Source organism: Pseudomonas putida (assembly GCA_029953615.1).
GTDB lineage: Bacteria > Pseudomonadota > Gammaproteobacteria > Pseudomonadales > Pseudomonadaceae > Aquipseudomonas.
Genome location: CP124529.1, coordinates 2,965,473 through 3,080,815, shown reverse-complemented (window position 1 = coordinate 3,080,815; position 115,343 = coordinate 2,965,473). Strand labels below are relative to the sequence as shown.

The window sequence follows — 115,343 nt, the reverse complement described above, 5'->3', positions numbered from 1 at the left end:
GGCAGATCACCCGCTAACAAAAAGGCGCGGGTTTCCTGTCCCGTATCTCGCCTAATCTCTCAGGGTCCCCGGCGGCTGCCAGCATCGGAAAGACAGTGCATGCTCTGCCGCTGAAGGCACAGTCGAACAGGGGGCATGGGGATAACTACAAATCTAAAGCTGTGTAACGGATGTAAGAAGTGTAACAAAATCTCGCAACCACTTGATTTTCAAGGAGAAGAATCGAGTTACACGCTGATATAGACACTTGCTCGAGCAGTGTAACAACGGAAACGGTGTAACCACGACGGCCCGCTATCGACCCATAGCTTTCCTTCATATAGAGCCGTTTGAGTGCATGTGCGAAATTGCACTCGATCTGAGCACCCGTTTGGATAGCTGCGGATCAGGCACTTGCATTCGACGCAGTGATACGAAGGGCTGCGATCAGTGCAGCCAGCCCTCTGTTGCATGTATGTTGTAGGTAAGGTAGTCGGCACTTCGGCGTGGAAGTGCTGATTGGAGGTTTAGCGTGGTGAGTCAGAATGGCGTGCGCTATATAAGTCTCATTTCGGCATCGACACATGGATGCTGTTAGATTCAGAAAGTGGGAAAAAGCGCGAGCGCTCAAAGGAAAGCAGCCGGCCTGCGTGCTTAGCACCAAGTTGTCCCGGCAACACTTAGGAAGAGGTGATCATGAAGCTACAGGCATATCGGCTGCAGAACTATCGCCGACTGCGAGATGTCGTCATTGAGCTTGACGACGAGATTTCCATCTTCGTTGGCGCCAACAACAGCGGCAAGACGTCTGCCGTACAAGGCCTGTACTCGATGCTACGTGGCGAAGCGAAGAAGTTCGAACTCTTCGACTTCAGCGCAGCGCTGTGGGCCGAGATCGACGCCATAGGCAGGACGCCTCCAGGCGATGAGGACGCGCCCAAGCAGTTGCCGTCCATTCTTTTGGATCTCTGGTTCCGCGTCGGAGAAGACGATCTCGCCACTGCAATGTCGCTTCTTCCGAGCACGGAGTGGGACGGCAAGTGCGTCGGGATTCGGGTGGCGTTCGAGCCTCGGGACGCCCATGCGCTCGTTCGGAAATTCCATGAACTGCATGAAAAGGCCAACAACGCTGCAACCGCACTGGTAACCAGGCGCAATGAAGTTGCGGAAAATGGGGCTGCGGTGGTGGCGGATCCCGGCGAGTACAAGCCCTGGCCGGAAAGTCTGACGAAGTACCTCACCAAGGAGCTGACCAAGGAATATACGTTCCGCTACTATGTACTCGATGAGCGCGAATTTGTCGGCTATCAGCCTAAGGAGGCCGATTATGAGCCGCTGCCCCTAGGTAACGAGCCGGGTGGCGCGGCCATTCTGAAGTCTCTGGTGAGGGTGGACTTCCTGCGTGCGCAGCGGCACCTTGATGACCCGGATGCTGGCAGCTCCGACCGCGCTGAGAGCTTGTCGCGTCGTCTGAGCCGTTTCTATCACCGTAATCTGGAGAAGCGTGGTGACGACCATGTAGTGCTCAAAGCGCTCGATACCTCGGAGAAAGAACTGAACTTCCACCTGGAGGAAGTCTTCAGCGACACCCTCAAGCGCCTCGCCAAACTCGGTTATCCAGGCGTCAACAACCCCGAGATCGTGATTCGGGCGGCCTTGGATCCGACCACCGTCTTGGGGCAAGATGCCAAGGTTCACTACGTGGTTCCTGGTGCGGTCACCGCGCAACTGCCCGACAGCTACAACGGTCTGGGGTTCAAGAACCTAGTCTATATGGTGGTTGAACTCCTCGACCTGCACGAGCAGTGGAAAGCCGAGGAAGACAAACGGGCGCCACTGCATCTGGTCTTTATTGAAGAGCCTGAGGCGCATCTGCACGCGCAGATCCAGCAGGTCTTCATCAGGAACGTTTTGCGCCTTCTTGAGGATGCCAACGATCACGCAACGTTTTTCCACACGCAGCTCGTTGTCACCACGCATTCCCCACACATCCTATATGAGCGCGGGTTCTCTCCCATCAGGTACTTCCGCCGTGTTAGCGACCAGCTGGCCCATAACACCGAGGTAAGGAATCTTTCGCTCTTCAAAACGGGCGCGGCCGACGCTCCAGCGCGCGAATTCTTGCAGCGGTATCTGAAACTCACACACTGCGATCTCTTCTTTTCCGATGCGGTCATCTTGGTGGAGGGCAATGTCGAGCGCCTGCTCCTGCCAGCCATGATCGAGTCGGCCGCCAAACGCCTGCGCTCCTCCGCCCTGACCATCCTTGAAGTCGGTGGCGCGTTCGCGCATCGGTTTCAAGAATTGATCGCCTTCGTTGGACTAACTACGCTGGTCATCACAGATCTGGACAGCGTAACGGTCAAGCCGGATGCTGAGGATGCCGCCGAGCAAGACGCAGGAGCTGACGGCACCGTCGACGGAGATAACGAGGACGACGATCTGAAGCCCTTCGAAACCGAAGACGACGACGAGGCAGCACCGGGCGGCAAAAAGAAATCCAAGAAGCGTGGGAGCACCTGCCATGCACACGTGGAGGGTGCCGTCACGTCCAACCAAACCCTTATCAGCTGGATCCCTAAGAAGCGGTCGGTCGCCGAACTATGGGAAGTCTCGGCGGAGCAAAAGACGCTATCGCTTGCCGAGGGCTCCAGCGCTGAGGTTCGGGTGGCCTATCAAACCAAGGTTTTGGTTACGGTGGGTGCTACGACCTCGCAGCTTTGCGGCCGCACGCTTGAGGAGGCCTTCGGTCTTGAGAACTCCGAGTGGTGTCAGGCTGAGGCTAACCGGGCGGTCGGACTCAAGCTAAAGCGCGCACCAAACAGCCCCGAGGAACTGGCTGAGAAGTTGCACGACAGGGTGATCAGCAAGAACTTCGACAAGACTCGCTTTGCGCTGGAGGTGCTCGCAAGTGGTCCGCTCAACTGCTGGAAGGTCCCCACGTATATCGCCGAGGGCTTAGCCTGGCTCGAAGCCAAAGTGGCGCACGAGATTGAGGCGGACGCGGCTGTTGCCACCGAGGTCACGACAATTGAGCCGACTGCAGCCGGTTTTGTCGCCGTCATTGCAGATGCGGAGCAGACGGCATGAGCAGGCGAGTTGATAGCCCAGACACTGCCGCCGACCGCGAGATCTACGCGTGTATTGCTGCGACACCCCCACAGCCGTTCGTGGTCCGCGCCGGCGCAGGTTCCGGTAAGACCACCTCCCTCATCAAGGCGCTGGACTGGGTGATCTCAGAGCACGGCGCCACCATGCGGGCGAAAAAGCAGAAGGTTGCCTGCATCACATATACCGACCTCGCCGCCAAAGAAATCTTGGCGGATGTTAACGACGATCCGCTGGTCCATGTCTCGACCATCCACAGCTTCTACTGGTCTATTACCAAGACGTTTCAGACGGACATTAAGGTTTGGCTAGAGAACGACATACGCAGGCGGATTTCCGAGCTGGAAGAAGAGTTCAAGAACTACAGCTCGCGTGTTCGGCAGACTACACGCGACAGGAACAAGGCTGACCAGGAGCGTTATGTCCGCAACCTGGAGGTTATTGCTGGCGTCAAGACCTTCAACTACGGGGTGGGCAGCGACTATGCAAAGGGCATCCTCGGCCACGAGGACATCCTTCAGCTCGCTGACTTCCTTCTGCAAAATCGTCCCCTGTTCCGACGGGTCGTAGCGCTGAACTTCCCGTTTGTGTTCATAGACGAGAGTCAGGACACGTTCCCGAGCGTAGTGAAGTCCTTCAAGGACGTGGAAGCCCAGATGCGACGCAAGTTCTGTCTCGGTTTTTTTGGCGACCCGATGCAGGCGATCTTCATGAGAGGCGCGGGGTGGACATCCCGCTTGAGGACCATTGGCGGGCCATCACGAAACCAGAGAATTTTCGCTGTGCCAAGCAGATCCTTGATGTCGCCAACGCCGTGCGCGCGCAGGGCGACGGCATGGAGCAAGTCCGAGGGCTACACGAAAAGGTTGATGGAGATCTCAAGCCAGTGGAGGGCTCGGCCCGGATGTTCGTCCTGCCAAACACGCTTAACCGAATTGAGGCCCTGGCAAGAGTCCGGGCGTGGAGTGCGGCGACGAACAACGACGAGGGTTGGACGACCCCAGACATCGCGCTCAAGATTCTTGTCATCGTGCACCGCATGGCCGCGAACCGGCTCGGCTTCGGTGGCATCTATTCGGCGCTGAACGATAGGACATCGGAGGGCATGAAGCAGGGGATGCAGGATGGCACCGGCTGGCCCGTTCGCCCCTTCCTGAGTTTTGCGCTACCGATCGTTGCCGCAGTGAAGGCTGGCAACGAGTTCGCGGCGATGAACCTGATCCGAAAGTTCAGCCCGCGTCTGGCGCCAGGGGCACTTACCGGCCAGCGTGCCGCGGCTGTGTTGCGAGAACTGCACGCTGCTATATCGAGACTTGTCGTCATGCTGGACGAGGCAGAGACCACCATCGGTGACATAGCTCTCCATCTCTGTGACACGGGCCTTTTCGAGTTCGACGATCGCTATAGGCGTGTTCTTGGATTTGTCAGGGATGTTGCTGACGTTGCTCAGGAGCCCGAGGCTGCTGATGCGGTTCCGGCCGAAGGACCATCCTCGGACGCGGCAATGGCCAAGTTCTTCAAGTGCTCTGCACAAGAGCTTTGGCCCTATGAGCGCTACATCTCAGAAGGCTCCCCCTATGCTACACAGCACGGTGTAAAGGGAGCGCAGTTCGAACGAGTGATGGTGGTGATGGACGAGGAAGAAAGCGACTACCGAACGTACAACTACGAGCGTGTCTTCGCGAGTGCTGAGGCCCGTGCTGCAGATCGAGCACGAGCACTGGGCGGTGATGAAAATACTTGGAGCCGAACGCTGCGACTGCTTTACGTCTGCTGCACTCGCGCCCAGCGGGGACTGGTACTAACGTTCTTTGTCGCTGATCCGGCGACCACCCTGGAAAACGTCATAGCGAGCGGGATCTTACCGCGAAGCGCAGTCTTTACGCAGGAAGTGTTAGCTGGATTGCCCTAGACGAACGATTGCCCGATCTATTTGAAGCAAGAGCCGAGCGGCAGGCTCCCGCGATGCCAAGAGGTGGCTACCGGGTGGTAACTCTGAGGATGTGAGCGCCCCCAAGAGCCGTTAGCCGACCTCGGTGAACGGCCGCTTGGGGCCGTTAGCGGCCTTTCGTAAGCGGTGGCTATCGGTCCGATGCTGCCGTTCATAATGGTTGCTAACGGGGGACCACTTCTTTACCCAGTCCTTTACCGTCAAAATGCCTAACCCCAAACGAAACACGCTATTATCTGTAGCAAACCAAGCCCATTCAGAAGCGCGCCTACACTGGATGCCAATAGAATGCACCATATTAGCTCTGAAGCTGTAAAATCTGCATGGAAATACGTTTGTCAACTTCGCTCGCAACTTGCTAGAAACAAGGCAAGTTTGGTACTAGGCGCTGGGGTCTCACGAGACTTGAACCTTCCTATGTGGGAAGTTTTGGTCGACCGAATAAAGACTTCCATGGCATGTCAAGCTCCTGAAGTTCATGCTGTAAAAGAGGCAGCGGGCAAGGCTGCATTAGTCCTATTTGAAATCTTCACTTCGCACAAGAAAAACGAACTCGCTAAAGAGGGGTGCTACACAAACGGCGTCCTTATCGAAAAGAAAATTCTCTCCGACTGGCGTGGATTAATTCACAAAGCTCTATATCAGGATATCAAGCCTAACGAAAGACGTGCTCAAATCGATGCCCATCCGTACTTTAAAGAGATCATTGAATTTGCAAAGCATTCAGAATTGACTGTCACATACAATTTTGATGACTTCTTGGAGTTTGGACTTTCCTGCGCAGACCTGAACCCAACCAAGCACGAGCGACCATATCAAACAGTATGGTCCCATCACACTCAATTCACAAAAGACAAATGTGTAATATATCATCCAAATGGTTTCCTACCATTTGACCAGAATAAATTCCAAAGTGAGAATTTGATTTTCTCTGATGGAGCTTTTGCAGACCAACTACTTGATGGGATAGGGGGAGGTTTATCAACTCTCCTCCATGTCCTTACGAAAAAGACAAGCGTTCTTGTTGGGCACTCGCTAACCGATTCCACCCTGCTTCACCTTCTCCGAAAAGCCGCTTCTATCAGCCCAGGAAATTACAATTATTTCATCAGATTTACGTCTGAAGCTATTGACCCGCAAAATCGAAACGCGATATTTGAAGCAAATTTTAACAACTATAATCTAGTAACGCTATTCTTCAACAGCAAAGATATTGAAGAGTTCTTGCGGGCAATTACTATGCCTGAAGTAGATTTCCTGCAAGAATCCGACTTTCTTGGACTTCCTACCAAATACGTCTATTACATGGTAGGCTCCATCGGGATAGGCAAATCCACCGTAATTAGCCAGTTTGGTAGTTTAGTTACGCTTGACGAGTGGTTTGACGAAAGGCCTCCAGAGATGGCTCGTTCTCCCGACGAGCTTAGTACAAGCAAGACGATTACTATTGACGACTGGACCAATGAGCAGTTTGGAAAGAAGAACAATTACTTGGACAGAAAAAAGGTTGGTGTCTTTCTTGTCGATAGGTCTCCCCTTGATCCTTTAACCTTTGTTGTCGGCGTACCCGAGAGCGATCGCGCTAAGTCAATGCTTAATAACGGCATTCGACCGGGACTTTCAAAAAAAGTAATTATTCCCGGCGAGATTATCCATATGACTGGAGACGCTCATGAAATATGGTCACGCTTAATTACTAAACGAAAAGAAACCAGCTGGCCACCTGAAAAAATTAATGAACTTCAGCAGCGAAGCTTAGATCTTTACGACAGCTTGCAACCCAAGAAGATTCATGCAACTCAGAGAAAAGAGGCAGACATTGTGCGCGACGTTGCAAAAGTTATTTTTTCTTGCAGTTATTCCCCGTCAGACCTAGATCGCCGAATGAGTGACATCGCAAATGATTAAAAAACCAACAATATATTTAGCAGCACCACTATTCAATGAGGCGGAGCTAGCTTATAACAAAACCCTCAAAGCTAAACTCCAAGATTATTTTGATGTTTTCTTGCCCCAAGAAGATGGCTTACTGTTGCGTGAATTAGTAGCGAATGGCACATCTGCAGCGCTAGCAGAGAGGATGGTTTTCGACGCTGATATAGCTGCCATGAAGGAATCGGAGTTTATCCTAGCCATTCTGAACGGTGCACATATTGATGAGGGGGTCGCATTCGAGCTTGGTTTCTCCTTTGCGCTCGGAATAAGATGCATTGGGCTGAAGACCGACATTCGGCAATCATTACCTACTGGTAATAATCCGATGATAAACCAGAGTTGCGAGAAAATATTCAATTCGGCAGACGCTGCCGTTACTTGGCTTATTGCCACCTGCACCAAAAAAAGCAAGTTCGCGTTTAACCTGATTGAATCTTCGCCTATCAAGCTTGTAGCCAGTGAATGACATGAATAAACCCGGGCTGGCGTGGAACACTTTTGATAGGCGCCCCATAGCGGCCGCTCGGGTTAGACGCATAGTGCCCAAGTGGTCTCTCTTGTAAAGTCGGGCGTAGAGAATCTGACCCACGCCTTAATCGGCCTTATGTTCATGTAAGGAATTTTCTATAAAAGCCTGCATCTCAGCTAAGCATTTCTGCACAACATTGCTTATATGACAGGCTGTGTTCAAACAAGGCAAATATTAATCACTGCCTTACAAAGCGAATCTTCATAACAGCTCCTTTATCTGCAAGGGAGACAAACAATCTCTCAAGAAACAAATTAATCTGTGTAGCCCATTTTCTACGTCGGACAGTCGGATAGAGTTTGCGTACTGCTTACCCTTACCTGGGCGCTCTGTCCTGTCACCTCTGTGAACAATCTCATGCCTCCTATTCATCATTTTCTCAATTGAAGGATAAAATTCAGTAAACTGGGATGCATCCTTGTTCAGCGACTTCAAAAGACTCACAATATCAGGCACATTATTGAAGGTAGTTCTATCAAGGTAAGAGCTGACGGACCCTGCAATTAACTCTTCAATCGTCATGCCTTTGAATTTATGCAATTCTCCGAGATGGAATTTTTCGGGCTTGCCTGAAGAGTTTAGACCTTGCAGTGGAATTTTATTTAAAAACTCTTCGCCTGCAAGCGGCGGGTAATGGGCTGCAATTGTTCTCAAGCAATCCTCAAGCATGGCGTGCATAAAGACAACTGCCGAGCGCAAAATATCAGCCTGATGAACCAGAACTCTTCCTTGTCTTCTTACCGATGTGCTCTTGTAGAGAGCGCAAAGATTCCTCACCCTTGAAAGATTGTAACGCAACCGGGTAAAAGCATCCGCGAGCGCGGGGTTGCTTTCACACTCCACTTTCCATATTGATCCCATACACGCCTGCTGGTTAGTAGTAGCCTCAGATAGGCGGGCCCGTTTAAGCGTAAGCGTCCGCCTAACTCACCTTGCGTAAGTCAGGCCGGTACCTACTTATGCGGCAGCAATTGCCCGATCTCACTGGCTCGCTGTGTCGGCAACCGCGTCAGCACATCTTTGAGATAGGCATACGGATCATGCCCGTTCATGCGCGCCGACTGGATCAGAGTCATGATCGCCGCCGCCCTTTTGCCACTGCGCAGTGACCCGGCTAATAACCAGTTCGAGCGACCGAGTGCCCATGGCCGTATCTGGTTCTCGACCTGGTTGTTGTCGATGGGCACAGCGCCATCGTCCAGGTAGCGCGTCAGCGCTACCCAGCGTTTCAGGCTGTAATCGAGGGCTTTGGCCGTGGCCGATCCGTTGGGCACCAGGTCGCGTTGGGCCAACATCCAGTCATGCAGTGTTTTGAGGATCGGCACCGCCATTTCCTGACGTATTTGCCAACGATCTTCATCACTCATGTCCCGCGCTTGGCGCTCGACCTCGTACAAGCCGCTGATCGAGTGCAGCGCTTGTTCGGCCAGCTCACTTTTGTTCGCCACGTGCAGATCGAAAAACTTGCGACGGGCGTGAGCCATGCAGCCGATTTCAGTGATGCCTTGCTCAAAACCAGCTTTGTAGCCAGCGAAGTCATCGCAAACCAGCTTGCCGTTCCAGTCGCCCAGGAAGTTGCGTGCATGTTCTCCGGCACGGCTTGGGCTGAAGTCGTAAACCACCGCTTTGAGCGCCGAAAACGGTGTAGTGCTATAAGCCCAGACGTAGGCCCGGTGGGTTTTCTTCTCGCCTGGCGCAAGCATTTGCACGGGTGTTTCATCGGCGTGAATCACGCCCTGATTTAGCACCGCTTCACGCAGTGCATCGACCAGCGGCTGGAGCCGCACGCCGGTTTGTCCGACCCACTGGGCCAAGGTCGAGCGAGCAATGGCCAGCCCGGCGCGACCAAAGATCTTTTCCTGCCGGTACAGCGGCAAGTGATCGGCAAACTTGGCCACCATGACGTGGGCCAGCAAGCCTGCGGGCGGGATACCTTTGTCGATAACCTGCGCCGGCACCGGCGCCTGGATCAGTGTTTCGCACTGACGGCAGGCCCATTTGCCACGCACATGTTGCTCGACGGTAAACACGCCCGGCGTGTAATCCAGCTTCTCGCTGACGTCTTCGCCGATGCGTTGGAGTTGGCAGCCACGGACACACTGGGTGTTTTCGGGTTCGTGACGAATCACCGTGCGTGGAAACTGTGGCGGCAAGGGCGCACGTTTCGGGGATTGCCGTGGTTCGGCCTGTGACGCAGCTGGAAGGAGCTGTTTTAGCTCGGACTCGATAGCCTCAAGGTCTGTGTCGAGCAAGTCATCCAGCAAGCTGCTTTGCGCCGGGCTGATTTGCTCGCTGCGCTTGGCAAACTTGTGGCGTTTGAGCAGAGCGATTTCGAACTTGAACTGTTCGATGAGGATTTCGTCGTGCTGGATCTTCCGGCTCATTGCCTCGACCTGGGACTGCAACTGCAACGCCTGTGCCGCCAAGGCACGAAGCTGTTCCGGAGTCATCTGGTCGAGATTGGGCGAGAAAGTCATGCCGCCGATTCCAGAGCAGGCCCGAAACGACGACAAGCAGACCGGCCAAATGGCCGGCGGTTATAGCATGCTGATCACACCGCCTGCGCCGACTCGCTGCCACGGCAGGCCCAGCACCAAAGCCTGGAGTTGTTCGCTGTCGAGTTCGACCTCGCAGCCATGGCGAATGCCGGGCCAGTGGAACTTGCCTTGATTCAGTCGTCGTGCGGCAAGCCAAACGCCCACGCCATCGTGCACCAGCACTTTCATCCGGTTGGCCCGGCGATTGGCGAAGAGATAAGCGCAGTGCGGCATCGCCGCACCGAACACCGCAATCACTCGGGCCAATGCCGTTTCGGTGCCGGCGCGCATATCCATCGGCTCGGTGGCCAGCCAGATTGCATCGATGCGGATCATCGAGCGACAGCCCGAATAAAGTGCGCGCAGCCCTCAGGATCCGAGACTGGCCATTTCACTGTGATCACTTGCCCGGCCATGGATAACTCAATGGTCGCTGACGTTTCGGATGGCCGTTTAGGCGCGGCTTTTAGTGGGACGAATGCCGGTAGTGAAGCCGCTGCGGGCTGGTCTCGATAGAGTGGCATCCATTTGCGGATAACGTTGGCATTGATGCCGTGGCTGATGGCGACACTGGATACGGTCGCCCCAGGTTGCAGGCATTCCTGAACAACCTGGGCTTTGAACGGTTTCGGATAAGAGCTTCGTTGGCGCATGGAAATCCTGGCGATAAGGGTGATCGCGTCCGCTTAAAAATACGCGGACACCATCGCCCTTAACGCTGGAGTTCGGAAGGTGAGTTCGCCGGACGCTTACGTATCAACGGTTCCGGGGCTGGCGAAACCAGGGGACGTTCGATCAGATGCTCAAACGCCGGGACAGCGTGAGGCAAACACCCGCCAGATGGCCGGCATTATAGGGTTCCCAATGCACTCAGCGGAATGCAGTATAGCAGGAAGTGCTGCGAGGAAAGGAACTATACGGGATGCCAAATATAAGGAAATCAAAAAGTACATGCATCTGAAATCCTCAGCAGCATCCAATCAAGCCTCGTGAAACTGGGCCCTATATAATATTTTGGCTAGAGATGACGATATGCAAAGCAGGCTGAAAGATTTGGGAGATGCATGTGATCTGGTATCGCATCCTTTCGAAAGTAGAGCTAGATCAAGACGACACAAAGGGAATGATATTAAGCTTGAATAATATGTCGTCAACCGCTGCCTGAAAACAAGTGATATGCCCTAGCTGCGGCCTATTAGCTATCAGCTCCAATATTCTATGTTTCTTCGTCTGGGACATCCTGGAACCAAAAATCACGGATTTTATGGCACTTGCAGGAAAATCGAAGAGGTGAAACTTCTTCTCACCGGCATCCAAAACCACCGATGCATCATTCAAATCCACCATCATTCTCCATTCTTGCTCATAGCTCCAGTGATCACTCTTGGTAAGCAGAGGGGAAACATCCTTAGCATCTGCGAACGTCAGCGTCGGCCTTGTCGGAGAGTAAATCACAGGTCGCAGGCTTCTAAACTCATCCTTTTCAGATCGCCGCTGGTGGAAAAATGAAGCCTCTGGATCAAATTCAAGTACAAACCCTTCATGTGAACAGCCGTAATGAGCCCACATCAGAAGGTCGTCGGGCGACTCTGTCAGACAAAGGATGCCAATACGCTGCTCTGTAGCTGAGTTGAAACGGCTGGCTATTTCAGGCATCAATTTCTTTATTAGGCTAGCAAAACCGGACTCACGCGAAAGCATCTGTACCTGAACTGCAGCTGCTAGTTGCTCTCTTGATACTAGTAATTTCGCATCCTCGGAAAATTTAGCATAAGTATCTTCCAATATCTGAGGTAGCAACCCGGCTGCTGCCTCCCACGCCAATTCATCCGACTCATAAAGTCGTAGTGGTGGCCGCAGCTCAAAAGGGTCGTTTAGGTTCTGCGGAGAGGAGAAGCAAATTCTGGTTGACTCCAGTACATCAATTCGGTCTGGGTGCAGATACTTGAAAATTCTCAAACGTACTCTCCTGAATGTACTGGGCCATGGGCTCGCCCGAGCTGAGTCTTGAGATTATCTCAGAGTGCCAAAAAATGGGCCATTCATGATTGGCCTGATGGTTACTCATAACCTAGTAAACCAATGCTGAGTGAAGCTCATTTCTCCCACAAGGTAAGTAAAAACACAAATAAGCTCTTAAAACGCAAGAGGCACTTAACGACTGATAATCGAATCCACGAAAAAAACTAAATTTTCACCAGCGATATCGCCTAGCTCCTCTCTATAAAACTCTACATCCACCTCATCCCGACAGCCTATATAAACCCTCTTACCCTCAGCAATTAATGGCCTAACGGCATCCGCCAAATCATAGTGACGGGATGACATTCTAAATCGAGTACAATCGAGATAAAGACTTTTGCAACCCTCATTGTACTCAAAGACTTTTGGACGACCCAAGCTGGAGCCAAGTTTGCTGTAATTTACTCGCAACGCACAGTTTTTTCTCGCATTCAAAATATCGGATGCAATACCATTCAATTCAAAAATATATTTATTGCCACCCCTCCCAGCACCTATAGATTGTTTAACAGTTATTCCGCCTTCCTGGCTATTCCACCTATTAAATAGAGTGGCTGCCCTGACACCTCCACGCCCTTCAACCAACTGATTAATATCAAAAACATCCCCGTCATCCTCGACTACCACGCGAGTCGCGCCAAAAGAGACCGAGACTTTTTCTGATCGCCCATACTTAATTGCGTTCTGAGCAATCTCCAAAATATAGTCTTGAAGACGCTGCACAAAAACGTCACCATATACCCCACCAGAAATATAATGACGCAACTTAAACTCAATGTCATCACCTATCACTCGATCTAAATACATACTTAGATCCTCTATACTGGTTGATGAAGCGCGAATTTCGATGACACTCCCTGATATCAAGCTCTTTAAGCGTAGTGCCTCTTCACTTTCTGGAGGAGGAGGAATAACCTCAGAGTTTTCAAGTATTTTCAAAATACCCGGAAGTACTTTAGCAGAATGATTGGCAACTGTTGACTGTCCTGCCCTTGAGAAACTATCTCCACCATAATCGGAAACTGCTTTCACTACGAGCCACTTCCAGCGCTCGCTGAGGAATGCAAATGCTTCCATCTCCCCCCCGAGCAATTCAGGATGAGCCTTTATAATTTGATTTCTAGCACGATCACTTTTATAGAGTGTTTCAGAGCTAGCCAGCTTACCAGCATGGCATCTCACACCAACATCACTCATTAAATAGTTTAGCGTTTGCTCAATGCGACTTGCATCAACAGCGCTTTTCAGAAAAATAGCTTTCTGCAAGATTTGTTCTTTTTCAAAATGCTGCACATTCAGTGATAGTATTTCAGAGCAAACTACTACGTCACCGACAGAAACTTTTGCAGGATCACCCCAACATATACCAACCAATAAAATTAAACTTGGCTTTGGAAGCCATGAGCAGCGCAACAATGCACTTGCGACTCGACCTACAGAGTCCTCCTGCGAAACTCCGCTTTCACCCGTCACATGCAGTATAAACTGCCCATTCAACATCCCCAAGCAGCAGCCAACATTAGCAATTCCAATATCCGCTTTAATTCTCAGGCTAATTAAATCATTAACAGACTTCTTTTCGATGCTATTCGACGTAAATACGAGCACATACCCACCCCGAAGAGCGTGACTATGATGTTCAAGCTTCATTTTTCCTCCATGAAAATCAAAATAATTTTTAATGCAAAAAAAAAAAAAAAAAAAAAAAAAAAAAAATACAATAAAAAACCCGCATGAAGCGGGTTTAGAGTTCTTTCCAAAAATCTGGTGCCGGAGACAGGAATCGAACCTGCGACCTTCGCGTTACGAGTGCGCTGCTCTACCGACTGAGCTACACCGGCGTGTAGCGCAACGTACCACTGCTCGCACCCGTTACGCAAACCCCTGTTTCCCCTGACTTATTGCCCTACCCTCAAGGCGCCTTGCACCCCTTCGGCGCCAGGTCTTCTTCAATGTCGGTAGTGCACCCCCACCCGCTAGCCGAACGCGTCAGGGTCAATGCCTTGCCCAGCACAGTAGCCGGCGCATCCACCAGCGTGCAAACGATGCTCCCGCTACCATCCGCCGCCTTGCCACTAGCCGTGATCGCGCAGTGCGCCGTCGCCGGCTGGCCACCCAGCGCGCCCACATCCGCCACATCCTTGCCGTCATTCAACCGCAAGTCCATCGCCGTCTTCAGCGCGCTGATCTCCAGCAACCCGGCCGCAGCCTTGGAGCGTGACTGGTGGTTGGTGTACATCGGTAAGGCGATGGTCGCCAGAATGCCAATGATCGCAACGACGATCATCAGTTCGATCAGGGTGATACCGCGTTGCCCTTTCATGAACGTTTTCCTTTTTGATACGCGTACTCGTTGAGGTCAGGCTCGACCCCGGCTGGCAGCGGCGCAGTAGGCCTGAACAGACACCTTTTGTCACCCCTGCCCGCTGGGGCGTCGTCTTCGCTGAACTACTCTAGTGAGCATCACGGACGTGCGCCCTTGCATGGACGCGGCAAGCTGTTTCCAGGCTTGTCGCACGGGCAGGAAAAGGACCTTTGCATGACCCAATCCACACTCCTCTACACCTGGCACGGCACCGACGCCAATGGCACGCCGGTCAGTGGCCAAACGCCCGGGCGCAGCCCGGCTTATGTACGCGCCGGGCTGATCCGCCAGGGCATCAAGGTCGCCAGCTTGCGGCCTGCCGGCGGGCTTGGCTTCAGTTTGCCGAAACGGCGGGTAAAGGCCGACCCGGCGGGGTTCAGCCGGCAGCTGGCGACCTTGCTCAAGGCCGGGGTGCCGCTGCTGCAGGCGTTCGAGGTGATGGGGCGCAGTGGCTGTGATGCGGCGCAGGCGGCATTGCTGGATAGATTGAAACAGGATGTGGCCTCGGGCCTGGGGCTGGCGGATGCGTTGCAGCGCCATCCGGGGTGGTTCGATGCGCTGTACTGCAACCTGGTGCGGGTGGGTGAGCAGTCCGGCACGCTCGACCGGCAGCTGGAACAGCTGGCGGGCATGCTGGAGCAGCGCCGGGTGCTGCACAAGAAGGTGCGCAAGGCGATGATCTACCCGCTGATGCTGTTGCTGACGGGGCTGGGGGTGTCGGCGATCTTGTTGCTGGAGGTAATTCCGAAATTCGAGAGCATGTTCTCTGGTATGGACGTGGCGTTGCCGGCCTTTACCCAATGGGTGATCGACTTGTCCACAGGGCTGAGCCGCTTTGCACCGCTGTTGCTGGTGATGGGTGTAGTACTGGGTTTTGCCATGCGCCAGCTCCACCGGCAGCACGCGCCAGCGCGCCTGTGGATAGCTCGCCGAGTGTTGGGGTTGCCGGTGTTCGGCAGGCTGCTGGGGCAGGCGGCGCTGGCGCGGTTTGCGCGTAGCCTGGCAACGTCCTACTCCGCCGGGGTGCCGTTGCTGGATGCGCTGGGCACGGTGGCCAGGGTCAGTGGCGGCGACCTGCATGAGCAGGCGGTGTTGCGGCTGCGCCAGGGCATGGCCAATGGGCAGGGGCTGCACCAGGCGATGGCCGCCGAACCGCTGTTTCCGCCGTTGCTGGTGCAACTGACGGCCATCGGAGAATCCAGTGGCACGCTGGACCAGATGCTGGAAAAAGCCGCCAGCCATTACGAGGAACAGGTCAGCCAGGCGCTGGACCAGTTGACCAGCCTGCTGGAGCCGGCCATCGTGCTGGTCTTGGGCCTGCTGGTGGGTGGCCTGGTGGTGGCGATGTACTTGCCGATCTTCCAGTTGGGTAGCTTGATCTGAACATGACTCTATCGACTTTACTGGCTGAGCAGCCGGCGTACTTTCTCACCTTGGCCACGGTGCTCGGCCTGCTGGTGGGCAGCTTTCTCAATGTGCTGGTGTACCGCCTGCCGATCATGCTGGAGCGGCAATGGCAGCGTGAAGCGCAGGAGATGCTGGAATTGCCGATCACGCCACACGAGCGTTTCGACCTGTGGCTCCCCGCCTCACGCTGCCCGCACTGCGCGCATCGGCTTCGCCCGTGGGAGAACATTCCGGTCATCAGCTACCTGGCCTTGCGCGGGCGTTGTTCAGCCTGCAAAACCCGCATCAGCCCGCGCTACCCGTTGGTAGAGGTGGCCAGCGCGCTGCTGTCGCTGGTGGTGGCCTGGCGCTTTGGCGCGTCGCCCGAGGCCTTGCTTGCACTGCCGCTGACCTGGTGCCTGCTGGCCCTGAGCCTGATCGATGCCGAGCACCAGTTGCTGCCGGATGCGCTGGTGCTGCCGATGCTGTGGCTGGGGCTGATCGTCAACGCCTTCGGCCTCTACGTCCCGCTGAGCAGTGCGCTGTGGGGCGCGGTGGCCGGGTACCTCAGCCTGTGGACAGTGTACTGGGCGTTCAAGCTGATCACAGGCAAGGAAGGCATGGGCTATGGCGACTTCAAACTGATGGCGCTGATCGGGGCCTGGGGGGGCTGGCAGGTGTTGCCATTGACTCTGCTGCTGTCGTCGGTGGTCGGGGCGCTGGCTGGGCTGTGCCTGCTGCGTCTGCGCCGGCATGCCATGGGGACGGCGATCCCGTTCGGGCCCTATCTGGCGATTGCGGGGTGGATTGCCGTGCTCTGGGGTGATGAAATATACGCTTCATACACACAACTGCTTGGATTCTGATGACCACTGCGGCCTTTACCCCCTGGATTCTCGGCCTGACCGGCGGCATTGGTAGCGGCAAGAGCGCCGCTGCCGAGCGTTTCGTCGAGCTTGGCGTGCACCTGGTCGATGCCGACCAGGCGGCGCGTTGGGTGGTCGAGCCTGGCCGCCCGGCCCTGGCCAGCATCGTCGAGCGCTTCGGCGCCGGCGTGCTGCAGGCGGACGGCCAGCTCGATCGTGCCGCCCTGCGCCAGCTGATCTTCGCCGACCCGGCGCAGCGCAAATGGCTGGAGCAACTGCTGCACCCGCTGATCGGGCAGGAAATTTTCAGCTACCTGGCCAAGGCGCAGTCGCCGTATGCGGTGTATGTGTCGCCGCTGCTGATCGAGTCGGGCCAGTACCAGAAGACCCAGCGGGTGCTGGTGATCGATGCGCCGCAGGAGCTGCAGGTGGCACGTACCCTGGCGCGTGACAACACCAGTGCCGAGCAGGTGCAGGCCATTCTCAAGGCCCAGCTGGCCCGCGAGGAGCGCCTGCGCCATGCCGATGATGTGGTGGTCAATGACGGCGACCTGGCCGCGCTGCATGAGCAGATTGACCGCCTGCACCACTTTTACCTGACTTTACGAGGAGGCCAGCCATGAGCCAGCCATTTGACCGTCGACTGCCCGACTTGTGGCGCACCTGTGGAATGGAACGAGAAAAGCACGTTCCGGCCGTTCTGTTCGGACCGTTGCAAGCTGATCGATTTGGGGGCCTGGGCGGCTGAAGAGCACAAGATTCCGGGGGCGGAAGAGTCCGAGGATGAGCTGTATTCCGGGGACCTGGAGCCGCGGCATTGAGCTGATGTTAGGGTGACTGTGCCGGCCTCTTCGCGGGCATGCCCGCTCCCACAAGGAGTCCCACAAATCTTCAAGACTGGCGCGGTACCTCTGTAGGAGCGGCCTTGTGTCGCGAAAGGGCTGCGAAGCAGCCCCCGATTTCAGTGTTGACTCAAGATTGTCGGGGCCGCTTTGCGGCCCTTTCGCGACACAAGGCCGCTCCTGCAAGGAGGGATCGCGTTGTTGCCGATACCCGGTTAATCACTGCTCATCCTCCTTCCACGGCGCCTGCAGATACCGCGTGCGGTTGAAGGTTTCCAGCCACTCCGGGCAAAACACTACCAGCGCGCTGATCACCGTGCCGTTGATGAACGCTTCGGGGAACATCATCAGCCACAGGTAGCCGACAAAATCGCTGAGCCACTCCGGCATGGCGAAGCGCCCATCCAGCCACAACAGCCCCAGCCCGACCGACAGGCAAGCCAGCACCGTCAAGGCTGCCGGAAAAAACCCTGAACAGAAGATATACACAAACAGGTTCCGCGGCTGGGCGCGCTCGACTCCGATCGCGCACGCTTCGGCTATCAGCACCGGCAGGCCAACCAGCAACAAGCCATTCACCCCCAGCGCTGCCAGGTCCTGGCGCCCCAGCACCAGCAAGCCAAGCTGGGCCATGAACCCACCCAGCACCGCCAGTGGCCAGTCCAACAGCAGCGTGACCGCCGTCATGCCAATAAAGTGGTACGAAACCCCGGTATCGAAATCACGCCGCACCAACCACAGCGCAAACAGGCAGAACACCGTGCCAAACAGCAGATGCTGGCGGCGCCGGTCAGTGAACAGCTCGACCCAGCCCACCCGGCTGACCGACCAGATCAGCAACGGCAGATAACCCAGCCAGCCAAGCGTAAGGGTGGTGCCGGACAACACCTGCGCGCTGATCACCTGATAAATACCCCTTGCTGCCTTGTGGATAAAAAACGAGTCTACACCCATTCTCCAGTCCCTTCGGCTGCGGTAGGCTGTCGCCCTCACTCGATGCAGGAAGCATTGTTCATGGCTGAAGGACTCAACCTCGCCCTGCTGCTGGCAGCGGCACTCAACGCCATTATCGGCGTGCTTCACCTGGCCATCATCGCCGTCGGGCCGCGTTGGTACCGTTTGTTCGGGGCTGGCGAGCGCATGGCCGTAGCCGCTGAAAAGGGCCGTTGGTACCCGGGGCTGATCACGGCCGCTATCGCCTGCGTGCTGCTGGTCTGGTCGGCCTATGCCCTGTCGGCTGCCGGGGCGATCGGGCGGTTGCCCCTGCTGCTGCCGGCCATCTGCCTGATCACCCTGGTGTTCCTCGCCCGCGGCTTGCTGGGCCCCGTGCTGCTGGCCGGTACCGGGCGTTCGCGGCGTTTCATCATAGTCAGTTCACTGGTCTGCCTGGGTTTCGGCCTGGTGCATTTGCTGGGGGTAGTCCAGCAGTGGCCGGTGCTGGGCTGATTTCTGCGCACAAACAGCATCTTATCGTCATCGATTAGCGTCTAAGCTTGTCCCATGGATGACTCAGACTACCTGCGCCTGCTTACTATCCAGGCCGAACAAGCCAATGCCTTTCTCTCCAACGCCCGCAAGTGGGAGCGGGAGCGTTGGGTGTGCCAACGCCTGTTGCAGGGGCTGAACATCCCCTACCGCAGCGAGGATTTCACCCCGGCCGGGCAAGAGCCGCCAGACGTGCTGTTCCGCGACGCGGCCTTCGAGGTGTTTTTCGTGCTCGACGAGGGCCGCCGGCTCAACGATGAATGGCGCGAAGAGCTGCAGCGCCGGCGCAGTGCGTTCTCCCTGGCGCAGCTGGTACGCCGCGAAGCACGCCCGCGGCGCATCAGTGCCACCGAGCTGCTGGGGCGCCTGGCGCCGACCTTGCGCAAGAAGGCGCACAACTACCGGGAACGCGGGCTGGAGCTGAACGAGCTGGACATCATCGCCTTCGCCAGCCTCAAGCGCGAGGTGCTCGACCTCAACACCCATTTCCCACCGCCCACCGAATACCTGCGCCAGGGCTGGCGCTCGCTGTCGCTGGTGGGGCCGACCTTTGCCCGGGTGCTGTTCGCCCACCCCGACGCACCGGACTTTCTGCGAGGCAACCTGGGCCGCAGCATTGTTTTCGACGTGGGCATCAGTCTTTGATCCACTGCAGCGAGTGTTTGCGATGGCGTACACTCGGCGCCAGAGATAGAAAGCCTTATCATTTGCTTCAAGCGCTTGCGTGAACGCTGTAGCGTTTACGCAGTCACAAACGTCTACCTGACGAGGCCCACCATGACCAGCCGCCTGAATCCGGAAGATCAGCGTCGTGTCGATGAGTATCTGCGAGCCCCCCAGCACCAAGTCGAGCGCAGGCCCTTTCGGCCGTGGCTGCTCCTTGTGCTGGTGGTGGCCGTGACCATCGGGTTGGGTCTCATCAGCCGCCTGCTCAGTGGACTGGTGCTATGAGCTGCTTCGCGCTCGCCCTCCCCTCGTGCAGTTTGCGGCCGGCCCCTGGGGCCACGCATTCCGTAAACCTTATGAGATATCCCCATGACTCATCGCATCGTGATTGTCGGCGGCGGCGCCGGCGGCCTGGAACTGGCGACCCGCCTGGGTAAAAGCCTGGGCAAGCGCAAGCAGGCCGAGATCACCCTGGTCGACGCCAACCTCACGCACATCTGGAAGCCACTGTTGCACGAAGTGGCCGCCGGCTCGCTGAACTCCTCGGAAGACGAACTGAACTACGTGGCCCAGGCCAAGTGGAACCACTTCAACTTCCAGCTGGGGCGCATGAGCGGCCTGGACCGTGAAGGCAAGCAGATTCAACTGGCCGCCACCCTCGATGAAGAGGGCCGCGAGCTGCTGCCTGCGCGCACCCTGGGCTACGACACGCTGGTCATTGCCGTGGGCTCCAACACCAACGACTTCGGTACCCTGGGCGCGGCGCAGCACTGCCTGTTCCTCGACACCCGCAAGCAGGCCGAGCGTTTCCACCAGCAGTTGCTCAACCATTACCTGCGTGCACATGCCGGTGATGTGGCCAGCGAGAAAATCAGCGTGGCCATCGTCGGCGCCGGTGCCACCGGTGTGGAACTGGCAGCCGAGCTGCACCACGCGGCCCACGAACTGGCGGCCTATGGCCTGGACCGTATCCAGCCCAAGGACATGCACATCACCCTTATCGAGGCAGGCCCGCGCGTGTTGCCGGCGCTGCCGGAGCGCATCAGCGTGCCGGTGCACAAGACCCTGGAAAAGCTCGGGGTGAAGGTGATGACCAATGCCGCCGTCAGTGAAGTGACCGAGGATGGCCTGAAAACCAAGGCACGGTGAAGTGATCCAGGCCAGCCTGAAGGTGTGGGCGGCCGGTATTCGTGCGCCGGGCTTCCTCAAGGACATCGATGGCCTGGAAACCAACCGCATCAACCAGCTGGTGGTGCGCCCTACCCTGCAGACCACCCGCGACGACAATATCTTTGCCTTCGGTGACTGCGCCGCCTGCCCGCAACCGGGCAGCGACCGCAATGTGCCGCCACGGGCCCAGGCGGCGCACCAGCAGGCTTCGATGCTGGCGCAGAGCTTGAAGGCGCGGTTGGAGAACAAGGCGCTGCCAACCTATGAGTACAAGGACTACGGTTCGCTGGTGTCGCTGTCGCGCTTCTCGGCGGTGGGCAACCTGATGGGTAACCTGATGGGCAGCGTGAAGCTGGAGGGTTGGCTGGCGCGGATGTTCTACGTGTCGCTGTACCGGATGCACCAGATGGCGTTGTACGGGTTCTTCCGCACGGCGTTGATGATGCTGGGTAGCAAGATTGGCCGGGGTACCGAGCCTAGGTTGAAGTTGCACTGAAGATTGCTGGGGGCGCTTTGCGCCCCTTTCGCGACACAAGGCCGCTCCTACAAACGACCGCGCAATATCTGCGGTACGTGGTCCTTCTGTAGGAGCGGCCTTGTGTCGCGATGGCCTGCAACGCAGGCCCAAAAATCTGGCAAAAAAAAGGGCATCTCATGCGAGATGCCCTTTTTTTCATGGTGGGTCGTGTAGGATTCGAACCTACGACCAATTGGTTAAAAGCCAACTGCTCTACCAACTGAGCTAACGACCCGTAAATGGTCGGGGTGAGGGGATTCGAACTCCTGACATCCTGCTCCCAAAGCAGGCGCGCTACCGGACTGCGCTACACCCCGTGATACTTAAAGAAAAAGGGCATCTCGCTTGAGATGCCCTTTTTACATGGTGGGTCGTGTAGGATTCGAACCTACGACCAATTGGTTAAAAGCCAACTGCTCTACCAACTGAGCTAACGACCCGGAAAATGGTCGGGGGATGAGGGGATTCGAACTCCTGACATCCTGCTCCCAAAGCAGGCGCGCTACCGGACTGCGCTACACCCCGAGATTGGCTCCGCGACCTGGACTCGAACCAGGGACCCAATGATTAACAGTCATTTGCTCTACCGACTGAGCTATCGCGGAACTGAACTTCGGCACATCTTTACAGCTTCGAAGCTTGTGTTAGCTTCGGTCTCTTTGGCTTTACGCTTTCGCGTTACAGCTGCTGAGGCCGGCTATTCTACATTCTTCGTTTTGCTTGTCAACCACTTTTTTTCATTCAACTTACTGATTTGTAAGTTGTTTTGCGGCCACCGATGTTGCTGGTGATTCGCTTGGTGCCTGACAACGCGGCGTATATTAGGGGCACCCGATTTTAGATGCAAGCAAAAATTTCAAAAATTTCAGCAAGTTATCCAAGAAGGCTGGAAAGCCCCGGATTTGCTGGGGCTGTGCCGGCCTCTTCGCGGGTAAACCCGCTCCCACAGGTACTGCACAGGCCTTTTACCTGTAGGTAATCCTGTGGGAGCGGGTTTACCCGCGAAGAGGCCGGCACAGGAAAACAGGCAAGAAAAAGCCCCGCAAAAGCGGGGCTCATGGTGAAGCAGATCAGCCAAAGACGATTTCGTCGCCTTCCACCTTGGCAGTTATCGCCGTCCCCGGCATGAACTTGCCTGCCAAGATCAACTGCGCCAACGGGTTTTCGATCCAGCGCTGGATCGCCCGCTTCAGCGGCCGTGCGCCGTACACCGGGTCGTAACCCACGGCAATCAGCTTGTCCAAGGCCTCCGGGCTCAGGCTCAGCGACAGTTCGCGCTCCAGCAGGCGGCTGCGCAGGCGGCCCAGCTGGATTTCGGTAATGCCGGCAATCTGCTCGCGGCCCAGCGGCTCGAACACCACCACTTCGTCGATACGGTTAATGAATTCCGGACGGAAGTGCGAACCCACCGCATCCATCACAGCCGCACGCTGTGCCTCGCGGTCACCCACCAGTTCCTGGATCTGCGCCGAGCCCAGGTTGGAGGTCATCACGATCACGGTGTTGCGGAAGTCCACGGTGCGCCCGTGGCTGTCGGTCAGGCGGCCGTCTTCCAGCACCTGCAGCAGCACGTTGAACACATCCGGGTGGGCCTTCTCCACTTCGTCCAGCAGCACCACCGAGTAGGGCTTGCGCCGTACCGCCTCGGTCAGGTAACCGCCCTCTTCATAGCCTACATAGCCTGGTGGGGCGCCGATCAGGCGAGCCACGGAATGCTTCTCCATGAACTCGGACATGTCGATACGCACCATCGCCTCTTCGGTGTCGAACAGGAACTCGGCCAGCGCCTTGCACAGCTCGGTCTTGCCCACCCCGGTCGGGCCGAGGAACATGAACGAACCACTCGGCCGGTTCGGGTCGGACAGCCCGGCACGCGAACGGCGCACGGCGTTGGCCACGGCGGTTACCGCTTCGCCCTGGCCGATCACGCGCTGGTGCAGCAGCGCTTCCATCTTCAGCAGCTTTTCACGCTCGCCTTCGAGCATCTTGGCCACCGGGATGCCGGTCCACTTCGACACCACTTCGGCAATTTCTTCCTCGGTAACCTTGTTGCGCAGCAACTGGTTCTCGGTCTTGCCGTGCTGGTCGACCATCTGCAGGCTGCGCTCCAGGTCCGGGATCACCCCGTACTGCAGCTCGGCCATGCGGCTAAGGTCACCTTTGCGACGGGCGGCTTCCAGCTCCTGGCGGGCCTGTTCGATCTTTTGCTGGATCTGCGCCGAGCCCTGCACCTCGGCCTTTTCGGAGGCCCAGATTTCTTCCAGGTCGGCGTACTCACGCTCCAGCCGCTCGATTTCCTCGGTCAGCTTCTCCAGGCGTTTTTTCGCCGCTTCGTCTTCTTCCTTCTTCAGCGCCTGCGATTCCACTTTCAGCTGGATCAGGCGGCGATCGAGGCGGTCGAGCACTTCCGGCTTGGAGTCGATCTCCATGCGGATGCGGCTGGCCGCTTCGTCGATCAGGTCGATGGCCTTGTCCGGCAGCTGACGGTCGGTGATGTAGCGGTGGCTGAGCTTGGCCGCAGCGATGATGGCGCCGTCGGTGATGGCCACCTTGTGGTGCACCTCATAGCGCTCTTTCAGGCCACGCAGGATAGCGATGGTGTCTTCCTCGCTCGGCTCCTCCACCAGCACCTTCTGGAAACGGCGCTCCAGGGCCGCGTCCTTCTCGATGAACTGGCGGTACTCGTTCAGCGTGGTGGCGCCAACGCAGTGCAGCTCGCCACGGGCCAGGGCCGGCTTGAGCATGTTGCCGGCGTCCATGGCGCCCTCGCCTTTACCGGCGCCGACCATGGTGTGCAGTTCGTCGATGAACAGGATGATCTGGCCTTCCTGTTTGGACAGCTCGTTCAGCAGGCCTTTCAGGCGCTCTTCGAATTCGCCGCGGTACTTGGCACCGGCAATCAATGCGCCCATGTCCAGCGCCAGCAGGCGCTTGCCCTTGAGGCCGTCGGGTACTTCACCATTGATGATGCGCTGGGCCAGGCCTTCGGCGATGGCGGTTTTACCTACGCCAGGCTCACCGATCAGCACCGGGTTGTTCTTGGTGCGGCGTTGCAGCACCTGCACGGTACGGCGGATTTCGTCGTCACGGCCGATCACCGGGTCCAGCTTGCCTTCTTCGGCACGCTTGGTCAGGTCGACGGTGTACTTGTCCAGCGCCTGGCGCGATTCCTCGGCGTTGGCGTCGTTCACGGCCGCGCCGCCGCGCAGGTTGTTGATGGCGTTTTCCAGCGCTTTCTTGGTCACGCCCTGGCCCAACAACAGCTTGCCGAGCTTGCTGTTCTCGTCCATTGCGGCGAGCAGCACCAGCTCGCTGGAAATGAACTGGTCGCCCTTCTGCTGGGCCAGGCGGTCGGCCTGGTTGAGCAGCCGCGCCAGGTCCTGCGACATGTTTACGTCGCCGGTGGGGTTCTGGATTTTCGGTAGCTGGTCGAGTTCTTTCACCAGCGCCTGGCGCAGGCTGTTGATGTCGAAGCCAACCTGCATCAGCAGCGGCTTGATCGAACCGCCCTGCTGCTCGAGCAGTGCCTGCAACAGGTGCACGGGCTCGATGGCGGGGTGGTCCATGCCAACGGCCAGGGATTGGGCATCGGATATTGCAAGCTGCAGCTTGCTGGTCAAACGGTCTATTCGCATGGGGTACCTTCCTTTAAAGGGCAGGTCGGAGCGATGGACAGCGCCTGTTTATGAAGAAACCTGCCTGAGATGACCTTATAGATAAGGCTGATTGTGGAAGATTCAAGCGTAGCGGGGTTGACCAATGTCAACCTGTTGGATTGGCGGAGGGGCATTCGCGGGCATGCCCGCTCCCACAGGTTTCTACGGTTGTGAATTACCTGTGGGAGCGGGCGTGCCCGCGAAGAGGCCCGTGCAGGCTAGCGCGGCTCCAGCCACACCAGGGAAGCAAACCGCCCACCCTGCGGAGTACGGCGATAGGAGAAGAACCGCTCGTCACTGACCGTGCACCAGCCGCCGCCATAAACGGCCGTTACCCCACGCGCCGCCAGGCGAATGCGTGCCAGCTCATAGATGTCGGCCATCAGCTTGCCCGGCCGGGCACCATCGACAAACGCCCTGGCCGCTTCCGGGTGCACCGCCGTAAAGGCATCGCGTACCTCCAGCCCCACTTCGAACGCCTGCGGGCCAATTGCCGGCCCCAGCCACACCAGCACCTCTTCGGGCGGCAGTGCCAGGCGATCCAGGGTAGCCTCCAGCACACCACCAGCCAGCCCGCGCCAGCCAGCATGCGCTGCCGCCACGCGGGTACCGGCCCGGTCGCAGAACAGCACAGGCAGGCAATCGGCAGTCATCACGGTGCAGGCGATGCCAGGCTGGTCGGTCCAGCTGGCGTCGGCCTCGGCCACCACGGCCGGGTCGGCATCCGCCACCACCAGCCCATGCACTTGCTTGAGCCAGGCCGGCTGGATGGCGAATTCGTCGCTCAGGCGACGACGGTTCTCGGCCACCGCGGCAGGGTCGTCCCCTACATGGTCGCCAAGGTTGAAGGTTTCATAGGGCGGCAGGCTGATGCCGCCCTGGCGGGTGGTGACACAGGCGCGCACCGAGGCCGGGGCCGGCCAGTCGGGGAACAGCAGCGACTGGGTCAGGCCACTCATCCGATAAAGCTCTCGCGGTCCTGGTTCAGCAGCGACAGCAACCAGACGAAGTCATCCGGCAGCGGCGATTCCCACTTCATGACTTCACCGGTAATCGGGTGGGCCAATGCCAGGAAGCGGGCATGCAGTGCCTGACGCGGGAAGGTTTTCACCGCCTCGACCATGGTCGGGCTGGCTGCCGGCGGAATACGGAAGCGCCCGCCGTAGGTCTGGTCGCCGACCAACGGGAAGCCGACGTGGGCCATGTGCACGCGAATCTGGTGGGTACGGCCGGTTTCCAGCTTGACCCGCACGTGGGTGTGCGAGCGGAAGCGCTTGAGAACACGGTAGTGGCTTACCGCCGGCTTGCCGCCGTCGGTGACCGCCATGCGCTGGCGCATGCCGCCGTGGCGGCCGATCGGGGCATCGATCTTGCCGCCGGCAGTGACCACGCCAATCACGATGCACTCGTAGATACGGCTGACCTTGCGCGCCTGCATCTGCTCGACCAGCCGGGTCTGCGCCTGCAAGGTCTTGGCCACCACCATCAGGCCGGTGGTGTCCTTGTCCAGGCGGTGGACGATGCCGGCGCGTGGTACGTTGACGATGTCAGGCACGTGGTGCAGCAGTGCATTGAGCAAAGTCCCGCTGGCATGCCCGGCGGCCGGGTGCACAACCAGCCCGGCAGGCTTGTTGATCACCATGATATGGTCGTCTTCGTAGACGATATCCAGCTCGATATCTTCGGCGACCCACTCGCCCTGGGCTTCCTGCTCGGCCTCCAGGACAAGTTGCGAGCCACCATGGACGAGGTCTCGAGGGCGCACCACGGCACCGTCGACCGTCAGGCGGCCTTCTTTGATCCACGAAGTCAGCCGGGAACGCGAGTACTCGGCGAACAATTGGGCGGCGACCTGGTCGAGGCGTTGACCGCCCAGTTCGGACGGGACCTCTGCGCTAAGTTGAATGATCTCGGACATGCTCGATTCGGCGGGCGCACAGCCTTTGGTTTCGGCTGCGAGCTTGTGGTTAAATACGACTTCTTTTGTCCCGGGGTTGGCCGGGGCGCTCATCATAACAGGACGGCACCGCCCAAGACAGCGGCCGTCAAAGGGACGCAAGCCGCCATGCAAGTGAAACACCTGCTGCTGATCGCCATCCTCGGGCTCACCGCGGCCTGTTCCTCCAATAAAGAAGTGATTGACGAGAACCTCAGCGAGGCCGAGCTGTACCAGCAGGCACAAGCTGACCTGGACAACTCCAGCTACACCAGCGCCGTGAACAAGCTCAAGGCCCTGGAGTCGCGCTACCCGTTTGGCCGCTATGCCGACCAGGCGCAGCTCGAGCTGATCTACGCCAACTACAAGAACTCCGAGCCCGAGGCGGCCAAGTCGGCGGCCGAGCGCTTTATCCGCCTGCACCCGCAGCACCCGAACGTCGACTACGCCTACTACCTCAAGGGCCTGACCTCGTTCGACCAGGACCGTGGCCTGGTGGCGCGCTTCCTGCCGCTGGACATGACCAAGCGTGACCCGGGCGCTGCCCGCGACTCGTACAACGAGTTCGCCCAGCTGACCAGCCGCTTCCCCAACAGCCGCTACGCGCCCGACGCCAAGCAGCGCATGATCTACCTGCGCAACCTGCTGGCTTCGTACGAAATCCATGTGGCCGACTACTACCTGAGCCGCCAGGCCTATGTAGCCGCTGCCAACCGTGGCCGCTACGTGGTGGAGAACTTCCAGGAAACCCCATCGGTCGGCGACGGCCTGGCGGTGATGGTCGAGGCGTACCAGAAGATGCACCTGGACGAACTGGCCGCCACCAGCCTGGAAACCCTCAAGCTCAACTACCCGGACCACCCGAGCCTGGCAGATGGCGAGTTCCAGCCCAAGCAGACCGAGTCTGACGGCCGTGGCTGGCTGTCCAAGGCCACCCTGGGCCTGATCGAAACCGACACCCCGCTGCCGCCGGGCGAAACCCGCGCCAACCAGGACGTGGTCAAGCAGTTCCAGGACGCGCGTGACGAGATGCCACGCGAGTTGCTGCCGACTGACGAGAACGGTGACCCGATCGTGCCGGAAGGGCCGAAGGAAGCCGAGAAGGACCGCTCCTGGTTCAGCTACATGACCTTTGGTCTGTTCGACTGATACACAGCGCTACATGAAAGGGAGGCCTCGGGCCTCCCTTTTTTGTTGGCCGCGTCCTAGACTGTCGGCTTCTTCAACCGACAAGCTGGACACCATGGTTCGCCTACTTTTCTGGATCGCCCTGATCGCCGCCGCGTTCTGGCTGTGGCGCAAGTTCAAAGCCAGCCAACAGTCGCACCCCGAGGCGAAGCTGGATGCGCCGCTGAAGATGGTGCGCTGCGCCCATTGCGGCGTGCACCTGCCCAATGACCGGGCACTGCAGCAGGGCAACGAGTGGTATTGCAGCCAGGCGCACCTGCAACAGGGCCCCGGCCGCCAGAACTGAACCTGAATCACCTGAACCCCTTCGCGGGCACGCCCGCTCCCACAGGAACCCTGCAGGCCTTGGGCCTTTTGCAGTACCAGTGGGAGCGGGCGTGCCCGCGAAGAGGCCAGTGAATCCAGCATCACTTATCCCTCCCCGACCCTTTCGCACCATTTGCGACCCCTCCCCCGCCGCCAGCATTGACCCGCCCCGGCAAAACTCGCTAAATCCTATTTATCCGCATAAATATGAAAAATAGCGAAATGCTCAAACCCAAACGCAAGCGGCAGAAGCTGTCCGATGTGATCGTCGAATCGGTAAAGCGCTCGATCGTCACCGAAGCACTGCACCCCGGCGACCGCCTGCCTACCGAGCGTGAGCTGATGGAGCATTTCGAATGCTCCAAAGGCACCGCCCGCGAAGCGCTCAAGGCGCTTGAGGTCGAGGGCCTGGTCAGCACGCGCACTGGCCCGAGCGGTGGCGCCTACCTCAATGAAGTAGGCACCGAACCTGCCAGCCGCGCGCTGCGCAACTACCTGCACTTCCAGCACCTGGACGGCGAGCAGGTGTACCAGCTGCGCAAGGTCATCGAGGTGGAGCTGGCGGTGTCGGTAATGGGCAAGCTGAGCGAAGCCGACTACGCCGCGCTGCAGGCCAACATCGACTTCTGCAGCGCACCGGAGGACAGCGAGGAAGGCCAGCGTGAACAGCGCCTGGCGGAGCTGGAGTTCCACACCCTGCTGGCTGATCGCTGCTCCAACCCGTTGCTGCGTTTCATGGCGGTGTTCCTAAACGACCTGCTGCGCGACCTGGTGGTGCTGAAAAAGGCCTACCTGCCCAAGCGCCAGCAGTTCGCCGCTGCCAACATCGCCTACCACAAGCAACTGCTCACCGCCCTGCGCGCCAGCGATGAGCCCGCCGTCCGCCGGCTGATGCACGAACACATGTGCGACGCCGAACACCACATGACCGCGCTGGAAGGCGAGGTTGCCCGCAATTTCCTGCTGGAGTTCGAACACCACCACTGATCCGCCTGGAAAGAGGCCTGCACACAGGCCCGGCCGTACCCGCTTTGTCATTGCCACTCCTGCCTAATAACCACAACCAAGGAGTTACTCATGCAAAGACGTACCCTGCTCAAGGCAGGCCTTGCCCTGGGTGCCTTAGGTAGCCTCCCCCTGGGGGCGCACCGGGCATTCGCCGACCAACCGTTGACCTTCTATGGGCTCAAGTCGATGTCTGGCGCCTTCGCCAGTTACGGCAAGTACGCCGACATGGGCTCGCGTCTGGCCATCGCCGAACACCCGCAACTGCTCGGCCACCCGCTCAAGTACAAGGTCATCGACACCGAAGGCAACGCCGGCAAGGCGGTGCGCAAGGTGCAGGAAGCCATCGGTCAGGATGGCGCACGCTTCTTCCAGGGCTGTACCCTGTCGTCCTCGGCACTGGCGGTGTCGAAGGAAATCCACAAGGCCGGCGGCGTGTTCATGACGCCTGTGGGCGCCGACGAAATCACCGGCAAGGACTGCAACGCCTCGACCTTCCGCTGGTCGGTGCCCACCTACGGCGCCATTCGCGAAACGCTGGTGCCGATGATTCGCCAGCTGCCCCAGGCCAAGCGCTGGTACACCATCACCCCCCAGTACGTGTTCGGCGATGCCCTGCTGGACAATGCCCGCAAGGTGTTCGCCGAGCTCGGCGTGGAACACATCGGCAACAGCTACCACTCGCTGCAGGAGCAGGAGTTTTCCGGCTACCTGACCAACGCCATCGCCGCCAAGCCCGACGTGCTGGTGCTGCTCAACTTTGGCAGCCAGGCATCCAACGCCCTGCGCCAGGCAGTGAACTTCGGCATCAAGGAGCGCATGAAAGTGCTGATGGTGTGGTCCGCCGGCCTCGACCAGTTCCAGGAGCTGGGCAGCGACGTCCTCGAAGGCGTGTACCTGGGCGCGCAATACTGGCACCAGGTCGATACCCCACTGAACAAACAGCTGGTCGCGGCCACCCGCAAGGCCTATGGCATCAACCCCAACTACCCGCTGGCGGCCGACTACATCGGCACCAAGGTCATGCTCGAAGCCATCATCAAGGCCGGCAGCCTGGATGGTGCGGCCGTGTCTGCGGCGCTGCAGGGCATGCGCTTCCAGGGCCCGACCGGTGAAGAACTGATCCGCCCGGGCGACCACCAGGTGCTCAAGGATTACTACCTGCTGCGCGGCAAGCCCCAGGCGCAGATGCGCGACGAGGACGACCTGGCCGAAGTCATCAGTTCGGGCCGCTCGTTCGTCGAAGTCGACCACACCGGTTGCGCCCTGGCCTGAAGCCGCGGCGTCAGTCACACACACTCGTACAGGCAGCCGCACCGCGCGCTGTCGAGGGCACGCTCATGCTCGATTTGTACCTGTTCCAACTGCTCAACGGCCTGGGCCTGGGGATGATCTACTTCCTCATCGCCGTTGGCCTGACGATCATTTTCGGCCTGCTCAACTTCGTCAACTTTGCCCACGGCGCGTTTTTCTTGCTGGGCGCCTACCTGTGCTACACCGCTGTCGCCATTACCGGCAACTTCTGGCTTGCCCTGCTGATCGCCCCCCTGGTGGTGGCAGCGCTGGCCTGGGCGGTCGAGCGCCTGCTGATCAAGCGCATCTACCACCTGCCACACACGTTCCAGATCCTTGTCACCCTTGGTATCGCGCTGATCATCCAGGAAGCCTCGGTACTGATCTGGGGCCCGGTGGGCAAGAACATCGCGGTGCCGCCGGAGCTGCGCGGGGTGCTGATCGTCGGTGATTTCATCTACCCCTACTACCGGCTGTTCCTGATCGGTTTCGCCGCGCTGATCGGCCTTGGCCTGTGGCTGCTGCTGGAGCGCACCCGCTTCGGCGCCCTGGTGCGGGCCGGCAGCGAAAGCACCGAAACCGTGTCACTGCTGGGCACCAACATCTTCCGCCTGTTCTCCCTGACTTTCGCCCTGGGCGTGGGCCTGGCCGGTGTGGCGGGTGTGCTGTTCGCGCCGCTGCGCGGTGCCCAGCCCTTCGTCGGCCCGGAAATCCTCGGCATCGCCTTCGTGGTGGTGGTGATCGGCGGCATGGGCTCGTTCGGCGGTGCACTGGTCGGCGGCCTGCTGGTGGGTGTGGTGCAAAGCATGATGACCAGCCTCTGGCCGCAAGGCGCCAGCCTGATGATCTACGGCGCCATGGCCGCCGTGATCCTGGTCCGTCCCTATGGCCTGTTCGGGAGAGCCTGAGATGAGCGAAAAAAACCCTTTGCCGGTCGCCAAGGGCCGCGCCCCGACCCTGCTGTTGCTGGTGGTCGCCAGCCTGGTGGCGCTGCCACTGCTGCTGCCATCGGCCACCCTGGCCACTGAGATCCTGATCTTTGCCCTGGCGGCGCTGGCCTGCAACCTACTGCTCGGTTACACCGGCCTGCTGTCGTTCGGCCAAGGCATCTTCTTTGGCGTGGGCGCCTATGGCGCAGCGCTGCTGATGATCCACCTGCAGTGGGGCATGTTCGCCGCGCTGCTGGGCGCAGCCGTGTTCGGTGCCTTCCTGGCGCTGCTGGTCGGTGCCCTGGCGATCCGCCGCACGGGCATCTACTTCGTCATGCTGACCCTGGCCTTCAGCCAGATGGCCTACTTCCTGGCCTACACCCTCAGCGGCTGGACCGGCGGAGACAACGGCCTGCTCGATGTGCCTAGGCCCAATATCGAAATCGCCGGCCATGTGCTGGTCGACCTGGCCGACCCACGGCACTTCTATGTGTTCGTCGCGGTGCTATTCCTGCTGATCTTTGCCGGCGCCTTGCGGGTGATCCGCTCGCCATTCGGCAGCACTCTGCTGGCCATCCGCGAAAACGAGACCCGCGCCGCAGCCATCGGCTACGACACCCGCCACTTCAAGATCCTGGTGTTCATGCTGTCGGGGGCCATCACCGGTATCGCCGGGGCGCTGTACGCCATGCTGCTGCACTTTGCGCCGCTGTCGAACATCGACCTGATGATGAGCGAGAACATTCTGATCATGACCATCGTCGGCGGCACCGGCTCGCTGTTCGGCTCGCTGCTGGGGGCCGGCGCCATCGTGTTGCTGGGTGATGTGCTGTCAGAACTGTGGCCGCGCTGGCTGATGCTGCTGGGGGTGATCCTGATCCTGGTGGTGGTGTTCATGCGTGGTGGCCTGTGGGGCGGCCTGGCCGGCCTGGGCAAGCGCCTGCTGGCTACCCGCAACGCCAATGACAAACCCCAGGCCAAGACCAAGGAGACCCTGTAATGAGCGACTACCTCCTGGAAACCCGCCAGCTGGAGCTGGCCTACGGGCCGTTCAAGGCGGTTGCGGGCGTCGACCTCAAGGTTCGCGCCGGTTCCATCCACACCATCATCGGCCCCAACGGCGCCGGCAAGACCAGCCTGTTCCACTGCCTGACCGGCGAGCGCCAGGCCACCGCGGGCAAGATCCTGTTCAACGGCCAGGACATCATCCGCAAGCCGTCCCACGGGCGCGTGGCCCTGGGCATGGCTCGTTCGTTCCAGCTCACCAGCCTGTTCCAGAACCTGTCGGTACGCGAGAACCTGCGCCTGGCCGCCCAGGGCCGCGATGGCCTGGGTGCGCTGAACTTCTGGCGCAGCGTCGAGCACAAGCGCAGCCACTGGGACACTGCCGACCAGATGCTGGAGCGCCTGAAGCTGACTGCCCGCGCCGCGACCCTGGCCGGCGAGCTGTCGCACGGCCAGCAACGGGTGCTGGAGGTGGGCATGTCGATCTGCGCCAAACCTGCACTGCTGATGCTCGATGAGCCCACTTCGGGCATGGGCATCGACGACATCCCGGTGATGACCGATCTGATCAGCGACCTTGGCCGCGACCATACCGTACTGCTGATCGAGCACAACATGAGCATCGTCATGTCGATCAGCCAGCGCATCACGGTGATGAGCCACGGCCAGATCCTGGTCGAGGGTACCCCTGAACAGGTGCGCAACGACGAGCGTGTCCGCACCGCCTACCTTGGAGAGGCTGCCTGATGCTCAACGTCGAATCGATCCATTCCTACTACGACAAGAGCCATGTGCTCGAAGGCGTCTCGCTCAAGGTCGAGGCTGGCGAACTGGTGACCCTGCTGGGGCGCAACGGCGCAGGCAAGACCACCACCCTGCGCAGCATTCTAGGCATCGTCCGCCCACGGCAGGGGCAGATCAGCTTCAACGGCCAGCAGCTGGTCGGCCGCGAAATCTTCGATATCGCCCGACTCGGCATTGCCTTGGTGCCGGAGCACCGCGGCATCTTTCGCCAGCTCAGCGTGGAGGAAAACCTGAGGATTGCCGTACGCAAGGACAGCCGCTGGCAGCTGGAAGACGTGTACAGCATGTTCCCACGGCTGAAGGAACGGCGCCGCAACGGCGGATTCGCCCTTTCCGGCGGCGAACAGCAGATGCTGGCCATCGCCCGCGCCCTGCTCAACGGGCCGAAGTTGCTGATCCTCGACGAGCCGACTGAAGGCCTGGCCCCGGTGATTGTCGACGAGCTCGTGAAAATTTTGCGGCGGATCAAGGACGAAGGCCTGTCGATCTTGCTGGTAGAGCAGAACCTGATGGTCTGCGACGCCCTGGCTGACCGCCATTACGTGCTGGAGCAGGGTCGGGTTGCCTATCAGGGCAGTGCGGCGCAGTTCCGCGAGGATCCGAGTATCAAGAACCGTTATCTGGCCCTTAGCGCCTGACCCAGATCCGTTTTTCTGTATCGGCCTCTTCGCGGGCTTGCCCGCTCCCACAGCTACTCCACAAGCCTGAGAGAGGTGAGACCCGTGTGGGAGCGGGCAAGCCCGCGAAGAGGCCGGCACAAGCCCCCCAGTACTTTCAGGAGAGATGAACCATGAACACCCGCATCGATCCCTCGCAGCACCTGCTCGGCCAGGGCCCGCTGGTCAACCGCGAACGCCTCTGGCAATCGCTGATGGACCTGGCCCGGCTCGGCGCCACCGCCAAGGGTGGCGTATGCCGCCTGGCCCTGACCGACCTCGACCGCCAGGCCCGCGACCTTTTCGTGCGCTGGTGCGAAGAAGCCGGCTGCACTGTCAGCATCGACGCAATCGGCAACATCTTCGCCCGCCGCCCCGGGCGCAACCCGGCGCTGCCGCCGGTGATGACCGGCAGCCACATCGACACCCAACCCACCGGCGGCAAGTTCGATGGCTGCTACGGCGTCATGGCCGGCCTCGAGGTGCTGCGTACCCTGAACGACCTGAACCTGACCACCGAAGCGCCGCTGGAAGTGGTGGTGTGGACCAACGAGGAAGGCTCGCGCTTCCCGCCATGCATGATGGGCTCGGGGGTGTTCGCCGGCAAGTTCGGCCTGCAAGAGACCCTGGCCAAGGTCGACGACCAGGGCCTGTCGGTAGGTGCGGAGCTCCAGCGCATCGGTTACGCCGGCCCGCGCGTGCCCACCGGGCATGCCGTCGGCGCCTACTTCGAGGCGCATATCGAACAGGGCCCGGTGCTGGAAGACCAGCGCACCACCATTGGCGTGGTCCAGGGCTGCCTGGGGCAGAAATGGTTCGACCTGGTACTGACCGGCGTCGAGGCCCACGCCGGCCCCACCCCGATGCACCTGCGCAAGGATGCCCTGGTCGGTGCCGCCGAGGTGGTAGCTGCGGTCAACCGCGTGGCCCACGCTCACCAGCCGCATGCCTGCGGCACCGTCGGCTGCCTGAACCTGCACCCGGGCTCGCGCAATGTCATCCCGGGCCAGGTACAGATGACCATCGACCTGCGCCACCTCGACCCCGAGCACCTCGCCACCATGGTCAGCGAGGTGCTTATGGCCATTGAAACCAGCACGGCGAAACACGGGCTGAGTTTCGAGCTGACGCCAACCGCCGACTTCCCGCCGCTGTACTTCGCCGAGCAGTGCGTTGACGCCGTGCGCCAAGGCGCGCGGGAACTGGGCCTGAGCCACATGGATATCGTAAGCGGCGCCGGCCACGACGCGATCTTCCTCGCCGAACTGGGCCCCGCAGGGATGATCTTCGTGCCCTGCGAGGGCGGCATCAGCCACAACGAAATCGAAAATGCCGCGCCACAGGACCTGGCCGATGGCTGCGACGTGCTGCTGCGCGCCATGTTCCAGGCCGCCAATACGGGGGCCCGTTGAGATGATCCGGAAAACCGCGATTGGCGAGTTCACCGCCGTCGAACTGCTCGAGTTGTACCAGCGCCGCCAACTGTCCCCGGTCGAGGTGATCGACGATGTGCTGGCGCGCATCGACCTGCACAACCCGGCGGTCAACGCCTATTGCCATGTCGACGGCGAAGGTGCCCGCGCCGCCGCACGCGCCAGCGAACAGCGCTGGCAGCGTGGCGAGCCCTGCGGTCGGCTGGATGGCGTACCCGCCTCGATCAAGGACCTGACCCTGACCCGGGGCATGCCCACCCGCAAGGGCTCGCGCACCACCTCGGGCGCCGGCCCGTGGGAAGTCGATGCGCCCTTCACCGCCTTCATGCGTGAAGCCGGTGCTGTATTGGTGGGCAAGACCACCACGCCGGAGTTCGGCTGGAAGGGGGTGACAGACAACCCGCTGTACGGCATCACCCGCAACCCCTGGGATACCCGGCTGACCGCTGGCGGCTCGTCCGGTGGTGCCGCAGCTGCAGCCGCACTGAACCTGGGCGTGCTGCACCAGGGCAGCGATGCCGGCGGCTCGATCCGCATCCCGTGCGCCTTTACCGGCACGTTCGGCATCAAACCGACCTTCGGCTACGTACCGCAATGGCCCGCCAGTGCCATGACCGTGCTGTCGCACCTGGGGCCGATGACGCGCACCGTCGACGATTCGGTACTGATGCTCGACTGCGTCGCCCGCCCCGATGCCCGTGACGGGCTGGCCGGCGCCCCCCGGCAGGCGCCGTGGCTGGGCCAGGAGCAGGACTTGAGCGGCCTGCGCATCGCCTATAGTGCCAATTTCGGTTACGTGCAGGTCGACCCGCAAATCCAGGCGCTGGTGGCCCAGGCCGTGCAACGCCTGGCACGGCTGGGCGCACAGGTTGAGGAAGTCGACCCGGGGTTCAGTGACCCGCTGGAGACGTTCAATACCCTGTGGTTTGCCGGCGCGGCGCGGTTGGCCAGTGCGTTCAACGATGAACAGCGGGCGCTGCTTGACCCAGGGCTGCGCTGGATTGCCGAACAGGGGTCGCTGACCAGCCTGGGCGAATACACCCAGGCCCTGGAGGCTCGGGCAGAGTTGATCGCCAGGATGAATGCCTTCCACCAGCGCTATGACGTGCTGGTATCGCCGATGCTCCCGCTGGTGGCATTCGAGGCCGGGCACAATGTGCCGCCTGGGTCGGGGATGGCGCAGTGGATGGAGTGGACGCCGTTCAGCTACCCCTTCAACCTGACCCAACAACCGGCGGCTTCGGTGCCGTGCGGGTTCACCCGCGAGGGGTTGCCGGTGGGGCTGCAGGTGGTGGCCGGGCGCTTTGCCGATGAGCAGGTGCTGCGGGTGTGCAAGGTGTATGAGCAGCATTACCCAAGCCGGCACTTGCAGACTCCGCGCTGACATTCTGGGGCTGCTTTGCAGCCCGATCGCGACACAAGGCCGCTCCTACAGGGGATCGCGTACTCCTTGTAGGAGCGGCCTTGTGTCGCGATCGGGCCGCACAGCGGCCCCGGCGATATCAGCCCAAACGCCCGGCTGGCGCATACGGCGCCGGGTCAATGATCGGCGCTGCCCCGGTCAACAGGTCGGTAAACAGCTGGCACGAAGCCGGCGCCAGCACCAGCCCGTTGCGGTAATGCCCGCAGTTCAGCCACAACCCCGCATGCCCCGGCACCGGCCCGATGTACGGAATACCTTCCGGCGACCCCGGCCGCAGCCCGGCCCAGTGCGCCACCACCTCGGCCCCTTCAAGCTCAGGCAATAATTCCACCGCCGACGCCTTCAGGCTTGCCAGCGCGTCCTCGGTCGGGGTCTTGTCATACCCGGCATGCTCCAGCGTGCTGCCCACCAGAATATGCCCATCACGCCGCGGGATCGCATAGCGCCCCTTGGCCAGCACCATGCTCGGCAGGAAGTCTTCGCCGCACTTGAACAAAATCATCTGGCCCTTCACCGGCTCAACCGGCAGCTCAAGGTCAAGCGTGCGCAGCAGGTCGCCACTCCAGGCGCCGGCACTGAGCACCACTTCATCCGCCGCCAGCACACCATCTGCCGTCTGCACACCGGTCACGCGGCCGCCTTGCTGGACGAAACCGGTAATCTGGCAGTGCTCACGCAAGGTCACGTTGGGCAACGCCAGCAACGCAGCCTTGAGCGACTTCACCAGGCGCGGGTTACGCACGTTGGCCACGCCGGCCATGTAGATGGCACGCCTGAAGCCTGGGCCCAGCACTGGCACTGCGTCATAGGCCGCCGAGATATCCACTGCACTCAACGGCCGCTGCTCGCGCTCGGCCCAGGCCAGCGCTTCGGCCTCATCATCCAGGTCGAGCCAGTACAGGCCGGTGGTGTGCACTTCCGGGTCGACGCCGGTACTGGCGAACAAGCGCTCGCCCAGCTGTGGATAAAAGTCCTGCGACCAGTGTGCCAAGGCAGTCACGGCCGGGCTGTAGCGCCACGGGTACAGCGGCGAGACGATGCCACCGCCGGCCCAGGACGACTCGCGGCCGACTTCACCTTGGTCACACACCACCACCTGCCCGACCTTCGCCGCCAGGTTGAATGCTGTCAGCAGGCCGATCACCCCGCCGCCGACCACCACTACTTGCTTGCTCATCTGTCGATCCAACACCTGAAGTAAATCCGCGATGCACCGGGCATCATCCAACCTTCAGCTTCCCCAACAGTGCACGCCGTCTTCGACGGCACCCGGATTGCGCCGCACGCCGGCCTGGTCGAGCTGGAAATCGCCACAGCGGTCCTGCGCCATCAGCCCGCCCGGCAGCCGCCGGGCGTGCAGCGTGAAGGTGTCGCTGTCGCGCCGGGCCTGCAGGCTGTAATAGCGGGTACCGTCGGGCATGGCCGGGTCGCCCTCGGCGTATTGGCCCGTGCTTGCACGGTGGCGCTCCAGGCGCAGGGCGGCATCATGCAGCAGGCCAACCACTTCGCTGCGCGCGGCTCGCCGTAACTGGTCGTTGTAACTGGGGTAGGCAATGGCTGCCAGAATGCCGGTCACGGCCAGTACAATCAACAACTCGATCAGGCTCAAGCCTTGCTGCATGTCAGTCTCCTCGCAATCTCTGCCGCCAGGCAATGCGCCGGGTTGTGTCGCCGGCCACTGCGTAGACGGCTTCCAGTACATGCCGTGACTGGATTTGCCGGCTGACGGCAGTTATCCGGAACAGGGTGACCTGCTGCCCTTCCGGCATGTGTGCGGCGCGAGTGCTGGGGCCCAGGTTCTGTATATGGAAGTAACCGGATGCCGTGTGCTGCCACTGCCCCGACAGGTCGTGCGGCCGGGTTGGTGGAGGGCACGCCGTGCATGGATCAGGGGGGGCCCGATCAAGTTCGCTCGCCCCCGCCTGCAAGGTTGCCTCAGCCTCTTCAAATGCCAGCAGGCCACCATGCATGTCGCCGGCCATGCGTGTTTCAACCACAGCTTCGCGCAAGGCCGAGGCCGCCAGCACACCTAGCAGCAGGCTCAACACCAGCGCCAACAGCAACACGACACCGCGTTGACGCTTCATGGTCCCGGTACCGGGTTGCGCAACGCCACGCTCAGTTCATGATGTTGCTCGAGCCTGAGCGTGGGTTCGTATAACGTCAGGGCAATATCTACCCGCTCTCCATGCGACGTTTGCACACGTTCGAAACGCGCCGCTCGCACATTCTCTACCAACGGCTGAAAGTGTTTTCCTCGCTTGAACTTCAGCGTATTGCCCTGAAGCTGATAAACATATTTGCTAATGGGGTACGCGTCAACGGGTATCGCTCATCGCGCTCGGATTGCACAAGCACCTCCCCGATACAGTCCGTCTGCAAAAGCCAGTCACTCTTGCCAGCCTGTCCGGGCAACTCTGCCACCACCAGGCTCAGGGTGCCGGTATCAACATCCAGCGGGCGGGCGAACGCCAGCTGAGCGCCCGACGCCTTGAAGTCGCGAGGCGCAATCCGCAGGCAACCAAACATCCCCGCCATACGGATATCCTGCGCCATGCGCAGCAATGCCAGCCGCGCCTCATCCTGCATGCGCACTGCTGTACCTTGCAGGCGCCAAGCCTGGTGAGCAGAGACGAAGAGCTGGCTGGCCGCCGCCAGCAGCATCAACCCGATGGACAGCGCCAGCGTCAGCTCAAGCAAGCCGAAACCACCCTGGCGGCGCCTCACCGCCTGCTCCGTTCATGCTCACTGTGCGTTGCGATCGCCGCCTGCCCATCGCGGCGCGCGCTGTCGCTTGCCTGCAATGCCTGCAGTTGCAGGCCTGCCGCTGCGAACATGCCCACGCCCACGACCAATATGGCCAATAACACTTCGAGGAGCGTCATGCCCCGTTGCCTGGCGTACATCCCTGCACCTCCTGCGACTTTTCCCGCAATGGCATTGAACCCGGGCGACTGGACCGCTTGTCCAACGACCGTGAAGCTACAGCCAAGCACTTCCAGGGAAGAACGCACGGTGAAGCAACGGGGTGTAACACTGATACAAATGTTGTCGGCCTTGGCGGTGGCCGTATTGCTGACTCAGCTCGGCATGCCGGCCTACGCCAGGTTGAGCGATGACCTACACAGGGCGGCGGCTGCGCGTGACCTGGCGCAGACACTGCGCAGTGCGCGCAGCCATGCCATGCTGCAAAGCCAGTCGGTGCTGGTGCAGGCGCTGGATGGCAATTGGGGTAATGGTTGGCGGGTAATGCTGGAGCATAACCAGCAGGTGCTGCGCGAGCAGCGTCTTTCACGGCCGCTGAAGATCACCAGCAATGGCGGCGCACAACTGAAGTTCAGTGCGCAAGGGGTGCCGCTGGGGCCGAACAACAATTGGTTTGGTTCAACGATGGAGGTTTGCGAGCGCTTGACCGCAACTAGCCAGTATCAAGTGGTGCTGGCATCAACTGGCAGGGTCAAGGTGCTTACGGGAGAGCCAAAAGACTCCCAATGCAAAAACGCCATTAACAGGTCGGCGCGGTCACTGTAGGAGCGGCCTTGTGTCGCGAAAGGGCCGCAAAGCGGCCCCGGCAATACCAGCTCCAACGCTGAAATCCTGGGGCTGCGTTGCAGCCCTTTTGCGACACAAGGCCGCTCCTACAGACGTGCCCCCGAAAGCGCGATCAGATCAGCGAGCGAACCCGCAGCTCTTTGGGCATTGAGAAGGTGATGTTTTCCTCCCGCCCATCCAGTTCTTCAGCACCGCTGGCGCCCCAGGCCTTTAGCTGCTCGATCACGCCACGCACCAGCACTTCGGGGGCAGAAGCACCGGCGGTAATGCCAATTCGCGCCGCCTGGTCGAACCAGCCACGTTGCAGGTCCTCGGCACCGTCGATCAAATAGGCCGGGGTGCCCATGCGCTCGGCCAGCTCGCGCAGGCGGTTGGAGTTGGAGCTGTTCGGGCTGCCCACCACCAGTACCACGTCGCACTCGTCCGCCAGTTGCTTGACCGCGTCCTGGCGGTTCTGGGTGGCATAGCAGATGTCGTCCTTGCGCGGGCCACCGATGTTCGGGAAGCGCGCACGCAGGGCGTCAATGACACGGCTGGTGTCGTCCATCGACAGCGTGGTCTGGGTAACAAAGGCCAGGTGGTCCGGGTCGCGCACCTGCAGGTTGGCAACATCTTCCTCGTCTTCGACGAGGTAGATGGCACCGCCGTTGCTGGCGTCGTACTGGCCCATGGTGCCTTCGACTTCCGGGTGCCCTTCGTGACCGATGAGAATGCACTCGCGGCCGTCGCGGCTGTACTTGGCCACTTCGATGTGCACCTTGGTCACCAGCGGGCAGGTGGCATCGAACACTTTCAGGCCACGGCCAGCGGCTTCCTGGCGCACGGCCTGGGAAACGCCGTGGGCACTGAAGATGACGATGACATCGTCCGGCACCTGGTCCAGCTCTTCAACGAAGATGGCACCACGGTTGCGCAGGTCTTCCACCACGAACTTGTTGTGCACCACTTCGTGACGCACATAGATCGGCGGGCCGAAGACTTCCAGCGCGCGGTTGACGATCTCGATCGCCCGGTCGACCCCCGCGCAGAAGCCGCGAGGGTTGGCGAGTTTGATTTGCATGCTCGGCTCCAGGCTTACAGGGCCTTCACCTCGAGGATCTCCACCTCGAAGGTCAGGGTCTTGCCAGCCAGTGGGTGATTGAAGTCGATGGTCACCTGGTCGTCGTCGAACGCTTTGACCACACCCGGCAGCTCGGTGTTGGCGGCGTCGTTGAAGATGATCAACAGCCCTTCGGACAACTCCATGCCCTCGAACTGGGACCGCGGCATGACTTGCACGTTCTGCGGGTTGGGCTGGCCGAAGGCGTTCTCCGGGGCCACCACGACGGTACGCTTGTCACCGCCCTTGAAACCGAACAGGGCGTTCTCGAAACCTGGCAGCAGGTTGCCATCGCCGACCTTGAAGGTGGCAGGAGCCTTGTCGAACGTGCTGTCGACGGTGTCGCCGTTTTCCAGGTGCAGCGCGAAGTGCAGGGTGACTTCGGTGTTCTGGCCGATACGGGTGTCAGTCATGGACCGGATCCTCGGACTTCTTGCTCTTGAACATATCCAGCGCCAGCATCACCGCACCAACGGTGATGGCGCTGTCGGCCAGGTTGAAGGCCGGGAAGTAATGGCGGTTCTGCCAGTGCACCAGGATGAAGTCGACCACATGGCCGAGCACAACGCGGTCGTACAAGTTGCCGATCGCGCCACCCAGCACCAGCGCCAGCGCCACGGCCAGCCAGGTCTCGTTGCGCCCCAGGCGCTTGAGCCAGACCACCAGCACGGCACTGACCGCCACGGCAATCAGGGCGAACAGCCAGCGCTGCCAGCCGGAGCTTTCCGCCAGGAAGCTGAACGCCGCACCGGTGTTGTAGGCCAGGGTCCAGCTGAAGTAGTCAGGGATGACGACAACCTGCTGGTACATGGTCAGGGCATTGTTGAAATACAGCTTTGTGGCCTGGTCGAGGACCAGTACCACCAGGCTCAGCCAAAGCCATGCAAGGCGCCCGAAGCGCCCCGCTACAGGGTTAGGCATAGTGGCGCACCTCGCCGGAACCGCTCAGGTTGTCGACGCAACGGCCGCAGATTTCCGGGTGCTCCGGGTGGCTGCCGACGTCGGCGCGGAAGTGCCAGCAACGGCCGCACTTGGCGTGACCGGACTTGACCACTTGCAGCTTGAGGCCCTCCACTTCGGTGGCCACGGCTTCGGCCGGCGCCTGTGCGAATGGCACTACGCTGGCGGCCGAGGTGATCAGCACGAAACGCAGCTCGTCGCCCAGCTTGCCCAGGTCGGCACTCAGGCCTTCGTCGGCGTACAGGGTGACTTCGGCCTGCAGGTTGCCGCCGATGACCTTGGCGGTACGCTGGTTTTCCAGCTCCTTGTTGACCGATGCCTTGACGGCCATCACGCGGTCCCAGTAGGCGCGGTCCAGCTCGGTGCCTTCCGGCAGCTCGCTCAGGCCCTCGTACCAGCCATTGAGCATCACCGACTCGTTGCGCTCGCCCGGCAGGTACTGCCAGATTTCGTCGGCGGTGAACGCCAGGATCGGCGCGATCCAGCGCACCAGCGCTTCGCTGATGTGGTACAGCGCGGTCTGGCAGGAACGGCGGGCGACACTGTTGGCGCCGGTGGTGTACTGGCGGTCCTTGATGATGTCGAGGTAGAAGCCGCCCAGTTCCTGCACGCAGAAGTTGTGCACCTTGGAGTAGACGTTCCAGAAACGGTACTCGCTGTAGTGCTCTTCCAGTTCGCGTTGCAGCAGCAAGGTGCGGTCCACCGCCCAGCGGTCCAGCGCCAACATGTCTTGCGGGGCCAGCAGGTCGCGGGCCGGGTCGAAGCCGGACAGGTTGGACAGCAGGAAGCGTGCAGTGTTGCGGATACGGCGGTAGGCGTCGGCGCTGCGCTGCAGGATCTGCTCGGAAACGGCCATTTCACCGGAATAGTCGGTAGCGGCTACCCACAGGCGCAGAATGTCGGCACCCAGGGTGTTGTTGACCTTCTCCGGCTCGATGGTGTTGCCCAGCGACTTGGACATCTTGCGGCCGTTCTCGTCCACGGTGAAACCATGGGTCAGCAGCTCGCGGTACGGCGCGTGGCCGTCGATGGCGCAACCGGTCAGCAGGGACGAGTGGAACCAGCCGCGGTGCTGGTCGGAACCTTCCAGATAAAGGTCGGCACGCGGGCCGGTGGCGTGGCCGATGTCGTGCGAGCCACGCAGCACGTGCCAGTGGGTGGTACCCGAGTCGAACCACACATCGAGGGTGTCGGTGATCTTGTCGTACTGCTCGGCTTCAGCACCCAGCAGTTCGGCGGCGTCCAGCTTGAACCAGGCCTCGATGCCTTGCTGTTCGACGCGCTTGGCCACGGCTTCCATCAACTCGACGGTGCGCGGGTGCAGCTCGCCGGTCTGCTTGTGCAGGAAGAACGGGATCGGCACACCCCAGTTGCGCTGACGCGAGATGCACCAGTCCGGGCGGTTGGCGATCATCGAATGCAGGCGCGCCTGGCCCCAGGCCGGGACAAACTTGGTGTCCTCGATGGCTTTCAGCGCACGCTCACGCAGCGGCTCGCCGGTGGTCGGCTGCTTGTCCATGCCCACGAACCACTGCGCGGTGGCGCGGTAGATCAGCGGCGTCTTGTGGCGCCAGCAGTGCATGTAGCTGTGGCTGATGGTTTCGGTGTGCATCAGCGCACCGACTTCGCTCAGTTTGTCGACGATGGCCGGGTTGGCCTTCCAGATGAACTGGCCACCGAAGAATGGCAGCGAGTCGACGTATACGCCGTTGCTCTGCACCGGGGTGAGGATGTCGTCGTTGACCATGCCGTAGCGCTTGCAGGTAACGAAGTCGTCTTCACCGTAGGCTGGCGAGGAGTGCACCACGCCGGTACCGGCACCCAGTTCGACGTAGTCGGCCAGGTAGACTGGCGACAGGCGGTCATAGAACGGGTGGCGGAAGTTGATCAGTTCCAGCGCCGAACCTTGGGCGGTGGCGATGACCGAGCCTTCCAGGCTGTAGCGCTTGAGGCACGCCTCGACCAGCTCTTCGGCCAGTACCAGCAGGCGCTCGCCGGTGTCGACCAGGGCGTACTTGAACTCCGGGTGGATGTTCAGCGCCTGGTTGGCCGGGATGGTCCACGGGGTGGTGGTCCAGATCACGATGGCGGCCGGCTTGGCCAGCGAAGCCAGGCCGAAGGCAGCGGCCAGCTTGGCCTCGTCGGCTACCGGGAAGGCAACGTCGATGGTCTGCGATTTCTTGTCGGCGTACTCCACTTCGGCCTCGGCCAGGGCCGAGCCGCAATCGAAGCACCAGTTCACCGGCTTCAGGCCCTTGAACACGAAGCCTTGCTTGACCATTTCGGCCAGGGCGCGGATTTCGCCGGCCTCGTTGGCGAAGTTCATGGTCTTGTACGGGTTGTCCCAGTCACCCAGCACGCCCAGGCGGATGAACTCGGTCTTCTGCCCTTCGATCTGCTCGGCGGCATACTCGCGGCACAGCTCGCGGGTGCGGTCGGCGGACAGGTGCTTGCCGTGGGTGACCTCGACCTTGTGCTCGATCGGCAGGCCATGGCAGTCCCAGCCCGGCACGTACGGCGCATCGAAGCCGGCCAGGGTCTTGGAACGGACGATCATGTCCTTGAGGATCTTGTTCAGCGCATGACCGATGTGAATCTTGCCGTTGGCATAGGGCGGGCCGTCGTGCAGGACGAACTTGGGACGATCCTTGCCAATTTCGCGCAGCTTCTGGTACAGGCCAATGCTGTCCCAGCGCTGCAGGATCTGCGGTTCGCGCTGAGGCAGGCCGGCCTTCATGGGGAAGGCGGTGTCCGGAAGGTTAAGCGTGGCTTTGTAGTCGGTCATTTCAGGCTCTTCGTTAGCGGTTGAGCGTGCCAATGTGCACGTGCGGCGGCGATATCCGCATCGATCGCCGACTTCAGCGCCTCCAGGGAGGCGAATCGCTGCTCTTCACGCAGCTTGTGGTGGAACTCCACCGTCAGGCGCCGGCCATACAGGTCGCCGGCATAATCCAGCAGATGAATTTCCAGGTGCGGGCGCCCGTCACCGGCAACGGTGGGACGCACGCCGATATTGCCGACACCCGGCCAGGCCTTGCCGTCGATTTCGATGCTGGCCAGGTAGACCCCGGACAGCGGCACGCGGCGGCGCTTGAGCTGGATGTTGGCGGTAGGTGTGCCGAGCTGGCGGGCCAGCTTCTGGCCATGCAGCACGCGGCCGGTGATGCGGTACGGGCGGCCCAGCAGGTGCTCGGCCAGCTCGAAGTTGCCATCGGCCAGGGCTTTGCGCACTTCGGTGCTGCTGACCCGCAGGCCATCCTGGATCACCGTGTTGGCGGCCTCGACGGTGAAACCGTATTGCTCGCCAGCGCCAACCAGGAAGGCGAAGTCGCCGGCACGGTCGCAACCGAAGCGGAAGTCATCGCCCACTTCAAGGTGGCGTACACCCAGGCCGTCGACCAGGATGGCCTTGACGAAGGCGTCGGCGCTGAGCTTGCTCAGGCGCTGGTTGAACGCCAGGCACAGCACCCGGTCGATACCTTCGGCCGTCAGCAGCTCGATCTTGTCGCGCAGGCGGGCCAGCCGGGCCGGCGCGGTGTCGGGGGCGAAGTACTCGCGTGGTTGCGGTTCGAAGATCACCACACAGGTCGGCAGGCCCAAGGCCTGGCCGCGCTCGCGCAGACGCGCCAGGATCGCCTGGTGGCCGCGGTGAACCCCGTCGAAGTTGCCAATGGTGGCGACACAGCCCCGGTGCTCGGGGCGCAGGTTGTGAAGACCTCGAACCAGCTGCATAACGCGCTTCTTGCTCATAAAGTGGCCGATTATAACCACACCCGGGCGCCGGTGACAGGCAGCAGCGCCCAAGGGTGGCATGGAATGCGAAAAACCGACGCCTGACCCGCCCGATGCCTCAATGCAAGGCCTTGCGGGCGAAATGCCGGGGCCGGAAGCCGCACAGGTACAGGCAGCCGAAATAGGTCACGACGCCCGCCAGCACCAGAGCCCCCAGGCGCACCAGGCGCTCGAGCATGTTGCCCTGCTCCCAGGCCGGCAGGTAATGCATGCCGGCCAGCAACACCGCCGACATCAGCCCCACCGCCAGCACCAGCTTGATCAGGAACATCGCCCAGCCTGGCTGCGGCTGGAACAGCTGCTGGCTGCGCAGCTTCCAGAACAGCAAGCCGGCGTTCAGGCAGGCCCCCAGGCTGATCGCCAGGGCCAGGCCGGCATGCGCGAGCGGGCCGATCAGGGCCAGGTTGAACACTTGGGTGCAGACCAGGGTGAATACCGCGATCTTTACCGGTGTGCGGATATTCTGCTGCGCATAGAAGCCGGGTGCCAGTACCTTGACCAGAATGATCGCCAGCAAGCCCACGGAATACGCGATCAGCGCCCGCTGGGTCATGGCTGCATCGACGGCCGTGAACTTGCCGTACTGGAACAGCGCCACGGTCAATGGCTCGGCGAGGATGGCCAGGGCCAGGGTGCAGGGCAACACCAGCAGGAAGCACAGGCGCAGGCCCCAGTCGAGGATCCGCGAGTATTCCTCACGATCCTTGTTGGCGTAGGTCTTGGCCAGGGTCGGCAGCAGTATGGTACCCAGGGCTACCCCCAGCACGCCGGAAGGCAGCTCCATGAGGCGGTCGGCGTAGTACATCCACGACACCGAGCCGGCCACCAGGAAGGAGGCAAAGATGGTGTTGATGATCAGCGAGATCTGGCTCACCGACACCCCGAGTATCGCCGGCAGCATCTGCTTGAGCACCCGCCATACGCCGGCATCGCGCAGATTCAGGCGTGGCAGCACGAGCATGCCGATCTTTTTCAGCGCTGGCAGCTGGTACAGCAACTGCGCCAGGCCACCGGCCAGCACGCCCCAGGCCAGGGCCATGATTGGCGGGTCGAAATACGGCGTGAGCAGCACGGCGAAGGCGATCATCGCCACATTCAGCAGGGTCGGGGTAAAGGCCGGCACCGAGAAGCGGTTCCAGGTATTGAGGATCGCACCGGCCAGGGACGACAGCGAGATCAGCAATATATAAGGAAAAGTCACCCGTAACAGGGCGGTGGTCAGCTGGTATTTTTCGGCGCTGTCGACAAAACCCGGCGCTGTCGCCCACACCACCCAAGGTGCCGCCAGGATGCCGATGGCCGTCACCAGCGCCAGCACCAGGGTCAGCAGGCCGCTGACATAGGCGACGAAGGTACGGGTGGCCTCCTCGCCTTGCTGGGTCTTGTACTCGGCCAGGATCGGCACGAACGCCTGGGAAAACGCACCTTCGGCGAAGATGCGCCGCAGCAGGTTGGGCAGCTTGAAGGCAATAAAGAAGGCATCGGTGGCGATGCCGGCGCCGAATACACGCGCCAGGATGGTGTCACGGACAAAGCCCAGCACCCGCGAAATCATGGTGATCGAGCTTACCGCAGCCAGGGATTTGAGCAGGTTCATCGAAAAGATTCACGCCAAGGGCAGAGGACGCTGCCAGACAGCGTCCGAATGTGCGATACTCCCGCGCCTTCGCAGGGGAGCCAAAAATTCCCGAGTTTACAGGTCGCGCAGCAGAAAGGAATATTTCCCTCTTGTTGGCGCACCGCTCGGCGGAACCTTGCAGGTGGCCTTGACATCCGTCCGACTGATCGGCATGATTCGCGGCCTATTTTGTTTGCTATTTACCTAAAGTCTTTCGAGGAGCTCGACGGTGGCCAACACACCTTCCGCCAAGAAACGTGCAAAACAGGCTGAGAAGCGTCGCAGCCACAACGCCAGCCTGCGTTCCATGGTCCGCACCTACATCAAGAATGTAGTCAAAGCCATCGACGCAAAAGACGCCGAAAAAGCGCAAGCCGCTTACGTTCTGGCTGTGCCTGTAATCGACCGTATGGCCGACAAGGGCATCATCCACAAGAACAAGGCTGCTCGTCACAAAGGCCGTCTGAATGGCCACATCAAGGCGCTGAAAGAAGCTGCAGCTGCCTAAGCGACGCGCTAGTCGAAAAGCCGACCCTAGGGTCGGCTTTTTGTTGCCTGCGATTTGTGCAACATCGCCGCCCCCCTGCTGCGACCTGTGCAATATCGCCGATCCGCCTTTGTAGGAGCGGCCTTGTGTCGCGATCGGGCTGCGCAGCAGCCCCAGCAATATCAGCATCGACGCTGAAACCGAGGGGCCGCTGCGCAGCCCGATCGCGACACAAGGCCGCTCCTACAAAAAGCAGGGCCGTGCTTGCCAAATGTTACTTGGCTATCTGAATCTTCGGCGCCCACTGCAGCCATTCATCCTCGGCCTTGTCGAACAAGGCGAATGTCTGCTGCGGCCGTGCCGGGTTGCCCATCTGCTCGCCATCCGGCGTGGCAAAGGCGATACCGCCGTCGATCAACGTCTCCACCGACTCGGTACGCACCGTAGCCCCCTTGAACAGCCCCCAGTCGAAACCGAAGCCACTGCTGTTCCAGAAGCGGCTGCCGCTGCGCACCAGGGCCGCATAGCGTGGCTCGATCAGGATATGGATCAACACGCGGTCAGCGCTCTGGCCCAACTCGAAGCCTGTCACCTTGCCCACCGCTACCTCACGGTAGGTCACCGGCACACCCGGCTTGATCGAGCCACGGCGCGGAGCGCTCAGCGTCAACGGTAGGCCGACTTCAGGCCCTGCCACCTGCGGGGCGTCGGCCAAGGCGATGAAATCGCGCTGTGGCCCACGGTCCTTGGCAGCCGGCTGCACTTCCAGATACTGCCCACCCACCAGAGTGTCGAGGTTCTGCGTGCGCACCAGGCCAAAGGCTGGCTTGACCACCCAGAACTGCGTACCGACCCGGGCGATACGGTCGGCCGCTTCGGTAATGCGCGCCCGCAGCAGCACCGCTTGCAGGTCATCGGTCAGGTCGACGCTTTCGATGCTGCCCACATCCAGGCCACGGAAGCGAATCGCCGTGCCCGGTTTGAGGCCATCGGCACGGTCCACACGAATGGTGATCAACGTACCCGCGCGGTTGACCGCGTCCTGGCTGTCATGCAGGCGGAAGCGTGGAATGTGGCGCTTGAGCGGCACATCGGGCCGTGGTGTGTCGAACGCGATACCGCCGGCCATCAGGGTCTGCAGTGATTCACTCTTGATCTTGATGCCCGACAGGCCGCCTGTCAGGGTGATACCACTGACATTCCAGAAGCGCGACGAACCATTGACCAGCTTTTCGTACTCCTTCTCGATATGCACACCAATCAGGATGCGGTTGCTGTTGCGCGCGAACTGGTAGCTCTGCACGCTACCCACCTTCACCTGGCGGTACATGACCGGGCTACCAACCTCCAGCGAACCCAGGGTGTCGGCGAACAACACCATGTGCAAGCCTGGTGCCTTGAGGTCGAGCGGGGGCGCCTTGGCGCGGGCTTCGAACTCACGCTCGGGCCGCGCGCCCTTGTCACCAGGGCGAATGGCGATGTAGTTGCCCTTGACCAGCGCCTCCAGGCCGGTGATACCCGCCAGGGAAATCGATGGCTTGACCACCCAGAACTGCGTGCCCTCGACCAGATAATCCTCGGCCAACGGGTCCAACGTCAGCTCGGCCGACGCACTGGCCAGGTTGTCTGCCATCGTCAGGGATTTCAGCGAGCCCACCTGGATGCCCTTGTACATCACTGGCGTACGGCCCGCCTGCAGGCCCTCGTAATCGCTCAGCTTGACCTTTACCCGGATACCGGCCTGGGCCGCGTCGAAGTCTTCATACAGACGGAACGGCAGGTTCGAGTCTGTGGGTGGGCTGTCCTTGCGGTGTTCCGGTGTGGCAAAGGCGATACCACCGGCGACAATGCTCGACAGCGATTCGCTACGCACTTTCACGCCCGAGAGCGATGCATCGATGCTGACGCCGCTGGCGTTCCAGAAACGCGTGTGCTTGCGCACCAGGCTGGCATAGGCCGGCTCGATGAAGACTTTGATCTCGACGGTGCTCTGGTCCTCGGACAGCCGATAGCTTTTAACCCGGCCCACCTGGATCTGCTTGTAGAACACCGGGCTGTCACGGTTGAGCGAGCCCAGCCGCTCGGCCTTGAGGGTCAGGTGCAGGCCGGGCTCGGTGTCCGACAGCGGTGGCGCCACCTTCAAGGCAGTAAAACGCTTGGTGCGCTCCCCCTCCCCCGGGCTGACCGCGATATAGTTGCCTGACACCAGTGTTTCAAGGCCGGAGATACCCGCCAGGCTGACGCTCGGCTTCACCAGCCAGAAACGCGTACCTTTGGTCAGATGCGGCTCGGCAGCCTTGTTCATCTCGATGGTGGCGATCACCCCCTGGTTCTCACCCTTGGCGTCGAGCACCAGGCTTTTGACCTTGCCCACCGGCATGCCCTTGTAGATCACCTCAGTCTTGTTGGCGACGATACCTTCGCCCGACTCGAAGCGGACTTCAATTTCCACACCGGCATCACGGTAAGCCTGCCACGCAAGCCAGCCACCAATCATCAAGGCGATCAAAGGCAGGATCCAGATGGCCGACCAGTTCGAGGCTGGGCGGGTTTTAGCCGTTGGCAGGTCACTCATGGTCGTCATCCGACTCCGTGTTATCCCAAATCAGTCGGGGATCAAAAGTTAAAGCGGCAAGCATTGTGAGGATCACCACAGTTGCAAAGGCTACAGCGCCCAGGTTGGCTTCGACACTGGCTATTCGGCCGAAATTCACCACCGCCACCAGAATGGCGATAACGAAGATATCGAGCATGGACCAGCGCCCAATGAATTCGATGAAGCGGTACATCAATATCCGCTGCCGCGCCGAAAGCGGTTGCCGACGCTGAACGGAGTACAACAGCAAGCCAATGCCCACCAGCTTGAACGTGGGCACCAGGATACTGGCAATGAACACCACGGCAGCAATCGGCAACATGCCATGCTTGAGCAAGGTGATGACGCCGGACATGATCGTGTCGGGGCTGCCTTGGCCCAGAGTGCTCACGGTCATGATCGGTAGCATGTTGGCCGGGATGTACAGGATCGACGCGGCAATCAGCAGCGCCCAGGTACGCGCGATGCTGTTCGGCCGACGGGCATGCACGATGGCGCCGCAGCGTGTACAGGTTTGTGAGGTGCTGCCTGGCTGTTGCCGGTTCAGCTCGTGACATTCATTGCAGACAAGAATGCCTGCATCAATCGCCCGCATGCAGGTCCTCCCCTGATAGCGCACTCCAGATCTGGTGCGGTGACATCACCACTTCGAGCCAAACCTGGATCAGTAACAGGCTGATGAAGCAGAACAGCCCCAGGCCCACGGTCAGTTCGGCAAGGTCCACCAGTTTGACGATGGCCACCAACACGCCCATGAAATAGACCTCGAGCATGCCCCAGTCCCGCAAGTGGTGATAGATGCGGTAGAACAGCAGGCCGAAGTTACGCCCCACGTTCAGGCGGATGCTCAATAGCACGAACAGCTGGCAGAGCAGTTTTGCCAACGGTATGGCCATGCTGCAGAGGAACACCACCACGGCCACACCGCGCATTTGCGAATTGTACAGGCCCAGCACGCCACTCCAGACGGTATCGTCCGACGTCTGGCCAAGCAGGTGCAGCTGCATGATCGGCAGGAAATTGGCCGGCACAAACAGCAGCAGGGCGGTGAGTACCAAGGCCAGGCTGCGGTTGACCACATTGTGCCGATGGGCGTAGAGCTCGTAGCCGCAGCGCGGGCATTGTGCCTTCTCATCATGCTGGAGCACAGGCTTGCGCAGTAGCAGGTCGCATTCGTGGCAAGCGACAAGCTCGTCCAGCGGCAACTGGGCCAGGGTTTCAGGTTCGACAGGATTGGGCATATAGCGCTTCTGAATAGGTGCGTGGGGCTATTCTAGTGTTCTGGCTCGAATTGTGGGAGGAGATCGCCGGTCAGACTGACAGGGTTGCTGGAGCGGTCCCCTGTGGGAGCGGCCGTGGCCGCGAACACCGGCGTAGCCGGTGCCATGCACCGCGTCGCCTGCTTCGCGGGCTTGCCCGCTCCTACACAGGGGATTGCGTAGGGCTGGAGATTTTTGCGCCACAAAGACAAAACCCCTACCTGCATGTGCAGATAGGGGTTTTGCGAAATGAATCTTGACGATGACCTACTCTCACATGGGGAAACCCCACACTACCATCGGCGATGCATCGTTTCACTGCTGAGTTCGGGATGGGATCAGGTGGTTCCAATGCTCTATGGTCGTCAAGAAATTCTGTTGCCAGAATGCCTTTTGAACACTCTTGGCTAATTCGGATATGTGATCTCTGTGAAGTTGCGAACTTTCGGTTCTTTCGTCTTCACCACCACAATTTGGCTTTCGTGCGCAAATTGCTTGGGTGTTATATGGTCAAGCCTCACGGGCAATTAGTATTGGTTAGCTCAACGCCTCACAGCGCTTACACACCCAACCTATCAACGTCGTAGTCTTCGACGGCCCTTTAGGGGATTCAAGATCCCAGTGAGATCTCATCTTGAGGCAAGTTTCCCGCTTAGATGCTTTCAGCGGTTATCTCTTCCGAACATAGCTACCCGGCAATGCCACTGGCGTGACAACCGGAACACCAGAGGTTCGTCCACTCCGGTCCTCTCGTACTAGGAGCAGCCCCTCTCAAATCTCAAACGTCCACGGCAGATAGGGACCGAACTGTCTCACGACGTTCTAAACCCAGCTCGCGTACCACTTTAAATGGCGAACAGCCATACCCTTGGGACCGGCTTCAGCCCCAGGATGTGATGAGCCGACATCGAGGTGCCAAACACCGCCGTCGATATGAACTCTTGGGCGGTATCAGCCTGTTATCCCCGGAGTACCTTTTATCCGTTGAGCGATGGCCCTTCCATACAGAACCACCGGATCACTAAGACCTACTTTCGTACCTGCTCGACGTGTTTGTCTCGCAGTCAAGCGCGCTTTTGCCTTTATACTCTACGACCGATTTCCGACCGGTCTGAGCGCACCTTCGTACTCCTCCGTTACTCTTTGGGAGGAGACCGCCCCAGTCAAACTACCCACCATACACTGTCCTCGATCCGGATAACGGACCTGAGTTAGAACCTCAAAGTTGCCAGGGTGGTATTTCAAGGATGGCTCCATGAGAACTGGCGTCCCCACTTCAAAGCCTCCCACCTATCCTACACAAGCAAATTCAAAGTCCAGTGCAAAGCTATAGTAAAGGTTCACGGGGTCTTTCCGTCTAGCCGCGGATACACTGCATCTTCACAGCGATTTCAATTTCACTGAGTCTCGGGTGGAGACAGCGCCGCCATCGTTACGCCATTCGTGCAGGTCGGAACTTACCCGACAAGGAATTTCGCTACCTTAGGACCGTTATAGTTACGGCCGCCGTTTACCGGGGCTTCGATCAAGAGCTTCGCTTGCGCTAACCCCATCAATTAACCTTCCGGCACCGGGCAGGCGTCACACCCTATACGTCCACTTTCGTGTTTGCAGAGTGCTGTGTTTTTAATAAACAGTCGCAGCGGCCTGGTATCTTCGACCGGCATGGGCTTACGGAGCAAGTCCTTCACCCTCGCCGGCGCACCTTCTCCCGAAGTTACGGTGCCATTTTGCCTAGTTCCTTCACCCGAGTTCTCTCAAGCGCCTTGGTATTCTCTACCTAACCACCTGTGTCGGTTTGGGGTACGGTTCCCAGTTATCTGAAGCTTAGGAGCTTTTCTTGGAAGCATGGTATCAACCACTTCGTCGCCTAGAGGCAACTCGTCATCAGCTCTCGGCCTTGAAATCCCGGATTTGCCTAAGATTTCAGCCTACCACCTTAAACCTGGACAACCAACGCCAGGCTGGCCTAACCTTCTCCGTCCCTCCATCGCAATAACTGGAAGTACAGGAATATTAACCTGTTTTCCATCGACTACGCTTTTCAGCCTCGCCTTAGGGACCGACTAACCCTGCGTCGATTAACGTTGCGCAGGAAACCTTGGTCTTTCGGCGTGCGAGTTTTTCACTCGCATTGTCGTTACTCATGTCAGCATTCGCACTTCTGATACCTCCAGCAAGCTTCTCAACTCACCTTCACAGGCTTACAGAACGCTCCTCTACCGCGTCATCAAAGATGACACCCGTAGCTTCGGTGCATGGTTTGAGCCCCGTTACATCTTCCGCGCAGGCCGACTCGACTAGTGAGCTATTACGCTTTCTTTAAAGGGTGGCTGCTTCTAAGCCAACCTCCTAGCTGTCTAAGCCTTCCCACATCGTTTCCCACTTAACCATGACTTTGGGACCTTAGCTGACGGTCTGGGTTGTTTCCCTTTTCACGACGGACGTTAGCACCCGCCGTGTGTCTCCCATGCTCGGCACTTCCAGGTATTCGGAGTTTGCATCGGTTTGGTAAGTCGGGATGACCCCCTAGCCGAAACAGTGCTCTACCCCCTGGAGTGATACATGAGGCGCTACCTAAATAGCTTTCGAGGAGAACCAGCTATCTCCGAGCTTGATTAGCCTTTCACTCCGATCCACAGGTCATCCGCTAACTTTTCAACGGTAGTCGGTTCGGTCCTCCAGTCAGTGTTACCTAACCTTCAACCTGCCCATGGATAGATCGCCCGGTTTCGGGTCTATACCCAGCGACTAAACGCCCTATTAAGACTCGCTTTCGCTACGCCTCCCCTATTCGGTTAAGCTCGCCACTGAATATAAGTCGCTGACCCATTATACAAAAGGTACGCAGTCACCTAACAAAGTAGGCTCCCACTGCTTGTACGCATACGGTTTCAGGTTCTATTTCACTCCCCTCTCCGGGGTTCTTTTCGCCTTTCCCTCACGGTACTGGTTCACTATCGGTCAGTCAGTAGTATTTAGCCTTGGAGGATGGTCCCCCCATATTCAGACAAAGTTTCTCGTGCTCCGTCCTACTCGATTTCATTGACAAGAGATTTTCGTGTACGGGGCTATCACCCACTATGGCCGCACTTTCCAGAGCGTTCCACTAATCTCAAATCAACTTAAGGGCTGGTCCCCGTTCGCTCGCCACTACTAAGGGAATCTCGGTGGATTTCTTTTCCTCAGGGTACTTAGATGTTTCAGTTCCCCTGGTTCGCCTCTTGCACCTATGTATTCAGTACAAGATACTCAGCTTATGCTGAGTGGGTTCCCCCATTCAGAGATCTCTGGATCACAGTCTGTTTGCCGACTCCCCAAAGCTTATCGCAGGCTACCACGTCTTTCATCGCCTCTGACTGCCAAGGCATCCACCGTATGCGCTTCTTCACTTGACCATATAACCCCAAGCAATCTGGTTATACTGTGAAGACGACATTCGCCGAAAATTCGCATGTTGCGCTTTCGCGCAGAACTCACAAATTTTACCTTAGCCTGATTTCCAGCAGTGAAACTGGTCATCAGTCTATATCTATCACATATCCGAATTTTTAAAGAACGATCTGACAAAAGTCAGAAATCAACATTCGAACTGAATGTTCATTTCTAAGTTCTGACAAGTAACTGCGTACTACGAAAGTGGTGGAGCCAAGCGGGATCGAACCGCTGACCTCCTGCGTGCAAGGCAGGCGCTCTCCCAGCTGAGCTATGGCCCCGTATTCTCTACGGCTAAACCATGTAATGGTAGGTCTGGGCAGATTTGAACTGCCGACCTCACCCTTATCAGGGGTGCGCTCTAACCAACTGAGCTACAGACCTATAACAGGGTCGCGTTACAGCATCGTCTTTTACAATGAATCAAGCAATTCGTGTGGGAGCTCATCAGCAGGCTGATGTCGTCGATTAAGGAGGTGATCCAGCCGCAGGTTCCCCTACGGCTACCTTGTTACGACTTCACCCCAGTCATGAATCACACCGTGGTAACCGTCCTCCCGAAGGTTAGACTAGCTACTTCTGGTGCAACCCACTCCCATGGTGTGACGGGCGGTGTGTACAAGGCCCGGGAACGTATTCACCGCGACATTCTGATTCGCGATTACTAGCGATTCCGACTTCACGCAGTCGAGTTGCAGACTGCGATCCGGACTACGATCGGTTTTGTGAGATTAGCTCCACCTCGCGGCTTGGCAACCCTCTGTACCGACCATTGTAGCACGTGTGTAGCCCAGGCCGTAAGGGCCATGATGACTTGACGTCATCCCCACCTTCCTCCGGTTTGTCACCGGCAGTCTCCTTAGAGTGCCCACCATGACGTGCTGGTAACTAAGGACAAGGGTTGCGCTCGTTACGGGACTTAACCCAACATCTCACGACACGAGCTGACGACAGCCATGCAGCACCTGTGTCAGAGTTCCCGAAGGCACCAATCCATCTCTGGAAAGTTCTCTGCATGTCAAGGCCTGGTAAGGTTCTTCGCGTTGCTTCGAATTAAACCACATGCTCCACCGCTTGTGCGGGCCCCCGTCAATTCATTTGAGTTTTAACCTTGCGGCCGTACTCCCCAGGCGGTCAACTTAATGCGTTAGCTGCGCCACTAAAATCTCAAGGATTCCAACGGCTAGTTGACATCGTTTACGGCGTGGACTACCAGGGTATCTAATCCTGTTTGCTCCCCACGCTTTCGCACCTCAGTGTCAGTATCAGTCCAGGTGGTCGCCTTCGCCACTGGTGTTCCTTCCTATATCTACGCATTTCACCGCTACACAGGAAATTCCACCACCCTCTACCGTACTCTAGCTCGCCAGTTTTGGATGCAGTTCCCAGGTTGAGCCCGGGGCTTTCACATCCAACTTAACGAACCACCTACGCGCGCTTTACGCCCAGTAATTCCGATTAACGCTTGCACCCTCTGTATTACCGCGGCTGCTGGCACAGAGTTAGCCGGTGCTTATTCTGTCGGTAACGTCAAAACAGCAAGGTATTAACTTACTGCCCTTCCTCCCAACTTAAAGTGCTTTACAATCCGAAGACCTTCTTCACACACGCGGCATGGCTGGATCAGGCTTTCGCCCATTGTCCAATATTCCCCACTGCTGCCTCCCGTAGGAGTCTGGACCGTGTCTCAGTTCCAGTGTGACTGATCATCCTCTCAGACCAGTTACGGATCGTCGCCTTGGTGAGCCATTACCCCACCAACTAGCTAATCCGACCTAGGCTCATCTGATAGCGCAAGGCCCGAAGGTCCCCTGCTTTCTCCCGTAGGACGTATGCGGTATTAGCGTTCCTTTCGAAACGTTGTCCCCCACTACCAGGCAGATTCCTAGGCATTACTCACCCGTCCGCCGCTGAATCAAGGAGCAAGCTCCCGTCATCCGCTCGACTTGCATGTGTTAGGCCTGCCGCCAGCGTTCAATCTGAGCCATGATCAAACTCTTCAGTTCAATACTGCTTGGGTTTTTAAGAAACCCTAAACTTGGCTCAGCAATCTCAAATGACTATGTGATTTCTCGCATGGCCACTTGTGATGCTGATAATCTTTGTGACTATCAGTCCGTACTCACAAGCACCCACACGAATTGCTTGATTCGATTTGTTAAAGAGCGTTTGGTTAAGAGCTTTTCGTCTCAACCGAGGCGCGCATTCTACGCTTTCCTCATGGCCTGTCAAGCGTTTATTTTGAAGTTTTTTGCGAGAAACTCGTTTAGCTTCAAACACTTGACTCGCTGCGATCTCTCGTAGCGGGAGGCGAATCATACAGCGTTTAGAAGCGCTGTCAACCACCATCTCAACCGCTGTCGATCATTTGATCGGAGCCCTTACAACTTCGCCTTGACTATCTAACTCATTGAATCTCAAGGAGTTTGTCGTTCCGGCGTCGCTGGAAGTGGGGCGCATTATAAGGGGATTCGAGAGGGCGTCAACCTTTAATTTCAAGAAACCTTCATATCGCTTAAAAAGTAAAGCGGGGAGGCCTGCCGGCCTCCCCGCTTCTGCTTCATCCCTTACAAACTAGGGAACGCAAACTGCGACGCCTCATGGCTGGCCCGCTGTGGCCAGCGCTGGGTAATTGCCTTGCGACGGGTATAGAAACGCACCCCATCCGGGCCATAAGCATGCAGATCACCGAACAGCGAGCGCTTCCAGCCACCAAAGCTGTGGTAGGCCACCGGCACCGGCAGCGGTACGTTCACACCGACCATGCCCACTTCGATCTCGTCGCAGAACAGGCGCGCCGCTTCACCGTCACGGGTGAAGATACAGGTGCCGTTGCCATACTCGTGATCGTTGATCAGTTGCATGGCCTGCTCCAGGCTGTTCACCCGCACTACGCACAGTACCGGGCCGAAGATCTCTTCCTTATAGATGCGCATCTCCGGGGTCACCTTGTCGAACAGGGTGCCACCAACGAAGTAGCCATCCTCGTTACCGGCCACACGGAAGCCACGGCCATCCACCACCAGCTTGGCACCAGCAGCAACACCGTCATCAATGTAGCCCACGACCTTGTCACGGGCAGCAGCCGTCACCAGCGGGCCCATGTCCAGGCCGCATGAGGTGCCGGCACCAATCTTCAGTGCCTTGATCTGCGGCTCCAGTTTGGCAATCAGGGCGTCGGCCACCTGATCGCCCACGCACACCGCCACCGAAATGGCCATGCAACGCTCGCCACACGAACCGTAGGCCGCGCCCATCAGCGCGCTGACGGCATTGTCCAGGTCGGCATCCGGCATCAGTACCGCATGGTTCTTCGCACCACCCAGGGCCTGCACACGCTTGCCGCGCTTGGTGCCTTCAGCGTAGATGTACTCGGCGATCGGCGTCGAACCGACGAAGCTCAAGGCCTTCACTTCCGGCGCTTCGATCAGCGCATCCACCGCTTCCTTGTCACCGTGCACCACATTGAGGATGCCCTTCGGCAGGCCTGCTTCCAGCAGCAGCTGGGCAATGAACAGGGTCGAACTCGGGTCGCGCTCGGACGGTTTGAGGATGAAGGCGTTACCGCAGGCGATGGCCAGTGGATACATCCACAGCGGTACCATGGCCGGGAAGTTGAACGGGGTAATACCGGCAACCACGCCCAGCGGCTGGAAGTCGGACCAGGCATCGATGTTCGGGCCGACGTTACGGCTGTACTCGCCTTTCAGCACTTCTGGCGCGGCGCAGGCGAACTCGACGTTCTCGATGCCACGCTTCAGTTCGCCGGCGGCATCTTCCAGGGTTTTGCCGTGCTCTTCGCTGATCATCTGCGCGATACGCGCTTCGTTCTGTTCCAGCAGTTGCTTGAAGCGGAACATCACCTGGGCGCGCTTGGCCGGAGGGGTGTTGCGCCAGGCCGGGAAGGCCGCCTTGGCCGAGTCGATCGCTTCCTGCACGGTCGCGCGGCTGGCCAGCTCGACCTTGCGCACGGCCTGGCCGGTGGACGGGTTGAAGACATCGGCGGTGCGCTCACCCTTGGTAACCAGTTCGCCGTGGATCAGGTGCTGAACAATGCTCATGCAAAACTCCAGATAAAGAAGGTAGAGGCAGGCGCGCGATGTGTTCACGCGCCTGGCATCAGAATCGGAACGATCAGTCGATCAGGTTCAGGGTTTCGCCCACTGCGTCGAACAGGCGGTCCAGCTCCTGCGGCGTGGTGTTGAAGGTTGGGCCGAACTGCAGGGTGTCGCCACCGAAGCGTACATAGAAGCCTGCCTTCCACAGTTTCATCGCCGCTTCGTACGGACGCACGATGGCATCACCGTCGCGGGCAGCGATCTGTATCGCGCCGGCCAGGCCGTAGTTGCGGATATCGACGATGTTCTTGGTGCCCTTCACGCCATGCAGCAGTTTTTCGAAGTGCGGCGCCAGCTCGGCGGCGGCCTGCACCAGGTTTTCCTTCTGCAGCAGGTCCAGCGCGGCGATACCGGCGGCACAAGCTACCGGATGGGCCGAGTAGGTATACCCGTGTGGGAATTCCACGGCGTACTCCGGGGTCGGCTGGTTCATGAAGGTCTGGTAGATCTCGCTGCTGGCGATCACCGCGCCCATCGGGATGGCGCCGTTGGTCACCTGCTTGGCGATGCACATCAGGTCCGGGGTCACGCCGAAAGCTTCGGAGCCAGTCATCGCGCCCATGCGGCCAAAGCCGGTGATCACTTCGTCGAAGATCAGCAGGATGTTGTGCTGGGTGCAGATTTCACGCAGGCGCTTCAGGTAACCCTTCGGCGGCGGCAGCACACCAGCCGAACCCGCCAGTGGCTCGACGATCACGGCAGCGATGTTGGAGGCGTCGTGCAGCTCGATCAGCTTGAGCATCTCGTCAGCCAGGGCAATACCGCCCTCTTCCGGCATGCCTTTGGAGAAGGCGTTCACCGGCAGCACGGTGTGAGGCAGGTGGTCGACATCCAGCAGTTGGCCGAACAGCTTGCGGTTACCGTTGACGCCACCCAGGCTGGTGCCGGCGATGTTCACACCGTGGTAGCCACGGGCGCGGCCGATGATCTTGGTCTTGGTAGCCTGGCCCTTCAGGCGCCAGTAGGCACGCACCATCTTCAGCGCGGTGTCGGCGCACTCGGAACCGGAGTTGGTATAGAACACATGGTTCAGGTCGCCCGGGGTCAGCTCGGTGATCTTCTCGGCCAGCTGGAACGACAGCGGGTGGCCGAACTGGAAGGCCGGGGAGTAGTCAAGGGTGCCGATCTGGCGAGCCACCGCTTCGGTGATTTCCTTGCGGGTGTGCCCAGCGCCACAGGTCCACAAGCCGGACAGGGCATCGAAAATCTTGCGCCCTTGGTCGTCGAACAGGTAGCTGCCTTCGGCCGCCACGATCAGACGGGGGTCGCGCTGGAAGTTGCGGTTGGCGGTGTAGGGCATCCAGTGGGCATCCAGCTTGAGCTGGCTGGCGATCCCGGCGGTAGCGGTTTCGGGCATGTTCATCGGCGGTTCCTCGGAAGACGATTAGGCAACGATGGATGTTGTTGCAGCTAAATTGGCACGGCGATAAAGTCTGAAAAAGCCAACATTTCTAATCTTCAGACAGGCCCTGACTAAACTAATGAGCCGACGCCCCGATCCACTCGCCCAAGTCAGCGATTTCGACATCCGCCTGCTGAAGATCTACCGCAGTGTCGTCGAGTGCGGCGGCTTCTCGGCCGCCGAAAACGTGCTGGGCATTGGCCGTTCGGCCATCAGCCAGCAGATGAACGACCTCGAGCAACGCCTCGGCCTGCGCCTGTGCCAACGCGGCCGCGCCGGGTTCTCACTGACAGAAGAAGGCCGTGAGGTCTACCACTCGGCACTGCAACTGCTCAGCGCCCTGGAAAGCTTCCGCACCGAGGTCAACGGCCTGCATCAGCATTTGCGTGGCGAGCTGAACATTGGCCTGACCGACAACCTGGTGACCTTGCCGCACATGCGCATTACCCATGCCCTGGCCGAGCTCAAGGATCGCGGCCCCGATGTGCGTATCCAGATCCGCATGATCGCACCCAGCCAGGTCGAGCATGGCGTGCTCGATGGCAGCCTGCATGTCGGCGTGGTGCCGCAGACCAGCCCGCTGTCAGGCCTCGAGTACCAGCCTTTGTACAGCGAGCGCTCGCTACTGTACTGCGCGGTCGGCCACCCGCTGTTCTATGCCGATGACCAGCAGATCGATGACGACCGCCTCAACAGCCAGGAAGCCATTACCCCCACCTTCCGCCTGCCGGCCGAAATCCAGGCGCATTACCAGGCGCTGAACTGCACGGCCAGTGCTTCGGACCGTGAAGGCATGGCGTTTCTCATTCTTACCGGGCGCTACATCGGCTACCTGCCAGACCACTACGCCACGTTCTGGGTGCAGCAAGGCCGCTTGCGTGCCCTCAAGCCCCAGCAACGCTTCTATGACCTGAGCCTCAGCTGGGTTACGCGCAAGGGCCGGCGGCCGAACCTGGTGCTGGAAAGCTTCCTCGAAAGCCTGGCTGCGACACGCTGATGCCAGTCTGTGCCGCAAACGCTTGTCACTTCGGCACAGGCAGGTAATCTTGTCCGACAGCCGCAGCCACTGACCCGTACGGAATCGTCCATGACCCTAGAAGTCCCTGCGCATCGCCTCTCCGCCTCGGGCAAGCCCGCGGGCCGCATCCGCCAGAAGAACGAGCAGGCCATTATCCAGGCCGCCGAAGACGAGTTTGCCCGCCATGGTTTCAAGGGCACCAGCATGAACACCATCGCCCTCAAGGCGGGGTTGCCCAAGGCCAACCTGCATTATTACTTCACCAACAAGCTGGGCCTGTATATTGCCGTGCTCAGCAACATCATCGAGCTATGGGACAGCACCTTCAACGCGTTGAGCGTCGACGACGACCCGGGCGAAGCCCTGAGCCAGTACATTCGCACCAAGATGGAGTTCTCCCGGCGTAACCCCCAAGCTTCGCGGATTTTCGCCATGGAAGTGATCAGCGGCGGCACCTGCCTGACCGAGTACTTCAGTGCCGACTACCGCGAATGGTTCCGCGGCCGTGCCGCAGTGTTCCAGGCCTGGATCGACGCCGGCAAGATGGACCCGGTCGACCCGGTGCACCTGATTTTCCTGCTGTGGGGCAGCACCCAGCACTACGCCGACTTCGCCACCCAGATCTGCCAGGTCACCGGCCGTAGCCGCCTGACCAAGCAGGACATGGAAGACGCAAGCAACAATCTTATCCACATCATTCTGAAGGGCTGCGGCATCAAGCCGGTTGCCTGATCGTCATTTATGCCTTCTACCCTGCTCGACCTCTGCGAATACCGCGAGGAAATCCGCAAAAGCCGCTTCATCACCCTCGCGGGGCCGATCAGCAGTGCCGCCGAAGCGATGAGTTTCATCGAACGCCATAGCGACCTGGCCGCCACCCACAATTGCTGGGCCTGGAAGCTCGGCGCCCAGTACCGCAGCAGCGATGACGGCGAACCCGGCGGTACCGCGGGGCGGCCGATTCTCGCGGCCATCGAAGCGCAGGACTGCGACCAGGTAGTGGTGCTGGTGATCCGCTGGTATGGCGGCATCCAGCTGGGTACCGGAGGCCTGGCCAGGGCCTATGGCGGCGGCGCCAACAAGTGTCTGCAACAGGCACCCAAGCGACTGCTGGTGCAGCGCAGCGAATTCACCTGCAGTTGCAGTTTCAGCGAACTGTCGCTGGTGAAGTTGCGCCTGGCGGAGGTTGACGGCCTGGTCCTGGATGAGCAGTTCACCGCCAATGGCGTGGACCTGCTGGTTGCGCTTGGTGACGCCCACCTGGCCCCACTGCAGCAGCAGCTGGCCGACTTGAGCCGCGGGCGCATTCTACTCGAAGCACGCTGAACATTGCCCACAACAACTGTGGGCCGGCCTGTGGATAAGCTTGGGGCATTCGCTTGCAGCCTTCTGTTTTCAAGGCCCGCAGAGCTTTGATCATATTTTGATCACTGTTTGATGACAGCGGCAAACTGCTGAAAGCTCAGAAGTTATCCCCAGCACGAGGCCAGAATCCCCAGCCTGCTGCCTCTCGGTTTGCACACAATAACTGTGGAACAGCCTGTGGATAACCCGTGCGCCAACAGGCAAAGTGCCCGGCCCCACAAGGGCGCGGCGCGACTGATCATTTTTTAGCCAGACCGCAAGCTGATTTACCCATAGGAGAACGCGATCCTCTGTGGGAGATCACCCAGCCCTTTGGGCTGCGCTGTCGCGCAGAGAACTGATTTGGCAGGCGCTGCGCGTACCCTGTGGGAGCGGGCGCGCCCGCGAAGAATCCAACGCGGTGCATGGCACCGGCTGCGCCGGTGTTCGCGGGCATGCCCGCTCCCACAGGTATTGCGGCGCCTGTGGATGAAGGGCTGCAAATCAGCGCCAGTGCACTATCCTCAATACCTTTCTTTGCCAACCGATCACGGAGCGTATCCACATGGTTAACGCAAAAACCGCACTTATCATCGGCGCCTCGCGCGGGCTGGGCCTGGGCCTGGTGCAACGCCTGCACGAAGACGGCTGGAACATCACTGCCACCGTACGCAACCCGCAGCAGCCCGGCGCGCTGGCAGATGTGCCCGGTGTGCGCATCGAACAGCTGGAAATGAACGATACGGCCCAACTCGATGGCCTGAAGCAACGCCTGCAAGATCAGGTATTCGACCTGGTATTCGTCAACGCCGGCGTCATGGGCCCCCTGCCGCAAGACCTGGAGACGGTGCAGAACAAAGACATCGGCGACCTGTTCATGACCAACGCCGTGGCCCCGATCCGCGTGGCCCGTCGCCTGGTCGGCCAAGTGCGCGAAGGCAGCGGTGTGCTGGCCTTCATGAGCTCGATCCTGGGCAGCGTGACCATCCCCGATGGCGGCGAAATCTGCCTGTACAAGGCCAGCAAGGCAGCCCTGAACTCTATGATCAACAGCTTCGTCGTCGAGCAACAACGCCCCGATCTGTGTGTGCTGGCCATGCACCCGGGCTGGGTGAAAACCGACATGGGCGGCGAAAATGCCGAGATCGATGTGCTGACCAGCACCCGCGGCATGCTCGAACAGATCAAGGCGCAAAGCGGCAACGGCGGCCTGCGCTTCATCAACTACAAGGGCGAACCCTTGGTCTGGTGATTCACCGGGTCGCAGCGGCCGGGCGCATTGCCCGGCCAGGCTCTGTAGAATGGCGGCAACCGTACCTGATCGAGATGACCCACTATGTATGACTGGTTGAACGCCCTGCCCAAGGCCGAACTGCACCTGCACCTGGAAGGCTCGCTGGAGCCCGAGCTGCTGTTCGCCCTGGCTGAGCGCAACAAGATCGCCCTGCCCTGGGACGATGTGGAGACCTTGCGCGGTGCCTATGCCTTCAACAACCTGCAGGAGTTCCTCGACCTGTATTACCAGGGCGCCGACGTGCTGCGCACCGAGCAGGACTTCTACGACCTGACCTGGGCCTACCTGCAACGCTGCAAGGCGCAGAACGTGATCCACACCGAACCGTTCTTCGACCCACAGACCCACACCGACCGCGGCATCCCCTTCGAACTGGTGCTCAACGGCATCAACCAGGCGCTCAAGGACGGTCGCGAGCAACTGGGCATCAGCAGCGGCCTGATTCTCAGCTTCCTGCGCCACCTCAGCGAAGATGAAGCACAGAAAACCCTCGACCAGGCCCTGCCGTTCCGCGATGCGTTCATCGCCGTTGGCCTGGACAGCTCGGAAATGGGCCACCCACCGAGCAAGTTCCAGCGCGTGTTCGACCGCGCCCGCAACGAAGGCCTGGTTGCCGTAGCCCATGCTGGCGAGGAAGGCCCGCCCGAGTACATCTGGGAAGCGCTGGACCTGCTGCAGGTCAAGCGTATCGACCACGGTGTGCGCGCCATAGAGGACGAGCGCCTGATGCAGCGCATCATCGACGAGCAGATCCCGCTCACGGTGTGCCCGCTGTCGAACACCAAGCTTTGCGTATTCGACCACATGAGCCAGCACAACATCCTCGACATGCTGGAGCGCGGCGTGAAGGTCACGGTCAATTCGGACGACCCGGCCTACTTTGGCGGCTACGTCACCGAAAATTTCCACGCCCTGTTCACCCACCTGGGCATGACCGAAGATCAGGCCCGTCGCCTGGCCCGGAACAGTCTGGATGCCCGGCTGATCTGATCGGCATTGCGGCGTTGCGGTCAACCGACCTGCAACGTCGGCACGCGGGCAATGCGATTGATCTGCTGGATACCCAGCGCAGAGATATGCAATGCCCGCGAGTCCTCGGCCTCGCGCATCCAGCCCGATTGCAGGAACAACCGGAACAACGCCTGCCCCAGCACGCCGCCCAGGTGCGGCCCCTCATCGTTCCACTCGGTGCAGCGGCAGATCACGCAACCACGTTGCTGATGCGGTGCCAAGGCATCGATGTAGACCCCGACCAAAGCCAACTGCGCCCGCCCCTCCTCGCTCACCATCAGCTGTCGACCACTACCCTCCACCCAGCCGGCCACCACCAGACGGTGATACAGCTCACCGGCCAGTTCCCCGCCCAGGTGATCGCCACAGCGACGCGCCCTGCGTATCGACATGGGCAGCGATGATACCGGGGCTTTGGCCCTCGCCCCCTTGGCGCTCTCCAGCTGGACACTGGCCAGGGCCTCCACCGCCGCCCCGACTTGCGGGGTGGCCAGGCGGAAGTAGCGCTTGCGGCCCCGCGCTTCGTGCCGCAGCAAACCGGCCGACGACAACAGCGAAAGGTGCGCACAGGCCGATGACGAGGTCAGCCCGGTCATTACCGCGAGCTCGTTGGCCAGCCGCGGCGTGCCATCGATCAATGCCCACAACATGGCACTGCGCTTGGGGTCGGCCATCAGGCTGGCAATCTGGCTGATACTGCTGGCTGCGTTCATGTCCCTGTACTCCCTGCAAGTTCACTGTGTGGATGCGATGGCCAACCCTGGCAGGGAAGCGCCTCTCGCTGGCACTGGCCTGGTTCGCCAGTATAAGCCGCAAAAAACGCCATTCAGGCAGCCCAGCGCCGTGGTAGCGCAGGCAAAAAACCACAGGGTATGCCTACCCATGGCAAGCAGTGAAACAGCGTGTGAAACCTGCCCGGGCCGCACGGGCAAGCAGCCCGCCTCCCCAGACAGGAGCACGGTAACGGCAGGCGGGAAAAACACCGAATGCAACTTCGGACTCGGCCGACAACCAATTTCCACAAGTAGCGCAAGCCAAAGCGAAGGTTCCACGTGCTTGCGGGCATTGCGCCCCAAGCAGGCAAAAGCGTGTAGAAAATGTTCCCGACGACCGTCAGTCAGGACAGCGAGGCAGGCCATGGCAGGCAGAAGGGGTAGCGCTACACTTCATCCGCTCTCCCCCTTTGGAGGTATGCCGCGATGAAAATTGTCGTCAGCGCGTCGAGCCGAAACCCCGCCTGCCCCTGGCAGGTCCAGCTCGATCAACACGTGGTCAGTTTCCGCAGCGAGGCCGAGGCGCGGGCCTTCGTCGCCACGCTGGAAACCCGCCTGCAGGCACCTCACCCGCTTATGCGGGAGCCTTGGCCGGCAAACGTCGGGTCAGCAGCGCGACACTGACCACCAGTGCCCCGCACAAGCTGATCACCAGCGCCATCGGCACCGCACTGCCATCATGCAGCAGCCCGACCAGCGCTGCGGCGCCGGCGGCGACGCTGAACTGCAGGCAGCCCATCAGCGCCGAAGCACTCCCGGCCCGCGCGCCCTGCCCGCTCATGGCACAGGCAGAGGCGTTGGGGATGATGCAACCGAGGCTGGCGATGCAGACGAACAGCGGTACCAGCAATGGCCACAGCTGTGTTGGTCGCAATGCCGCCACGCCCAGCAACGTCAGGCCCGCAACCAGGTACAGCCACACCGCCCGCGCCAGCAGGAACGCCGGCCCACGCTTGGCCAGCAAGCGAGCATTCACCTGCGCCACCAGGATAAAGCCGGCAGCATTGGTGCCGAACAACCAGCCGTAATGCTCGGCCGGCACGCCGTAGAGCTTGATGAACACGAAAGGTGAACCGGCGATGTAGGCAAACATGCCGGCAATGGCGATACCACCGGTCAAGGCATGGCCGATGAACACCCGGTCAGCGAGCAGGCGCATGTACTGACGCAAAGCGCCAGACAGCGGTTGCCGCGGTATGTGCCCGGGCAGGCTTTCCGGCAGGCCCAGGCTGACCGCCAGCAGGCAACCGGCACTGAACAGGCTCAGGGCGAGGAAGATCGATTGCCAGCCGGCCAGGTTCACCAACACCCCGCCCAGCATCGGTGCCAGAATTGGCGCCAGCCCCATGACCAGCATCAGTTGCGAGAACACCTTGGCCGAGGCCACCGGGTCGCACTTGTCACTGACAATCGCCCGCGACAGCACCATCCCGGCGCAACCGCCCAGCGCCTGGACGAAACGCGCCAGCACCAGAGTGTCGAGGTTGGGGGCGTAGGCACAGGCCAGTGATGCCAGGGTGAACAGGGTTACCCCGAACATCAGCGGTTTGCGTCGGCCGAAGCGGTCAGCCACCGGCCCGTAGGCCAGTTGCCCAATGGACAGGCCAAGGAAGTAGGCGGCCAAGGTGGCCTGGACGTGTTTTTCATCGGTGGCGAACGCCTGCGCCATGGCCGGGAAGGCGGGCAGGTAGAAGTCGATCGCCAGGGGCCCGAACGCACTGAGTGCGCCCAGGATGAGCACCATTCGCAGGTTCATCAGGAATCCATAGCAGGCTAAGCAAGTGCTCGATTCTACCTGCTGCAGGCCCCTTCAGTACGAAAACATTTGCAACAAACTGGCCTTTGCAAGGGCAACTGCCTTGCTCACAACCCAAGGGCTGACGCGGCCCCTGTGGGAGCGGGCGTGCCCGCGAAGCAGGCGCCGCGGTGAATGGCACCGGCTGCGCCGGTGTTCGCGGGCGCGCCCGCTCCCACAGGTAAGTATTCAGGCAACGTCGGCCTGATAGCCTTCATCGCGAATGGCAGTAAGGATCCGCTCCTGCGCCAACTCGCTCTGCACCCGTACCTGCCTGGCCGCCAGGTCGACCTCCACCTTGGCCGCGGCGTCCTGCTCCTGCACCGCCCGGGTCACGGCTTTCACGCAATGGCCGCAGGTCATGCCTTGTACATTGAACACTTGCATGGGGTTATCTCCTTCAGGTTTTCCACGAGTTTCAAGCTTGCCATCAGGGCAAGGTCAAGCCCTGCCTGTAACGCCTGGGGTGGAAATAAGCGCGCGCGTCGGCCAAGCTGCGCCTTTGATGATCAGGCAAGCAGGAGATTTTTCATGTTCAGGGCAGCATTGGCCATCGTCGGGCTATTGAGCACGCTGGCTGCAGTGCCACCGGCCAGCGCCGAGGGCAACTCGGACTACAGCGTGCTGATCATTTCCCGGGAGCGCCTGGAAGTGGCCACCAGTTGCGAAATCGGTATCTACCTCAACGACCAGCTCTCCGGGCGCGTGTTCCAGGAGCAGTCCACTTCATTCAACCTGCCGCCCGGCCCGGTAGACGTGCGCCTGCGCTTGCTCCCCGGGCAAATGCCCGGCTGCGCCGCAGGTGTCGAGGACCAACGCAGCACACGACTGAACCTGCAGGCGGGCCAGATCAACAAATACCGCATCGCCATGGGGCACTATGGGCTGGAATTGAAGCGAGCCGGCCTGGGCTATTGACCTTACCTGCGTGGCAAGGTTGATGCTGGAGGCCTGTCCAAGGAGGAGAGCCATGCCCGCATCCACCATATACGACCTGCCGATCTCCGGCATGACCTGTGCCAGCTGTGCCGGCCGGGTCGAGCGCGCCCTGCGCAAGGTCACCGGCGCTGAACAGGTCAGCGTCAACCTCGCCACCGAACAGGCCCGGGTCCAGGCCCCGGCCAACTGCCTGCCCGCCCTGGTCGACGCGGTACGCGAAGCCGGCTACGGCGTGCCCACCCGCACCGTCGAACTGCAGATTGGCGGCATGACCTGCGCCAGTTGCGTCGGCCGCGTAGAGCGCGCCCTCGGCAAGCTGCCGGGGGTTGAGCAGGTCAGCGTCAACCTGGCCAGCGAACGCGCGCACCTCGAAGTGCTCGTGGCCCTTGACGACAACCTGCTGATCGACGCCGTGCAAAAGGCCGGCTACAACGCCAGCCTGCCGCAAACCGCCAAGGACGACCAGAACGCTGCCCAGCGCCGCCTGCGTAACGAACGTCTGGCGGTTGGCGCAGCGTTGCTGCTCGCCCTGCCGCTGGTGGTGCCAATGGTAGTGCAGCCGTTCGGCCTGCACTGGATGTTGCCAGCGTGGGTGCAGTTTCTGCTGGCCACGCCGGTGCAGTTCATTCTCGGCGCGCGTTTCTACGTGGCCGCCTGGAAGGCCGTGCGCGCCGGTACCGGCAACATGGACCTGCTGGTGGCCCTGGGTACCAGCGCCGGTTACGGCCTGAGCCTGTACCAGTGGGCGCAAGCCCCCGCCGGCATGGCCCCGCACCTGTACTTCGAAGCCTCGGCCGTGGTGATTGCCCTGGTGCTGCTGGGCAAGTACCTGGAAAGCCGTGCCAAGCGCCAGACTGCCAGCGCCATCCGAGCCCTCGAGGCCCTGCGTCCGGAACGTGCCGTGCGCCTGGTCGATGGCCGGGAAGAAGACGTGGCCATCGCCCAACTGCGCCTCGGCGACCTGGTACTGGTCAAACCCGGCGAGCGCTTCCCGGTCGATGGCGTGGTGGAAGACGGCAGCAGCCATGCCGACGAAGCCCTGATCAGCGGCGAGAGCCTGCCGGTGCCCAAGCAGCCGGGGGACAGCGTCACCGGTGGCGCCATCAACGGCGAAGGCCGGCTGCTGGTACGTACCCAGGCACTGGGTACCGAAACCGTGCTGGCACGCATCATCCGCCTGGTGGAAGACGCCCAGGCGGCCAAGGCACCGATCCAGAAGCTGGTCGACCGGGTCAGCCAGGTATTCGTCCCGGCCGTGCTGGTGCTGGCGTTGATCACCCTGGTCGGCTGGTGGCTGGCCGGCGCACCGCTGGAAACCGCGCTGATCAATGCCGTCGCCGTGCTGGTCATCGCCTGCCCCTGCGCACTCGGCCTGGCCACCCCCGCAGCGATCATGGCCGGCACCGGGGTCGCCGCTCGCCATGGCATCCTGATCAAGGACGCCGAAGCCCTGGAGCGCGCCCATGCGGTCAACCGCGTGGTGTTCGACAAGACCGGCACCCTCACCTCCGGCAGCCCACGCGTTGTCCACAGCCAGGCGCAGGTGGGCAGCAGCGCCGACTTGCACCGCCTGGCCGGCGCCCTGCAGCGCGGCAGCGAACACCCGTTGGCCAAGGCGGTACTGGATGCCTGTGCCGAACAGGGCCTGGACGTGCCCGGCGTTGCCGACAGCCAGTCGCTGACCGGGCGTGGTATTGCCGGGCGGGTGGAAGGCCGCGAGTTGGCCCTGGGCAACCGCCGCCTGCTCGACGAAAGCGCCCTGCCACCCGGTGACCTGGCCGCCAAGGCCCAGGCCTGGGAAGCCGAGGGGCGTACCCTGTCATGGCTGATCGAGCGCGGCGCACAGCCGCGGGTGCTGGGCCTGTTCGCCTTTGGTGACAGCCTCAAGCCCGGCGCCGCGCAGGCGATCGACACCCTGCACGCGCAACACATCAGCAGCCACCTGCTGACCGGCGACAACCGCGGTAGCGCCAAAGTGGTGGCCGACGCCCTGGGCATCGACGATGTGCATGCCGAAGTACTACCGGCCGACAAGGCCGCGACCGTGGCCGCACTGAAGCAGGATGGCGTGGTCGCCATGGTCGGTGATGGCATCAACGATGCGCCGGCGCTGGCCGCCGCCGATATCGGCATCGCCATGGGTGGCGGTACCGATGTGGCCATGCAGGCCGCCGGCATCACCCTGATGCGCGGCGACCCACGCCTGGTACCGGCCGCTCTGGAGATCAGCCGCAAGACCTATGCAAAGATCCGCCAGAACCTGTTCTGGGCGTTCATCTATAACCTGATCGGCATCCCGCTGGCCGCGCTGGGTTATCTCAACCCGGTACTGGCCGGTGCCGCCATGGCCCTGTCCAGCGTCAGCGTGGTGAGCAACGCGCTGTGGCTCAAGGCCTGGAAACCCACCAGCAGCACCCAGGAGGCCCCATGAACATCGGCCAGGCCGCCCGCCGCAGCGGGCTCAGCACCAAGATGATCCGTTACTACGAGTCCATCGGCCTGCTCAAGCCCGCCACGCGCAGCGACAGCGGCTACCGCCTGTACCAGACGGAAGACTTGCACAGCCTGGCGTTCATCAAGCGCTCCCGCGACCTGGGCTTTTCCCTTGAGGAGGTCGGCAAGCTGCTGACCTTGTGGCAGGACCGCCAGCGCGCCAGCGCCGATGTGAAGGCGCTGGCCATGCAGCACATCGATGAACTGAACCGCCGCATCGAAGAGCTGGTGAGCCTGCGCGATACCCTCGGTGAACTGGTCTCGCACTGCCAGGGGGACGAGCGCCCGGACTGCCCGATCCTCAAGGACCTGGCCAACGGCGCTGCGGGCGGCGGCTGTCACTGAGCCACACCGCAAGCCCTTTGGTATGCCATATACGTCCAGATACGACCGAATAGTCACCAACTGCGACTTAATCCAATAAATACGGGCGTTTTCCTACATTAAACCCGGACGCTGCCGATGCAATTGTTACCTGCCTCGTGTATCGAAAACAAAAATCCGGGAGCGTCGATGAGCATCAAACAGAAACTGACCTGGGCATTCGCGGTCATCGCCGGCTTGCCCATCGTCCTCGTGGCCACCCTGGTGGTCCTCAACCTGCGTGGCGAAGCCCGCGACGGATTCCTCGACGGCAGCAGCCGGGAAATCCGCCAGGTCAGCAACGCGATGAACATCTTCTTCCAGGGCATCAACCAGAACGTCGAGTACATGGCTGCGCAGCCGATGGTCGCCGCCACAGGCAGCGAGCTGAACAAGTACATGAGCGCTACCCCGTCCTACGAACTGGGCGACCAGGCCAGCAAGCTGCTGGAGTTCATGACCCGGTTGGCCACCACGCATCCCAGCTATGCGTACCTGTCCTACGGGGTGAATGACGGTGGTTACGTCGGCTGGCCGGCCGGGCAGAAGTTCGTCAATTACGACCCGCGCACACGCCCCTGGTACCAATTGGCAATGGCCAACCCTGGCAAGACCTTGCGTACCGGCGCCTATTACTGGGCTGCCGACGACGCCGTGCTGGTCAGTACCGTGCGCACCGTGGCCAACCAACTGGGCAACCCCGGCGGTGTGGTCAACGTCGACGTCTCGCTCAAAGGCCTTACCGAGATCGTCCAGCAGATCAAGCTGGGCGAAAGCGGCTACGTGCTGCTGGTGGAGAACAACGGCAACGTGCTGGTCGACCCCCGTGATGCCAAGCACAACTTCAAGCAACTGGCGAGCTATGGCGAGGGATACGCGGAGCTGGCCAGGCACGGCAAGGGGCTGGCCGAAGTGGAGCTGAATGGCGTGCGCTACATGGCCAACATCTACCCGGACGAGCAGCTGGGCTGGACCTTGATCGGCCTTATCGAACATAGCGAAGTGATGCAGACCACCACCCGCCTGACCTGGCTGATCGGTATCGTGGCAGTGGTGCTGGCTGCGCTGTTCGCCGTGGTCGGTGCCACCTTCGCCAAGCTGATCGTGCGCCCGATCAACAGCGTAACCAGCGGCCTGGAAGATATCGCCCAGGGCGAGGGCGACCTGACCCGCAACCTGGAAATCCGTGGCCGCGACGAAACCGCGCAACTGGCCAGCTGGTTCAACCAGTTCCTCGGTGCCATTCGCAGCCTGATCCAGCACATCGGTGCTGCTGCCAGCCAGATCCTCAGCACCTCCAGCAGCTCGACCCGGGTTTCCAGCAACATGGCCGAAGCCGCGGGCCGCCAGCGCGAAGCCGTGGACATGGTTTCCACCGCCTTCCACGAAATGGTCGCCACCGCCAACGAAGTGGCACGCTCCTGCAGCCAGGCGGCGCAGTCGGCCGACAGCGGCCAGCAACAGGCACGCGAAGGCCAGCAGCAGATCGATGCCGCGGTCCATAGCGTTGACCGCCTGAGCCAGGAGATCGAGCAGTCGGCGCAATCGATCCAGCAACTGGAGCGTGACAGCAACGCCATTCAGTCGATCCTCGGCACCATCCGCTCGATTGCCGAACAGACCAACCTGCTGGCGCTCAACGCTGCCATCGAAGCGGCCCGTGCCGGTGAGCAGGGCCGTGGCTTCGCCGTGGTTGCCGACGAAGTGCGGGCGCTGGCCAAGCGTACTGCCGATTCCACCGCCGAGATCGACGGCCTGCTTGGCAACCTGGCCAGCCGCACCGCAGAAGTGGCCGCACAGATGCACGCCAGCCTGGAGGTTTCGCAGCAATCGGTGAGCCGTATCGGCCTGGCCCGTGACAGCTTCGGGCAGATTCGCGAGTCGGTGGATGTGATCCGCGACATGAACACCCAGATCGCCACGGCGGCCGAAGAGCAGCACCAGGTGGCCGAGGACATCAACCGCCACATCAGCCAGATTCACGGCGATGCGCAACTGGTGGCGGAACTTGCCCAGGCGGCCCGGGTGGATTCGGAGAGCCTGGCCGGGTTGTCCAATGAGCTGGATGCACTGGTGCGCAGGTTCCGTACCTGATGTTGCCTGCGCCGGCCTCTTCGCGGGCACGCCCGCTCCCACAGGTACCGCACAGCTTGCAAAGCTGCGGTGATCCTGTGGGAGCGAGCGCGCCCGCGAAGAGGCCGGCACAGGCGACCAATCACTAAAGCCTCAATTCCCCCGGCGTCGCACCGAACAATTGCTTGAACGCCGCAATGTAAGCCGAGGTGGAGTCATACCCACACCCCAACGCCGCCTCGGTCACACTTTCCCCTGCCTCCAGCAACGCCAGCGATGACAATAGCCGCATACGTTGCCGCCAGTTGCGAAAACTCAAACCTGTCTCTCGCTGGAACAGCCGCATCAGCGTCTTTTCCGAACACCCCAGCTCCCGCGCCCACTGCTGCAGGGTCTGCGGCTGGTCCGGCGCCGCGATCAAGCCATTGCACAGCGCCAGCAACCCCGGGTGCCGCGGCAGTGGCAGCGAAAAGCCGACCTCGGGCAGCGTGCGCAACTGGTCGAGCAGTACCGCCACCAGCCGCGCCTCAGCGCTGTCACCCTCCGGGTAATCCGCCGGGAACAGGCAGAACTGCTTGATCAGTTCGCGCGCAAGCGGGGTCACCTCCAGTACCCGGCATTGCTCCGGTGCCCACGGGCAGGCATCCCGGCGCACGTAAAGGCTGCGCATTTCGGCCTGCATCGAGGTGACCACCTCGTGTTCGGCATCGGCTGGAATCCACACGCCCCACTGCGGTGGGGCGAAGTAGCTGCCTTCATGGGTGTACACCCCGAGGACGCCGCTGATGGCGTAGGAGAACTGCACCCAATCGTGCTGGTGGCGGGTGGTCCAGGAGCCGGCGCCGAGGCTTTCGGCACGGGCATAGAGCGGCCTGGGCAGGTGGTCCAACGCCGGGATGGCGCGAGGGTGTCCGATGGTCGGCATGGCGGTTTCTTGTAGTTCTGAGCAGACAAGCCTAACAGCTGGGCGGGTATGGCTGTGACATCTGTGCTGCCTTCTTCGCGGGCTTGCCCGCTCCAACAGGTGAATCACTGCATCTGAAGGCTGTGCTGTACCTGTGGGAGCGGGCAAGCCCGCGAAGAAGGCAATGCAATTTTCCAGGTGCTCACCGCTCTACGATAACGGTCACCCCCTGCCCACCCGCCGCACAGATCGAAATCAGCCCCCGCCCCTTCCCGGCCCTCGCCAGCAACTTGGCCAGGTTGGCCAATATCCGCCCACCGGTCGCGGCAAACGGGTGCCCGGCCGCCAGCGAACTGCCCTTGACGTTGAGTTTGCTGCGGTCGATCGTTCCAAGCGGCGCATCCAGCCCCAACCGCTCACGGCAATAATCGGCATCTTCCCAGGCCTTGAGCGTACACAGCACCTGGGCGGCAAAGGCTTCGTGAATCTCGTAGTAATCAAAGTCCTGCAGCGTCAGGCCATTGCGCGCCAGCAGCCGCGGCACCGCATACACCGGCGCCATCAACAGCCCTTCGCGACCGGTAACGAAATCCACTGCAGCGGTTTCGCCATCAACCAGATAGGCCAGCACCGATAGCCCCTGCTGCTCGGCCCACTCCTCGCTGCCCAGCAACACCAGCGAAGCGCCATCGGTCAGCGGTGTGGAGTTGCCCGCCGTCAACGTGCCCTGCCCGCTGCGATCAAAGACCGGCTTGAGCCTGGCAAGTTGCTCCAGGGTCAGGTCGGGACGCAGGTTGTTATCACGGGTCAACGACAGAAACGGTGTCAGCAGGTCATCCTGCCAACCTTCGGCGTACGCGGCAGCCAGCGCCTGGTGGCTGAGCAACGCCAGCTCGTCCTGTTCGGCACGGCCAATGCGCCAGGCCTGGGCCATGCGCTCGCAATGCTCACCCATCGACAACCCGGTGCGCGGTTCGCCGTTGCGAGGCAATTCAGGTTTCAGGTGGTGAGGGCGCAGCTTGAGGAATGGCTTGAGCCGCTCGCCCAGGTTTTTGCCACGGTTGGCTTGCAGCAAAATGTGGCGCAGGCCTTCGTTGACTGCAATCGGCGCATCGGAGGTGGTGTCCACGCCGCCGGCAATACCGCAGTCGATCTGCCCCAGGGCAATCTTGTTGGCCACCAGCAACGCCGCCTCCAGCCCGGTGCCGCAGGCTTGCTGGATGTCATAGGCCGGCGTTTGCGGCGACAGGCGCGAGCCCAACACGCACTCCCGGGTCAGGTTCATGTCACGCGGGTGCTTGAGCACCGTACCGGCCACCACTTCGCCCATGCGCAACCCATGCAAGCGGTAGCGTTCGATCAGCCCTTCGAGGGCAACGGTAAGCATCGCCTGGTTGCTGGCCGTGGCGTAGGCGCCATTGGAGCGGGCGAAGGGAATTCGGTTGCCGCCCAGGATCGCGACCCGGCGAAGTGAACGCATGCGCATGTTCCTCCTGAAACAATTTGATCCGTACAGCCTAGGTGTTTTTACCGCATTCGAACGACCTTGCCACAAAGTTGGTCCACACTTTCAAGCTTGCCTTCCGGGAGACCACTCATGAGCGATCGCTACCTCGGCTTTGCCAACTCCAACCTCGGCCGCCGTCTTGTGGATGCCCTTGGCCTGCCACGCCCGGCGCCACTGGAGCGCTGGCAGACAGGCCGCCTGCGCCCGGTCGAGGGTGCCCTGGTGCTGGGTGGCGGGCCTCTGGCGAGCCAGGTCGAAGCCATTGCCCCGTGCCTGACCGACATCCTTTACAGCTTCAATACCGACAACCTCAAGGCCGAGGCGTGGGTGGCGGGCCTGGGCCCCAGGATCAAGGCCGTGGTATTCGATGCCAGTCACCTGTCCGACAGCGACGCGTTGAAGCAGTTGCGCGAATTTTTCCAGCCACTGCTGCGCAGCCTGGCGCCGTGCGCCCATGTTGTGCTGCTGGGCCGCGCGCCAGAAAGCCTCGACGACCCGTTGGCCAGCATTGCCCAACGTGCCCTGGAAGGCTTCAGCCGCTCGCTGGCCAAGGAACTGCGCAACGGTGCGACCGCGCAGTTGCTGTATGTCGGCGCCGGCGCGGAAAACCAGCTGGAAGGCGCCCTGCGCTTCTTCCTCTCGCCCAAGAGCGCCTTTATTTCCGGCCAGGTGCTGCGCCTGCAAGCCTGCGCCAGCCAGGTCGAGGACTGGACCCGGCCGCTGGCTGGCCGCCGCGCCCTGGTAACCGGGGCCGCACGCGGCATCGGTGCCGCCATTGCCGAAACCTTGGCGCGGGACGGTGCCGACGTACTTTTGCTGGACGTGCCGCAAGCCGGCCATGACCTCGACGCCCTGGCCGCACGCCTGGGCGGCAAGGCGCTGGCCCTGGACATCTGCGCCAGCGACGCGGCAACGCAACTGCTCGCAGCCCTGCCCGACGGCATCGATATCGTGGTGCACAACGCAGGCATCACCCGCGACAAGACCCTGGCCAACATGACCCCGGAATACTGGGACGCAGTGCTGGCGGTCAACCTCAAGGCACCGCAGGTGCTGACCCAGGCGCTGTACGACAACGGCGCCCTGGGGGAAAACGCGCGCGTCACGCTGCTGGCCTCGGTCAGCGGCATCGCCGGCAACCGCGGGCAGGCCAACTATGCCGCGAGCAAGGCCGGGCTGATCGGCCTGGCCCAGGCGTGGGCGCCGCGGCTCGCCGAGCGCGGCGGCAGCATTAATGCTGTGGCCCCCGGTTTCATCGAGACCCACATGACCGCAGCCATGCCCATGGGCCTGCGCGAGGCCGGGCGACGCTTGAGTTCGCTGGGCCAGGGCGGCCGCCCGCAGGATGTCGCCGAGGCCATCGCCTGGCTCAGCCAGCCGGGCTCCGCTGCAGTCAACGGCCAGGTGCTGCGGGTATGCGGCCAGGCCTTGATGGGGGCCTGAACATGAGCCGACACTGGCACGACCTGCACAGCCCGGCTTCGCGCGCCAGCCTGTACCTGCGCGCGGCCAGCAAGCGCACCATCAGCGGCGTCCAACTGCCGGACGACGGCCTGCGCTGTTTCATCCGCGTCCAGCAGGGCAACCTGGCTGCCTATCGACGGCTGTGCCATTTCACCGACGATGGCCGCCTGCCGGGTACTTATCCCCATGTCATGGCGTTCACACTGCAGTTGCAGTTGATGACTGCCGCAGACTTCCCCTTCCCGCTGCTCGGCCTGGTGCACCTGCACAACCGCATCGAAGTGGTGCGCCCACTGGGCGGTATCGAAGGGCTGCGCTTTGCGGTGTATGCGGCCAATCTGCAAGCGCATGCCAAGGGTGGCACCTTCGACCTGGTTACCGAGGCCGAAGACGGCATCGGCCTGCTGTGGCGCGAAACCAGCCGTATGCTGGTACGCGGGCTGAAGCTGGAAAGCGAGGCAGGTGAGCCTGCCGAGGACGCACCGCAAGCGCTGCCCGAGGCAACCCGCTGGTACGCAGACAGCGACATCGGCCGGCGTTATGCCAAGGTTTGCGGGGATTACAACCCGATCCATCTCAGCGCCGCCAGTGCGCGGCTGTTCGGCTTCCCCACGGCCATTGCCCATGGCATGTGGAGCAAGGCCATGGCCCTGGCGGCACTGCGTGGACACCTGCCGCACAGTGGCTATGCCTTCGAGGTGGACTTCCGCAAACCGGTGCGTTTGCCGTCAGAGGTGGTGCTGGGTGCCAGTGAGGCGGGGGCTGCAGGGGAGCTGCGGCTGGACGGGCATGGCGGGGTGTTGCATATGATCGGGCGCTGGGCCCCCCTGTAGGAGCGGCCTTGTGTCGCGATGGGCCGCATGGCGGCCCCGGCGATGCCAGCGGCGAAGCTGATAATCTGGGGCCGCTTCGCGCCCCGTCGCCACACAAGGCCGCTCCTACAGGGACCATGCCTGTCCTGGCGGTATACGCTTGCTTTGCATCGGGCCTGCGCGGAAGCTATGCAGCATTAGGAGACCCCCGATGAACCTGCAAGAACTCACCCAACGTCTGCACCAGATCCGCGACAACAACGACTGGCGCGGCTTCCACAGCCCGAAGAACCTGGCCATGGCCGCCAGCGTCGAAATGGCCGAGCTGGTGGAAATCTTCCAGTGGCTGAGCGAAGACCAATCGCGCCAGCTGCCCGCCGACAAGCTGGCCCATGCCGGCCAGGAAATCGGCGATGTGGTGCTGTACCTGTTGCTGCTGTGCAGCGAGCTGGGCCTGGATATGGACCAGGTGGTGCGGGCCAAGCTGGCCGACAGCGAGAGGCGCTTCGCCCGATGAACGACCGTCACTTCGATGAGCTGGCCACCCGCTTTGCCGAGAAGATCTACGGCGGTGCCAAGGGCGCGATCCGCCTGGCCGTGCTGCAGGCCGACCTGGCCGACGCCTTGCCCGACCGACCGCTGCGTATCCTCGACATCGGTGCCGGGTTGGGGCACATGGCCTTGTGGCTGGCCCAGCGCGGCCACCAGCTGACCTTGGCCGAACCCGCCGCGCCAATGCTCGACGGCGCACGGGCGCGCTTCGCCGAAGCAGGCCAGCCGGCCACCTTCATCCAGGCCCCCTGGCAAGACCTGCTCGGCCAGCTGACCGAACCCTACGACCTGGTGCTATGCCACGCCGTACTCGAATGGCTGGCCGAGCCCGAAAGCATCCTGCCGGTGCTGCACCAGCTCACGGCCCCCTCCGGGTGGTTGTCGCTGGCCTTTTACAACCGCGACGCGCTGGTCTACCGCAACCTGCTGAAGGGCCATTTCCGCAAGTTGCGCAGCAACCGGCTGGAAGGTGAAAAGCAGAGCCTGACCCCACAAAAACCGCTTGATCCACGCGAACTCAGGGCGCAACTTGATCCTGTGTGGCAGGTTGAAAGCGAAAGTGGCGTGCGGGTGTTCCACGACTACATGCCCAAGGAATTCCAGGGCAAGGCCGAACTACTCGACCTGCTGGAAATGGAACTGGCCTACCGTCGCCACCCCAGTTTCGCCGGGCTCGGTCGCTACCTGCACTGGGTTTGCCGCCCTCGCTGATCCACCCGCCGGGAGGAATACATGCCCTACCGTCTGTTGTGCCTGGCCCTGCTGCCGCTTGCCCTGGCTGGCTGCCAGGGCAGCAACCCGTATGTGGCCAGCAGCCGGCCGTTACCGCCGGCGCCGCCGCAGGCAGCCAGCACCTTCGATGCCAGTGCCTACCCGGCACCGGCCCGTGATTACGGGCACTACCGCAGCTGGAGCTGGCGCAATGGCCAGTTGCCCAGCGGCTCGGTCGATACCGACCCGGCGCAACTGGCCGATGCCGTCAGCGGCGCGCTCGACCAGCATGGCCTGCGCCCCGCCCGGGGCGGCCCTGGCGACTTGCTGGTCAGCGCCGATATGCGCCTGGAAAAACGCTTGCGCCAGGTACGTGACTACGATGCCTACGACCCATATTACGGCCCGTACCCCTATGGAGGTATCGGCTATGGCGGCTACCGCCATGGCTATGGTGGCTATGCCAGCGTGCCCATCGTGCGCACCTACGAGGTTCAGGTGATGGTGGTGCGTATCAACCTGTACGACGCCCGCAGCGGCCAGCCGGTATGGAGTGCCAGCGCCGAATCCGGCAGCGACAAGGACTCGCCGCGCGAACGCGAAAGTGCCTTGCGCGATTCCGTGCACAAGGCGCTTAGCGGCTATCCTCCCAGTTGATATCCAACGGAGAACCATCATGTTGCGCCGTCTCGTTCAACTGTCATTCGTACTATTGGTCGCAGCCTGCTCCAGCAATAACGTCCAGCAGGATTTCGATGCCAGCCGTGATTTTGCCGCCTACCGCAGCTGGGCATGGCAGGAGCCAGGCCTGCAGTACCGCCCGGATGACCCGCGAATCAAGAGCGACCTGACCGAGCAGCGCATTCGCCAGGCGGTCGCCGACCAGCTCGACCAGCGCGGCCTGCGCCCGGTACAAGGTGGTGCGCGCCCGGACCTTGGAGTGCGCGCATACCTGATCGTCGAGCAGCGCCAGCAGCAGATCACCACCAACTACGGCGGTGGCTGGGGGGGCTACTGGGGCGGTTACTGGGGTGGCCCTATGTACAACGAAACCCGCAGCGTCGACTACAAAGTCGCCACCATCCAGATCGACCTGTTCGACGGGCGTGACGGCAAGCTGGTGTGGCGCGGCAGTGCCGAACAGATCATGAACAACTACCCGCCAAGCCCCGAGGAACGCAACAGCGCGATCCAGAACACCGTGACCAAGGTGCTGGCCAACTACCCGCCGGGGAGCAGGAAGTAACACTTATACACAAACTCCATGGGCGCCGAGGGCCTGTGGGAGCGGGCATGCCCGCGAAGCAGGCACCTCGGTGGATGGCACGGGCTTCGCCCGTGTTCGCGGGCTCGCCCGCTCCCACAGGGATCGCGCAAGATTTTCAACGGCAAGTACCTGTGCCAGCTACGACAAAATCCATCCCGGCCACGCCTTTTTCCCTCTCCCGCTCCACTCCCCGCAGGTTCCCGTCTATCTTCACTTAAGGAAACCTGACTGACCGGGTAGATGTGTTCAACATTTGGGAAGGGCGACCTGCCAATGCAAAGCATTGTTCTCCTGCTGTGGCTTGCCTTGTGCTCCGAACAGGATGTGCGTCAACGCCAGATATCCAACATGCTCACCCTTGGCGTGGCTACCTGCGCCCTGGCCTGGCTGTTCGCCACCGGCCACAGCTGGATCGGCGCTGATGCCAGCGATGCCGGCTGGGCGCTGGCCATCGTCATGCTGCTGACCCTTCCCGGTTACATGCTCGGCCGTTTCGGCGCCGACGACGTCAAGCTGATGGGCGCACTGGCACTGGCCACCAGCCCGCAATACGTGCTTGGCACCTTCATCGGTGCCGGTGTCAGCGTGCTGCTGTGGCTGCTCACCCGCCGGCGCCTATGGACCTTGCTCAACCCCAAGGTGAAAAAGCGTTTGCAGGCCCTGACCGAGGAAATGGGCGACAAGCAGGCGTTCGTCCCCTATGTGCTGAGCGGCTTTCTTCTGACAGCGGTATGGGTCCAATGAGCTAGACGGACCTCCGTCGCCTTGTACAAATCTTGTACATATTCGCCTGATGCAGCTATTTTTAAGCTGCCAGAGCGTCTGGCCCCGGGAGCAGGGCCGTATAAGAACAGGGAGTGGAACGTGTCCAGACCAGTGAGTGAATTGAAAGTGCTAGTGGTTGATGACCAACCGGTCATTGTCGAACAACTGTGTGAATTCCTCGAAACCAAGGGCTATGCCTGCGTACCCGCCCATTCCACCGACGAAGCCATCGCGCGCTATGCGGCAGACCCGGCCATCGGCCTGCTTATCTGTGATCTGCACATGCCGGAGCGTGATGGCATCGAGCTGGTGCGCGCCTTGAAGGGGATCCACGGTAGCCAGCGCATGTTCGAAGCCATCATGTTGACTGGGCATGCCGAGAAGCAGGATGTGATCCGCGCGCTACGTGAAGGCTTTGCCGACTACTACCAGAAGCCAGTGGACTTCGATGAACTGCTCGAAGGCATACGCCGGCAGGAAGAGGCTTTGCTGGAACGCCAGCGCAACTTCCGCGACCTCGGCGGATTGAACCAGCGCCTGCAGGAGCTGGCCGACTCGATTGACGAGCTTTACCAGGATCTGGAAAAAGCCCGCGGCCAAGGTACTCATCGGCGTGCAACAGATGTGGAAGAAAGTGAAAGTGAGCTACCAGCAACGTTCGAGAAGCTGTCGCCACGCCAGCTGGAAGTAGCGCGCCTGGTGGGCAAGGGCAAGACCAACTACCAGATCGCCTGTGAGCTGGGCATTACCGAGAATACCGTGAAGCTTTATGTGTCGCAGGTGCTGCGCCTGACCCACATGCACAACCGCACCCAGCTGGCACTGGCACTGACACCCAGTTCGTCGCAGGTGCATCAGCGGTTTATCACCCATTGAGTGACCGTTAGGCACACGGCTTTTTCAAACGCTACTCACTGACCTGGAACGCCACGCGCGCCGTCTCGCCACTTTCATCCAGCGCGCTGATTTCGGCCTGCCCAACCTGTGGCAAGCGCACCAGCAGGCTGTCTTGCCCTTGGGTTTCGCCCAAGGGATGGCCATTGAGGAACCACCAGCGCCGCCCTCCACCGCCCAGCGCCGACACATGCACTTGCAACGCCTCGCTGCTGGTGGCCGGGCGGCGCAGATTGTCGCCCGGGCGCACACCCACGATCGACAGCGGTGGCGCACTGGCCGGCAACTGCGGCGGGCAGGCCGGGTCGATGGCCGGCAGGCGCGCCGCACGCCTCTCGATGCGTGGTAGCCAAGGCTCCAGCGGGGCCGGCCAGAGGGCGATGTCGCGGGCCGTGGCGCCCGGGCAACTGCCATCGACACGCAGCCCCTGGTCGTTGACCCACACGCTTTCACGTAGCCCCAGGCCAAGTGGCTGATCGGCGGCTTGCAGGGTTGGCGGTGTGGTGCCGTCCAGGGTCCAGGCGAAACGCTGACGCCGGCAGTTGGGGTCCTGCTTGTTCATCGGCTGGCCCAGCGGCCAACAAATCGCCGCCACACCGACATTTGCCGGCACCCGCTCCACCGGCACGCTGATGCCACGCTGGCTGTCACGGTTGCTCAACAGGTCGTGCACCTGCAGCATCAGCGGCGCTGCCGAAGCCAGCCCGAATTGGCCGGGCACCGGTGTGCCGTCGGGGCGGCCGATCCATACGCCGATCAGGTAGCGCGGCCCCACGCCGATCGACCAGGCATCGCGAAAGCCATAGCTGGTGCCGGTTTTCCAGGCCAGTTGCGGGCGCTGCACCAGCTCGGCATGCGGGTCCCGGTCGGGGCGCGCCTGGCCGCTCAGAATGCGCCGGATGATCCACGCCGCCCCCGGTGACAGCAGGCGCCGTTCCAGCAACGGGTCCTGCGGTTGCAGGCGCACCCGCGCACTGTTGCCACCCCGCGCCAGCGCAGCGTAGCCACCCACCAGGTCCTCCAGGCGACTGCCCGCCCCACCCAGGATCAACGACAGGTTGGGCTCGGCCAGCGGCGGCAGTATCAGCGGCATGCCCGCCATGCGCAGTTGCGCGGCAAAGCGTTTCGGGCCATAGGCCTCCAGCAGCTGCACCGCCGGCAGGTTAAGCGATAGCGCCAGCGCCGAACTGGCCGATACCGGCCCGCTGAAACCCATGGAGAAGTTGCCGGGGCGGTAGTCACCATAACGTCGCGGCACATCCTGCAGCAGCGACTCGGAATGGATCAGGCCGTCATCCAGCGCCATGCCGTAGAGGAACGGCTTGAGCGTGGACCCCGGCGAGCGCAATGAACGCACCATGTCGACATGCCCGAAGCGGCGCTCGTCGGCCAGATCGATCGAGCCCAGGTAGGCACGCACCGCCATGGTTTGCGCATCGACCACCAGAATGGCGGCGGAAGTGCGCTCCGGCAGCCGCGCGCGCCAGCCCAGCAGCAGGTCTTCCAGACGTCGCTGCAACGCGGCGTCGAGTGTGGTGCGGATCAGCGGCGGGCTGCCGGCACTGTTCAGCCGCCGGGCCAGCAGCGGCGCCAGGGCCGGCTCCTGACGTGGCGCCAGCACCAGCGGTTCTTCGCCAGCTTCACGGATTTGCTGGGCCGGCCACACCTGGTATTCGGCCAGGCGTTGCAGCACCTTGTCCCGGGCACGCTGGGCACGTTCGGGGTGACGGTCCGGGCGCAGGCGGCTGGGCGCCTGGGGCAGCACTGCCAGCAGCGCCGCTTCGGCCGGGGTGAGGTGCATGGGCGACTTGCCCAGGTAGGCCCAGCTGGCGGCCGCCACGCCCTGCAGGGTACCGCCGAAGGGCGCGCGGTCCAGGTAGATTTGCAGGATTTCGCGCTTGGACAGATGCCATTCCAGCTGCGCCGTGCGCCACAGCTGACGCAGTTTGCCGGCCAGGGTGCGCTCATGCGGGTCGAGCAGGCGCGCGACCTGCATCGACAGCGTGCTGCCACCCGACACTACGCGCCCGCCACGCAGGTTCAGCCAGGCAGCGCGAGCCAGGGCCAACGGATTGACCCCGGGGTGGCTGTAGAACCAGCGGTCCTCATAGGTGAGCAGCGCCTGCAGGTACAGCGGCGAAACTTCGTCGGGGCTGACGGGGTAGCGCCACACGCCATCGGCATCGGCGAAACGCCACAACGGTGTGCCATCCTCGGCCAGGACTACCCGGGCCAGGTCGTCGCCGGGCATGGGCAGCGGCCAGAGACGGTCGGCCAGCCACAACAGGCCGAACAGCACCAGCATGCCGATCACCGTGGCGCGCAGCAACCTGCCCGCACGGGTACGCGGCCGCGTTAAGCTTGGCATCGGGAACCGACCTGGCCAGGTGATGGCCAAAGGCTTGGGAACGGCAAAATCGCCGATTCGTTCATCAGGAAGCAACTATGCATGTAGAAGGTTTTTTCGAGTGGCTGGGCCAGGCGCTGGGGTCGTTGATCCGCTTCATCGTCGACGCATTGAGCGGGCTGTTCAACCTGCTGGCCAGTGCCGGTGGCAATTTCATCGATGGCCTGGCGCGCACCTTGGGCATGGAGACCTCGCTGCTCAGCATCCTCGCCCTGATCATCGGCCTGGTGCTGCTGTACTCGGCAATCCGCGCATTCATGCGCGCCTCGATCATCCTCGGGATCATCTGGCTGCTGCTGGGGTTGTGGGTGATGAGCTGGGTGATTCACTGAATTATGCCGGGGGCCGCGTTGCGGCCCAATCGCCGGCAAGCCAGCTCCCACCTCGACCGCATCGACCTCAAGCCAGGCTCCATCCTGTGGGAGCTGGCTTGCCGGCGATGAGGCCGGTAAAGGCGATACAAATCTAGCGGGCTTTAACGGTCATCTCCCCTTGCCCATCCCCAACGGCCTGCAGGTTCGGCCGATACATCGATTCGACCTGCGGCGGCGGCACGCGGTAGGTGCCGGGGGTTACCGCCCGGGCCAGGTACAGCAGATGGGTGGTGCCGTAGCTGTCCAGCTTGAGCGCGGCAACGTAACGGTCATCGCGGTACTCCTGGTGCACCACGCTGGCGTTCTGCATCGACTCGCGCCATTCCTTCACCGCGCTGCTGGCGTTGTCCAGGCTGGCGGCACTCTGCGCCAGGTTCTGGTTTTCCAGCTCCAGGCCTGCCGGTAGCAAGTCCACCACCAGCGCATCCGGTACTCGGTCTTCAGCCTTGAGCGCCAGGTGCACCAGCACCAGGTCGCCACTGCGCAGGTTGTGCAGATCCAGCGGCTGGCCATTCATGCCCAGGTACTCACGGCGGATCTGCATGCCGTTGCCACCGGCCGCAGGCGCCTGGCGCGGGTAACCCGACAGGGTCAGTTGCTGGTACAGCGTCTCGCTGCCTTGGTTCTGCACACTAAGCGGCGAAGCCAGCAACGGGCCTTCGAGCTTCATGCCGGACTCGGCATTGTTGAACTCGCGTACTTCGCCGGCGCTGTCCAGGCGCGCCTGCCACTGGCCTTCCGGCTTGCCAAGCAGGCTACGGCCAGCCAGGAACAGCGCATTGCGCTCCTGAGTGGACAGCCAGCGGTTGGCCGCCAGTTCATCCGACAGGGCGAACAGGCGCTGGTCGACCTGGCGGCTGGCCAGGTTGCTTTCCTGCAGCAGCGCCAGAATCAGTGCCTGGTCGCGCAGGGCGCTGCCATAGTCGGCCATCCAGCCTTTACCGCGGCTGATGCCCAGGCCCGCCTGCAGGGCCTGCTCGGCACGCGGCTTGTCGCCCATCTTGTCCAGCGCCACCGCCAGTTGCACCAACGGCAGGCCAGAGCGGGCGTCGGCGCGGCGTTCGAACAGACCACGCAGGGCCCCCAAGGGCGCCTGCTGGCTGCGCGACAGCACCAATGCCGCATAGGCCTGCACGGCGAAGCGGGTGTGCTCGGCGTTCTCGCTGTAGTCGACCTCGATCAGGTTGCGCTCCTGCAGGTAGCGCAGCAGGCGCTCGCTGGCCTTCTTCAGCGCTTCGGCCGGCACGCCGTAGCCCTGATCACGGGCACGCAGCAGGAAGTCGGTGACATAGGCGGTCAGCCAGTATTCCTCTTCGCTGTCCGAGCTCCACAGGCCGAAGCTGCCGTTGTAACGCTGCATGCCCAGCAGGTGCTCGATACCCATCTCGATCTTGCGCTTGCGCACATCGGCTGGTTCGCCCTTGATACCCAGGCGCTTGAGGCTGTCGGCATCGGCGTACAGCGATGGGTAGAGGCCGCTGGTGGTCTGCTCCAGGCAACCGTAGGGGTAAGCTTCGAGAGCACGGATCTGCTCGGCCAGGTTCAACGGTGGCCGGCTCGACAAGGCCAGGCTGGCTTCCAGGCCGGCGGGTTCGAAGGCTGCAAGGTCTGCTTCAGGCAGGGTCCATGGCTGATCTTTCAAGGCCACGCGGTAGTGCTTGAGCATCGCCGGGTAGGCCGGGCGCACGCCCAGCGTCCACTCACGCTCGAACGCGCCGGCCGGCTCGTTGGGTAGTTGCAGGCCAGTGACCCGCACATGCACCTTGCCCTGCCCCAGGCCCCCCTGGGCCTGTACCGGAATCATCAGGGTGGAGCGCTGGCCTTCCGCCAGGGCAACGTTCTGCATGGCGTTGGCCGCCAGACTCAGTTGCCCCTCCGTGCTGATTTCAACGCTCAGTTGCTGGGCGCGGCCCGACAGGTTGGCCAGGTCCAGTGCCAGGCTGGTGCGGTCGCCACCGGCCAGGAAGCGCGGCGCGGAGAGCTCGGCAATCAGCGGTGCGGCGACCACGGTCTTGCCTTCGGCCATGCCGAAATGTTCCTCGGTCCAGGCCTGGGCCATCAGCCGCAGTTCGCCATTGAAGTCGGGGATATCGACCGTGGCCTGGCCCTCGCCCTTGTCGTCCAGGGTCACCGGCAGGCTCTGCTGGGCGACGATGGTCACCGTGGTGTTGGGGCGCTTGCCCCCCTTGGCCATTGCCGCGTCACCGCCGAACGCCAGGCTGGCCAGGCGGCCCTGGCCGGCTTCGATCAACTGGCCATAGATATCCAGTTGGTCGGCACCGTAGGCCTTGCGCCCGAACAGGCTGGCGAACGGGTCGGGGGTCTTGAAGTCGGTGATGTTGAGGATGCCTACATCCACCGCCGACAGCAGCACATGCACCTGTCTGGGCACACTGCCATCGGCATTGGCTGCCTTGACCTTCACGGTCAGCGGCTGTTTCGGGCGCATTTTCTCCGGCGCCTGCAGGCTCACCGCCAGCTTGCGCTCGGCACGGTCCAGCGGCAGATGCAGCACGCCCACCGCACGTTTCGGCGTGGCGTTGGCCTTGCGCTCACCCGGGCGAATCACCAGCGCGCTGATGTACAGGTCGTGGCGTGCCCACTGCTTGTCCAGTTGCACATCGAAGGTCTTGCCCTCGGCCGGCACGTCGATTTCCTGCCACCACAGTGGGCCATCGCTGGACTCGATCATCAGGTAGCCACTGCCAGCTGCGGGCGGGGTGACGGTGACCTGGGCGGTAGCGCCGTCAGCGTAGGCCGGTTTGTCCAGTGCCAGCTTGACCTGGTCCGGCCGCACCGCACCGCCTTCGGCGTTGTCCTGGGCACGGTAGCCAGCCCAGAAGCGTGCGCTGGACACCAGGCCAGTCTGCGGGTCTTCCACCTCGACGCGATACGGACCCCATTCCACCTGGAAGCTCAGCTTGGCGGTGGAGCCAGCCTTGACGCTGACGGTCTCTTCGCTCTGGGTGAGGAACTTCTCGTTGTAGGCGTAGCTCCAGCCATCGCTCTGCGAGTAGTTCCAGTAGTAGTCGCGGCGCTCGCGTACCAGCCGCACCTTGAGGTCGTTGGCCGCCAGCTTGTTGCCATCGCGATCGGCCACCAGGAACTCGAACTCCACCGGCCCGTCACTGTCGGTTTCTTCACCGTCGAACAGGCCACGCAGGCCCGGCAAGCGCTCGGCCGGCCAGATGGGTTGTTCCAGGCGCCGGGTGATCGGCCGGCCACCGGACTCCTGCAGGCTGGCCTGCACGGTCAGTTGCAGCGGCGAGCGGGCTTCGGCCCAGCGGCTTTCGATATCGACCACGGCCTTGCCGGCCTGGTCGAGGGTGACTTCGTCCAGCTCCAGGTCCTGGTTCAGCTCGGTTTCGGTGACAGAGCCGAACTGGTAGCCAGGCAGCGCCGGTACCGCCTCGCGTAGCGGGCGAACATAGGCCTGGCCGCTCAGGCGGTTGCCGGCAGCCGGGGCGCCGTAGAGGTAACGGCCATTGACCTGGATGCGCGCATCCTGATCCGGAGTCAACGGTTTGCTGCTGCCCTTGAGCTCCAGCGCCAGGCGCTCGGGCAGGAAGTCTTCGACGAGGAACTCATACACCTGCTTGCGTCCGCCGCCCAGGTCGAGCAGCAGTTGCCAGCGGCCGGTCGGCGCCTCGCTGGCCAGCTGCAGCTGGTACTGGTACAGGCCATTGCCGTCGGCTTCCCAGACGAACTTGCGGCTGACCTGCTCATCCGGGCGACGCACTTCCACACTCACCGGCTGAGCCTTGACCGGCTTGCCGTCCTGGTCGCGCAGCAGGCCGTTGAGCAACACCGTTTCGCCTGGGCGATACAGGTCACGCGGGCCGAAGATGAAGAACTGCAGCGGGTTGGCCTGTGGCCCGGTGATATCGAACTCGGCCAGGTCCAGCGCCGCACTGCTCAGGCGCAGCAGGGTGGTGTGCACACCCTGGGTGGCGATCAGGGTGTCGGCCTTGGGCGTGATCGGCAGTTGGGCATGGCCATCGCTGTCGGTGCTCGCCTGGGCCAGCAGCTTGCCCTTGTCGTCATGGATTTCCAGGGTGACGCCGTTCATCGCCTTGCCACCTTCCAGTGCCTGGGCGAACACATCGAGGCGGTCGCGGTAGCGATGCGCGGACACACCGATGTCACTGAGGGTGAACAGAGTCGCGGGTTGCGAGTAGTCGTAGGTGCCCGAGGCACGCATCACCGCGAGGTACACGCCTGGCTCCTGCAGCGGCTTGATGCCGGCGATCGGCAGCAGCACGGTCTCGCGGGTGTTGCGTGCAGGGTTGAGGTCGAAGCGGCCGCTGTAGACCAGTTCGGCCATGTCCAGGGTTTCCTTGGACTGGTAGTAGTACAAGCTGCTGTTGCGTCCCCAGTTGACGAGGAAGGCCGAGAGCATGTCCGGCTTCACGCGGAAGAATTCGACATCGACCTTGTCGACGTTGAGCGCGATCACCGGCAGGCCCTCGGCCAGCCGCGTGGGCAGCAGCGAACCGCGGCTGGCGAAGCCGATGGTCGGTTGCATGTCGCGGGTTTCCAGGCGAGTGATCGACTCGCTGTCCAGCTGCTTGCCGTTGACCGCCTGCAGGCCCTTGTCGACGGTCAGCACCAGCTTGCGCTGCGGTTCCAGGTGGCGCAGGCGCAGTTCCATCTGGTTGTCGGAGAGTTCCCAGGCGCCGTCGAGCTTGCCTTTGACCGTGTCGACCAGGTGCACTTTGCTGGTGAAGTCCTGCTTGGCCATCGAGCGGTGCCGAGAAGCTGATCGACAGCGTTGCGGCGCCATCGAGCTGCACTTCGGAAACATCCAGCACCGTCAGCTCGCGGCCTTCGTAGCGTTTGGCGAGTACGGCCGGGTCTTCGCGCTTGGGGGCCGGGGTGGCTGCGGGCGCTGTGGCTGCCGGTTTTTCGGCTGGCGCCGGTTTGCCCGGCGTCGAAGAGTCACAGGCACTGAGCAAAGCCAGCGCGCAGGCCAGCAACAATCCTTTGTTGAACATGGAGTAGAACTCTTTGGCAGCGTGTACGTTTAGGGCAGCAACTATAGCGCAACGGCGGGTGCAGTACCCGACGTTACGCGTCAGGTGTGACCATGGTCGCGCGAATGGGTGACCCGACCGTTACACTGTGGCCATTCGTTGAATTGGGGCCGCTTTGCGCCCCAATCGCCGGCAAGCCAGCTCCCACACTGGCCGCATCGAATTCGAGTCATGTGCAATACCTGTGGGAGCTGGCTTGCCGGCGATTGGGCCGCAAGGCGGCCCCTGATAAATCAAGGATTCCAATGTCGCAACTGACCACCGACTGGCAGCACCGCCCCACCCACCACAAGGTCTGGGCCCTGGCCGCGCCGATGATCCTGTCCAATATCTCCGTGCCGCTGGTAGCCCTGGTCGACAGCACCGTCATCGGCCACCTGCCGCACGCCCACCAGCTCGGCGCCGTGGCCGTGGGCGCCACGCTGTTCACTTTCATGGTCGGCCTGATGGGCTTTCTGCGCATGGGTTCCACCGGCTTCGCCGCCCAGGCTGCCGGGCGTGCCGACGGCGCGGCGCTGCGCCAGGTGCTGGTGCAGGGCCTGCTGCTGGCGGTGGCCTTTGCCCTGCTGATCGGCCTGCTCGCCCTGCCCTTCAGCCAGCTGGCGCTGCACGCCATGCAGCCAAGCGAGGCATTGCAGCAATCCACCGAAGACTTCTTCCACACCCGCTTGCTCGGCCTGCCGGCAGCGCTGGCCAGTTATGCGCTGGTCGGCTGGTTCCTCGGCACACAGAACGCACGGGCGCCGCTGGCGATTTTGCTGACCACCAACCTGCTGAACATCGCTCTCAACCTGTGGTTCGTGCTGGGCCTGAACTGGGGCGTGCTGGGCTCGGCACGGGCCTCGGTGATCGCCGAATGGAGCGCCGCGTTGCTCGGCCTTGCCCTGACCCGCCCGGCCCTGCGCGCCTACCCTGGGCAGATCGCCTGGGCAGCACTCAGGCGCTGGCGGGCCTGGCGGCCGCTGCTGGCGGTGAACCGCGACATCTTCCTGCGCAGCCTGGCGCTGCAGCTGGTGTTCCTACTGATCACCGTGCAGGGCGCACGCTTGGGTGAAGCCACGGTGGCGGCCAATGCCCTGCTGCTTAACGGCTTGCTGCTGACTGCCTATGCCCTCGACGGGCTGGCGCATGCAGTGGAGGCCCTGTGCGGGCATGCCATTGGTGCTCGCGACCGCGACACCCTGCGCCGCTCGCTGGTGGTGGCCTGTGGCTGGTCGCTGATCACCAGCCTGGGGTTTGCCGGGTTGTTCCTGCTGGGTGGGCACCTGTTCATCGATTTGCAGACCGACATCGAGAGTGTGCGTGCGGCGGCTTACCCGTACTTGCCGTACCTGGCGTTGCTGCCACTGATTGCGGTGTGGAGTTACTTGCTGGATGGGCTGTTCATCGGCGCGACCCGGGCGCGGGAGATGCGTAACGCAATGTTGGTGTCGGTAGTGATTGCGCTGCCGTTGGGCGTGCTCATGGGTAGCCTTGGCAACCATGGACTGTGGTTGGCCTTCCTCGGGTTCATGGCGTTGCGGGCGGTGACGTTGGGGTGGGTGGGGTGGCGGTTGCAGGAAAAAGGGCTTTGGGTTCAGTGACGCCGGGGGCCGCTTTGCGGCCCATCGCGACACAAGGCCGCTCCTACAGGAGATCGTGGAGCGTCCTGGTATTACGATCCCCTTGTAGGAGCGGCCTTGTGTCGCGAAATGAGGGCGAAGCCCTCACCTGCAGACTCACAGCCACACACAATCCCAATGAGGATAATCACCAGCCCGCCGCACCAGGCCAGCCCGAATGGGGTTGGCGATGATATAGCGGGCAGCGGCCTTTATATCCTCCTCCTTGCGCAGGGCCCGGTCATAAAAGCCGGGCTGCCAGATGTGTTGTCGATCGGCACCTTTACGGTAGAGCGCGCAACTGCTTCGCGACTTGAAGGCACACATGAGTTTACCCAGGCTGGCCGGGCCGAGCTCGACCAGCCAGTGCAGGTGGTCTGGCATCAACACCCAGGCCAGCGAACGGCAACTCCCCTCTCGATCACTCAGCCACAACTGCCGAATGGCCGAACGCGCAAACCAGAGATTCTCGAACAACGGGCGGCGATGACATGTGATGGTGGTTAGCAGGTAGAGCCGGCCTGGCTCTGAAAAGCGCCCTTGGCGCAAACGATGGTTGCCGTGACGATCCATGTCGACTTCCTTTGAACGTTGCATTCACAGGATAGGCGTGGTGATGAAAGACATCCCCGGTGGATCGTTACCGAGTATGACGCGGTGAGGGCTGCGCCCTCAGATCGCGACACAAGGCCGCTCCCACATCAGATCGCGCACCATGTGGTTCGCGATTTCCCGCGCAATTCCTTATGGTTTCGCGGTCCGCTGTAGGAGCGGCCTTGTGTCGCGATGGGCCGCAAAGCGGCCCCCGAAGTTTATGACGACAGGTACGAAGACCGGGTCAGACCAAGGCGCAAGGCATCCAGGTACTGGGTCCGCTCACGCGCGGTGATCCTGGCGCTGGCCACCTTGTCACGGTAGTGCGTCATCAACTCCTCCGGCGACAGGTGCACGTAGCGCAGCATGTCCTCGATGGTGTCGTGGGTCTCGATACCGGCGTGGTACACGCTACCATCGGCGTTCTGGTAGATGTTCACCGAGTCGGTGTCACCAAACAGGTTGTGCATGTCACCAAGGATTTCCTGGTAGGCACCGACCAGGAACACACCCAGCAGGTAGTCCTCGCCCTCCTTCACCGCATGCACCGGCATGCTGGTCTCGATGCTCTGCTCGTCGACGTACTGGTTGATCTTGCCGTCGGAGTCGCAGGTCAGGTCCTGCAGTACGGCACGGCGCATTGGCTCTTCGTCCAGGCGGTGCAGCGGGATGATCGGCAGTACCTGGCCGATGGCCCAGGTGTCCGGCAGGCTCTGGAACACCGAGAAGTTGCAGATGTACTTGTCGGCCAGCTTGTCGTTCAGCTCGTCCAGCACCTGGCGGTGCGAGCGCTGGCGGGCTTTCAGCGAGTTGTGCAGGCGGCGGCACACGGCGAAGTAGCACTGTTCCGCCAGGGCTTTCTCGGCCAGGCTGATCTTGCCATCGGCATACTGCGCAGCCACGTCACCCATGTAATGGGTGGCGCGCCAGTAGGTCTCGGTGACCATCTCGATGTCGGTCGGGCCGAGCAGGTCGACCAGCCATTGCACGGTTTCCGGCAGGGCTTCTTTGTTGTCGATGGTCGGTACGTCGTCGTTGTGCTTCTCGACGTCGGTCACCTGGATCACCAGCATGGCGTGGTGCGCTGTCAACGAACGGCCGCTCTCGGAGAAGATGTGCGGATGCGGCAAGCCCTGCGCGTCGCAGAACTCCTTGAGCATGCCCACCACCACGCCGGCGTAGTCGTCCATGTCGTAGTTGATCGAGCTGGCATTGCGCGAGTGGGTACCGTCGTAGTCCACGCCCAAACCGCCGCCCACGTCGATATGGTCGACCGGCAGGCCCAACGCACGCAGCTCACCGTAGTAACGGATGGCTTCCTTGAAACCGTGCTGGTAGTCGGCCAGGTTGGCAATCTGCGAGCCCATGTGGAAGTGCAGCAGGCGGATACCCTGGTCCAGGCCGGCATCGCGGAAGCGCTGCACCACCGAAATCAGCTGGGCGGCGGACAAGCCGAACTTGGACTTCTCGCCACCGGTGTCGGCCCACTTGCTCGAGGCCAGCGACGACAGGCGCACGCGTAGCCCGACCTGTGGTTTGACCTTTAACTCCGCGGCCTCCTCGATCACCAGGGCCACTTCCGACTCTTTCTCGATGACGATGAACACGTTGTGGCCAAGCTTCTGGCCCATCAGCGCCAGGCGGATGAACTCACGGTCCTTGTAGCCGTTGCAGACGATGGTGCCGCCCTTCGGCGCCAGCGCCAGCACGGCCAGCAGCTCAGGCTTGGAGCCGGCTTCCAGGCCAATCGAAACGTTCTGCGTGGCGATGATGTTTTCCACCACCGCTTCCTGCTGGTTGACCTTGATCGGGTACAGCGCGGTGTACTTGCTCTGGTATTCCAGGCGCGCGATGTTGGCGTCGAAGGCGCCGGTCAGTTGGCGCACGCGGTCCTGCAGAATGTCGGGGAAGCGCACCAGCAATGGCAGCGACAAGCCGCTCTGGCGCAGTTCGTCGACCTGTTCGAACAGGTCGATCGGTGCACTTTTCGGGCCGTTGGGGCGTACTTCGACGCGCCCGGCTTCATTGATGGCGAAATAACCAGCGCCCCAATGGCGGATGCCATAAACACTGCGGCTGTCGGCCACGGTCCATTGGCTACCATCGTCTTTGCGTGTGCGTCGTACGGACATTCAAGTCCCCTATAGATAAGTCGAAGACACTGCCCCGCGAGGAGGCGGGCGCAGTGTAAAAGCCAAAAATGACGATTCGTCCGTGCCCTGGGATAGACCCTGGTCACGGCAACGAGTTTAGAAAGCACTGGGCAAAAAATCGCGTGGCCGCCTCAGCCGCCGGATTTTTTCGCCTTGAAGCCCTGCTTGGTCAGCTCACCGATCAGCAGCTCGACATGGTCGCCCTGGATCTCGATGACCCCATCCTTCAGCGCGCCACCAGTACCACAGCGGCGCTTGAGGGTAGAGGCCAGCTCCTTGAGCTGGTCGAGCGGCAGCGGCACGCCGGTGACGGTGGTCACGGTCTTGCCGCCGCGCCCCTTGCTTTCGCGGCGCACACGGGCGATGCCATCGCCTTCGGGGATGACCTGCTGCTTGCAGGTACAGGCATCCACCGGCTGGCCACAGTCGGGGCAGTGCCGACCGGCGTCGGTGGAGTAAACGAGACCGCCAAGGGCGGCGAAGGAAGAAGCTTTCTTGGCCACTTTTGTTCCTCGGTGCTGAGGACAAAAACTGGTCGGCCCCAGGGGTTGAGCCCGACCGCGAAGCCCCACTCTGGCAGGGGCGGCGCTACCACCGCAAGACCTGCGGCAGCCCGAAAAGGGCGCGCAGTTTAACGATAAATGCGGCTGTTGCTAAGTACCGGAATGCGGCATTTTGCGAATGTTTTGCGACTATTCGCGGGCACGCCCGCTCCCACAGGTACGGCGCCGCATCTGGAGGCTGCGCAATACCTGTGGGAGCGGGCGTGCCCGCGAAAGTGCCGGCACTGCCAAAACAACTATCCCAGGCTGGCTCTATAGCGCTGCAACGCCGCAAGGGAGTCCGGGCAATACGGCTTCGTCAGGCGTTCTTGCTCAGCCTGCTCCAGGCTAATGAACCTCGCCTCGCTCACCTCTTCCGGCTGCAAGCGCAACGGCGCATCCGACACCGCCGAATACACCGCACACCACAAACGGTTATCCGGCTGGTCAAAGTAGAACCGCTCATGAAAATGCAGCGCCACACCAGCGATCCCCAGCTCCTCGGCCAGCTCACGCGCCGCCGAATCGGCATACGCCTCCCCGGCCGTCACCATGCCACCCGCCGCCACGTCCCAGTACCCCGGGTACAGCGCCTTGCTCAGGGTGCGCCGGTGCACGCACAGTTCACCAGCACTGTTGAACAGCAGAATGAACGTGCAACGCCCGATCAGGCCGCGCTCGCGCAGTTCGGCGCGGGGCATGGCGCCCAGCACCTGGTCGGCTTCGTCCACCCAAGTGACCAGTTCGCGGTCGGAAGCCGCCCGGTGGGCGGCCTCGTTTGGGCTGATAGCCATCATCAACCCTGCGACAGCAGCTGACGCAGGTCGATGACCGCGGCGTTGGCCCGGGAAATGTAGTTGGCCATGACCAGCGAATGGTTGGCCCACATGCCGAAGCCACTGCCGTTGAGCACCATCGGGCTCCACAGCGCTTCCTGCGAGGCTTCCAGCTCACGAATGATCTGGCGCACGCTGACCGTGGCGTTCTTCTTCGCCAGCACATCGGCAAAGTCCACCTCGATGGCACGCAGCAGGTGCGACAGCGCCCAGGCCTGGCCACGGGCTTCATAGAACACGTTGTCGATCTGCAGCCATGGGGTTTCCACCAGTTCCTCGTCCACCTGCGGCGCCTGGCCGGCGACCACCGACTCGGTCTTCAGCGTGGTGTTGAGCTTGACCCGGCCAACGCTGGCCGACAGGCGCTGCGACAGCGAGCCCAGACGGGTGGCTACATCACCCAGCCAGTTGTTCAGGTTATCGGCACGGGTGTAGAAGATCGCGCCCTTGTCACCGGCAGCCAGACGGGTCTGGTAGCGGGTCAGCGACTTGATGCCCTCTTCGAACTCCGACTCGCTCGACGGCAGGATCCAGCTCTTGTTGTCGAAGTTGAAACGCGGCTCGGCCTTGGCCAGGTCGGCGTCTTCGGTGGATTGCGACTGCGAACGGGCGAAGTCCTTGCGCAGGGCACGGGACAAGTCGCGCACCTGGACCAGCACGCCATATTCCCAGCTCGGCATGTTGTCCATCCACAGCCCTGGCGGGAAGCGGTCGTTGGAAATGTAGCCACCCGGCTTGTTCAGCAAGGTGCCGGCCACGGTCTTGAGGGTTTCGATAGTGGTGTAGCCCACCACCATCTGCTGGCCAGTGCGCTCGGCTGCGGCCTGGGCGTTCTGCTGCACCGGGAACAGGGCCGGCTCCTGGCTCCAGTACCAGCCCAGGCCGATACACACCAGCAGGTACAACCCGATCAGGGTCCCCAGGGCACGGCTCCAGAGGCCGCCAAGGTAGCTACGGGCGGCGGCGCCACGGCCATCGACACGCTCGCGGGGCTCGGCTTTGGCCTCGCGGTTTTTCCAGTCCAGCATGGCTTTGTCCTTAATCAGTCACGACGGTTCAGGGGCTTGGACCACAGGCCTGCGTCAGGGTGCCACGGCAAGCCCGCGTGGCAGCACTATAAAGCAGACACCGCCTTACGCATAAGCGACCAATCGGTCAGCAACTGAATATTCGTTCTGCCCGCTTTGTTGATGCAGGGCAGTCACGCACCTGAAAAGAACTGCTAGCATAGAGCCATCATTGCCCCTGCACACCCCAACCTACAAGTAGCCAGGACATGAGCCAAGCAGCCGAGCCGAGCCCGTTGTGCCCCGCCCAACAGCTGACGCGTAGCGGCCTGCGCAAGGATGACCCGCTCGACCAGGTGCTGCTACCGCCCCTGCGCAAGCCGGTGTACATCTTGCTGCAGGACCACGAGCGTGCCCAGCGCCTGGCCCAGCAACTGGAATTCTTTGGCCTGGTGGTGCAGGCGCTGGCCAGCGCTGCGGCGTTCAAGGCCTCGATCAATGAATACCCGCCCTCGGCCATCATCATGGATGTCGACTTCAACGGTGCCGGCCAAGGCCTGCTGCTGGCGGCCCAGGTGCAGCAGGGGCTGGCCCGGCACATACCGCTGCTGTTCTTCAGCCACCAGGAAACCGACACCCCGACCCGCCTGGCCGCCGTGCGCGCCGGTGCCCAGGACTTTCTTACCGGTACCCTGGAAGCCTCCAGCCTGCTGGAAAAGGTCGAGCTGCTGACCAATGCCACCCCGCACGACCCGTTGCGCGTGCTGATCATCGACGACTCGCGCACACAGGCCCTGTACACCGAGCGCGTGCTGGCCAGCGCCGGCATGATCACCCGCAGCCTGACCGACCCGATCCGCACCATGGCCGAGCTGGCCGACTTCCAGCCCGACCTGATCATCCTCGACCTGTACATGCCGGCCTGTACCGGCCCTGAGCTGGCCAAGGTAATCCGCCACAGCGACCGTTATGTGAGTGTGCCGATCATCTACCTGTCTGCCGAGGACGACCTGGACAAGCAGCTGGACGCCATGAGCGAAGGCGGTGATGACTTCCTGACCAAACCGTTTCGCTCACGCCACCTGATCACTACCGTGCGCAACCGCGCCGCCCGTGCCCGGCACCTGAAGGCACGCATGGTGCGCGACAGCCTGACCGGGTTGTACAACCACACCCACATCCTGCAACTGCTGGAGGACTGCAGCTTCCGCGCCCGTCGTGAGCAGCAGCCGTTGAGCTTTGCCATGCTCGATATCGACCACTTCAAGAAGATCAACGACCGCCACGGCCACCCAATGGGCGACCGGGTGATCAAGAGCCTGGCGCTGTTTCTCAAGCAGCGCTTGCGCAAGACCGACTTCATTGGCCGTTATGGTGGCGAAGAGTTCGCCGTTGTGATGCCCAATACCGCGCTGGACGCGGCGCACAAGGTGCTGGATGAAATCCGCCGGCGCTTTGCCGAGATTCTCTACCCGGCGCAGCCTCGGGACTTGCAGTGCACCTTCAGTGCCGGGGTGGTGCAGCTGGATGAGGGGCTGGATGCGCTGACCATGGCTAGTGCGGCGGATGAGGCGCTGTACCGGGCCAAGCATGCCGGGCGTAATTGCGTGGTGCGTGTAGAACCCTGAGTGCTTCATCGCCTGTACCGACCTTTTCGCGGGCATGCCCGCTCCCACAGGGATTGCGCTGCATTCAGGTCTGGTAGATAGCCTGTGGGAGCGGGCGAGCCCGCGAAGAGGCCAGTACAGGCAATACAGATACAGGCACTGTGCCACTTTTTTATGGCGCCAACCCCCTGTCGTCATCACCCCGTCACGAAATCGCAATAACTTCAGCCACCGACCTCTCCCCTCCCCGCAGGAAGCTCGCGGCTATGCGCCTGAAGTGGCTGACCAATTTCAACACCCTGTTGCTGGTAACCGTGTGTATCGCCCTGGGCGCCACCTTGTGGTGGTCGCAGCGTGCCCTGGAGCGCCCCTACCAACTGATGGAGCGCTACCTGGGCCTGTCCCAGCAGTTTCAGAACCAGGCGGCCGGCAACATCCAGGCTTATCTGGCCAGCGGCGATGCCCTGCGCCACGCTGCGGCAATTCAGGCCAACCAGCAGCTGCAGGCCGCGCTGACCGAATTGCCCACCGAGCTGGCCGATAAACTGCGCCCCAGTCTGGACAACCTGCAAGCCTTTACTGCCGAAGAACTGCTAGCCGCCGGCAAGCTGGCCGGCGACCCGCAAGCGCTGCTGCTGCAGGCCGAGCGGGAACTGGGCGCCAACTTCGAGCAGCTTGCTGGCTACGCCCGCGACAGCGGCAGCACCGACGCCAACCGCTACCTGGTGCCCTTGCTCGACGCCAGCGTGCACCTCGGCCGCCTGTCGCTGGCCCGCGACAAGCTGGTCAGCAGCGGCCGCCCGGAGCTGGCCGACGAGGTGGAGCGCGAGCTGCAACTGATCCGCGCCCAGGCACAGGCGATCGACGCCTTGCCGTTGCTGGGCGTAACCCGCACCGCCGAATCCGGTGCTGACGACTTCGCCGCGATGATGGGCCTGGAAACCCAGGCCAGCGCCCAGCAGGAAGACATTGCCGTTGGCCTCAAGCGCGAACTGCAGAGCCTGCTCAGCCGCTACCCGGCCGAACTGCAGCGCACCCGCGAACAGATCGAGCGCCGCGTCGCCCTGGCCGCCAGCACTGGCCAGCGCCTGGCAGCCGTGCAGCAGGCCATTGCGGCACTGGAGCCCGAGGTACGCGCCCAGCATGCGAAAATTGCCGCCGAAGTCCGCATCATCCAGGGCCTGATGATCGGCCTGATCCTGCTTATCGCCCTGCTTGTCGACACTCTGCAACGCCGCCTGGCGTGCACCCTGACCGGCTTGGCGCCGGCCCTGTCACGCTGGGCCGAGGGCGACTTCGCCGCAGCCATCGCCCTGGGCAACACCAACCGCGAACTGCGCGACATCCAGGAATCGCTCAACCGTCTGCGCCAGTACCTGGTGGAACTGGTGGGCACCATCCGCCACAACGCCGAACAGGTGGCTGGCAGCAGCCATGCCCTGGCCGGCATGAGCGCCGCCCTGCATGACGGCGCCGAACGCCAGGCCGGCGACACCGGGCAGATCCGCGATGCCCTGGGCGAACTGGAAGCAACCATTCAGCAAGTGGCCGGCGACGCCAGCGCCGCCGCCGACGCCAGCCGCGATGCCGGGCGTGCAGTGGAGCAAGGCCAGGCGGTGATTGGCCAGAGTCTGTCCGGCTTGCGTGAGCTGGTCGATGAAGTGCAGGGCAATGCCCGCATGATCGAGCAACTGGCGGAGGAATCGGCCACCATCGGCGGCGTGCTGACGGTGATCCGCTCGATTGCCGAGCAGACCAACCTGCTGGCACTGAATGCCGCGATCGAAGCGGCCCGGGCCGGTGAGATGGGCCGTGGTTTTGCCGTGGTGGCCGATGAGGTGCGTTCACTGGCACAGCGCACCACCGGGGCTACCGGCGAAATTCAGGCGCTGATCGACCGCTTGCAGCAGGCCGCCAGAAGTTCGGTGGCCGGGATGCGTGCGCAACTGGAGCATGCCGAGGCCACGGCCAACCAGGCCCAGGCGGCGGATGGGGCGCTGGACGAGATTGTCTGTGCCATTCGCACCATTTCGGACACTGCGGTGCGGATTGCCGATGTCACGGCGCAGCAGAGCGGTGCCGTGAGCGAGATTCGCGACCACAGCGAGCGGATTCACGAGTTGGGTGAGGACAACCTGCAGCGCATTGGCGAGGGGCGCGAGCAAGGCGAGCAGTTGCTGAGCCTGGGGGGTGAACTGAACCGGGCGGTGCGGGCCTTCAGAGTCTAGGTTGGCCTGTACCGGCCTCTTCGCGGGCATGCCCGCTCCCACAGGGATAGCGCATGGCTTGAGGTTTATGCGGTCGAGGTGGGAGCGGGTTTACCCGCGAAGAGGCCGGCACAGGCAGCACATGAGCCAGCGGCCATGTGTCGCCCCTGATACCGCCATGGCCCCAACCCGCACCAACTCCGCTATCATGCCCGGCACGTTCCACCTCGCGAGTCCGCCATGCGCCGCCTGTTTTTCCTGCTGTTCCTGCTGCTGGCCAGCCCTGTCTTCGCCACGGGCCTGCTCGACAACCGCCCCAGCGCCACCCTCGGTGCTGCTTCGCTGGCCAACAATGCCGAGTTCCTGCCGGTACACGAGGCCTTCAAGCTCAGCCTGGTCCAGGCCGATGCGCAAACCATCAAGCTGCGCTTCGTCGCCACCGATGGCTACTACCTCTACCGGCACCGCTTCCAGTTCCGCACCGAACCGGCCGACATTGCCCTGGGCACGCCAAACATCCCCAAAGGCGAGGCCAAGCACGATGAATTCTTCGGCGATGTCGAGGTGTACCACGGCGTGCTCGACATCGACTTGCCGCGCAACGACCCGCGCGCCTTCACCCTGCTGGTGGGCTACCAGGGTTGCGCCGACAAAGGTCTGTGCTACCCCCCGGAAACCGCACGCCTGAGCATCGATGGCGAAGCCGGCGCAAGCACGTCGGCCGCCGCTGAACGGGCCTGGACCTGGAAGTCGCTGCTGCTGTTCTTCCTCGCCGGGGTCGGCCTTACCTTCACCCCCTGCGTGCTGCCGATGCTGCCGATCCTCTCCGGCGTGGTGCTGCGTGGCCAGGCCGGCGGCCTGCGCGGGCTGGCGCTGTCGCTGGCCTATGTGCTACCGATGGCAGCCAGCTTCGCGGTACTCGGCGCCCTGATGGGGCTGTTCGGCGCCGGCCTTAACCTGCAGGCGCGCCTGCAGTCGGCCTGGGTGCTGGTGCCCTTCGCGCTGTTCTTCGTGGTGTTCGCCCTGGCCATGTTCGGCTTGTTCGAACTGAAACTGCCGCAAGCCCTGAACAACCGCCTGAACAACGTCGCCAGCCACACCCGGGGCGGCTCGTTGCTGGGTGCGGCAATCCTCGGCGTACTCTCCAGCCTGCTGGTTTCGCCCTGTGTGTCGGCGCCGCTGGCCGGTGCGTTGCTGTACATCAGCGCCAGCGGCGATGCCTTGGGCGGCGCACTCAAGCTGTTCGCCCTGGGCCTGGGCATGGGCACACCCTTGCTGCTGGTGGCCACCGGCGGCTCGGCCTGGCTGCCGAAGAGCGGCCCTTGGCTGAATACGGTGAAGAACGCCATCGGCGTGCTGCTGCTGGGCCTGGCCATCGGCTTGCTCAGCCGTGTGTTGCCAGGGCCGGTGACCTTACTGCTGGTCGGGTTCCTCGCCGCGGGCGTGGCGCTGTTCCTCGGCGCCCTCGAGTTCGTCGTCAAGACCGCACGCCAGCGCCTGGCCCAACTGCTTGGCCTGGCCTTGCTGGTGTATGCCCTGGCCTGCTGGTACGGCGCCCTCAGTGGCCAGGGCGACCCGCTACGCCCACTGCCGCCTGCAACCATTGTGGCCACCGGCAACGGCCCGACGGTGCAGGCGGATAGCTGGCAGACCGTCACTACCCCCGCCGCACTGGACGCCGCACTGGCCCAGGCCAAGGCGGCTGGCCAGCCGGTGTTGCTGGACTGGTACGCCGACTGGTGCATCAGTTGCAAGGTGATCGAGCGAGAGGTGCTCACCGCCCCGCAGGTGCAAACGCAACTGGCCGGCTTCAAGCTGCTGCGTTTCGACATCACCGAAAGCAATGCCGAACAACGCAGCCTGCTCGACCGCTACCAGTTGTTCGGCCCTCCCGCCCTGTTGTTCTTTGCAGCGAACGGTAGCGAAATAACCGCTGATCGGGTCATTGGCGAGATAAATGGCGGTGAATTTGCGCAAATTCTGACACGCGTGCGCGACAAAGTCGGTCTATAACTTCCCGCAAGCTGTGAAAAATCCTGAAATCAGTGACCGGATTCAATTGTTTGGTCACATACTTCGCGCGAACCTCGGACATCGTGCTGGCTATTGCCGGGAACTGGACACTTGCCGTCGCTTTACGGCACACTCGCCGCGCTGTGTCGAATTGCCCTACAAATCCAAGGAATCCGCAGATGGCAACGCTACTGGTGCTTCACGGCCCCAACCTCAACCTGCTCGGTACCCGCGAGCCTGGCCACTACGGCGCCGTGACCCTGGCCCAGATCAACCAGGACCTGGAGCAACGTGCCCGCGCCGCAGGCCACCATCTGCAATACCTGCAGAGCAATGCCGAATACGAACTGATCGACCGCATTCACGCCGCACGCAATGAGGGTGTGGACTTCATCCTGATCAATCCGGCTGCTTTCACCCACACAAGCGTCGCATTACGTGACGCATTGCTTGCGGTGAGCATCCCATTCATCGAAGTGCACCTGTCCAACGTGCACAAACGCGAACCGTTCCGTCACCACTCCTACTTTTCCGATGTTGCCGTAGGGGTGATCTGCGGCCTGGGCGCCAGCGGTTATCGCCTGGCCCTGGAGTCCGCGCTGGAACAACTGGCTGCCAACGCACAGCCCAAATGATGAAAACCCTGGCCTCAGTGGGCCAGGGTTCGAGAGAAACGTTTCAGATACGTTTTTTTGTATTTCGCCCCCTGACCGAACCTTTGGGAGTTGATGATTAATGGATATCCGTAAAGTCAAGAAACTGATCGAGCTGCTGGAAGAGTCTGGCATCGACGAGCTGGAGATCAAGGAAGGCGAAGAGTCGGTCCGTATCAGCCGTCACAGCAAGACCCCGGCTGCCCAGCAGTTCTACGCGCCTGCGCCGATGGCTGCCGCTCCTGCTGCTGCCCCGGTTGCCGCTGCTGCCCCGGCCGCCGAAGCCGCTGCTGCCGCCCCGGCCCTGAAAGGCACCGTGATCCGCTCGCCAATGGTAGGCACCTTCTACCGCAAGCCTTCGCCGACCTCGCCGAACTTCGCTGAAGTTGGCCAGACCGTGAAGAAAGGCGACACCCTGTGCATCGTCGAAGCCATGAAGATGATGAACCACATCGAAGCCGATGTTGGCGGTGTCATCGACGCCATCCTGGTAGAAGACGGCCAGCCGGTTGAGTTCGACCAGCCGCTGTTCACCATCGTTTGAATCGCGGAGAGCCAACGATGTCTGGGAAGCTCGAAAAAGTCCTGATCGCCAACCGCGGGGAAATTGCCCTGCGGATCCTGCGTGCCTGCAAAGAGCTGGGTATCAAGACAGTCGCCGTGCACTCCACCGCCGACCGTGAACTGATGCACCTGGGCCTGGCAGACGAGTCGGTCTGCATCGGCCCTGCATCGTCCAAGGATTCCTACCTGCATATCCCGGCAATCATCGCTGCCGCCGAAGTGACTGGCGCCACCGCGATCCACCCGGGCTACGGCTTCCTGGCGGAAAACGCCGATTTCGCCGAGCAGGTGGAAAAATCCGGTTTCGCCTTCATCGGCCCGAAAGCCGACACCATTCGCCTGATGGGCGACAAGGTTTCGGCCAAGGACGCGATGATCAAGTCGGGCGTACCGACCGTGCCGGGTTCCGATGGCCCGCTGCCGGAAGATGAAGAAGTCGCCCTGGCGATTGCCCGTGACGTCGGCTACCCGGTAATCATCAAGGCCGCCGGTGGCGGTGGTGGTCGCGGGATGCGCGTGGTGCACAAGGAAGAGGACCTGATTGCCTCTGCCAAGCTCACCCGTACCGAAGCCGGTGCCGCCTTCGGCAACCCGATGGTCTACCTGGAGAAGTTCCTGACCAACCCACGCCACGTGGAAGTCCAGGTACTGTCCGACGGCCAGGGCAACGCCGTCCACCTCGGCGACCGTGACTGCTCGCTGCAGCGCCGTCACCAGAAGGTACTGGAAGAAGCACCAGCCCCGGGTATCGACGAGAAAGCCCGTCAGGAAGTGTTCAAGCGCTGCGTCGATGCGTGCATCGAGATCGGCTACCGTGGTGCCGGTACTTTCGAGTTCCTGTACGAGAACGGCCGCTTCTACTTCATCGAGATGAACACCCGCGTGCAGGTTGAGCACCCGGTGTCGGAGATGGTCACTGGTATCGACATCGTCAAGGAGATGCTGAGCATCGCCGCTGGCAACAAGCTGTCGTTCCGCCAGGAAGACGTGGTCATCCGTGGCCATGCGCTGGAATGCCGGATCAACGCCGAAGACCCGAAGAAGTTCATCCCGAGCCCAGGCAAGGTGAAGCACTTCCACGCACCGGGCGGCAATGGCGTGCGGGTGGATTCGCACCTGTACAGCGGTTACTCGGTTCCGCCGAACTACGACTCGCTGATCGGCAAGCTGATCACCTACGGCAAGGACCGCGACGAAGCCATGGCGCGCATGCGCAATGCCCTGGACGAGATCGTCGTCGACGGCATCAAGACCAACATCCCGCTGCACCGCGACCTGGTGCGTGATGAAGGTTTCTGCAAAGGCGGCGTCAACATTCACTACCTCGAGCACAAACTGGCCAGCCAGGAGTGATCGCGTAGTGTGATGTACCGAAACCCCGGACTTGTTCCGGGGTTTTTTATTGCCTGTCAGGGCCTCATCGCTGGCCAAGCCAGGCTCCCACAGGGACTGCGCATAACTTGAGATCTATGCGGTCGAAGTGGGAGCTGGCTTGCCGGCGATGGGCTGCAAAGCAGCCCCAGGGCCCACCCCCTTCATCCGCGGCATCTCGATACGGTGTTCATGCACCCGCCGATACAGGGTGGCCCGCGAAATACCCAATGCCCGCGCCGCATCGGCCGGCTTCCAGCGATGGCGGATCAGCGCATCCAGCAGCAACTGCCGGGCCGGACAAGACATGCTGCTTTCAGCCGACGCGACCACCTCGCCGCGTACTTCCTGCGGCAGGTCCTGCACCTGCACCCGCCCGTCCTCGCTCACCGCACAGGCATAGCGCAACACCTGCCGCAGCTGGCGCAAATTCCCCGGCCAGCGGTAAACCAGCAGCGCCTTCAGCGCATCATCCGCCAACACCACCTCGATTCCGCTGGCCTCGGCTTCCTCGGCCAGCAACTGGTGAATCAACCCCAAGCGGTCCTCACGCTCGCGCAGCGGCGGCAATTCGAAGCGGGCATTGGCCAGGCGAAAGTACAGATCCTCGCGAAAACGTCCATCCTCCACCATCGCCACCAAATCGCGGTGGGTCGCGCAAATCACCTGGATGTCCACCCGCTCCCGCCGCGCCGCGCCCAACGGCGCCACTTCCCCCTCGGCCAGCACCCGCAGCAACCTGGTTTGTAGGTTCAGCGGCATGTCACCGATTTCGTCGAGGAACAGCGTGCCGCCATCGGCCTGCTGCAACAGCCCCTGCATGCCTTTGCTGGATGCCCCGGTAAAAGCCCCGGCGACATAGCCGAACAGTTCGCTCTCGATCAGGCTCTCCGGGATGGCCGCGCAGTTGAGGGTGACGAACGGGCCATCGCGACGCAGGCTTTGCTGATGCAGCTGGCGGGCGAATACTTCTTTGCCGGCCCCCGTCTCGCCTTGCACCAGCACCGCCAGGTTGCAGTCCTTGACCCGTGTGGCCAGGCGCAGATGCTGCTCGATACGGGCGTCCTGGGCTTGGCGCAACGGCTGCACACGCTGGCGTTGCTGTGGGGCGCTGACACGGCCATACAGCCCCCCCAGGCCGGGCAGGCGCTGGGCCGACGACGCGCTTACCCGGCGCAGCTGGTCGATGTCGAACAGCTCGCCAATGTGCTCGGGCAAACGTCCCAGGCGCTCCACCAGACGCTGCCGCGCCAGGCTGTTGATCGCCTGCAGGCGGCCATCGCCATCCCAGGCCAGCAAGTAGTCGGGCTGGCTTTCCACATAGCCCGGCGTGCCATGGGCACGCATCACCCAATGGCCCTGGGCGCTGTGCATGAAGAAGGCATTTTCGATCTCGCGGGCGGTCTGCTCGACCAGTTGGCGGATCAGGTGCTGGCTGCGGCGGTCGTCCGGCGACTGCAAGGCCGAGACATCCACCACGCCCAGCAACTCGCCCAACGGGTCGAACACCGGTGCCGCCGTACAGGTCAGGCCAATGAACGCCGCGCGGAAGTGGTCGCGCTTGTGCACCGTGACCGGGGCTTTGCTGGTCAACACCGCCGCCACACCGCAGGTGCCTTCCTCGCCCTCCGACCAGCAGGTACCCAGGTACAGCCCGGCCTTGCGGCAGTCGTTGCGAATGGCTGACTCGACCCGGTAATCGATGGTGCGCCCCAGGGCGTCGGTGAGCAGCACGCAGTAGTCGGCACCGCGTACCCGTTCATGCAGGCGGGCCACGGCATCGCTGGCGATGCGCAGGAACACTTCGGCGCGTTCGCGACATTCGTTGAGCAGGCTTTGGGACAGGATGCGCGGCCCCTGCTGGGACCCGGGGTCGAGGCGGTACAGCTCCATGGAGCGGCGCCATGAATCGAGGATCAGCGGTGGCACCGGCGCCTGCGGCAGGCGGTCGGCATTCTTCAGCACCCTGCTGACGCAGTCGACATGGGCTCGGGAGTTCGCGGCAAGCATTCAGGCCCTCCGGTTCTCATTGCTGTTTTTATCGTTGTCCGGCCATTAAGCGCTTCCAGGCCTGCCCCGACAAGCACTGTGTGATTACCGGCCAGCTTGAGACGCAGCGTCTCAGCGTCTCGCCAGCGTCGGCCCCGCGCTGGCACCGGGCGTCTCGCCAGCCCAACCATCCGCCCCTGCCGAAGCGCACGAAAACCGCTCTATTGCAGGCACTACAGCCAATACAACAGAAGCTGGCACCGCGCTTGCTCCTGCCTTGGCAAACAAAAATACGAGGTGCGCCATGCCGCTACCCGCCCCGACCGTCGGGATCATTGCCAACCCTGCCTCTGGCCGCGATCTGCGCCGCCTGACCGCCAATGCCGGGCTCTATTCGAGTACCGACAAGGCTTCGGCGATCCAGCGCCTGCTGGCCGCCTTCGGTGCCACCGGCATCGGCCAGGTGCTGCTGCCCAGTGACATGACCGGCATCGCCGCCGCCGTGCTCAAGGCCAGCCTGGGCCCGGTCGCCCGCGACCAGCACTGGCCGCCCATCGAGATACTCGACCTGCCGCTGACCCAAACCGTTGCCGATACCCGCCTGGCGACTCGCCGCATGGTCGAGCGCGGCGTGGCGATGATCGCCGTGCTCGGCGGCGACGGCACCCACAAGGCAGTCGCCGCCGAGGCCGGCGACGTGCCGCTGTTGACCTTGTCCACCGGCACCAACAACGCCTTCCCCGAACTGCGTGAAGCCACCAGTGCCGGCCTGGCTGGCGGCTTGCTTGCCAGCGGCCGGGTACCGGCCAGCATCGGCTTGCGCCGCAACAAGCGCCTGCTGGTCAAGGTACCCGAGCAACGGCTTGCCGAATGGGCCCTGGTGGAAGTAGCGGTGTCGCCCCAGCGCTTCGTCGGCGCTCGGGCATTGAGCCGCAGCGAGGACCTATGCGAAGTCTTCGCCTGTTTCGCCGAACCCCATGCCATTGGCCTGTCGGCCTTGTGCGGCCTGTGGTTCCCGGTTTCGCGCCAGGCCCCGCACGGTGCCTGGGTACGCCTGAACCCCGGCGCCGAGCAGGCGCTGCTCGCGCCGCTGGCACCCGGCCTGCTGCAAGGCTGTGGCATCACGGCCAGTGGCCCGCTCTCGCCCGGCGTCGCCCACCGCCTGAGCCTGGCCAGCGGCACCCTGGCGCTGGACGGCGAACGCGAAATCGAATTCGCCGAGCACGACACCCCCACCATCACCCTCGACCACCAAGGCCCATTGAGCGTGGACGTCGAGGCCGTGCTGGCGCATGCCGCCCGCCATCACCTGCTGGCCGTACCGCGCGGCCACCGGTTGCACCCTGCAAACCCGTGTTGAGACAACCTGGAGAACAACAAGATGTCCAATCAACTCAGTACCGAACAATTGCTGCATGCCTATGAAGTGATGCGCACCATCCGCGCCTTCGAGGAGCGCCTGCACGTGGAGTTCGCCACCGGCGAGATCCCCGGCTTCGTCCACCTCTACGCCGGCGAAGAGGCATCCGCTGCCGGTGTCATGGCCCACCTGCGCGACAGCGACTGCAATCGCCTCGACCCACCGCGGGCATGGCCACTGCATCGCCAAGGGCGTGGATGTGTACGGCATGATGGCCGAAATCTACGGCAAGAAGACCGGCGTGTGCGGGGGCAAAGGCGGCTCGATGCATATCGCCGACCTGGAAAAAGGCATGCTTGGCGCCAACGGCATCGTCGGTGCCGGTGCCCCGCTGGTGGCCGGGGCGGCGCTGGCGGCCAAGATCAAGGGCAAGGACGATGTGTCGGTGGCCTTCTTCGGCGATGGCGCTTCCAACGAAGGCGCGGTGTTCGAAGCCATGAACATGGCGTCGATCATGAACCTGCCGTGCATCTTCGTCGCCGAGAACAACGGCTACGCCGAAGCCACCGCCTCGACCTGGTCGGTGGCCTGCGACCATATCGCCGACCGCGCTGCCGGTTTCGGCATGCCCGGCGTCACCATCGACGGTTTCGACTTCTTTGCCGTGTACGAGGCCGCTGGTGCAGCCATCGAACGCGCACGTTCCGGGGCAGGGCCCGTCGCTGATCGAGGTCAAGCTCAGCCGCTACTACGGCCACTTCGAAGGCGATGCACAAACCTACCGTGCGCCCGATGAAGTGAAGAACCTGCGCGAATCCCGCGACTGCCTGATGCAGTTCCGCAACAAGACCACCCGCGCCGGCCTGCTCACGGCTGCGCAACTGGACGCCATCGACGCCCGCGTCGAGGACCTGATCGAAGACGCCGTGCGCCGCGCCAAGTCCGATCCCAAGCCACAGCCCGCCGACCTGCTCACCGACGTCTACGTCGCCTACCCCTGAGCCGCGGATTACAAGAACAACAGGAGAACCACCATGGCAAGAAAGATCAGCTACCAGCAGGCCATCAACGAAGCCCTGGCCCAGGAAATGCGCCGCGACAGCACGGTATTCATCATTGGCGAAGACGTTGCCGGCGGCGCCGGTGCCCCTGGCGAAGATGACGCCTGGGGTGGCGTGCTGGGCGTGACCAAGGGCCTTTACCACCAGTTCCCGGGGCGCGTGCTCGATGCGCCGCTATCCGAAATCGGCTACGTCGGTGCCGCCGTCGGTGCCGCCACCCAAGGCCTGCGCCCGGTGTGCGAGCTGATGTTCGTCGACTTCGCCGGCTGCTGCCTGGACCAGATCCTCAACCAGGCCGCCAAGTTCCGCTACATGTTCGGCGGCAAGGCGGTCACCCCGCTGGTGATGCGCACCATGTACGGCGCCGGCCTGCGCGCGGCGGCCCAGCACTCGCAGATGCTCACCTCGCTGTGGACGCACATTCCCGGCCTGAAGGTGGTGTGCCCGTCTTCGCCGTACGATGCCAAGGGCCTGTTGATACAGGCGATCCGCGACAATGACCCGGTGATCTTCTGCGAGCACAAGCTGCTGTACAGCATGCAAGGCGAAGTGCCGGAAGAGGTCTACACCGTGCCGTTCGGTGAAGCCAACTTCCTGCGCGATGGCGATGATGTGACCCTGGTCACCTACGGCCGCATGGTGCATGTGGCGCTGGAGGCGGCCAACAACCTGGCCCGCCAGGGCATCGACTGCGAGGTGCTGGACCTGCGCACCACAAGCCCGCTGGACGAAGACAGCATCCTGGAAAGCGTGGAAAAGACCGGCCGCCTGGTGGTGATCGACGAAGCCAACCCGCGTTGCTCCATGGCCACCGATATCAGCGCACTGGTAGCGCAGAAGGCCTTCGGCGCGCTCAAGGGGCCAATCGAGATGGTCACTGCGCCGCATACCCCGGTGCCGTTCTCCGACGCCCTGGAAGACCTGTACATCCCTGACGCGGCGAAGATCGAGGCTGCGGTACGTAAAGTGATCGAAGCCGCAAGGAGTGCCGCATGAGCCAGATCCATACCCTGACCATGCCCAAGTGGGGCCTGTCGATGACCGAGGGCCGGGTGGACACCTGGCTCAAGCAGGAAGGTGACCAGATCAACAAGGGCGACGAGGTGCTGGACGTCGAGACCGACAAGATCAGCAGCAGCGTCGAGGCGCCATTCAGCGGCGTGCTGCGCCGTCTGGTCGCCCAGCCCGACGAAACCCTGCCGGTTGGCGCGCTGCTGGCGGTAGTGGTTGAAGGCGAAGCCGATGAGGCTGAGATCGATGCCGTGGTCCAGCGCTTCCAGGCCGAGTTCGTCGCCGAAGGTGGCGCCGACCAGGCTCAGGGACCGGCACCGCAGAAGGCGCAAGTGGGGGATCACCTGCTGCGCTGGTTCGAGCTGGGCGAAGGCGGCACGCCCCTGGTGTTGGTGCACGGCTTTGGCGGCGACCTCAACAACTGGCTGTTCAACCACCCGGCGCTGGCTGCCGAGCGACGGGTGATCGCCCTCGATCTGCCGGGGCATGGTGAGTCGGGCAAAGCCCTGCAACGCGGCGACCTGGATGAACTGAGCGAAACCGTGCTGGCCCTGCTCGACCACCTGGACATCGCCAAGGCCCACCTGGCCGGCCACTCCATGGGCGGTGCGGTCAGCCTGAACGTGGCGCGGCTGGCACCGCAGCGGGTAGCCAGCCTGAGCCTGGTGGCCAGTGCAGGGCTGGGCGAGGCCATCAACGGGCAGTACCTGCAAGGCTTCGTCGCTGCCGCCAACCGCAATGCCCTCAAGCCGCAGATGGTGCAGCTGTTTGCCGACCCGGCGCTGGTCACCCGGCAGATGCTGGAGGACATGCTCAAGTTCAAGCGCCTGGAAGGGGTGGACGACGCGTTGCGCCTGCTGGCATCGGCCATCGCCGACGGCGACCGTCAGCGCCATGACCTGCGTGGGGTGCTGGGCCAGCATCCGGCCCTGGTGGTGTGGGGCGGCAAGGACGCGATCATCCCGGCCAGCCATGCCGAAGGGCTGGAGGCCGAAGTGCTGGTACTGCCTGAGGCTGGTCATATGGTGCAGATGGAAGCGGCCGAACAGGTCAACCAGCAACTGCTCGCGTTCCTGCGCAAGCACTAAGCCTTTTTCGTGAGCCTGGAGAACAACAATGAACGACCTGAGCCACACCCACATGCGCGCCGCCGTCTGGCATGGCCGCAATGACATTCGCGTCGAACAGGTGCCCCTGCCGGCTGATCCTGCACCTGGATGGGTGCAGATCAAGGTGGACTGGTGCGGCATCTGCGGCTCCGACCTGCACGAATACGTCGCCGGCCCGGTATTCATCCCGGTAGAGGCACCCCACCCGCTGACCGGCATCCAGGGCCAGTGCATCCTCGGCCACGAGTTCTGCGGCCAGATCGCCAAGCTGGGTGACGGCGTGGAAGGTTTTGCCGTCGGTGACCCGGTGGCTGCGGACGCCTGCCAGCATTGCGGCACCTGCTACTACTGCACCCACGGCCTGTACAACATCTGCGAGCGCCTGGCCTTTACCGGCCTGATGAACAACGGTGCCTTCGCCGAACTGGTCAACGTGCCCGCCAACCTGCTGTATCGGCTACCGCAGGGTTTCCCGGCGGAGGCCGGGGCGCTGATCGAGCCACTGGCGGTGGGCATGCATGCGGTGAAAAAGGCCGGTAGCCTGCTAGGCCAGACCGTGGTGGTGGTCGGCGCCGGCACCATCGGCCTGTGCACCATCATGTGTGCCAAGGCAGCGGGGGCGGCGCAGGTGATCGCCCTGGAAATGTCCTCGGCGCGCAAGGCCAAGGCCAGAGAGGTTGGCGCCAGCGTGGTGCTGGACCCAAGCCAGTGCGACGCGCTGGCGGAGATCCGCAAGCTGACTGCCGGGCTGGGGGCGGATGTAAGTTTTGAATGCATCGGCAACAAGCACACGGCCAAGCTGGCCATCGACACTATCCGCAAGGCGGGCAAGTGTGTGCTGGTGGGCATTTTCGAAGAACCCAGCGAGTTCAACTTCTTCGAACTGGTGTCCACCGAGAAACAGGTGCTGGGGGCGCTGGCCTACAACGGCGAGTTTGCCGATGTGATTGCCTTCATCGCTGACGGCAGGCTGGATATTCGCCCGCTGGTGACCGGGCGGATCGGGCTGGAGCAGATTGTCGAGCTGGGCTTCGAGGAGTTGGTGAACAACAAGGAGGAGAACGTGAAGATCATCGTGTCGCCGGGCGTGCGCTGATTGCACCTCAAAGGCAACACGAAAACTGTGGGAGCGGGCGTGCCCGCGAAGCAGGCGACTCGGTGGATGGCACCGGCTTCGCCGGTGTTCGCGGCTAAAGCCGCTCCCACAGGTATTGCGCAAAGCTGAAAGTCACCGCTGGACCTGTGGGAGCGGGTTTACCCGCGAAGAAGACCACGCGCTGCATGGCACCGGCGTCGCCGGTGTTCGCGGGCACGCCCGCTACCACAGGGATCGCGTTCGCTGTTTCAGGATCCCATTCTGCGTCATACTCGGCAGACTTTTTGCCCGGTTCTCGCCATGCGTCCACTGCTCCCCATCACCCTGGTCCTGCTGCTCGCCGCCTGCGGCGATGGCGAATCGCTGCTCCCGCCGGACGCGCGCCTGCCTGACGGTGGGCGGTACCGGGGGCAGGTGGTCGATGGCCTGCTGCAAGGCGAGGGCCGGATCGACTACCCCAACGGCAGCTGGTACGCCGGTACCTTCAAGGACGGCCAATGGCACGGCCAGGGCGAGTGGCACGGCCGCAACGGCGAGGTGTACCGCGGCCAGTTCGCCGCAGGGCTGTTCCAGGGGCTGGGTGAGCTGACCACCCCGGGCAGCCACTATGCCGGCACCTTCAGCCACGGCCGCCGCGACGGCGAAGGCACCCTCAAGCAAGCCGACCAGACCTACCGCGGCCAGTTCAAGGATGACCTGTACGAAGGCGCCGGCGAGCTGGAACTGGCCGACGGCAGCCGCTACCAGGGCCTGTTCGCCAAGGGCAAGCCCAACGGTGCCGGGGTGCGCAGCGATGCCAGCGGCAACCAGTTCAGCGGCCGCTTCATCAACGGCCAGCTGGAAGGTAGCGGTACTTACGACAGCGTCGACGGCGAGCAGTACATCGGCGAATTCAGGAACAACCGCCTGGAGGGCCGTGGCCGCTACGAAAACGCCGAGGGTGATGTGTGGATCGGCGAATTCAAGGACGGCTCGTTGGTCGGTGAAGGCGAACTGCTGGGCAGCGACGGTAGCCACTACAAGGGCACCTTCGCCGACTGGCGCCTGTCGGGCCAGGGCAGCCTGCAACTGGCCGACGGCAGCAAGTACATCGGTGGCTTCCTCAACGATGCCTACCACGGCCAGGGGCGGCTGATCCTGGCCAGCGGCAAAGTCGAAAGCGGCACCTGGAGCAACGGCGTGCGCGTACGCGACCAGAACGGCAAGCTGTTGCCCGACCCGCTGGACCTGGCGTTGCTCAATCAGGGCCGGTTGCTGGACGAGGCGCTGGCCCGGGTTCCGCGTTCCACGCCACCGGTCCAGCTATACAGCCTGGTGGTGGCCGGCGATGGCCAGCAGAGCGTGTTCCTTCGCGAAGCCGACTACGTCAGCAATATGCTCAAGGTGCGCTTTGGCGCCCGTGGCCAGGTTACCTTGGTCAACCACCGCGACCACATGACCACCCGCGCCATGGCCACGCGCGAGAA

The 115,343-nt window shown here is 62.0% G+C and carries 91 protein-coding genes, 8 tRNA genes, 3 rRNA genes and 5 pseudogenes (1 of these 107 only partly in view); 57 read left to right on the top strand and 50 right to left on the bottom strand.

The features are described from left to right. Positions 1 to 675: 675 nt before the first annotated feature. From QIY50_14075 to QIY50_14055, 5 genes and pseudogenes are all read left to right on the top strand, one after another. Positions 676 to 3,069: an ATP-dependent endonuclease gene (locus QIY50_14075; protein WGV18605.1), complete on the top strand. Its 2,394-nt coding sequence runs from the start codon at positions 676 to 678 to the stop codon at positions 3,067 to 3,069. Next, positions 3,066 to 3,737: pseudogene (locus QIY50_14070) on the top strand (UvrD-helicase domain-containing protein). Before QIY50_14075 ends, QIY50_14070 begins: the two are co-directional and overlap by 4 nt. Before the next feature lie 74 nt (positions 3,738 to 3,811). Then, the gene (locus QIY50_14065) at positions 3,812 to 4,999 is read left to right on the top strand and encodes a hypothetical protein (protein WGV23145.1); all 1,188 of its coding nucleotides are present in this window, start codon (positions 3,812 to 3,814) and stop codon (positions 4,997 to 4,999) included. A gap of 327 nt (positions 5,000 to 5,326) precedes the next feature. After that, positions 5,327 to 6,946, top strand: a complete 1,620-nt coding sequence (locus tag QIY50_14060; GenBank protein ID WGV18604.1) for an SIR2 family protein — start codon at positions 5,327 to 5,329, stop codon at positions 6,944 to 6,946. Beyond that, the gene (locus tag QIY50_14055; GenBank protein WGV18603.1) at positions 6,939 to 7,439 is read left to right on the top strand and encodes a nucleoside 2-deoxyribosyltransferase; all 501 of its coding nucleotides are present in this window, start codon (positions 6,939 to 6,941) and stop codon (positions 7,437 to 7,439) included. The genes QIY50_14060 and QIY50_14055 overlap by 8 nt, the downstream gene beginning before the upstream one ends. Before the next feature lie 264 nt (positions 7,440 to 7,703). Here the strand turns inward: QIY50_14055 and QIY50_14050 are convergent, their stop codons facing one another. The 7 genes from QIY50_14050 to QIY50_14020 all read right to left on the bottom strand — a co-directional run bounded on the left by QIY50_14050 (position 7,704) and on the right by QIY50_14020 (position 14,384). Continuing rightward, on the bottom strand, positions 7,704 to 8,363 hold the full coding sequence (locus QIY50_14050) for a HEPN domain-containing protein (protein WGV18602.1): 660 nt from the start codon (positions 8,361 to 8,363) through the stop codon (positions 7,704 to 7,706). A 92-nt stretch (positions 8,364 to 8,455) separates the two neighbouring features. Continuing rightward, a complete protein-coding gene (locus tag QIY50_14045; protein WGV18601.1) occupies positions 8,456 to 9,979 on the bottom strand; it encodes an IS66 family transposase in 1,524 nt (507 codons plus the stop codon). Positions 9,980 to 10,039: 60 nt separating this feature from the next. Beyond that, positions 10,040 to 10,375, bottom strand: coding sequence for an IS66 family insertion sequence element accessory protein TnpB (tnpB, locus tag QIY50_14040; GenBank protein WGV18600.1), 336 nt, complete (start codon positions 10,373 to 10,375; stop codon positions 10,040 to 10,042). 768 nt (positions 10,376 to 11,143) lie between these two features. Further along, entirely contained in the window at positions 11,144 to 11,998 is an 855-nt protein-coding gene (locus QIY50_14035) for a DUF2971 domain-containing protein (GenBank protein ID WGV18599.1), read from the bottom strand. 195 nt (positions 11,999 to 12,193) lie between these two features. Further along, a complete protein-coding gene (locus tag QIY50_14030) occupies positions 12,194 to 13,711 on the bottom strand; it encodes a hypothetical protein (protein WGV18598.1) in 1,518 nt (505 codons plus the stop codon). A gap of 115 nt (positions 13,712 to 13,826) precedes the next feature. Further along, a tRNA-Thr gene (locus tag QIY50_14025) sits at positions 13,827 to 13,902 on the bottom strand. A gap of 71 nt (positions 13,903 to 13,973) precedes the next feature. Next, the gene (locus tag QIY50_14020) at positions 13,974 to 14,384 is read right to left on the bottom strand and encodes a pilin (protein WGV18597.1); all 411 of its coding nucleotides are present in this window, start codon (positions 14,382 to 14,384) and stop codon (positions 13,974 to 13,976) included. Between the two features lie 216 nt (positions 14,385 to 14,600). Between QIY50_14020 and QIY50_14015 the strand changes: the two genes are divergently transcribed. From QIY50_14015 to yacG, 4 genes are read left to right on the top strand one after another with little or no spacing between them, the layout of a single operon-like run. Further along, on the top strand, positions 14,601 to 15,809 hold the full coding sequence (locus tag QIY50_14015) for a type II secretion system F family protein (protein WGV18596.1): 1,209 nt from the start codon (positions 14,601 to 14,603) through the stop codon (positions 15,807 to 15,809). 2 nt (positions 15,810 to 15,811) lie between these two features. After that, positions 15,812 to 16,678: an A24 family peptidase gene (locus QIY50_14010; GenBank protein WGV18595.1), complete on the top strand. Its 867-nt coding sequence runs from the start codon at positions 15,812 to 15,814 to the stop codon at positions 16,676 to 16,678. Next, positions 16,678 to 17,301, top strand: coding sequence for a dephospho-CoA kinase (gene coaE, locus QIY50_14005; GenBank protein WGV18594.1), 624 nt, complete (start codon positions 16,678 to 16,680; stop codon positions 17,299 to 17,301). Before QIY50_14010 ends, coaE begins: the two co-directional genes overlap by 1 nt. A 9-nt stretch (positions 17,302 to 17,310) precedes the next feature. Then, complete coding sequence (gene yacG / locus QIY50_14000) at positions 17,311 to 17,499, top strand: DNA gyrase inhibitor YacG (protein ID WGV18593.1); 189 nt, start codon at positions 17,311 to 17,313, stop codon at positions 17,497 to 17,499. A gap of 240 nt (positions 17,500 to 17,739) precedes the next feature. Here yacG and QIY50_13995 read toward each other — a convergent pair whose 3' ends face one another. Further along, positions 17,740 to 18,474 carry an energy-coupling factor ABC transporter permease gene (locus tag QIY50_13995; protein WGV18592.1) on the bottom strand — a complete coding sequence of 245 codons (735 nt, stop codon included), beginning with the start codon at positions 18,472 to 18,474 and terminating at the stop codon, positions 17,740 to 17,742. Positions 18,475 to 18,534: 60 nt separating this feature from the next. Between QIY50_13995 and QIY50_13990 the strand changes: the two genes are divergently transcribed. The 4 genes and pseudogenes from QIY50_13990 to QIY50_13975 all read left to right on the top strand — a co-directional run bounded on the left by QIY50_13990 (position 18,535) and on the right by QIY50_13975 (position 21,337). Then, complete coding sequence (locus tag QIY50_13990) at positions 18,535 to 18,966, top strand: hypothetical protein (protein ID WGV18591.1); 432 nt, start codon at positions 18,535 to 18,537, stop codon at positions 18,964 to 18,966. A gap of 54 nt (positions 18,967 to 19,020) precedes the next feature. After that, positions 19,021 to 19,650: a DUF1780 domain-containing protein gene (locus tag QIY50_13985; protein ID WGV18590.1), complete on the top strand. Its 630-nt coding sequence runs from the start codon at positions 19,021 to 19,023 to the stop codon at positions 19,648 to 19,650. Positions 19,651 to 19,782: 132 nt separating this feature from the next. After that, positions 19,783 to 19,956 carry a DUF3094 family protein gene (locus QIY50_13980; protein ID WGV18589.1) on the top strand — a complete coding sequence of 58 codons (174 nt, stop codon included), beginning with the start codon at positions 19,783 to 19,785 and terminating at the stop codon, positions 19,954 to 19,956. A gap of 84 nt (positions 19,957 to 20,040) precedes the next feature. Continuing rightward, a pseudogene (locus tag QIY50_13975) lies at positions 20,041 to 21,337 on the top strand (NAD(P)/FAD-dependent oxidoreductase). Between the two features lie 180 nt (positions 21,338 to 21,517). Here QIY50_13975 and QIY50_13970 read toward each other — a convergent pair. The 8 genes from QIY50_13970 to rluD form a co-directional block, all read right to left on the bottom strand. Then, a tRNA-Lys gene (locus QIY50_13970) sits at positions 21,518 to 21,593 on the bottom strand. Between the two features lie 5 nt (positions 21,594 to 21,598). After that, a tRNA-Pro gene (locus QIY50_13965) sits at positions 21,599 to 21,675 on the bottom strand. 47 nt (positions 21,676 to 21,722) lie between these two features. Further along, a tRNA-Lys gene (locus QIY50_13960) sits at positions 21,723 to 21,798 on the bottom strand. Positions 21,799 to 21,804: 6 nt separating this feature from the next. After that, positions 21,805 to 21,883, bottom strand: a tRNA-Pro gene (locus QIY50_13955). Between the two features lie 4 nt (positions 21,884 to 21,887). Next, a tRNA-Asn gene (locus QIY50_13950) sits at positions 21,888 to 21,963 on the bottom strand. A 465-nt stretch (positions 21,964 to 22,428) separates the two neighbouring features. Further along, positions 22,429 to 24,993, bottom strand: a complete 2,565-nt coding sequence (gene clpB / locus QIY50_13945) for an ATP-dependent chaperone ClpB (protein ID WGV18588.1) — start codon at positions 24,991 to 24,993, stop codon at positions 22,429 to 22,431. 239 nt (positions 24,994 to 25,232) lie between these two features. Next, entirely contained in the window at positions 25,233 to 25,973 is a 741-nt protein-coding gene (gene pgeF, locus QIY50_13940) for a peptidoglycan editing factor PgeF (protein WGV18587.1), read from the bottom strand. Next, positions 25,970 to 26,932, bottom strand: a complete 963-nt coding sequence (gene rluD / locus QIY50_13935; protein ID WGV18586.1) for a 23S rRNA pseudouridine(1911/1915/1917) synthase RluD — start codon at positions 26,930 to 26,932, stop codon at positions 25,970 to 25,972. Before rluD ends, pgeF begins: the two co-directional genes overlap by 4 nt. A gap of 147 nt (positions 26,933 to 27,079) precedes the next feature. Between rluD and QIY50_13930 the strand changes: the two genes are divergently transcribed. The 10 genes from QIY50_13930 (at position 27,080) to QIY50_13885 (ending at position 36,953) form a co-directional block, all read left to right on the top strand. Further along, a complete protein-coding gene (locus tag QIY50_13930; GenBank protein ID WGV18585.1) occupies positions 27,080 to 28,099 on the top strand; it encodes an outer membrane protein assembly factor BamD in 1,020 nt (339 codons plus the stop codon). Between the two features lie 94 nt (positions 28,100 to 28,193). Further along, complete coding sequence (locus QIY50_13925; protein ID WGV18584.1) at positions 28,194 to 28,424, top strand: PP0621 family protein; 231 nt, start codon at positions 28,194 to 28,196, stop codon at positions 28,422 to 28,424. A gap of 242 nt (positions 28,425 to 28,666) precedes the next feature. Then, positions 28,667 to 29,431, top strand: coding sequence for an FCD domain-containing protein (locus tag QIY50_13920; GenBank protein WGV18583.1), 765 nt, complete (start codon positions 28,667 to 28,669; stop codon positions 29,429 to 29,431). A 90-nt stretch (positions 29,432 to 29,521) separates the two neighbouring features. Next, on the top strand, positions 29,522 to 30,724 hold the full coding sequence (locus QIY50_13915; protein WGV18582.1) for an ABC transporter substrate-binding protein: 1,203 nt from the start codon (positions 29,522 to 29,524) through the stop codon (positions 30,722 to 30,724). 65 nt (positions 30,725 to 30,789) lie between these two features. Then, entirely contained in the window at positions 30,790 to 31,650 is an 861-nt protein-coding gene (locus QIY50_13910; GenBank protein WGV18581.1) for a branched-chain amino acid ABC transporter permease, read from the top strand. Between the two features lies 1 nt (position 31,651). After that, positions 31,652 to 32,671: a branched-chain amino acid ABC transporter permease gene (locus QIY50_13905; protein ID WGV18580.1), complete on the top strand. Its 1,020-nt coding sequence runs from the start codon at positions 31,652 to 31,654 to the stop codon at positions 32,669 to 32,671. Continuing rightward, on the top strand, positions 32,671 to 33,423 hold the full coding sequence (locus tag QIY50_13900) for an ABC transporter ATP-binding protein (protein ID WGV18579.1): 753 nt from the start codon (positions 32,671 to 32,673) through the stop codon (positions 33,421 to 33,423). The genes QIY50_13905 and QIY50_13900 overlap by 1 nt, the downstream gene beginning before the upstream one ends. Further along, entirely contained in the window at positions 33,423 to 34,118 is a 696-nt protein-coding gene (locus tag QIY50_13895; protein WGV18578.1) for an ABC transporter ATP-binding protein, read from the top strand. The genes QIY50_13900 and QIY50_13895 overlap by 1 nt, the downstream gene beginning before the upstream one ends. 152 nt (positions 34,119 to 34,270) lie before the next feature. Next, a complete protein-coding gene (locus QIY50_13890; GenBank protein ID WGV18577.1) occupies positions 34,271 to 35,548 on the top strand; it encodes a Zn-dependent hydrolase in 1,278 nt (425 codons plus the stop codon). A 1-nt stretch (position 35,549) separates the two neighbouring features. After that, a complete protein-coding gene (locus QIY50_13885; GenBank protein ID WGV18576.1) occupies positions 35,550 to 36,953 on the top strand; it encodes an amidase in 1,404 nt (467 codons plus the stop codon). Positions 36,954 to 37,071: 118 nt separating this feature from the next. Here QIY50_13885 and thiO read toward each other — a convergent pair whose 3' ends face one another. The 5 genes and pseudogenes from thiO to QIY50_13860 form a co-directional block, all read right to left on the bottom strand. After that, entirely contained in the window at positions 37,072 to 38,169 is a 1,098-nt protein-coding gene (gene thiO, locus QIY50_13880; GenBank protein ID WGV18575.1) for a glycine oxidase ThiO, read from the bottom strand. 54 nt (positions 38,170 to 38,223) lie between these two features. Continuing rightward, positions 38,224 to 38,613 carry a type IV pilin protein gene (locus tag QIY50_13875; protein WGV18574.1) on the bottom strand — a complete coding sequence of 130 codons (390 nt, stop codon included), beginning with the start codon at positions 38,611 to 38,613 and terminating at the stop codon, positions 38,224 to 38,226. Position 38,614: 1 nt separating this feature from the next. Next, on the bottom strand, positions 38,615 to 39,079 hold the full coding sequence (locus QIY50_13870; protein WGV18573.1) for a hypothetical protein: 465 nt from the start codon (positions 39,077 to 39,079) through the stop codon (positions 38,615 to 38,617). After that, positions 39,076 to 39,719: pseudogene (locus QIY50_13865) on the bottom strand (prepilin-type N-terminal cleavage/methylation domain-containing protein). The gene QIY50_13870 and the pseudogene QIY50_13865 overlap by 4 nt, the downstream one beginning before the upstream one ends. Further along, on the bottom strand, positions 39,716 to 39,898 hold the full coding sequence (locus tag QIY50_13860; GenBank protein ID WGV18572.1) for a prepilin-type N-terminal cleavage/methylation domain-containing protein: 183 nt from the start codon (positions 39,896 to 39,898) through the stop codon (positions 39,716 to 39,718). Before QIY50_13860 ends, QIY50_13865 begins: the two are co-directional and overlap by 4 nt. A gap of 109 nt (positions 39,899 to 40,007) precedes the next feature. Between QIY50_13860 and QIY50_13855 the strand changes: the two genes are divergently transcribed. Further along, positions 40,008 to 40,523, top strand: coding sequence for a GspH/FimT family pseudopilin (locus tag QIY50_13855; protein WGV23054.1), 516 nt, complete (start codon positions 40,008 to 40,010; stop codon positions 40,521 to 40,523). Between the two features lie 133 nt (positions 40,524 to 40,656). Here QIY50_13855 and ispH read toward each other — a convergent pair whose 3' ends face one another. The 6 genes from ispH to murJ form a co-directional block, all read right to left on the bottom strand. Beyond that, positions 40,657 to 41,604: a 4-hydroxy-3-methylbut-2-enyl diphosphate reductase gene (gene ispH / locus QIY50_13850; GenBank protein ID WGV18571.1), complete on the bottom strand. Its 948-nt coding sequence runs from the start codon at positions 41,602 to 41,604 to the stop codon at positions 40,657 to 40,659. Between the two features lie 14 nt (positions 41,605 to 41,618). Then, entirely contained in the window at positions 41,619 to 42,056 is a 438-nt protein-coding gene (gene fkpB / locus QIY50_13845; GenBank protein WGV18570.1) for an FKBP-type peptidyl-prolyl cis-trans isomerase, read from the bottom strand. Beyond that, positions 42,049 to 42,564: a signal peptidase II gene (gene lspA, locus QIY50_13840; GenBank protein ID WGV18569.1), complete on the bottom strand. Its 516-nt coding sequence runs from the start codon at positions 42,562 to 42,564 to the stop codon at positions 42,049 to 42,051. Before lspA ends, fkpB begins: the two co-directional genes overlap by 8 nt. After that, positions 42,557 to 45,388: an isoleucine--tRNA ligase gene (ileS, locus tag QIY50_13835; GenBank protein WGV18568.1), complete on the bottom strand. Its 2,832-nt coding sequence runs from the start codon at positions 45,386 to 45,388 to the stop codon at positions 42,557 to 42,559. Before ileS ends, lspA begins: the two co-directional genes overlap by 8 nt. Further along, positions 45,385 to 46,335 (bottom strand): bifunctional riboflavin kinase/FAD synthetase, encoded by a 951-nt coding sequence (gene ribF / locus QIY50_13830; protein WGV18567.1) that lies wholly within the window; start codon positions 46,333 to 46,335, stop codon positions 45,385 to 45,387. The genes ileS and ribF overlap by 4 nt, the downstream gene beginning before the upstream one ends. A 118-nt stretch (positions 46,336 to 46,453) precedes the next feature. Beyond that, positions 46,454 to 47,992, bottom strand: coding sequence for a murein biosynthesis integral membrane protein MurJ (gene murJ / locus QIY50_13825; protein ID WGV18566.1), 1,539 nt, complete (start codon positions 47,990 to 47,992; stop codon positions 46,454 to 46,456). 250 nt (positions 47,993 to 48,242) lie between these two features. Between murJ and rpsT the strand changes: the two genes are divergently transcribed. Continuing rightward, positions 48,243 to 48,521: a 30S ribosomal protein S20 gene (gene rpsT, locus QIY50_13820; protein ID WGV18565.1), complete on the top strand. Its 279-nt coding sequence runs from the start codon at positions 48,243 to 48,245 to the stop codon at positions 48,519 to 48,521. Between the two features lie 253 nt (positions 48,522 to 48,774). On the opposite strand, the gene QIY50_13815 is transcribed toward rpsT, so the two are convergent. From QIY50_13815 to QIY50_13770, 10 genes are all read right to left on the bottom strand, one after another. After that, positions 48,775 to 51,075, bottom strand: coding sequence for an MlaD family protein (locus tag QIY50_13815; GenBank protein ID WGV18564.1), 2,301 nt, complete (start codon positions 51,073 to 51,075; stop codon positions 48,775 to 48,777). Next, positions 51,068 to 51,691 carry a paraquat-inducible protein A gene (locus tag QIY50_13810; protein WGV18563.1) on the bottom strand — a complete coding sequence of 208 codons (624 nt, stop codon included), beginning with the start codon at positions 51,689 to 51,691 and terminating at the stop codon, positions 51,068 to 51,070. The genes QIY50_13815 and QIY50_13810 overlap by 8 nt, the downstream gene beginning before the upstream one ends. Continuing rightward, positions 51,678 to 52,337, bottom strand: a complete 660-nt coding sequence (locus QIY50_13805; GenBank protein WGV18562.1) for a paraquat-inducible protein A — start codon at positions 52,335 to 52,337, stop codon at positions 51,678 to 51,680. Before QIY50_13805 ends, QIY50_13810 begins: the two co-directional genes overlap by 14 nt. 272 nt (positions 52,338 to 52,609) lie before the next feature. Beyond that, positions 52,610 to 52,725, bottom strand: a 5S ribosomal RNA gene (rrf, locus tag QIY50_13800). A 136-nt stretch (positions 52,726 to 52,861) separates the two neighbouring features. After that, positions 52,862 to 55,753, bottom strand: a 23S ribosomal RNA gene (locus QIY50_13795). A 242-nt stretch (positions 55,754 to 55,995) separates the two neighbouring features. Further along, a tRNA-Ala gene (locus QIY50_13790) sits at positions 55,996 to 56,071 on the bottom strand. 26 nt (positions 56,072 to 56,097) lie between these two features. Beyond that, positions 56,098 to 56,174: transfer RNA gene (locus tag QIY50_13785), tRNA-Ile, on the bottom strand. Between the two features lie 85 nt (positions 56,175 to 56,259). After that, positions 56,260 to 57,796 (bottom strand): 16S ribosomal RNA (locus QIY50_13780). Together the 16S, 23S and 5S rRNA genes with 2 tRNA genes alongside form the textbook arrangement of a ribosomal RNA operon. A 561-nt stretch (positions 57,797 to 58,357) precedes the next feature. Continuing rightward, entirely contained in the window at positions 58,358 to 59,851 is a 1,494-nt protein-coding gene (locus QIY50_13775) for a CoA-acylating methylmalonate-semialdehyde dehydrogenase (protein WGV18561.1), read from the bottom strand. 73 nt (positions 59,852 to 59,924) lie between these two features. After that, positions 59,925 to 61,271 carry an aspartate aminotransferase family protein gene (locus tag QIY50_13770; protein WGV18560.1) on the bottom strand — a complete coding sequence of 449 codons (1,347 nt, stop codon included), beginning with the start codon at positions 61,269 to 61,271 and terminating at the stop codon, positions 59,925 to 59,927. Positions 61,272 to 61,389: 118 nt separating this feature from the next. Between QIY50_13770 and QIY50_13765 the strand changes: the two genes are divergently transcribed. The 5 genes from QIY50_13765 (at position 61,390) to QIY50_13745 (ending at position 65,956) form a co-directional block, all read left to right on the top strand. After that, positions 61,390 to 62,307, top strand: coding sequence for a LysR family transcriptional regulator (locus QIY50_13765; GenBank protein ID WGV18559.1), 918 nt, complete (start codon positions 61,390 to 61,392; stop codon positions 62,305 to 62,307). 90 nt (positions 62,308 to 62,397) lie between these two features. After that, positions 62,398 to 63,060: a TetR/AcrR family transcriptional regulator gene (locus tag QIY50_13760; protein ID WGV18558.1), complete on the top strand. Its 663-nt coding sequence runs from the start codon at positions 62,398 to 62,400 to the stop codon at positions 63,058 to 63,060. A gap of 9 nt (positions 63,061 to 63,069) precedes the next feature. Further along, the gene (locus QIY50_13755) at positions 63,070 to 63,654 is read left to right on the top strand and encodes a YigZ family protein (protein WGV18557.1); all 585 of its coding nucleotides are present in this window, start codon (positions 63,070 to 63,072) and stop codon (positions 63,652 to 63,654) included. A 583-nt stretch (positions 63,655 to 64,237) separates the two neighbouring features. Further along, positions 64,238 to 64,924, top strand: coding sequence for an SDR family oxidoreductase (locus QIY50_13750; GenBank protein WGV18556.1), 687 nt, complete (start codon positions 64,238 to 64,240; stop codon positions 64,922 to 64,924). Positions 64,925 to 65,008: 84 nt separating this feature from the next. Further along, entirely contained in the window at positions 65,009 to 65,956 is a 948-nt protein-coding gene (locus QIY50_13745; protein ID WGV18555.1) for an adenosine deaminase, read from the top strand. A 20-nt stretch (positions 65,957 to 65,976) separates the two neighbouring features. Here the strand turns inward: QIY50_13745 and QIY50_13740 are convergent, their stop codons facing one another. Further along, a complete protein-coding gene (locus QIY50_13740) occupies positions 65,977 to 66,690 on the bottom strand; it encodes a helix-turn-helix transcriptional regulator (protein ID WGV18554.1) in 714 nt (237 codons plus the stop codon). A gap of 486 nt (positions 66,691 to 67,176) precedes the next feature. Here QIY50_13740 and QIY50_13735 point away from each other — a divergent pair, with 486 nt between their 5' ends. After that, positions 67,177 to 67,374, top strand: a complete 198-nt coding sequence (locus tag QIY50_13735; protein ID WGV18553.1) for a hypothetical protein — start codon at positions 67,177 to 67,179, stop codon at positions 67,372 to 67,374. On the opposite strand, the gene QIY50_13730 is transcribed toward QIY50_13735, so the two are convergent. Together QIY50_13730 and QIY50_13725 are read right to left on the bottom strand one after the other, a co-directional pair. Continuing rightward, positions 67,325 to 68,506, bottom strand: coding sequence for a multidrug effflux MFS transporter (locus QIY50_13730; GenBank protein WGV18552.1), 1,182 nt, complete (start codon positions 68,504 to 68,506; stop codon positions 67,325 to 67,327). The two genes, QIY50_13735 and QIY50_13730, sit on opposite strands and share 50 nt — an antisense overlap. Positions 68,507 to 68,734: 228 nt before the next feature. Next, positions 68,735 to 68,932, bottom strand: coding sequence for a cation transporter (locus QIY50_13725; GenBank protein ID WGV18551.1), 198 nt, complete (start codon positions 68,930 to 68,932; stop codon positions 68,735 to 68,737). Positions 68,933 to 69,076: 144 nt separating this feature from the next. On the opposite strand from QIY50_13725, the gene QIY50_13720 reads away from it, so the two are divergent. From QIY50_13720 to QIY50_13705, 4 genes are all read left to right on the top strand, one after another. Next, complete coding sequence (locus QIY50_13720; protein WGV18550.1) at positions 69,077 to 69,463, top strand: hypothetical protein; 387 nt, start codon at positions 69,077 to 69,079, stop codon at positions 69,461 to 69,463. A gap of 52 nt (positions 69,464 to 69,515) precedes the next feature. Further along, complete coding sequence (locus QIY50_13715) at positions 69,516 to 71,915, top strand: heavy metal translocating P-type ATPase (GenBank protein WGV18549.1); 2,400 nt, start codon at positions 69,516 to 69,518, stop codon at positions 71,913 to 71,915. Next, a complete protein-coding gene (gene cueR / locus QIY50_13710) occupies positions 71,912 to 72,322 on the top strand; it encodes a Cu(I)-responsive transcriptional regulator (protein ID WGV18548.1) in 411 nt (136 codons plus the stop codon). Before QIY50_13715 ends, cueR begins: the two co-directional genes overlap by 4 nt. Before the next feature lie 168 nt (positions 72,323 to 72,490). Beyond that, positions 72,491 to 74,434, top strand: a complete 1,944-nt coding sequence (locus QIY50_13705; protein WGV18547.1) for a methyl-accepting chemotaxis protein — start codon at positions 72,491 to 72,493, stop codon at positions 74,432 to 74,434. A gap of 124 nt (positions 74,435 to 74,558) precedes the next feature. On the opposite strand, the gene QIY50_13700 is transcribed toward QIY50_13705, so the two are convergent. Together QIY50_13700 and QIY50_13695 are read right to left on the bottom strand one after the other, a co-directional pair. Further along, the gene (locus tag QIY50_13700) at positions 74,559 to 75,338 is read right to left on the bottom strand and encodes a helix-turn-helix transcriptional regulator (GenBank protein WGV18546.1); all 780 of its coding nucleotides are present in this window, start codon (positions 75,336 to 75,338) and stop codon (positions 74,559 to 74,561) included. Positions 75,339 to 75,519: 181 nt separating this feature from the next. After that, a complete protein-coding gene (locus tag QIY50_13695) occupies positions 75,520 to 76,797 on the bottom strand; it encodes an acetyl-CoA C-acetyltransferase (protein ID WGV18545.1) in 1,278 nt (425 codons plus the stop codon). 117 nt (positions 76,798 to 76,914) lie between these two features. On the opposite strand from QIY50_13695, the gene QIY50_13690 reads away from it, so the two are divergent. The 8 genes from QIY50_13690 to QIY50_13655 all read left to right on the top strand — a co-directional run bounded on the left by QIY50_13690 (position 76,915) and on the right by QIY50_13655 (position 83,271). After that, a complete protein-coding gene (locus QIY50_13690; GenBank protein WGV18544.1) occupies positions 76,915 to 78,267 on the top strand; it encodes a 3-oxoacyl-ACP reductase in 1,353 nt (450 codons plus the stop codon). Between the two features lie 2 nt (positions 78,268 to 78,269). Beyond that, positions 78,270 to 79,121 (top strand): MaoC/PaaZ C-terminal domain-containing protein, encoded by an 852-nt coding sequence (locus tag QIY50_13685; GenBank protein ID WGV18543.1) that lies wholly within the window; start codon positions 78,270 to 78,272, stop codon positions 79,119 to 79,121. A 190-nt stretch (positions 79,122 to 79,311) separates the two neighbouring features. Beyond that, entirely contained in the window at positions 79,312 to 79,617 is a 306-nt protein-coding gene (locus QIY50_13680) for a MazG-like family protein (GenBank protein WGV18542.1), read from the top strand. Beyond that, complete coding sequence (locus QIY50_13675; protein ID WGV18541.1) at positions 79,614 to 80,363, top strand: methyltransferase domain-containing protein; 750 nt, start codon at positions 79,614 to 79,616, stop codon at positions 80,361 to 80,363. The genes QIY50_13680 and QIY50_13675 overlap by 4 nt, the downstream gene beginning before the upstream one ends. Positions 80,364 to 80,384: 21 nt before the next feature. Further along, the gene (locus QIY50_13670) at positions 80,385 to 81,020 is read left to right on the top strand and encodes a DUF4136 domain-containing protein (GenBank protein WGV18540.1); all 636 of its coding nucleotides are present in this window, start codon (positions 80,385 to 80,387) and stop codon (positions 81,018 to 81,020) included. 19 nt (positions 81,021 to 81,039) lie between these two features. Further along, on the top strand, positions 81,040 to 81,609 hold the full coding sequence (locus QIY50_13665) for a DUF4136 domain-containing protein (protein WGV18539.1): 570 nt from the start codon (positions 81,040 to 81,042) through the stop codon (positions 81,607 to 81,609). A 294-nt stretch (positions 81,610 to 81,903) separates the two neighbouring features. Then, complete coding sequence (locus QIY50_13660) at positions 81,904 to 82,374, top strand: A24 family peptidase (protein ID WGV18538.1); 471 nt, start codon at positions 81,904 to 81,906, stop codon at positions 82,372 to 82,374. A 120-nt stretch (positions 82,375 to 82,494) separates the two neighbouring features. Next, positions 82,495 to 83,271 (top strand): response regulator transcription factor, encoded by a 777-nt coding sequence (locus QIY50_13655; protein WGV18537.1) that lies wholly within the window; start codon positions 82,495 to 82,497, stop codon positions 83,269 to 83,271. A 31-nt stretch (positions 83,272 to 83,302) separates the two neighbouring features. Here QIY50_13655 and pbpC read toward each other — a convergent pair whose 3' ends face one another. Then, positions 83,303 to 85,657 carry a peptidoglycan glycosyltransferase PbpC gene (gene pbpC, locus QIY50_13650; protein WGV18536.1) on the bottom strand — a complete coding sequence of 785 codons (2,355 nt, stop codon included), beginning with the start codon at positions 85,655 to 85,657 and terminating at the stop codon, positions 83,303 to 83,305. A gap of 77 nt (positions 85,658 to 85,734) precedes the next feature. On the opposite strand from pbpC, the gene QIY50_13645 reads away from it, so the two are divergent. Then, positions 85,735 to 86,028 (top strand): hypothetical protein, encoded by a 294-nt coding sequence (locus QIY50_13645; GenBank protein WGV18535.1) that lies wholly within the window; start codon positions 85,735 to 85,737, stop codon positions 86,026 to 86,028. 133 nt (positions 86,029 to 86,161) lie between these two features. On the opposite strand, the pseudogene QIY50_13640 reads toward QIY50_13645, so the two are convergent. Beyond that, positions 86,162 to 91,064 (bottom strand): annotated as a pseudogene (locus QIY50_13640) (alpha-2-macroglobulin). Between the two features lie 284 nt (positions 91,065 to 91,348). Here QIY50_13640 and QIY50_13635 point away from each other — a divergent pair. After that, a complete protein-coding gene (locus QIY50_13635; GenBank protein WGV18534.1) occupies positions 91,349 to 92,686 on the top strand; it encodes an MATE family efflux transporter in 1,338 nt (445 codons plus the stop codon). A 135-nt stretch (positions 92,687 to 92,821) separates the two neighbouring features. Here the strand turns inward: QIY50_13635 and QIY50_13630 are convergent, their stop codons facing one another. The 5 genes from QIY50_13630 to QIY50_13610 form a co-directional block, all read right to left on the bottom strand. Then, positions 92,822 to 93,277 (bottom strand): transposase, encoded by a 456-nt coding sequence (locus QIY50_13630; GenBank protein WGV18533.1) that lies wholly within the window; start codon positions 93,275 to 93,277, stop codon positions 92,822 to 92,824. A 239-nt stretch (positions 93,278 to 93,516) separates the two neighbouring features. Then, complete coding sequence (gene speA / locus QIY50_13625) at positions 93,517 to 95,430, bottom strand: arginine decarboxylase (protein WGV18532.1); 1,914 nt, start codon at positions 95,428 to 95,430, stop codon at positions 93,517 to 93,519. Positions 95,431 to 95,582: 152 nt separating this feature from the next. After that, positions 95,583 to 95,954 carry a translation initiation factor Sui1 gene (locus QIY50_13620; GenBank protein WGV18531.1) on the bottom strand — a complete coding sequence of 124 codons (372 nt, stop codon included), beginning with the start codon at positions 95,952 to 95,954 and terminating at the stop codon, positions 95,583 to 95,585. Positions 95,955 to 96,250: 296 nt separating this feature from the next. Continuing rightward, positions 96,251 to 96,787, bottom strand: a complete 537-nt coding sequence (locus QIY50_13615) for an NUDIX hydrolase (GenBank protein ID WGV18530.1) — start codon at positions 96,785 to 96,787, stop codon at positions 96,251 to 96,253. A 2-nt stretch (positions 96,788 to 96,789) separates the two neighbouring features. Beyond that, positions 96,790 to 97,857, bottom strand: coding sequence for a DUF2333 family protein (locus QIY50_13610; GenBank protein ID WGV18529.1), 1,068 nt, complete (start codon positions 97,855 to 97,857; stop codon positions 96,790 to 96,792). 248 nt (positions 97,858 to 98,105) lie between these two features. On the opposite strand from QIY50_13610, the gene QIY50_13605 reads away from it, so the two are divergent. From QIY50_13605 to accC, 6 genes are all read left to right on the top strand, one after another. Continuing rightward, positions 98,106 to 99,464, top strand: coding sequence for a diguanylate cyclase (locus QIY50_13605; protein ID WGV18528.1), 1,359 nt, complete (start codon positions 98,106 to 98,108; stop codon positions 99,462 to 99,464). Between the two features lie 245 nt (positions 99,465 to 99,709). Further along, entirely contained in the window at positions 99,710 to 101,671 is a 1,962-nt protein-coding gene (locus tag QIY50_13600; protein WGV18527.1) for a methyl-accepting chemotaxis protein, read from the top strand. 219 nt (positions 101,672 to 101,890) lie between these two features. Continuing rightward, positions 101,891 to 103,663: a protein-disulfide reductase DsbD gene (locus QIY50_13595; protein WGV18526.1), complete on the top strand. Its 1,773-nt coding sequence runs from the start codon at positions 101,891 to 101,893 to the stop codon at positions 103,661 to 103,663. A gap of 179 nt (positions 103,664 to 103,842) precedes the next feature. Beyond that, a complete protein-coding gene (aroQ, locus tag QIY50_13590) occupies positions 103,843 to 104,298 on the top strand; it encodes a type II 3-dehydroquinate dehydratase (protein ID WGV18525.1) in 456 nt (151 codons plus the stop codon). 100 nt (positions 104,299 to 104,398) lie between these two features. Then, a complete protein-coding gene (gene accB / locus QIY50_13585) occupies positions 104,399 to 104,860 on the top strand; it encodes an acetyl-CoA carboxylase biotin carboxyl carrier protein (GenBank protein WGV18524.1) in 462 nt (153 codons plus the stop codon). A 17-nt stretch (positions 104,861 to 104,877) separates the two neighbouring features. Beyond that, complete coding sequence (gene accC, locus QIY50_13580) at positions 104,878 to 106,233, top strand: acetyl-CoA carboxylase biotin carboxylase subunit (GenBank protein ID WGV18523.1); 1,356 nt, start codon at positions 104,878 to 104,880, stop codon at positions 106,231 to 106,233. 114 nt (positions 106,234 to 106,347) lie between these two features. On the opposite strand, the gene QIY50_13575 is transcribed toward accC, so the two are convergent. Beyond that, complete coding sequence (locus QIY50_13575) at positions 106,348 to 108,261, bottom strand: sigma-54-dependent Fis family transcriptional regulator (GenBank protein WGV18522.1); 1,914 nt, start codon at positions 108,259 to 108,261, stop codon at positions 106,348 to 106,350. A 283-nt stretch (positions 108,262 to 108,544) separates the two neighbouring features. Here QIY50_13575 and QIY50_13570 point away from each other — a divergent pair, with 283 nt between their 5' ends. From QIY50_13570 to QIY50_13545, 6 genes and pseudogenes are all read left to right on the top strand, one after another. After that, positions 108,545 to 109,600, top strand: a complete 1,056-nt coding sequence (locus QIY50_13570; GenBank protein WGV18521.1) for an NAD(+)/NADH kinase — start codon at positions 108,545 to 108,547, stop codon at positions 109,598 to 109,600. Between the two features lie 21 nt (positions 109,601 to 109,621). Further along, positions 109,622 to 110,601 (top strand): annotated as a pseudogene (locus QIY50_13565) (thiamine pyrophosphate-dependent dehydrogenase E1 component subunit alpha). Positions 110,602 to 110,634: 33 nt separating this feature from the next. Beyond that, positions 110,635 to 111,657, top strand: a complete 1,023-nt coding sequence (locus QIY50_13560; protein WGV18520.1) for an alpha-ketoacid dehydrogenase subunit beta — start codon at positions 110,635 to 110,637, stop codon at positions 111,655 to 111,657. After that, entirely contained in the window at positions 111,654 to 112,760 is a 1,107-nt protein-coding gene (locus tag QIY50_13555; GenBank protein WGV18519.1) for an acetoin dehydrogenase dihydrolipoyllysine-residue acetyltransferase subunit, read from the top strand. The genes QIY50_13560 and QIY50_13555 overlap by 4 nt, the downstream gene beginning before the upstream one ends. 52 nt (positions 112,761 to 112,812) lie before the next feature. Continuing rightward, positions 112,813 to 113,877 (top strand): 2,3-butanediol dehydrogenase, encoded by a 1,065-nt coding sequence (locus QIY50_13550; GenBank protein WGV23053.1) that lies wholly within the window; start codon positions 112,813 to 112,815, stop codon positions 113,875 to 113,877. Between the two features lie 300 nt (positions 113,878 to 114,177). Beyond that, a protein-coding gene (locus QIY50_13545; protein WGV18518.1) for a C13 family peptidase crosses the window boundary here: on the top strand, positions 114,178 to 115,343 show its 5' portion. 568 nt of this gene lie beyond the right edge of the window; 1,166 of the gene's 1,734 nt are visible here — the first part of the coding sequence; it begins with the start codon at positions 114,178 to 114,180; its stop codon lies off the right edge, out of view.

Bases quoted from the DNA above. Each gene is read 5' to 3' on its own strand.
- QIY50_13765 (WGV18559.1), top strand. From the start codon at position 61,390: ATGAGCCGACGCCCCGATCCACTCGCCCAAGTCAGCGATTTCGACATC.
- QIY50_13645 (WGV18535.1), top strand. From the start codon at position 85,735: ATGCATGTAGAAGGTTTTTTCGAGTGGCTGGGCCAGGCGCTGGGGTCG.
- QIY50_13875 (WGV18574.1), bottom strand. From the start codon at position 38,613: ATGCAGCAAGGCTTGAGCCTGATCGAGTTGTTGATTGTACTGGCCGTG.
- QIY50_13635 (WGV18534.1), top strand. From the start codon at position 91,349: ATGTCGCAACTGACCACCGACTGGCAGCACCGCCCCACCCACCACAAG.
- QIY50_13980 (WGV18589.1), top strand. From the start codon at position 19,783: ATGACCAGCCGCCTGAATCCGGAAGATCAGCGTCGTGTCGATGAGTAT.
- QIY50_13685 (WGV18543.1), top strand. From the start codon at position 78,270: ATGAGCCGACACTGGCACGACCTGCACAGCCCGGCTTCGCGCGCCAGC.
- QIY50_13815 (WGV18564.1), bottom strand. From the start codon at position 51,075: ATGAGTGACCTGCCAACGGCTAAAACCCGCCCAGCCTCGAACTGGTCG.
- QIY50_14060 (WGV18604.1), top strand. From the start codon at position 5,327: ATGCACCATATTAGCTCTGAAGCTGTAAAATCTGCATGGAAATACGTT.
- murJ (WGV18566.1), bottom strand. From the start codon at position 47,992: ATGAACCTGCTCAAATCCCTGGCTGCGGTAAGCTCGATCACCATGATT.
- QIY50_13925 (WGV18584.1), top strand. From the start codon at position 28,194: ATGGTTCGCCTACTTTTCTGGATCGCCCTGATCGCCGCCGCGTTCTGG.
- pbpC (WGV18536.1), bottom strand. From the start codon at position 85,657: ATGCCAAGCTTAACGCGGCCGCGTACCCGTGCGGGCAGGTTGCTGCGC.
- QIY50_13730 (WGV18552.1), bottom strand. From the start codon at position 68,506: ATGAACCTGCGAATGGTGCTCATCCTGGGCGCACTCAGTGCGTTCGGG.
- QIY50_14015 (WGV18596.1), top strand. From the start codon at position 14,601: ATGACCCAATCCACACTCCTCTACACCTGGCACGGCACCGACGCCAAT.
- QIY50_13870 (WGV18573.1), bottom strand. From the start codon at position 39,079: ATGAAGCGTCAACGCGGTGTCGTGTTGCTGTTGGCGCTGGTGTTGAGC.
- QIY50_14050 (WGV18602.1), bottom strand. From the start codon at position 8,363: ATGGGATCAATATGGAAAGTGGAGTGTGAAAGCAACCCCGCGCTCGCG.
- QIY50_13760 (WGV18558.1), top strand. From the start codon at position 62,398: ATGACCCTAGAAGTCCCTGCGCATCGCCTCTCCGCCTCGGGCAAGCCC.
- QIY50_13770 (WGV18560.1), bottom strand. From the start codon at position 61,271: ATGAACATGCCCGAAACCGCTACCGCCGGGATCGCCAGCCAGCTCAAG.
- QIY50_13755 (WGV18557.1), top strand. From the start codon at position 63,070: ATGCCTTCTACCCTGCTCGACCTCTGCGAATACCGCGAGGAAATCCGC.
- cueR (WGV18548.1), top strand. From the start codon at position 71,912: ATGAACATCGGCCAGGCCGCCCGCCGCAGCGGGCTCAGCACCAAGATG.
- QIY50_13995 (WGV18592.1), bottom strand. From the start codon at position 18,474: ATGGGTGTAGACTCGTTTTTTATCCACAAGGCAGCAAGGGGTATTTAT.
- pgeF (WGV18587.1), bottom strand. From the start codon at position 25,973: ATGAGTGGCCTGACCCAGTCGCTGCTGTTCCCCGACTGGCCGGCCCCG.
- QIY50_14010 (WGV18595.1), top strand. From the start codon at position 15,812: ATGACTCTATCGACTTTACTGGCTGAGCAGCCGGCGTACTTTCTCACC.
- accC (WGV18523.1), top strand. From the start codon at position 104,878: ATGTCTGGGAAGCTCGAAAAAGTCCTGATCGCCAACCGCGGGGAAATT.
- ileS (WGV18568.1), bottom strand. From the start codon at position 45,388: ATGACCGACTACAAAGCCACGCTTAACCTTCCGGACACCGCCTTCCCC.
- ribF (WGV18567.1), bottom strand. From the start codon at position 46,335: ATGCAGCTGGTTCGAGGTCTTCACAACCTGCGCCCCGAGCACCGGGGC.
- QIY50_13930 (WGV18585.1), top strand. From the start codon at position 27,080: ATGCAAGTGAAACACCTGCTGCTGATCGCCATCCTCGGGCTCACCGCG.
- QIY50_13675 (WGV18541.1), top strand. From the start codon at position 79,614: ATGAACGACCGTCACTTCGATGAGCTGGCCACCCGCTTTGCCGAGAAG.
- QIY50_14020 (WGV18597.1), bottom strand. From the start codon at position 14,384: ATGAAAGGGCAACGCGGTATCACCCTGATCGAACTGATGATCGTCGTT.
- QIY50_14075 (WGV18605.1), top strand. From the start codon at position 676: ATGAAGCTACAGGCATATCGGCTGCAGAACTATCGCCGACTGCGAGAT.
- QIY50_13555 (WGV18519.1), top strand. From the start codon at position 111,654: ATGAGCCAGATCCATACCCTGACCATGCCCAAGTGGGGCCTGTCGATG.
- QIY50_13725 (WGV18551.1), bottom strand. From the start codon at position 68,932: ATGCAAGTGTTCAATGTACAAGGCATGACCTGCGGCCATTGCGTGAAA.
- QIY50_13680 (WGV18542.1), top strand. From the start codon at position 79,312: ATGAACCTGCAAGAACTCACCCAACGTCTGCACCAGATCCGCGACAAC.
- QIY50_13550 (WGV23053.1), top strand. From the start codon at position 112,813: ATGCGCGCCGCCGTCTGGCATGGCCGCAATGACATTCGCGTCGAACAG.
- QIY50_13690 (WGV18544.1), top strand. From the start codon at position 76,915: ATGAGCGATCGCTACCTCGGCTTTGCCAACTCCAACCTCGGCCGCCGT.
- QIY50_13665 (WGV18539.1), top strand. From the start codon at position 81,040: ATGTTGCGCCGTCTCGTTCAACTGTCATTCGTACTATTGGTCGCAGCC.
- QIY50_13985 (WGV18590.1), top strand. From the start codon at position 19,021: ATGGATGACTCAGACTACCTGCGCCTGCTTACTATCCAGGCCGAACAA.
- QIY50_13895 (WGV18578.1), top strand. From the start codon at position 33,423: ATGCTCAACGTCGAATCGATCCATTCCTACTACGACAAGAGCCATGTG.
- QIY50_13740 (WGV18554.1), bottom strand. From the start codon at position 66,690: ATGAACGCAGCCAGCAGTATCAGCCAGATTGCCAGCCTGATGGCCGAC.
- QIY50_13560 (WGV18520.1), top strand. From the start codon at position 110,635: ATGGCAAGAAAGATCAGCTACCAGCAGGCCATCAACGAAGCCCTGGCC.
- QIY50_13735 (WGV18553.1), top strand. From the start codon at position 67,177: ATGAAAATTGTCGTCAGCGCGTCGAGCCGAAACCCCGCCTGCCCCTGG.
- QIY50_13600 (WGV18527.1), top strand. From the start codon at position 99,710: ATGCGCCTGAAGTGGCTGACCAATTTCAACACCCTGTTGCTGGTAACC.
- fkpB (WGV18570.1), bottom strand. From the start codon at position 42,056: ATGACTGACACCCGTATCGGCCAGAACACCGAAGTCACCCTGCACTTC.
- ispH (WGV18571.1), bottom strand. From the start codon at position 41,604: ATGCAAATCAAACTCGCCAACCCTCGCGGCTTCTGCGCGGGGGTCGAC.
- QIY50_14045 (WGV18601.1), bottom strand. From the start codon at position 9,979: ATGACTTTCTCGCCCAATCTCGACCAGATGACTCCGGAACAGCTTCGT.
- QIY50_13805 (WGV18562.1), bottom strand. From the start codon at position 52,337: ATGCCCAATCCTGTCGAACCTGAAACCCTGGCCCAGTTGCCGCTGGAC.
- aroQ (WGV18525.1), top strand. From the start codon at position 103,843: ATGGCAACGCTACTGGTGCTTCACGGCCCCAACCTCAACCTGCTCGGT.
- speA (WGV18532.1), bottom strand. From the start codon at position 95,430: ATGTCCGTACGACGCACACGCAAAGACGATGGTAGCCAATGGACCGTG.
- accB (WGV18524.1), top strand. From the start codon at position 104,399: ATGGATATCCGTAAAGTCAAGAAACTGATCGAGCTGCTGGAAGAGTCT.
- QIY50_13610 (WGV18529.1), bottom strand. From the start codon at position 97,857: ATGCTGGACTGGAAAAACCGCGAGGCCAAAGCCGAGCCCCGCGAGCGT.
- QIY50_13810 (WGV18563.1), bottom strand. From the start codon at position 51,691: ATGCGGGCGATTGATGCAGGCATTCTTGTCTGCAATGAATGTCACGAG.
- QIY50_13890 (WGV18577.1), top strand. From the start codon at position 34,271: ATGAACACCCGCATCGATCCCTCGCAGCACCTGCTCGGCCAGGGCCCG.
- QIY50_13910 (WGV18581.1), top strand. From the start codon at position 30,790: ATGCTCGATTTGTACCTGTTCCAACTGCTCAACGGCCTGGGCCTGGGG.
- QIY50_13700 (WGV18546.1), bottom strand. From the start codon at position 75,338: ATGCCGACCATCGGACACCCTCGCGCCATCCCGGCGTTGGACCACCTG.
- QIY50_13670 (WGV18540.1), top strand. From the start codon at position 80,385: ATGCCCTACCGTCTGTTGTGCCTGGCCCTGCTGCCGCTTGCCCTGGCT.
- clpB (WGV18588.1), bottom strand. From the start codon at position 24,993: ATGCGAATAGACCGTTTGACCAGCAAGCTGCAGCTTGCAATATCCGAT.
- QIY50_13660 (WGV18538.1), top strand. From the start codon at position 81,904: ATGCAAAGCATTGTTCTCCTGCTGTGGCTTGCCTTGTGCTCCGAACAG.
- QIY50_13595 (WGV18526.1), top strand. From the start codon at position 101,891: ATGCGCCGCCTGTTTTTCCTGCTGTTCCTGCTGCTGGCCAGCCCTGTC.
- QIY50_13575 (WGV18522.1), bottom strand. From the start codon at position 108,261: ATGCTTGCCGCGAACTCCCGAGCCCATGTCGACTGCGTCAGCAGGGTG.
- QIY50_13605 (WGV18528.1), top strand. From the start codon at position 98,106: ATGAGCCAAGCAGCCGAGCCGAGCCCGTTGTGCCCCGCCCAACAGCTG.
- thiO (WGV18575.1), bottom strand. From the start codon at position 38,169: ATGAGCAAGCAAGTAGTGGTGGTCGGCGGCGGGGTGATCGGCCTGCTG.
- QIY50_13860 (WGV18572.1), bottom strand. From the start codon at position 39,898: ATGTACGCCAGGCAACGGGGCATGACGCTCCTCGAAGTGTTATTGGCC.
- QIY50_13920 (WGV18583.1), top strand. From the start codon at position 28,667: ATGCTCAAACCCAAACGCAAGCGGCAGAAGCTGTCCGATGTGATCGTC.
- rluD (WGV18586.1), bottom strand. From the start codon at position 26,932: ATGTCCGAGATCATTCAACTTAGCGCAGAGGTCCCGTCCGAACTGGGC.
- QIY50_14055 (WGV18603.1), top strand. From the start codon at position 6,939: ATGATTAAAAAACCAACAATATATTTAGCAGCACCACTATTCAATGAG.
- tnpB (WGV18600.1), bottom strand. From the start codon at position 10,375: ATGATCCGCATCGATGCAATCTGGCTGGCCACCGAGCCGATGGATATG.
- QIY50_14030 (WGV18598.1), bottom strand. From the start codon at position 13,711: ATGAAGCTTGAACATCATAGTCACGCTCTTCGGGGTGGGTATGTGCTC.
- QIY50_13615 (WGV18530.1), bottom strand. From the start codon at position 96,787: ATGGCTATCAGCCCAAACGAGGCCGCCCACCGGGCGGCTTCCGACCGC.
- QIY50_13570 (WGV18521.1), top strand. From the start codon at position 108,545: ATGCCGCTACCCGCCCCGACCGTCGGGATCATTGCCAACCCTGCCTCT.
- QIY50_13720 (WGV18550.1), top strand. From the start codon at position 69,077: ATGTTCAGGGCAGCATTGGCCATCGTCGGGCTATTGAGCACGCTGGCT.
- coaE (WGV18594.1), top strand. From the start codon at position 16,678: ATGACCACTGCGGCCTTTACCCCCTGGATTCTCGGCCTGACCGGCGGC.
- QIY50_13885 (WGV18576.1), top strand. From the start codon at position 35,550: ATGATCCGGAAAACCGCGATTGGCGAGTTCACCGCCGTCGAACTGCTC.
- QIY50_13990 (WGV18591.1), top strand. From the start codon at position 18,535: ATGGCTGAAGGACTCAACCTCGCCCTGCTGCTGGCAGCGGCACTCAAC.
- QIY50_13900 (WGV18579.1), top strand. From the start codon at position 32,671: ATGAGCGACTACCTCCTGGAAACCCGCCAGCTGGAGCTGGCCTACGGG.
- QIY50_13705 (WGV18547.1), top strand. From the start codon at position 72,491: ATGAGCATCAAACAGAAACTGACCTGGGCATTCGCGGTCATCGCCGGC.
- QIY50_13745 (WGV18555.1), top strand. From the start codon at position 65,009: ATGTATGACTGGTTGAACGCCCTGCCCAAGGCCGAACTGCACCTGCAC.
- QIY50_13695 (WGV18545.1), bottom strand. From the start codon at position 76,797: ATGCGTTCACTTCGCCGGGTCGCGATCCTGGGCGGCAACCGAATTCCC.
- QIY50_13915 (WGV18582.1), top strand. From the start codon at position 29,522: ATGCAAAGACGTACCCTGCTCAAGGCAGGCCTTGCCCTGGGTGCCTTA.
- QIY50_13750 (WGV18556.1), top strand. From the start codon at position 64,238: ATGGTTAACGCAAAAACCGCACTTATCATCGGCGCCTCGCGCGGGCTG.
- QIY50_13630 (WGV18533.1), bottom strand. From the start codon at position 93,277: ATGGATCGTCACGGCAACCATCGTTTGCGCCAAGGGCGCTTTTCAGAG.
- lspA (WGV18569.1), bottom strand. From the start codon at position 42,564: ATGCCTAACCCTGTAGCGGGGCGCTTCGGGCGCCTTGCATGGCTTTGG.
- QIY50_13715 (WGV18549.1), top strand. From the start codon at position 69,516: ATGCCCGCATCCACCATATACGACCTGCCGATCTCCGGCATGACCTGT.
- QIY50_13775 (WGV18561.1), bottom strand. From the start codon at position 59,851: ATGAGCATTGTTCAGCACCTGATCCACGGCGAACTGGTTACCAAGGGT.
- QIY50_13905 (WGV18580.1), top strand. From the start codon at position 31,652: ATGAGCGAAAAAAACCCTTTGCCGGTCGCCAAGGGCCGCGCCCCGACC.